At 68.4% G+C, this 110,976-nt stretch carries 107 protein-coding genes (2 of these 107 only partly in view); 35 read left to right on the top strand and 72 right to left on the bottom strand.

The genetic code is table 11. The annotated features are described in order from the left end of the window. The 5 genes from AC07PU_RS30465 to AC07PU_RS30445 form a co-directional block, all read left to right on the top strand. On the top strand, nt 1-718 hold the 3' end of the coding sequence (locus AC07PU_RS30465) for a sigma-54-dependent transcriptional regulator (RefSeq protein ID WP_495322023.1). 878 nt of this gene lie to the left of the window's left edge; 718 of the gene's 1,596 nt are visible here — the last part of the coding sequence; its start codon lies beyond the left edge, outside the window; it ends in the stop codon at nt 716-718. Continuing rightward, nucleotides 705-1,325: a 1,6-anhydro-N-acetylmuramyl-L-alanine amidase AmpD gene (gene ampD / locus AC07PU_RS30460; RefSeq protein ID WP_495322022.1), complete on the top strand. Its 621-nt coding sequence runs from the start codon at nt 705-707 to the stop codon at nt 1,323-1,325. Before AC07PU_RS30465 ends, ampD begins: the two co-directional genes overlap by 14 nt. 350 nt (nt 1,326-1,675) lie before the next feature. Further along, entirely contained in the window at nt 1,676-4,594 is a 2,919-nt protein-coding gene (locus AC07PU_RS30455) for a ribonucleoside-diphosphate reductase subunit alpha (RefSeq protein ID WP_093353452.1), read from the top strand. Nucleotides 4,595-4,808: 214 nt separating this feature from the next. After that, nucleotides 4,809-6,032, top strand: coding sequence for a ribonucleotide-diphosphate reductase subunit beta (locus AC07PU_RS30450; RefSeq protein ID WP_490877249.1), 1,224 nt, complete (start codon nt 4,809-4,811; stop codon nt 6,030-6,032). Between the two features lie 197 nt (nt 6,033-6,229). After that, nucleotides 6,230-6,730 carry a histone H1-like DNA-binding protein gene (locus tag AC07PU_RS30445; protein ID WP_082321630.1) on the top strand — a complete coding sequence of 167 codons (501 nt, stop codon included), beginning with the start codon at nt 6,230-6,232 and terminating at the stop codon, nt 6,728-6,730. A gap of 121 nt (nt 6,731-6,851) precedes the next feature. Here AC07PU_RS30445 and AC07PU_RS30440 read toward each other — a convergent pair whose 3' ends face one another. The 7 genes from AC07PU_RS30440 to AC07PU_RS30410 all read right to left on the bottom strand — a co-directional run bounded on the left by AC07PU_RS30440 (nt 6,852) and on the right by AC07PU_RS30410 (nt 13,431). Next, nucleotides 6,852-7,757, bottom strand: a complete 906-nt coding sequence (locus tag AC07PU_RS30440) for a carbohydrate kinase family protein (protein WP_093353447.1) — start codon at nt 7,755-7,757, stop codon at nt 6,852-6,854. Nucleotides 7,758-7,832: 75 nt separating this feature from the next. After that, nucleotides 7,833-9,395: a zinc-ribbon and DUF3426 domain-containing protein gene (locus tag AC07PU_RS30435; RefSeq protein WP_495322021.1), complete on the bottom strand. Its 1,563-nt coding sequence runs from the start codon at nt 9,393-9,395 to the stop codon at nt 7,833-7,835. An 88-nt stretch (nt 9,396-9,483) separates the two neighbouring features. Beyond that, nucleotides 9,484-10,368, bottom strand: a complete 885-nt coding sequence (gene prmA, locus AC07PU_RS30430) for a 50S ribosomal protein L11 methyltransferase (protein ID WP_296799760.1) — start codon at nt 10,366-10,368, stop codon at nt 9,484-9,486. Nucleotides 10,369-10,384: 16 nt separating this feature from the next. After that, a complete protein-coding gene (gene accC / locus AC07PU_RS30425) occupies nt 10,385-11,734 on the bottom strand; it encodes an acetyl-CoA carboxylase biotin carboxylase subunit (protein ID WP_093353440.1) in 1,350 nt (449 codons plus the stop codon). A 2-nt stretch (nt 11,735-11,736) separates the two neighbouring features. After that, a complete protein-coding gene (accB, locus tag AC07PU_RS30420) occupies nt 11,737-12,189 on the bottom strand; it encodes an acetyl-CoA carboxylase biotin carboxyl carrier protein (RefSeq protein WP_208513492.1) in 453 nt (150 codons plus the stop codon). Nucleotides 12,190-12,289: 100 nt separating this feature from the next. Continuing rightward, a complete protein-coding gene (locus AC07PU_RS30415) occupies nt 12,290-12,835 on the bottom strand; it encodes a TlpA family protein disulfide reductase (RefSeq protein WP_495322020.1) in 546 nt (181 codons plus the stop codon). Then, nucleotides 12,832-13,431 carry a hypothetical protein gene (locus AC07PU_RS30410; RefSeq protein ID WP_208513493.1) on the bottom strand — a complete coding sequence of 200 codons (600 nt, stop codon included), beginning with the start codon at nt 13,429-13,431 and terminating at the stop codon, nt 12,832-12,834. Before AC07PU_RS30410 ends, AC07PU_RS30415 begins: the two co-directional genes overlap by 4 nt. A gap of 105 nt (nt 13,432-13,536) precedes the next feature. Here AC07PU_RS30410 and mpl point away from each other — a divergent pair, with 105 nt between their 5' ends. Genes mpl through AC07PU_RS30395 form a run of 3 tightly spaced genes read left to right on the top strand, consistent with a single transcriptional unit; the run spans nt 13,537 to nt 16,781 of the window. After that, nucleotides 13,537-14,946 (top strand): UDP-N-acetylmuramate:L-alanyl-gamma-D-glutamyl-meso-diaminopimelate ligase, encoded by a 1,410-nt coding sequence (gene mpl / locus AC07PU_RS30405; RefSeq protein ID WP_495322019.1) that lies wholly within the window; start codon nt 13,537-13,539, stop codon nt 14,944-14,946. A 12-nt stretch (nt 14,947-14,958) separates the two neighbouring features. Continuing rightward, on the top strand, nt 14,959-16,260 hold the full coding sequence (locus AC07PU_RS30400; protein WP_495322018.1) for a hypothetical protein: 1,302 nt from the start codon (nt 14,959-14,961) through the stop codon (nt 16,258-16,260). 14 nt (nt 16,261-16,274) lie between these two features. Next, entirely contained in the window at nt 16,275-16,781 is a 507-nt protein-coding gene (locus AC07PU_RS30395) for a cupin domain-containing protein (protein WP_495322017.1), read from the top strand. A 4-nt stretch (nt 16,782-16,785) separates the two neighbouring features. On the opposite strand, the gene AC07PU_RS30390 is transcribed toward AC07PU_RS30395, so the two are convergent. From AC07PU_RS30390 to AC07PU_RS30365, 6 genes are all read right to left on the bottom strand, one after another. Continuing rightward, the gene (locus AC07PU_RS30390) at nt 16,786-17,904 is read right to left on the bottom strand and encodes a 3-deoxy-7-phosphoheptulonate synthase (RefSeq protein WP_495322016.1); all 1,119 of its coding nucleotides are present in this window, start codon (nt 17,902-17,904) and stop codon (nt 16,786-16,788) included. A 262-nt stretch (nt 17,905-18,166) separates the two neighbouring features. Further along, nucleotides 18,167-18,703 (bottom strand): hypothetical protein, encoded by a 537-nt coding sequence (locus tag AC07PU_RS30385; protein ID WP_495322015.1) that lies wholly within the window; start codon nt 18,701-18,703, stop codon nt 18,167-18,169. 80 nt (nt 18,704-18,783) lie between these two features. Then, the gene (gene tldD / locus AC07PU_RS30380; protein WP_296799753.1) at nt 18,784-20,244 is read right to left on the bottom strand and encodes a metalloprotease TldD; all 1,461 of its coding nucleotides are present in this window, start codon (nt 20,242-20,244) and stop codon (nt 18,784-18,786) included. 108 nt (nt 20,245-20,352) lie between these two features. After that, nucleotides 20,353-21,507, bottom strand: a complete 1,155-nt coding sequence (rodA, locus tag AC07PU_RS30375) for a rod shape-determining protein RodA (RefSeq protein WP_093353417.1) — start codon at nt 21,505-21,507, stop codon at nt 20,353-20,355. A gap of 32 nt (nt 21,508-21,539) precedes the next feature. Beyond that, the gene (locus AC07PU_RS30370; protein WP_495322013.1) at nt 21,540-23,402 is read right to left on the bottom strand and encodes a sensor histidine kinase; all 1,863 of its coding nucleotides are present in this window, start codon (nt 23,400-23,402) and stop codon (nt 21,540-21,542) included. A gap of 12 nt (nt 23,403-23,414) precedes the next feature. Further along, nucleotides 23,415-24,140 (bottom strand): response regulator, encoded by a 726-nt coding sequence (locus AC07PU_RS30365; RefSeq protein WP_093353415.1) that lies wholly within the window; start codon nt 24,138-24,140, stop codon nt 23,415-23,417. A 330-nt stretch (nt 24,141-24,470) separates the two neighbouring features. On the opposite strand from AC07PU_RS30365, the gene AC07PU_RS30360 reads away from it, so the two are divergent. The 5 genes from AC07PU_RS30360 (at nt 24,471) to AC07PU_RS30340 (ending at nt 29,705) form a co-directional block, all read left to right on the top strand. Further along, nucleotides 24,471-25,067, top strand: a complete 597-nt coding sequence (locus AC07PU_RS30360; protein ID WP_057591165.1) for a YqiA/YcfP family alpha/beta fold hydrolase — start codon at nt 24,471-24,473, stop codon at nt 25,065-25,067. A gap of 68 nt (nt 25,068-25,135) precedes the next feature. Continuing rightward, complete coding sequence (locus AC07PU_RS30355) at nt 25,136-27,208, top strand: ribonuclease catalytic domain-containing protein (protein ID WP_495322012.1); 2,073 nt, start codon at nt 25,136-25,138, stop codon at nt 27,206-27,208. Then, nucleotides 27,205-28,056 carry an energy transducer TonB gene (locus AC07PU_RS30350; protein ID WP_093353410.1) on the top strand — a complete coding sequence of 284 codons (852 nt, stop codon included), beginning with the start codon at nt 27,205-27,207 and terminating at the stop codon, nt 28,054-28,056. Before AC07PU_RS30355 ends, AC07PU_RS30350 begins: the two co-directional genes overlap by 4 nt. Before the next feature lie 42 nt (nt 28,057-28,098). Further along, a complete protein-coding gene (aroE, locus tag AC07PU_RS30345) occupies nt 28,099-28,953 on the top strand; it encodes a shikimate dehydrogenase (protein WP_495322011.1) in 855 nt (284 codons plus the stop codon). A gap of 8 nt (nt 28,954-28,961) precedes the next feature. After that, nucleotides 28,962-29,705 carry a transglycosylase domain-containing protein gene (locus AC07PU_RS30340; protein ID WP_495322010.1) on the top strand — a complete coding sequence of 248 codons (744 nt, stop codon included), beginning with the start codon at nt 28,962-28,964 and terminating at the stop codon, nt 29,703-29,705. On the opposite strand, the gene AC07PU_RS30335 is transcribed toward AC07PU_RS30340, so the two are convergent. Continuing rightward, nucleotides 29,650-30,078 carry a ribosomal maturation YjgA family protein gene (locus AC07PU_RS30335; protein ID WP_093353695.1) on the bottom strand — a complete coding sequence of 143 codons (429 nt, stop codon included), beginning with the start codon at nt 30,076-30,078 and terminating at the stop codon, nt 29,650-29,652. The genes AC07PU_RS30340 and AC07PU_RS30335 overlap by 56 nt on opposite strands. Before the next feature lie 7 nt (nt 30,079-30,085). On the opposite strand from AC07PU_RS30335, the gene AC07PU_RS30330 reads away from it, so the two are divergent. Genes AC07PU_RS30330 through ruvC form a run of 3 tightly spaced genes read left to right on the top strand, consistent with a single transcriptional unit; the run spans nt 30,086 to nt 32,492 of the window. After that, nucleotides 30,086-30,940 (top strand): lysophospholipid acyltransferase family protein, encoded by an 855-nt coding sequence (locus tag AC07PU_RS30330; protein ID WP_495322009.1) that lies wholly within the window; start codon nt 30,086-30,088, stop codon nt 30,938-30,940. A 6-nt stretch (nt 30,941-30,946) separates the two neighbouring features. After that, a complete protein-coding gene (locus AC07PU_RS30325; protein ID WP_093353400.1) occupies nt 30,947-31,936 on the top strand; it encodes a phosphatidate cytidylyltransferase in 990 nt (329 codons plus the stop codon). Nucleotides 31,937-31,943: 7 nt separating this feature from the next. Beyond that, complete coding sequence (gene ruvC / locus AC07PU_RS30320; RefSeq protein ID WP_093353397.1) at nt 31,944-32,492, top strand: crossover junction endodeoxyribonuclease RuvC; 549 nt, start codon at nt 31,944-31,946, stop codon at nt 32,490-32,492. A gap of 13 nt (nt 32,493-32,505) precedes the next feature. On the opposite strand, the gene AC07PU_RS30315 is transcribed toward ruvC, so the two are convergent. From AC07PU_RS30315 to dksA, 22 genes are all read right to left on the bottom strand, one after another. After that, nucleotides 32,506-33,669 (bottom strand): acyltransferase family protein, encoded by a 1,164-nt coding sequence (locus AC07PU_RS30315; protein ID WP_495322008.1) that lies wholly within the window; start codon nt 33,667-33,669, stop codon nt 32,506-32,508. 128 nt (nt 33,670-33,797) lie between these two features. Then, nucleotides 33,798-33,974: a hypothetical protein gene (locus tag AC07PU_RS30310; RefSeq protein WP_172705536.1), complete on the bottom strand. Its 177-nt coding sequence runs from the start codon at nt 33,972-33,974 to the stop codon at nt 33,798-33,800. 22 nt (nt 33,975-33,996) lie between these two features. After that, nucleotides 33,997-34,920, bottom strand: a complete 924-nt coding sequence (gene lpxC, locus AC07PU_RS30305) for a UDP-3-O-acyl-N-acetylglucosamine deacetylase (RefSeq protein WP_495322007.1) — start codon at nt 34,918-34,920, stop codon at nt 33,997-33,999. Between the two features lie 261 nt (nt 34,921-35,181). Then, a complete protein-coding gene (ftsZ, locus tag AC07PU_RS30300; protein ID WP_093353389.1) occupies nt 35,182-36,387 on the bottom strand; it encodes a cell division protein FtsZ in 1,206 nt (401 codons plus the stop codon). A gap of 169 nt (nt 36,388-36,556) precedes the next feature. Then, nucleotides 36,557-37,786 carry a cell division protein FtsA gene (ftsA, locus tag AC07PU_RS30295; protein WP_093353387.1) on the bottom strand — a complete coding sequence of 410 codons (1,230 nt, stop codon included), beginning with the start codon at nt 37,784-37,786 and terminating at the stop codon, nt 36,557-36,559. A gap of 21 nt (nt 37,787-37,807) precedes the next feature. Next, nucleotides 37,808-38,599 carry a cell division protein FtsQ/DivIB gene (locus AC07PU_RS30290; protein ID WP_093353385.1) on the bottom strand — a complete coding sequence of 264 codons (792 nt, stop codon included), beginning with the start codon at nt 38,597-38,599 and terminating at the stop codon, nt 37,808-37,810. A 2-nt stretch (nt 38,600-38,601) separates the two neighbouring features. Then, complete coding sequence (locus AC07PU_RS30285) at nt 38,602-39,573, bottom strand: D-alanine--D-alanine ligase (RefSeq protein WP_093353382.1); 972 nt, start codon at nt 39,571-39,573, stop codon at nt 38,602-38,604. Then, the gene (gene murC / locus AC07PU_RS30280; RefSeq protein ID WP_093353380.1) at nt 39,570-41,039 is read right to left on the bottom strand and encodes a UDP-N-acetylmuramate--L-alanine ligase; all 1,470 of its coding nucleotides are present in this window, start codon (nt 41,037-41,039) and stop codon (nt 39,570-39,572) included. The genes AC07PU_RS30285 and murC overlap by 4 nt, the downstream gene beginning before the upstream one ends. Beyond that, a complete protein-coding gene (murG, locus tag AC07PU_RS30275; RefSeq protein ID WP_296780842.1) occupies nt 41,036-42,100 on the bottom strand; it encodes an undecaprenyldiphospho-muramoylpentapeptide beta-N-acetylglucosaminyltransferase in 1,065 nt (354 codons plus the stop codon). The genes murC and murG overlap by 4 nt, the downstream gene beginning before the upstream one ends. Then, a complete protein-coding gene (gene ftsW / locus AC07PU_RS30270) occupies nt 42,097-43,395 on the bottom strand; it encodes a putative lipid II flippase FtsW (protein ID WP_093353377.1) in 1,299 nt (432 codons plus the stop codon). The genes murG and ftsW overlap by 4 nt, the downstream gene beginning before the upstream one ends. Further along, nucleotides 43,392-45,776: a Mur ligase family protein gene (locus AC07PU_RS30265; protein ID WP_495322006.1), complete on the bottom strand. Its 2,385-nt coding sequence runs from the start codon at nt 45,774-45,776 to the stop codon at nt 43,392-43,394. Before AC07PU_RS30265 ends, ftsW begins: the two co-directional genes overlap by 4 nt. A gap of 10 nt (nt 45,777-45,786) precedes the next feature. Then, complete coding sequence (mraY, locus tag AC07PU_RS30260) at nt 45,787-46,965, bottom strand: phospho-N-acetylmuramoyl-pentapeptide-transferase (protein ID WP_057597027.1); 1,179 nt, start codon at nt 46,963-46,965, stop codon at nt 45,787-45,789. A gap of 22 nt (nt 46,966-46,987) precedes the next feature. After that, on the bottom strand, nt 46,988-48,448 hold the full coding sequence (locus AC07PU_RS30255) for a UDP-N-acetylmuramoyl-tripeptide--D-alanyl-D-alanine ligase (protein ID WP_495322005.1): 1,461 nt from the start codon (nt 48,446-48,448) through the stop codon (nt 46,988-46,990). Further along, the gene (locus tag AC07PU_RS30250) at nt 48,445-50,001 is read right to left on the bottom strand and encodes a Mur ligase family protein (RefSeq protein ID WP_495322004.1); all 1,557 of its coding nucleotides are present in this window, start codon (nt 49,999-50,001) and stop codon (nt 48,445-48,447) included. Before AC07PU_RS30250 ends, AC07PU_RS30255 begins: the two co-directional genes overlap by 4 nt. Nucleotides 50,002-50,003: 2 nt before the next feature. After that, a complete protein-coding gene (locus tag AC07PU_RS30245; RefSeq protein WP_093353367.1) occupies nt 50,004-51,752 on the bottom strand; it encodes a peptidoglycan D,D-transpeptidase FtsI family protein in 1,749 nt (582 codons plus the stop codon). Next, nucleotides 51,749-52,114 carry a cell division protein FtsL gene (gene ftsL, locus AC07PU_RS30240; protein WP_057597023.1) on the bottom strand — a complete coding sequence of 122 codons (366 nt, stop codon included), beginning with the start codon at nt 52,112-52,114 and terminating at the stop codon, nt 51,749-51,751. Before ftsL ends, AC07PU_RS30245 begins: the two co-directional genes overlap by 4 nt. A gap of 108 nt (nt 52,115-52,222) precedes the next feature. Then, entirely contained in the window at nt 52,223-53,146 is a 924-nt protein-coding gene (rsmH, locus tag AC07PU_RS30235; protein WP_296780858.1) for a 16S rRNA (cytosine(1402)-N(4))-methyltransferase RsmH, read from the bottom strand. Between the two features lie 8 nt (nt 53,147-53,154). Further along, complete coding sequence (mraZ, locus tag AC07PU_RS30230) at nt 53,155-53,583, bottom strand: division/cell wall cluster transcriptional repressor MraZ (protein ID WP_057597021.1); 429 nt, start codon at nt 53,581-53,583, stop codon at nt 53,155-53,157. Nucleotides 53,584-53,855: 272 nt separating this feature from the next. Continuing rightward, entirely contained in the window at nt 53,856-55,178 is a 1,323-nt protein-coding gene (gene hslU, locus AC07PU_RS30225; RefSeq protein WP_093353359.1) for an ATP-dependent protease ATPase subunit HslU, read from the bottom strand. A gap of 11 nt (nt 55,179-55,189) precedes the next feature. After that, nucleotides 55,190-55,735 (bottom strand): ATP-dependent protease subunit HslV, encoded by a 546-nt coding sequence (hslV, locus tag AC07PU_RS30220; RefSeq protein ID WP_057597019.1) that lies wholly within the window; start codon nt 55,733-55,735, stop codon nt 55,190-55,192. 58 nt (nt 55,736-55,793) lie between these two features. Next, entirely contained in the window at nt 55,794-57,452 is a 1,659-nt protein-coding gene (locus AC07PU_RS30215; protein WP_296780862.1) for an STAS domain-containing protein, read from the bottom strand. A gap of 46 nt (nt 57,453-57,498) precedes the next feature. After that, the gene (dksA, locus tag AC07PU_RS30210; RefSeq protein ID WP_408908436.1) at nt 57,499-58,191 is read right to left on the bottom strand and encodes an RNA polymerase-binding protein DksA; all 693 of its coding nucleotides are present in this window, start codon (nt 58,189-58,191) and stop codon (nt 57,499-57,501) included. A 704-nt stretch (nt 58,192-58,895) separates the two neighbouring features. On the opposite strand from dksA, the gene AC07PU_RS30205 reads away from it, so the two are divergent. Next, nucleotides 58,896-60,353 (top strand): YdgA family protein, encoded by a 1,458-nt coding sequence (locus AC07PU_RS30205; protein ID WP_495322003.1) that lies wholly within the window; start codon nt 58,896-58,898, stop codon nt 60,351-60,353. 175 nt (nt 60,354-60,528) lie between these two features. Here AC07PU_RS30205 and AC07PU_RS30200 read toward each other — a convergent pair whose 3' ends face one another. The 6 genes from AC07PU_RS30200 to dapF form a co-directional block, all read right to left on the bottom strand. Then, on the bottom strand, nt 60,529-61,581 hold the full coding sequence (locus tag AC07PU_RS30200) for a CobW family GTP-binding protein (RefSeq protein ID WP_495322001.1): 1,053 nt from the start codon (nt 61,579-61,581) through the stop codon (nt 60,529-60,531). Between the two features lie 121 nt (nt 61,582-61,702). Then, nucleotides 61,703-62,926, bottom strand: coding sequence for a class I SAM-dependent rRNA methyltransferase (locus AC07PU_RS30195; RefSeq protein ID WP_495322000.1), 1,224 nt, complete (start codon nt 62,924-62,926; stop codon nt 61,703-61,705). After that, nucleotides 62,923-63,969, bottom strand: a complete 1,047-nt coding sequence (locus tag AC07PU_RS30190) for a tyrosine recombinase XerC (RefSeq protein ID WP_296795772.1) — start codon at nt 63,967-63,969, stop codon at nt 62,923-62,925. The genes AC07PU_RS30195 and AC07PU_RS30190 overlap by 4 nt, the downstream gene beginning before the upstream one ends. After that, entirely contained in the window at nt 63,953-64,612 is a 660-nt protein-coding gene (locus AC07PU_RS30185; protein ID WP_495321998.1) for a YdcF family protein, read from the bottom strand. The genes AC07PU_RS30190 and AC07PU_RS30185 overlap by 17 nt, the downstream gene beginning before the upstream one ends. Beyond that, entirely contained in the window at nt 64,609-65,310 is a 702-nt protein-coding gene (locus AC07PU_RS30180) for a DUF484 family protein (RefSeq protein ID WP_057597239.1), read from the bottom strand. Before AC07PU_RS30180 ends, AC07PU_RS30185 begins: the two co-directional genes overlap by 4 nt. Beyond that, nucleotides 65,307-66,182 (bottom strand): diaminopimelate epimerase, encoded by an 876-nt coding sequence (gene dapF, locus AC07PU_RS30175; RefSeq protein WP_495321997.1) that lies wholly within the window; start codon nt 66,180-66,182, stop codon nt 65,307-65,309. Before dapF ends, AC07PU_RS30180 begins: the two co-directional genes overlap by 4 nt. Before the next feature lie 63 nt (nt 66,183-66,245). Here dapF and AC07PU_RS30170 point away from each other — a divergent pair, with 63 nt between their 5' ends. Then, the gene (locus AC07PU_RS30170; RefSeq protein WP_495321996.1) at nt 66,246-67,625 is read left to right on the top strand and encodes a hypothetical protein; all 1,380 of its coding nucleotides are present in this window, start codon (nt 66,246-66,248) and stop codon (nt 67,623-67,625) included. A gap of 7 nt (nt 67,626-67,632) precedes the next feature. Here the strand turns inward: AC07PU_RS30170 and AC07PU_RS30165 are convergent, their stop codons facing one another. The 7 genes from AC07PU_RS30165 to AC07PU_RS30135 all read right to left on the bottom strand — a co-directional run bounded on the left by AC07PU_RS30165 (nt 67,633) and on the right by AC07PU_RS30135 (nt 74,241). Further along, on the bottom strand, nt 67,633-68,454 hold the full coding sequence (locus tag AC07PU_RS30165) for an alpha/beta fold hydrolase (RefSeq protein ID WP_093353337.1): 822 nt from the start codon (nt 68,452-68,454) through the stop codon (nt 67,633-67,635). Nucleotides 68,455-68,509: 55 nt separating this feature from the next. Next, nucleotides 68,510-70,096 carry an MFS transporter gene (locus AC07PU_RS30160; protein ID WP_495321995.1) on the bottom strand — a complete coding sequence of 529 codons (1,587 nt, stop codon included), beginning with the start codon at nt 70,094-70,096 and terminating at the stop codon, nt 68,510-68,512. Continuing rightward, the gene (locus tag AC07PU_RS30155) at nt 70,089-70,487 is read right to left on the bottom strand and encodes a DoxX family protein (protein ID WP_495321994.1); all 399 of its coding nucleotides are present in this window, start codon (nt 70,485-70,487) and stop codon (nt 70,089-70,091) included. Before AC07PU_RS30155 ends, AC07PU_RS30160 begins: the two co-directional genes overlap by 8 nt. A 5-nt stretch (nt 70,488-70,492) precedes the next feature. After that, nucleotides 70,493-72,400 (bottom strand): amidohydrolase, encoded by a 1,908-nt coding sequence (locus AC07PU_RS30150; protein WP_495322039.1) that lies wholly within the window; start codon nt 72,398-72,400, stop codon nt 70,493-70,495. A gap of 80 nt (nt 72,401-72,480) precedes the next feature. Beyond that, nucleotides 72,481-72,771 (bottom strand): DUF1427 family protein, encoded by a 291-nt coding sequence (locus AC07PU_RS30145; RefSeq protein ID WP_495321993.1) that lies wholly within the window; start codon nt 72,769-72,771, stop codon nt 72,481-72,483. A 41-nt stretch (nt 72,772-72,812) separates the two neighbouring features. Next, nucleotides 72,813-73,466, bottom strand: a complete 654-nt coding sequence (locus tag AC07PU_RS30140) for a hydrolase (RefSeq protein ID WP_495321992.1) — start codon at nt 73,464-73,466, stop codon at nt 72,813-72,815. 55 nt (nt 73,467-73,521) lie between these two features. Continuing rightward, nucleotides 73,522-74,241, bottom strand: a complete 720-nt coding sequence (locus AC07PU_RS30135) for a pirin family protein (RefSeq protein ID WP_093353324.1) — start codon at nt 74,239-74,241, stop codon at nt 73,522-73,524. A gap of 193 nt (nt 74,242-74,434) precedes the next feature. Here AC07PU_RS30135 and AC07PU_RS30130 point away from each other — a divergent pair, with 193 nt between their 5' ends. After that, nucleotides 74,435-75,352: a LysR family transcriptional regulator gene (locus AC07PU_RS30130; RefSeq protein WP_203204376.1), complete on the top strand. Its 918-nt coding sequence runs from the start codon at nt 74,435-74,437 to the stop codon at nt 75,350-75,352. 70 nt (nt 75,353-75,422) lie between these two features. Then, on the top strand, nt 75,423-75,740 hold the full coding sequence (locus AC07PU_RS30125; RefSeq protein ID WP_296795791.1) for a hypothetical protein: 318 nt from the start codon (nt 75,423-75,425) through the stop codon (nt 75,738-75,740). 23 nt (nt 75,741-75,763) lie between these two features. Here the strand turns inward: AC07PU_RS30125 and AC07PU_RS30120 are convergent, their stop codons facing one another. Further along, nucleotides 75,764-76,399: a 2-hydroxychromene-2-carboxylate isomerase gene (locus AC07PU_RS30120; RefSeq protein ID WP_495321991.1), complete on the bottom strand. Its 636-nt coding sequence runs from the start codon at nt 76,397-76,399 to the stop codon at nt 75,764-75,766. A gap of 215 nt (nt 76,400-76,614) precedes the next feature. On the opposite strand from AC07PU_RS30120, the gene AC07PU_RS30115 reads away from it, so the two are divergent. Next, the gene (locus AC07PU_RS30115) at nt 76,615-77,463 is read left to right on the top strand and encodes an alpha/beta hydrolase (RefSeq protein WP_495321990.1); all 849 of its coding nucleotides are present in this window, start codon (nt 76,615-76,617) and stop codon (nt 77,461-77,463) included. A gap of 59 nt (nt 77,464-77,522) precedes the next feature. Here AC07PU_RS30115 and AC07PU_RS30110 read toward each other — a convergent pair whose 3' ends face one another. The 5 genes from AC07PU_RS30110 to AC07PU_RS30090 all read right to left on the bottom strand — a co-directional run bounded on the left by AC07PU_RS30110 (nt 77,523) and on the right by AC07PU_RS30090 (nt 82,898). Further along, nucleotides 77,523-77,852, bottom strand: coding sequence for a hypothetical protein (locus tag AC07PU_RS30110; RefSeq protein WP_495321989.1), 330 nt, complete (start codon nt 77,850-77,852; stop codon nt 77,523-77,525). 257 nt (nt 77,853-78,109) lie between these two features. Further along, nucleotides 78,110-79,213: a hypothetical protein gene (locus AC07PU_RS30105; protein WP_495321988.1), complete on the bottom strand. Its 1,104-nt coding sequence runs from the start codon at nt 79,211-79,213 to the stop codon at nt 78,110-78,112. After that, nucleotides 79,203-80,144, bottom strand: coding sequence for a hypothetical protein (locus tag AC07PU_RS30100; RefSeq protein WP_495321987.1), 942 nt, complete (start codon nt 80,142-80,144; stop codon nt 79,203-79,205). Before AC07PU_RS30100 ends, AC07PU_RS30105 begins: the two co-directional genes overlap by 11 nt. After that, a complete protein-coding gene (locus tag AC07PU_RS30095) occupies nt 80,141-82,012 on the bottom strand; it encodes an ORC-CDC6 family AAA ATPase (protein ID WP_495321985.1) in 1,872 nt (623 codons plus the stop codon). The genes AC07PU_RS30100 and AC07PU_RS30095 overlap by 4 nt, the downstream gene beginning before the upstream one ends. Then, the gene (locus tag AC07PU_RS30090) at nt 81,999-82,898 is read right to left on the bottom strand and encodes a phosphoribosyltransferase-like protein (protein WP_495321984.1); all 900 of its coding nucleotides are present in this window, start codon (nt 82,896-82,898) and stop codon (nt 81,999-82,001) included. Before AC07PU_RS30090 ends, AC07PU_RS30095 begins: the two co-directional genes overlap by 14 nt. 333 nt (nt 82,899-83,231) lie before the next feature. On the opposite strand from AC07PU_RS30090, the gene AC07PU_RS30085 reads away from it, so the two are divergent. Continuing rightward, nucleotides 83,232-84,434 (top strand): MFS transporter, encoded by a 1,203-nt coding sequence (locus AC07PU_RS30085; protein ID WP_493208256.1) that lies wholly within the window; start codon nt 83,232-83,234, stop codon nt 84,432-84,434. A 126-nt stretch (nt 84,435-84,560) separates the two neighbouring features. Further along, nucleotides 84,561-85,385, top strand: coding sequence for a 2,5-didehydrogluconate reductase DkgB (gene dkgB / locus AC07PU_RS30080; protein WP_495321983.1), 825 nt, complete (start codon nt 84,561-84,563; stop codon nt 85,383-85,385). A 96-nt stretch (nt 85,386-85,481) separates the two neighbouring features. Here dkgB and AC07PU_RS30075 read toward each other — a convergent pair whose 3' ends face one another. Further along, nucleotides 85,482-85,862, bottom strand: a complete 381-nt coding sequence (locus AC07PU_RS30075; protein WP_057597225.1) for a hypothetical protein — start codon at nt 85,860-85,862, stop codon at nt 85,482-85,484. Nucleotides 85,863-86,113: 251 nt separating this feature from the next. Between AC07PU_RS30075 and AC07PU_RS30070 the strand changes: the two genes are divergently transcribed. From AC07PU_RS30070 to AC07PU_RS30060, 3 genes are all read left to right on the top strand, one after another. Continuing rightward, a complete protein-coding gene (locus AC07PU_RS30070; protein WP_495321982.1) occupies nt 86,114-87,076 on the top strand; it encodes a GlxA family transcriptional regulator in 963 nt (320 codons plus the stop codon). Between the two features lie 115 nt (nt 87,077-87,191). Then, complete coding sequence (locus tag AC07PU_RS30065; protein ID WP_495322038.1) at nt 87,192-88,187, top strand: SLAC1 anion channel family protein; 996 nt, start codon at nt 87,192-87,194, stop codon at nt 88,185-88,187. A gap of 199 nt (nt 88,188-88,386) precedes the next feature. Continuing rightward, nucleotides 88,387-88,791, top strand: a complete 405-nt coding sequence (locus AC07PU_RS30060) for a RidA family protein (RefSeq protein WP_495321981.1) — start codon at nt 88,387-88,389, stop codon at nt 88,789-88,791. Here AC07PU_RS30060 and AC07PU_RS30055 read toward each other — a convergent pair. The 3 genes from AC07PU_RS30055 to AC07PU_RS30045 form a co-directional block, all read right to left on the bottom strand. Further along, nucleotides 88,786-89,787 carry a phosphotransferase enzyme family protein gene (locus AC07PU_RS30055; protein ID WP_495321980.1) on the bottom strand — a complete coding sequence of 334 codons (1,002 nt, stop codon included), beginning with the start codon at nt 89,785-89,787 and terminating at the stop codon, nt 88,786-88,788. The two genes, AC07PU_RS30060 and AC07PU_RS30055, sit on opposite strands and share 6 nt — an antisense overlap. 63 nt (nt 89,788-89,850) lie before the next feature. Beyond that, entirely contained in the window at nt 89,851-90,204 is a 354-nt protein-coding gene (locus tag AC07PU_RS30050; protein WP_093353290.1) for a hypothetical protein, read from the bottom strand. A gap of 38 nt (nt 90,205-90,242) precedes the next feature. Then, nucleotides 90,243-91,469, bottom strand: coding sequence for a YbfB/YjiJ family MFS transporter (locus AC07PU_RS30045; RefSeq protein WP_495321979.1), 1,227 nt, complete (start codon nt 91,467-91,469; stop codon nt 90,243-90,245). 100 nt (nt 91,470-91,569) lie between these two features. On the opposite strand from AC07PU_RS30045, the gene AC07PU_RS30040 reads away from it, so the two are divergent. The 3 genes from AC07PU_RS30040 (at nt 91,570) to AC07PU_RS30030 (ending at nt 93,683) form a co-directional block, all read left to right on the top strand. Continuing rightward, on the top strand, nt 91,570-92,541 hold the full coding sequence (locus tag AC07PU_RS30040; RefSeq protein WP_093353285.1) for a LysR family transcriptional regulator: 972 nt from the start codon (nt 91,570-91,572) through the stop codon (nt 92,539-92,541). A gap of 126 nt (nt 92,542-92,667) precedes the next feature. Next, the gene (locus tag AC07PU_RS30035; RefSeq protein WP_093353282.1) at nt 92,668-93,429 is read left to right on the top strand and encodes an SDR family NAD(P)-dependent oxidoreductase; all 762 of its coding nucleotides are present in this window, start codon (nt 92,668-92,670) and stop codon (nt 93,427-93,429) included. Between the two features lie 11 nt (nt 93,430-93,440). Next, the gene (locus AC07PU_RS30030; protein ID WP_057593911.1) at nt 93,441-93,683 is read left to right on the top strand and encodes a tautomerase family protein; all 243 of its coding nucleotides are present in this window, start codon (nt 93,441-93,443) and stop codon (nt 93,681-93,683) included. A 31-nt stretch (nt 93,684-93,714) separates the two neighbouring features. On the opposite strand, the gene AC07PU_RS30025 is transcribed toward AC07PU_RS30030, so the two are convergent. Continuing rightward, nucleotides 93,715-93,972 carry a hypothetical protein gene (locus AC07PU_RS30025; RefSeq protein WP_395352988.1) on the bottom strand — a complete coding sequence of 86 codons (258 nt, stop codon included), beginning with the start codon at nt 93,970-93,972 and terminating at the stop codon, nt 93,715-93,717. Between the two features lie 340 nt (nt 93,973-94,312). Between AC07PU_RS30025 and AC07PU_RS30020 the strand changes: the two genes are divergently transcribed. Beyond that, nucleotides 94,313-95,782, top strand: coding sequence for a hypothetical protein (locus tag AC07PU_RS30020; RefSeq protein WP_495321978.1), 1,470 nt, complete (start codon nt 94,313-94,315; stop codon nt 95,780-95,782). Here AC07PU_RS30020 and AC07PU_RS30015 read toward each other — a convergent pair. From AC07PU_RS30015 to AC07PU_RS29995, 5 genes are read right to left on the bottom strand one after another with little or no spacing between them, the layout of a single operon-like run. After that, the gene (locus AC07PU_RS30015; RefSeq protein WP_093355497.1) at nt 95,779-96,273 is read right to left on the bottom strand and encodes a nucleoside deaminase; all 495 of its coding nucleotides are present in this window, start codon (nt 96,271-96,273) and stop codon (nt 95,779-95,781) included. The genes AC07PU_RS30020 and AC07PU_RS30015 overlap by 4 nt on opposite strands. Nucleotides 96,274-96,278: 5 nt before the next feature. Beyond that, nucleotides 96,279-97,550, bottom strand: a complete 1,272-nt coding sequence (locus AC07PU_RS30010) for a cyanate transporter (protein ID WP_495321977.1) — start codon at nt 97,548-97,550, stop codon at nt 96,279-96,281. Beyond that, nucleotides 97,547-98,749: an amidohydrolase family protein gene (locus tag AC07PU_RS30005; protein WP_495321976.1), complete on the bottom strand. Its 1,203-nt coding sequence runs from the start codon at nt 98,747-98,749 to the stop codon at nt 97,547-97,549. Before AC07PU_RS30005 ends, AC07PU_RS30010 begins: the two co-directional genes overlap by 4 nt. Before the next feature lie 26 nt (nt 98,750-98,775). Then, nucleotides 98,776-100,251, bottom strand: coding sequence for a sodium:solute symporter family protein (locus tag AC07PU_RS30000; RefSeq protein ID WP_495321975.1), 1,476 nt, complete (start codon nt 100,249-100,251; stop codon nt 98,776-98,778). Beyond that, nucleotides 100,248-100,460, bottom strand: a complete 213-nt coding sequence (locus AC07PU_RS29995) for a DUF3311 domain-containing protein (protein WP_495321974.1) — start codon at nt 100,458-100,460, stop codon at nt 100,248-100,250. Before AC07PU_RS29995 ends, AC07PU_RS30000 begins: the two co-directional genes overlap by 4 nt. Nucleotides 100,461-100,626: 166 nt before the next feature. On the opposite strand from AC07PU_RS29995, the gene AC07PU_RS29990 reads away from it, so the two are divergent. The 3 genes from AC07PU_RS29990 to AC07PU_RS29980 all read left to right on the top strand — a co-directional run bounded on the left by AC07PU_RS29990 (nt 100,627) and on the right by AC07PU_RS29980 (nt 102,709). Further along, on the top strand, nt 100,627-101,391 hold the full coding sequence (locus AC07PU_RS29990; RefSeq protein WP_495321973.1) for a GntR family transcriptional regulator: 765 nt from the start codon (nt 100,627-100,629) through the stop codon (nt 101,389-101,391). 63 nt (nt 101,392-101,454) lie between these two features. Further along, nucleotides 101,455-102,396, top strand: coding sequence for a DMT family transporter (locus AC07PU_RS29985; protein ID WP_495321972.1), 942 nt, complete (start codon nt 101,455-101,457; stop codon nt 102,394-102,396). A gap of 4 nt (nt 102,397-102,400) precedes the next feature. After that, nucleotides 102,401-102,709, top strand: coding sequence for a DUF1272 domain-containing protein (locus AC07PU_RS29980; protein WP_495321971.1), 309 nt, complete (start codon nt 102,401-102,403; stop codon nt 102,707-102,709). On the opposite strand, the gene AC07PU_RS29975 is transcribed toward AC07PU_RS29980, so the two are convergent. From AC07PU_RS29975 to AC07PU_RS29965, 3 genes are read right to left on the bottom strand one after another with little or no spacing between them, the layout of a single operon-like run. Then, the gene (locus AC07PU_RS29975) at nt 102,706-103,080 is read right to left on the bottom strand and encodes an AtuA-related protein (RefSeq protein WP_495321970.1); all 375 of its coding nucleotides are present in this window, start codon (nt 103,078-103,080) and stop codon (nt 102,706-102,708) included. The genes AC07PU_RS29980 and AC07PU_RS29975 overlap by 4 nt on opposite strands. A 4-nt stretch (nt 103,081-103,084) precedes the next feature. After that, nucleotides 103,085-104,446, bottom strand: coding sequence for an acyclic terpene utilization AtuA family protein (locus AC07PU_RS29970; RefSeq protein ID WP_495321969.1), 1,362 nt, complete (start codon nt 104,444-104,446; stop codon nt 103,085-103,087). A gap of 13 nt (nt 104,447-104,459) precedes the next feature. Next, nucleotides 104,460-105,425 carry a Bug family tripartite tricarboxylate transporter substrate binding protein gene (locus AC07PU_RS29965; protein WP_261211392.1) on the bottom strand — a complete coding sequence of 322 codons (966 nt, stop codon included), beginning with the start codon at nt 105,423-105,425 and terminating at the stop codon, nt 104,460-104,462. 152 nt (nt 105,426-105,577) lie between these two features. Here AC07PU_RS29965 and AC07PU_RS29960 point away from each other — a divergent pair, with 152 nt between their 5' ends. Next, nucleotides 105,578-106,564 (top strand): LysR family transcriptional regulator, encoded by a 987-nt coding sequence (locus AC07PU_RS29960; RefSeq protein ID WP_208512094.1) that lies wholly within the window; start codon nt 105,578-105,580, stop codon nt 106,562-106,564. Here the strand turns inward: AC07PU_RS29960 and AC07PU_RS29955 are convergent. From AC07PU_RS29955 to AC07PU_RS29945, 3 genes are all read right to left on the bottom strand, one after another. After that, on the bottom strand, nt 106,551-107,540 hold the full coding sequence (locus AC07PU_RS29955; protein ID WP_495321968.1) for a Bug family tripartite tricarboxylate transporter substrate binding protein: 990 nt from the start codon (nt 107,538-107,540) through the stop codon (nt 106,551-106,553). The two genes, AC07PU_RS29960 and AC07PU_RS29955, sit on opposite strands and share 14 nt — an antisense overlap. An 11-nt stretch (nt 107,541-107,551) precedes the next feature. After that, the gene (gene add, locus AC07PU_RS29950) at nt 107,552-108,631 is read right to left on the bottom strand and encodes an adenosine deaminase (protein WP_495321967.1); all 1,080 of its coding nucleotides are present in this window, start codon (nt 108,629-108,631) and stop codon (nt 107,552-107,554) included. Nucleotides 108,632-108,702: 71 nt separating this feature from the next. Further along, entirely contained in the window at nt 108,703-109,653 is a 951-nt protein-coding gene (locus AC07PU_RS29945) for a LysR family transcriptional regulator (protein WP_093355531.1), read from the bottom strand. 157 nt (nt 109,654-109,810) lie between these two features. On the opposite strand from AC07PU_RS29945, the gene AC07PU_RS29940 reads away from it, so the two are divergent. After that, nucleotides 109,811-110,689, top strand: a complete 879-nt coding sequence (locus AC07PU_RS29940) for a TorF family putative porin (protein ID WP_495321966.1) — start codon at nt 109,811-109,813, stop codon at nt 110,687-110,689. A gap of 24 nt (nt 110,690-110,713) precedes the next feature. Here the strand turns inward: AC07PU_RS29940 and AC07PU_RS29935 are convergent, their stop codons facing one another. Then, a protein-coding gene (locus tag AC07PU_RS29935) for a Bug family tripartite tricarboxylate transporter substrate binding protein (protein WP_093355536.1) crosses the window boundary here: on the bottom strand, nt 110,714-110,976 show its final stretch. It continues 745 nt past the right edge of the window; the window shows 263 of its 1,008 coding nt (coding positions 746-1,008); its start codon lies beyond the right edge, outside the window — the gene reads right to left on this strand; the stop codon is at nt 110,714-110,716.

The raw sequence follows: 110,976 nt of genomic DNA, 5'->3' as shown, positions 1-110,976 counted from the left end.
CGGCTCCACGCAGGAAGACGCGGTCGACGTGCGCATCGTGAGCGCGACCCACAAGGACCTGCACGCCGAGGTGCAGGCCGGCCGTTTCCGGCAGGACCTGTTCTATCGGCTCAACGTGATCGAGATCGCGGTGCCCGCGCTGCGCGAGCGCCGCGAGGACCTGCCCGCGCTGTGCGTCGCGCTGCTCGCGCGCATCGCGCAGGACGGCGGGCTGCCCGCGCCGCGCCTGTCGGACGCGCTGCTGCGGCAGCTCGCGCAGCATCCGCTGCACGGCAACGTGCGCGAGCTCGAGAACCTGCTGCACCGCGCGGTCGCGCTGTACGACGGCGACGAACTGCAGCTCGACCTGATGGATGGCGCAGGCGGCGGCTGGATGACGGCCGCGCCCGGGCCTGCCGCGCCGCAAGCCGCGAGCGCCGCGACGACTGCGGCGCCGCTCGCGCAGCCCGAGGCCTTCGACGCGAAGCCCGTCGTGGCCGCGCCGCCGCCCGCGCCGCGCCCCGTGGTGCCCACGCCGCTGCCCTCCGACCTGCAGGCCTACCTCGATCAGCAGGAGCGCGAGATCCTCGTGCGCGCGCTGCACGAGAGCGGCTTCAACCGCACGGCCGCCGCCGCGCGCCTCGGCATGAGCCTGCGCCAGATCCGCTATCGCATCGCGCGCCTGGGCATCAACACGCCCAACGGCGACGATGGCGCGAGCAGCCATGTCGACGACTGAAGACGGCCTGCGCGCTTCCACGGGCGATGCGCTCTGGCGCGACGGCTGGTACCGCTTCGCGAAGGCGCTGCCCTCGCCCAACTTCGGACCGCGACCCGCGCCGGCACGCGAGCGCATCGACCTCGTCGTGCTGCACTCGATCAGCCTGCCGCCCGGCGAGTACGGCGGCGACGCGGTGCAACGGCTCTTCACCAACCGGCTCGACTGGGACGCGCATCCTTACTTCGAAAGCATTCGTGGGCTCGAGGTGTCCTCGCATTTCTACGTGCGCCGCAACGGCGAGCTCTGGCAGTTCGTGAGCGGCGACGATCGCGCGTGGCATGCGGGCGTGTCGTCGTGGCGCGGCCGGGACAACTGCAACGACGACTCGATCGGCATCGAGCTCGAGGGCCTCGAGGGCGGACCGTTCGAGGACGCGCAGTACGAGACGCTCGCGAGCCTCGCGGCGGCGATCGCGCAGCACTATCCGATCGCACACATCGCGGGCCACGAGCACATCGCACCGGGCCGCAAGCAGGATCCCGGCGCCGGCTTCGACTGGCATCGGCTGCGCGATCATCTCGGCTGGGGTCCACACATGTTTCCCTCGCAGGTGGTGGAGCGCTAATTTTTTCAATCGCTGCACGCCGTGCGATGCCCTGGGCTCGCAGTGCAGCAATCGCTCCATTCGCAAGCGCGATGCGTAGCAACCATGCGCCTTGCAGGCCCAAATCGGCTCGCAAGCCGCATGGAACGTGGGTTGCGAGAGGATGATCCACTGTTCATGCGGCATGGATGGCCGCGAAGCGCGAAAACAGCTTTCTCCTCCCTCTTGAAGCCTGAAGGAAAACGCTACATCTAGTGGGTTGTACACCCCCCGCACCCTAGATATAGTGTGTCCCGGCCGGCCTCAGAGCCGACGAAGCGGCCCCAGCAGCGCCGCTCATCCAACAAGAATTGCCAACCGAGAGGAAGCGAATGCAAACAGCACTGAATACACCTACCGCCGCGCGTGCCATCCCCTCCACGCCGCCCCAGTCCCCCCGCGACACCGCCGGTTCGCCCACCGGACAGAACCTCGCGCACTACCAGATCATCCGCCGCAACGGCGCCGTGGTCCCGTTCGAGCCCAACAAGATCGCGATCGCGATGATGAAAGCCTTCCTGGCCGTGCATGGCACCCAGGGCGCGGCCTCGGCCAGCGTGCGCGAGACCGTCGACGCGCTGACCCAGGCCGTCGTGAAGGCGCTGGTGCGCTCGCGTCCGGGCGGCGGCACCTTCCACATCGAAGACGTGCAGGACCAGGTCGAACTGGGCCTGATGCGCGGCGGCCACCAGGAAGTGGCGCGTGCCTACGTGCTCTACCGCGAACGCCGCACGCAGGAACGCGCGAAGCAGGGCGAGCAGGATGTGCAGGTCGCGGCGCCCGCGCTGCACGTGCTCGACCGCGGCGAACGCGTCGCGCTCGATCTCGGCGAACTCAAGGGACTGATCGAGTCGGCCTGCCAGGGCCTGGGCGACAGCATCACGGCCGCGCCGATCGTAGCCGAGACGATGCGCAACCTGTACGACGGCGTGCCGCTCGACGAGGTCTACAAGGCCTCGATCCTCGCGGCCCGCACGCTGATCGAGAAGGATCCCGACTACACCTTCGCCACCGCGCGCCTGCTGCTGCACACGATCTTCAAGGAGATCGTCGGCCGCGAAGTCATGCCGGCCGACCGCGCCACCGCCTACGCCGACTACTTCCCCTCCTTCATCAAGAAGGGCGTCGAGAACGAGTTGCTCGACGAGAAGCTGCTGCAGTACGACCTGCCCCGCCTGGGCGCGGCGCTGAAGGCCGAACGCGACAACCAGTTCGACTACCTCGGCCTGCAGACCCTGTACGACCGCTACTTCCTGCACGTGCGCAAGAGCCGCATCGAGCTGCCGCAGGCCTTCTTCATGCGCGTCTCGATGGGCCTGGCGCTCAACGAGATCGACCGCGAAGCCCGCGCCATCGAGTTCTACGAAGTGCTGTCGTCCTTCGACTTCATGTCGAGCACGCCGACGCTGTTCAACAGCGGCACGCTGCGCTCGCAGCTGTCGAGCTGCTACCTGACCACCGTGCCCGACGACCTCGACGGCATCTACGAGTCGATCAAGGAAAACGCGCTGCTCTCGAAGTTCGCGGGCGGCCTGGGCAACGACTGGACCCGCGTGCGCGCGCTCGGCAGCCACATCAAGGGCACGAACGGCGAATCGCAGGGCGTGGTGCCCTTCCTCAAGGTGGTCAACGACACCGCCGTGGCCGTGAACCAGGGCGGCAAGCGCAAGGGCGCCGTCTGCACGTACCTCGAGACCTGGCACCTCGACATCGAGGAGTTCCTGGAGCTGCGCAAGAACACCGGCGACGACCGCCGCCGCACGCACGACATGAACACCGCCAACTGGATCCCCGACCTGTTCATGCGCCGCGTGATGGAAAAGGGTTCGTGGACGCTGTTCTCGCCCTCGAACGTGCCCGACCTGCACGACCTGTTCGGCGCCGACTTCGAGAAGGCCTACGTCGCCTACGAAGAGAAGGCCGCGCGCGGCGAGATCAAGCCCAGCCGCACCGTGCAGGCCACCGACCTGTGGCGCAAGATGCTCACGATGCTGTTCGAGACCGGCCATCCCTGGATCACGTTCAAGGACGCCTGCAACGTGCGCTCGCCGCAACAGCACGCCGGCGTGGTGCACTCGTCGAACCTCTGCACCGAGATCACGCTGAACACCAGCGACACCGAAACCGCGGTCTGCAACCTCGGTTCGGTCAACCTGCTGCAGCATCTGAAGGACGGCAAGGTCGACCAGGAGAAGCTCAAGAAGACGATCTCGACCGCGATGCGCATGCTCGACAACGTGATCGACATCAACTACTACGCCGTGAAGAAGGCGCGCGACTCGAACCTGCGCCACCGTCCGGTCGGCCTGGGCCTGATGGGCTTCCAGGACGCGCTGTACGACCTGCGTATTCCTTACGCCTCGCAGGAAGCCGTGCAGTTCGCCGACGAATCGATGGAAGCGATCTGCTACCACGCCTACTGGGCCTCGACCGAGCTGGCGCGCGAGCGCGGCAAGTACTCGAGCTACAAGGGCTCGCTGTGGGACAAGGGCATCCTGCCGATCGACTCGCTCGACCTGCTCGAGAAGGCACGCGGCGGCTACGTCGAGGTCGACCGCTCGTCGACCCTCGACTGGGACGCGCTGCGCGCCAAGATCAAGGCCGACGGCATGCGCAATTCGAACTGCGTGGCCATCGCCCCGACCGCGACCATCTCGAACATCATCGGCGTGGACGCCTCGATCGAGCCCTGCTTCGGCAACCTCTCGGTCAAGTCGAACCTGTCGGGCGAATTCACCGTGATCAACCACTACCTGGTGCGCGACCTCAAGCGCCTGGGCCTGTGGGACGACGTGATGGTGATGGACCTGAAGCACTTCGACGGTTCGCTGCGTCCCATCGACCGCGTGCCGCAGGACGTGAAGGCGCTCTACGCCACCGCGTTCGAAGTCGAGACGACGTGGCTGGTGGAAGCCGCCGCGCGTCGCCAGAAGTGGATCGACCAGGCGCAGTCGCTGAACATCTACATGGCCGGCGCCTCGGGCAAGAAGCTCGACGACACCTACAAGCTCGCATGGCTGCGTGGCCTGAAGACCACCTACTACCTGCGCACGCAGAGCGCGACGCACGCCGAGAAGTCGACGGTGCAGTCGGGCCGCCTCAACGCGGTGTCCTCGGGCAACGACGCACCGTCGGGCATGAGCGCACTCGAGGCCGCGGCTGCCGCAGCGAAGGCACAGATGAGCGCGATCCCCGCGACCGACATCGCCTTCTGCGGTGTCGACGATCCGACCTGCGAAGCCTGCCAGTGATGCACGCAGCGCACCGCGAACACAGCGCGGTGCGCTGCACGACGAAGAGTGAGGCGCATGCGACGTCGTGCGATGACGGAGGCCAGTTGAAGGCATTGACCGACATCGCGCGATGCATGCGAGCAACATAACAACCACATAAATGGAGTGCGATGTGAACGAGCACTTTGCAACTCACATCGTTGCTCGGATAATTTGAGCATTGGATTTTTCTATGTTGACCTGGGACGAAGAAGTCAAGCCCTCCTTGCCAAAGGACATGCAACAAGGTTTGCATCACCACCCCTCGACCGGCGCTGCCGCCGGCCGTGCGGTGGATGTGTCGGCTTCATCGATGGCACAACCTTCGCTGCAACCCGTGCAGCAGCCTGCCCGCCAGGCCGCGCCCGCATCCGTCGGCGCCAGCGCTCCGGCTGAAACGCGCCGCGTCAGGGCCGCCGACAAGCGCATCATCAACGGCGAGACCGACGTCAACCAGCTGGTGCCGTTCAAGTACAAGTGGGCGTGGGAAAAGTACCTCGCCACCTGCGCCAACCACTGGATGCCGCAGGAAGTGAACATGACGCGCGACATCGCGCTGTGGAAAGACCCGAACGGCCTGACCGAAGACGAGCGCCGCATCGTCAAGCGCAACCTCGGCTTCTTCGTCACCGCCGACTCGCTGGCCGCCAACAACATCGTGCTGGGCACCTATCGCCACATCACGGCGCCCGAATGCCGCCAGTTCCTGCTGCGCCAGGCCTTCGAGGAAGCGATCCACACGCACGCCTACCAGTACATCGTCGAGTCGCTCGGCCTGGACGAAAGCGAGATCTTCAACGCCTACAACGAGGTGCCGTCGATCCGCGAGAAGGACCAGTTCCTGATTCCGTTCATCGACGCGATCAGCGACCCGAACTTCAAGACCGGCACGCACGAGACCGACCAGACGCTGCTCAAGTCGCTGATCGTGTTCGCCTGCCTGATGGAAGGCCTCTTCTTCTACGTCGGCTTCACGCAGATCCTCGCGCTGGGCCGCCAGAACAAGATGACCGGCGCCGCCGAGCAGTACCAGTACATCCTGCGCGACGAGTCGATGCACTGCAACTTCGGCATCGACCTGATCAACCAGCTCAAGCTCGAGAACCCCGGCCTGTGGACGGCCGAGTTCAAGGCCGAGATCAAGGCGCTGTTCATGCGCGCCGTCGAGCTCGAATACAAGTACGCCGAAGACACCATGCCCCGTGGCGTGCTCGGCATGAACGCTTCCATGTTCAAGGGCTATCTGCGCTACATCGCCAATCGGCGCGCACAGCAGATCGGCCTCGAAACGCTCTTCCCGAACGAGGAAAATCCGTTCCCGTGGATGAGCGAGATGATTGACCTGAAGAAAGAGCGCAATTTCTTCGAGACCCGCGTGATCGAATACCAATCGGGTGGTGCGCTCTCCTGGGATTGAATATTTCGATAACAATAAATGAATTCAAGAATTGCCCTTGCCACCGACTGCGCCGAAGAGCGCGGCATGGATGAGGGCTCAGGTGTTCATGGTGCTGGAGCACGGAATCCAACGCCATGAATCACTCCAGCGCTACCAACATGCGCGGAGTGCTTCAATAGGTTGATTTTTTCAACTTGATCAAGGAGAAAACAGAAATGGCAACTGCAAAGAAAGCACCGGCTAAGAAAGCCGCAGCGAAGAAGGCTCCGGCCAAGAAGGTCGTAGCGAAGAAGGCTCCGGCCAAGAAGGTCGCCGCCAAGAAGGCTCCGGCCAAGAAGGTCGCTGCCAAGAAGGCTCCGGCCAAGAAGGTCGCTGCCAAGAAGGTAGCCGCGAAGAAGGTCGTCGCCAAGAAGGCACCGGCGAAGAAGGCAGCTCCGGCGAAGAAGGCCGCAGCGAAGAAGGCTCCGGCGAAGAAGGCCGCTGCCAAGAAGGCGCCTGCGAAGAAGGCTGCCGCCAAGAAGGCCCCTGCCAAGAAGGCTGCGGCCAAGAAAGCCGCGAAAAAGCCCGCTGCCAAGCCTGCCGCTGCTGCCAAGAAGCCTGCTGCGAAGAAGGCTGCCAAGGCACCCGCCAAGGCCGCTGCTGCGCCCGCTCCCGCTGCGCAGACGACGCTGAATCCCCAGGCAGCCTGGCCGTTTCCCACGGCCAGCAAGCCCTGAGTTTTCTCGGCAGCCCTGAAAAGGCATCAAGCCCGGCACCGCAAGGTGTCGGGCTTTTTCATTGGGCGAAGAAGATCGCGAAACGACGGGGCGGCGGCATCCACCGCCGCGCCATCGCCCGTCAAGCCAGGCCGAGTGCCTGGCGATCGACCTGGTAGTTCTGCGGACCGCGCTGCGCGATCTTGAGCGCGCCGACCTGGTTGCCGAGTGCCGCGCACTGAGCCAGCGGCCAGCCCTTTTCCAGGCCGAACAGCAGCGCACCGCGCCATGCGTCGCCGCAGCCCGTGGGCTCGATCACCGCGGTCGGCACCACGCCCGGCACATGCTCGCGTTCGCCGTTCGTCCACACCTCGCAGCCCTCGGCCGCGAGCGTGACCACGAGGCCGCGCACGCGCTGCGAGATCTCCGCCAGGCTCCAGCCCGTGCGCTGCGACAGCATCTTGCCTTCATAGTCGTTGACCACCACCCAGCTCGCGAGCTCGACGAAATGCTTGAGCGCCTCGCCGTCGAACATCGGCAGGCCCTGGCCCGGATCGAATACGAAGGGAATGCCGGCGGCCGCGAACTGCTCGGCATGCTGCAGCATCGCCTCGCGGCCATCGGGCGCGACGATGCCGAGCCGGATGTCCTCGCGCGCCGCGACCTTCGTGATGTGCGCCTGCTGCATCGCGCCCGGATGGAAGGCCGTGATCTGGTTGTTGTCGGCGTCGTTCATGATCATCGCCTGCGCGGTGAAGGTGTCGTCGAGCTGGCGCACGAACTCCGTGCTGATGCCCAGCGAGCGCATGCGCTCGATGTAGTCGGCGCCATCGCTGCCGAGCGTGGCCATCGGCAGCGCCGTGCCGCCGAGCGCATTGAGGCTGTAGGCGATGTTGCCGGCGCAGCCGCCGAAGTCGCGGCGCAGGCCCGGCACCAGGAAGGACACGTTGAGGATGTGCAACTGGTCCGGAAGGATCTGGTCGGCGAACCGGCCCTCGAAGGTCATGATGGTGTCGAAGGCGAGGGAACCGCAAATCACTGCTGCCATGGGCTGATCCGTTGAGGTGAGGAAAAGAAAAAAGGAAGTAAGGCGTGGAGGCGAAACCGGCGGCTCGCCCCAGGCCTAGGGATAGAAAGCTTCCACGCGATAGCCCGCGATCGGCGGCAAGGCGTCCGCCTCGGACGCCGTCAGCGTCATCGGCAGCGACGCAGCGCGTTCGCCGCGCGCCGCGAGCACCGCGGGCGCGCCATAGTCCGCCGGCGAGAGCACGCGCCGCACCACGGCACGCTCCTGCGTGTCGAGCAGCACCAGCTCGATCGACGGCATCGCGAGCGGCACCGCGGCGTTGTTGCGCAGGTTGAAGCTGAGCCGGTAGTCGTTGCCGCCGCTCTTCTCGCGCGCGAAGGCCGCGCCCTCGATGACGATGTCGCCGATGCGGCGCAGCGGCGCGAGCTCGCAGCCCGTCGCCTGGCACAACGCGGCCAGTGCGGGGCGCAGCGAAGGCTGGCGCGCGACGATGCCGTCGCGCTCGTGCCGCAGGACCTGCACGGCGAGCAGCAGGCCCGCGAGCACCGCGAGCGCGATCAGCCCGCGGCGCGTGCCGATGCGCTGCCAGAGGGACTTCGGTCGATCGTCGCTCTCGTCGTCGTCCGCATCGTCGGTGAAGCGATGCGCCGCGCGATCCTCGGTCTCGTCCGCCGCGTCGAGCACGGAGGCGAAGGGCAGCAGCGCGGGGTCTTCGCTGTTCGCGCGCGCCTCTCGTTCATCGCGTTCGTCGCGCGCCTTGGCGCTGGCGGCGATCTTGGCCGACCTGGCGCGCGCCCTGCGCAGCGCCTTCTGCATCTGCAGCTGGTCCTTGTCGTCGTCCGCCTCGGGCGCATCAGCCGCGTCGCGTTCGAGCTCGGTGTCGTCGTCGCCGTCTTCGTCGGCGCCGGAACGGCGCAGCGTTGCGAAGCCCGCGGGCTTGCCATTCGCCGGTGCCGCGGCCGCATCGGATCGACGCGTCCACACCGCGGGCAGCGGTGGCACCGGTGCGGGCGGCGGCGATGGCGGCGCGGCGAGGTTGAGGTCGATGTCGGGAAACGGCGGCAGCGAACTCGGCGGCGGCCGCCATGGCGGCTCGCGCGCCTCGAGGTCGGACCAGGGCTCGTCGGCGACGATGCCGTGCGCGGGCAGCGTGAAGTCCGCGCTGTCACGCACCTCCGGGGACTGCGGTGGCGCGGGCGGCGACGGCTCGGGCTGCACCGGCGGCGGATCTTCGTTGACCTCGTCGTCGAGGAAGTCGGACTCCTCGACCTGCGGCGGAGCCGGTGCGAAGGAAGGCGGCGCCGACAGGCCGTCGAATCCGCCGGCCGGCTCTTGCGGCGGCGCTGCACCCTCGTCGGCACGCGCATCGAATCCGAAGCCGGTGTCGATGGAAGGGGCCGCGGGCGCTGGCGGTGTCGAAGCCTCGGGCTCAATGGGCTCCATGCTCGGCGCGACTGCCGGCGCCGATGGCACCTGTTCCTGGGGCGGTGCGACGGCACCCGGTCGAGCCACCCCATCGGGCGTCTCGTGCAGATCGAGCGTCGCATCGAACACATGGCTGCAGCGACCGCAACGCACCCACCCGTCCGAGATCCGGAGCTGGTCGCGCACCACCTTGAAGGTGGTGGCGCAGGCGGGGCAACGCGTGACGAGGCTCATGAGGGGGCGATTGTAGGGTTGGGCCCTCGGCGCGACGTGGTGCCGGCAGCGCCGTTTGCGCCGGGCCGCAGCCCCGGCGCGAACGCGTTCAGCGGCGTGCCGTCATGAGGATCCAGCCGTCCTCGCTGTCGCTGACTTCGAGCGCCACATAGGGCGCGTACGCTTCCTTCAGCTCATCGGCCTGGCGCTCGAGGATGCCGGCGAGCACCAGCGAGCCACCGGCCGCCACGCGCTCGCACAGCAGCGGCGCGAGCACCTTGAGCGGGGTCGCGAGGATGTTCGCGAGCACCGTCCCGTACTGGCCCTGCGCTGCTTCGGGCAGGCCCGCGTTGAGCGTCACGCCGTTGGCCTCGGCATTGAGGCGCGTCGAACTCACGGCGGCCTCGTCGATGTCGACCGCGTCGATCTCGCTCGCACCGTACTTCGCGGCACCGATGGCCAGGATGCCGGAGCCGCAACCGTAGTCGAGCACGCGCTGGCCCGCGAGCGCGCCGCGGGTCGCGATCCAGCGCAGGCACATGCGCGTGGTGGGATGGGTGCCGGTGCCGAAGGCCAGGCCCGGATCGAGCCGGATCACCTGCGTGGCCTGCGCCGGCGCCTCGTGCCAGCTCGGCACGATCCAGAACTCGGGCGTGATCTCGACCGGCGCGAACTGCGATTGCGTGAGCCGCACCCAGTCCTGGTCCTGCAGCTCGGCGATGCCCAGCAGCGTGCAGCCTTCGAAGAAATCCTGCAGCGCGAGCACCGAGCCTGCGTCGCGCGCGAGCTCCTCGGTGGCGAACAGCGCGATCACGCGCGAGCGCTGCCAGCCCTCCTTGGGCGGCGGCATGCCGGGCTCGCCGAACAATGCCTGCTCGGCATCGGTCTGCGCGTCGGCGTCCTCGACCGAGATGCTCAGTGCGTCGAGCGCATCGAGCGCGTCGCCGAGGGACTCGATGCGCTCCTCGGGGGCCAGCAGGCGGAGTTCGAACATGGCGGGCAGGGACGGCTCAGCGCTTGTGCGCGGCCAGCCACTCTTCGAGGTAGTGGATGTTGGTGCCGCCGGCCATGAACTTGGCGTCGACCATCAGCTCGCGGTGCAGTGGGATGTTGGTCTGGATGCCTTCGATCACGGTCTCGTTGAGCGCAGTGCGCATGCGCGCCATGGCCTGCTCGCGGGTGTCGCCGAAGACGATGATCTTGCCGATCATCGAGTCGTAGTTCGGCGGCACGAAGTAGTTGGTGTACGCATGCGAATCCACGCGCACGCCCGGACCGCCCGGCGGATGCCACATCGTGATGCGACCCGGCGACGGCGTGAACTTCCACGCGTCCTCGGCGTTGATGCGGCACTCGATCGCGTGGCCGTGCATCTGGATCTGGCGCTGCGTGAACGGCAGCTTCTCGCCGGCCGCCACCATGATCTGCGTCTTGACGATGTCGATGCCGGTCGTGAGCTCGGTCACCGGATGCTCCACCTGCACGCGGGTGTTCATCTCGATGAAATAGAACTCGCCGTTCTCGTAGAGGAATTCGAAGGTGCCGGCACCGCGGTAGCCGATCTTCTTGCAGGCGGCCGCGCAGCGCTCGCCGATCTTCTCGATCAGCTTGCGCGGAATGCCGGGCGCGGGCGATTCCTCGATCACCTTCTGGTGGCGGCGCTGCATCGAGCAGTCGCGCTCGCCGAGGTAGACCGCGTTGCGGTGCTTGTCGGCCAGCACCTGGATCTCGACGTGGCGCGGGTTCTGGAGGAACTTCTCCATGTAGACCGAGGGATTGTTGAAGGCCGCCGCGGCCTCCGCCTTGGTCATCTGGATCGCGTTGATCAGCGCGGCCTCGGTATGGACCACGCGCATGCCGCGGCCACCGCCGCCGCCCGCGGCCTTGATGATCACCGGGTAGCCGATGGCGCGCGCGATGCGCTTGTTGGCCGTGGCGTCGTCGGAGAGCTCGCCGTCGGAACCGGGCACGCAGGGCACGCCGGCCTTGATCATGGACTGCTTGGCCGAGACCTTGTCGCCCATCGTGCGGATGTTGTCAGGCGTCGGCCCGATGAACTGGAAGCCGCTCTGCTCGACGCGCTCGGCGAAGTTGGCGTTCTCGCTCAGGAAGCCGTAGCCGGGGTGGATCGCCTCGGCATCGGTCACTTCGGCCGCCGAGATGATGGCCGGCATGTTGAGGTAGCTCAGCGACGAGGGAGCCGGGCCGATGCAGACGGCTTCCTCGGCCAGCTTGACGTACTTGGCCTCGCGGTCGGCCTCGGAATAGACCATCACGGCCTTGATGCCGAGCTCGCTGCACGCGCGCTGGATGCGCAAAGCGATCTCGCCGCGGTTGGCGACCAGGATCTTCTTGAACATGGTCACTCGATGATGAACAGCGGCTGGCCGTATTCGACCGCCTGACCGTTTTCTCCGAGGATCTGGGTAACGGTGCCGGCCTTGTCGGCCTCGATTTCGTTGAGGATCTTCATCGCCTCGATGATGCAGAGCGTGTCGCCCTCGTTGACCTTGCTGCCGACCTCGACGAAGGCCGGAGCGCCCGGGCTGGCCGAACGATAGAAGGTGCCCACCATCGGGGACTTCACCGGATGGCCGGCCGGAGCGGCCTCGGCCACGGGTGCGGCAGGTGCCGCTGCGCCGGCGGGAGCTGCTGCCACGGCGGGCGGTGCCGCCAGGGTCTGCACGTACTGAACGGGGGCGGCACCGCCGCCCTTGACGATGCGGACCTTGCCTTCGGTTTCAGTGATTTCCAGTTCGGAAATATTCGATTCGGACACCAGATCGATCAGTGTCTTGAGTTTGCGCAGATCCATGGGACTCCAGTGCCGGGTTTTCCGGTTATTAGGATACAACTAGGCCGAACATCGTTGATTGTCGGCTTTCGGCGGTTAACGCCGACCTGTGTATCTAATTCTAACTGTGAACGAGTTCACGTCGCCAACCCTCCAGGTCGGCCTCTTCGAGCTTGCCCATTTTACGGGCCGCCACCGAACCGTCGGCATTCAGCACCAGCGTGAAGGGCAGGCCGCCGCCGGTGTTGCCGAGATTCTTGACCAGTTCCGTGCCCTGCAGGCCGGCCAATCCAGTCGGATAGGTGACCGGCGTGCGCTGCAGGAACTTGCGCACGGCGCTCGGCTGATCGATCGCCAAGCCGACGACTTGCCAGCCGTTGGCACCATGATCGCGAAAGAAGCGATCGATCATGGGCATTTCTTCCACGCACGGCGGGCACCAGGTGGCCCAGAAGTTGAGCAGCACCGGCTTGCCGCGCAGGCTGGTCATGGCGAGCTCGCCGCCCTCGGGCCGCTCGAAGCGCTGGGCCCAGAAATCGGCGCCGAGCATTTCGCCGGCCGCGCCGCTGCCGCGATGGCGCCACCAGGCACCACCGAGTCCGGCCGCGGCGGCCACCACCGCCACGCCGCCGTACAGCAGGCCGCGTCGTGTGGTCGAAGAAGTCATCCGTTGTCCTTTTCTCTTTCAATCAGCCGCCGCAGCGCCGCCAGGTCGCCGCGCGGCGAACGGCCCTGGGCATCGGGCTTGAGCGCACCGCGCAGGTCGTCGAGGTCGTAGACCAGCAGGTGCACGCCGATTTCCTCGCCGAGGGCCCGGCTCGGCGCATGCACGCTCAAGGCCTCGACCTGCTCGCCATGGAAGCCGGTCACCATGCGCGGCTCGTAATCCACGTGATGGTCGATCAGCGCGATCTCGGCCGACTTCGAATCATCGCAGAACAACTGAATATAAATGTCTGACAGCCGGGTGGCCGTGCCGTGCCAGACGGCGCCGCCCACATGGGGCCGGAACACGGCCATCCGCTCCATCCATTCGAGCGCCAGCAGGCGCAGCGCCTGGAGTTCCTTGGGTTGGGTGTCGGCGCAGAACAGCGCGATGTAGTCGCGGACCTCGGCCTCGACATCGTCGTTGTTCGGCAACGCGGTGCGCGCCGACAGGCCCAGATCACGCAGCGCCCGGCGCTTGGCCGGGCCGTATTCGAGCCCCTCCTCGACCACGAGGCGGGCGGCGGTGGCGGCGATTTCGCGCTTGGACGTGTCCATCGGGGCATTTTGCCCGCAGAGCATGGTCCGTACGATGAACATCAGTACCGCGGCCAAGGCCGTGGCCTCGGGCCGGGAGGATCGGCCTCCCTAGAATCGCCCCCCATGCATATTCATGTTCTGGGCATCTGCGGCACGTTCATGGGCGGTCTGGCCGCCCTGGCGCGCGAGGCAGGCCACCGGGTCACCGGCTGCGACGCCGGCGTGTACCCGCCGATGAGCGACCAGCTGCGCGCGCTCGGCATCGACCTGATCGAGGGATTCGGCGCCGACCAGCTCGCGCTGGCACCCGACGTGTTCGTGGTCGGCAACGTGGTGTCGCGCGCCCGGCTGGCCGACGGCACGCCGAAGTTTCCGCTGATGGAAGCCATCCTCGACGCCGGCAAGCCCTACACCAGCGGCCCGCAGTGGCTGGCCGAGCACGTGCTGCTGGGCCGCCACGTGATGGCGGTGGCCGGCACGCACGGCAAGACCACTACCACCTCGATGCTGGCCTGGGTGCTCGAGCGCGCGGGCAAGGCGCCGGGCTTCCTGGTCGGCGGCGTGCCGCTGGACTTCGGCGTCTCGGCCCGGCTCGGCGACGGACCCGCCTTCGTGATCGAGGCCGACGAGTACGACACCGCCTTCTTCGACAAGCGCAGCAAGTTCGTGCACTACCGCCCGCGCACGGCGATCCTCAACAACCTCGAGTTCGACCACGCCGACATCTTCGACGACCTCGCGGCCATCGAGCGGCAGTTCCATCACCTGGTGCGCACCGTGCCGTCCACCGGCCGGCTGGTGGTGAATGCCACCGAGCCCAGTCTCGAGCGCGTGCTGGCCCAGGGCTGCTGGAGCGAACTCGCGCGCTTCGGCGGCGAAGGCCCGGGCGCGCAGTGGCAGGCGCGCGGCACGCACGACGCCTTCGACGTGCTGCACGAGGGCGAGCCGGTCGGCCGCGTCGAATGGGCGCTGTCGGGCCTGCACAACCAGATGAACGCGCTGGCCGCGATCGCGGCCGCCGAGCACGTGGGCGTGTCGCCGGCCGACGCGGCGCGTGCGCTCGGCAGCTTCCGCAACGTGCGCCGACGCATGGAACTGCGCGGCACGGTGGAGCGCGCGGGCGGCGCGATCACGGTCTACGACGACTTCGCCCACCATCCCACGGCGATCCGCACCACGCTCGACGGCCTGCGCCAGAAGCTCGACGCCGCGGGCCGCCAGGGCGAGCGCATCCTCGCGGCCTTCGAACCGCGCAGCAACACGATGAAGCTCGGCGTGATGGCCGCGCAATTGCCCTGGAGCCTCGAGTCGGCCGACCTGTCGTTCTGTCACACGGCCGGGCTCGACTGGGATGCGGCCGCGGCGCTGGCCCCGATGGGCGAGCGCGCCCGGGTGGCTGGCGACATCGGCACGCTGGTGGGCCAACTGGTCGCCGCGGCGCGGCCCGGCGACCACATCGTCTGCATGAGCAACGGCGGCTTCGGCGGCGTGCACGACAAGCTGCTGCAGGCCCTGCGCGACGGCATCGCCTGAGAGACAACGCGCATGGCGGCCGCGGCACCCGACGACACGTTGCTCGGCCTGCTGCGCCGCGTGTACGACAACGGCAACAGCTACTTCGACGCCGAGGGCAACCACTGCCACCGCATTCCCGACACCTTCAGCGAGGCCGAGCGGCAGGCGCTGGCCGACGCGGGCCTCGAGCCCAACCGCTTCGTCGCGATCCCGCACGACGAGGCGGTGAACCGACTGCGGCAGGCCGCGGCCGGCGTGGACCTGCGCCGCGCGGCCGATGCCTTCGTCGCGTCGATGACCTCGAGCGACCTGGCCTGGCTCACGGTGCTGCCCGCCACCGCCCTCGGCCTGGCGATGCCGGCGCATCCGATGGCGGCCATGGGCGGCGGAAGCTGCCGCGTCTGCTTCCACCGCGACGAGCGCGCGGACCCGACGCTGCGCGCCTACTTCCGCCACCTGCAGGGCGCGGGCTGGGGCACCGGCGGACCGGTCGAAGGCCTGCTCGCGCTGGAAGCCACCGGCCCGGCCGATGGCTGGCCGCGGCCTACACCGCGCGACATCTGGGTCTTCCATCGCCTGCTCGACCTGCTGCGCGCCCTGCCGGCCGACACGCGCTACGGCAAGGCACGCACGGCGCTCAAGGATGCGAAGCTGCTGCGCGTGAACAATCCCTACCGCTGCGAGACGGTGCTCGAGGCCCTGGCCACGCTCGGCGTCATGCAGACGCCCGAGCATCCGGGCCTCTTCACGCGCTGGACCACCGCCGTCGAACGCGACCAGCGCCCTTCCACCAAGGTCGACGCACCGGCCCCGCTGGGCTGGTGGCGCGCGGCCGATGGCCTCGACGAGCCACTGGTGGCGCGGCTGTTCGGCCATCTGAAGCGCCCCAGGCAGGAACCGCCCGCCGAGGCCGCCGAGCCGGTTCGGCGCAAGCCCGCCGCCGGTGCGCGCGCCAAGTCGATCCCCGGGCCACCGGCCGCGGGCGATGTGCATGCCGTGCGGCTGCGCGAAGACCTGTGGACCGCCGCCTACTGCCACGAAGTGAAGGCCGACCATCGCGGCATCGTGCGTGGCCGCGTGGAATACCTGGACCTGCTCTCGCCCACGCCGCCCACCGCCGAGCAGATCGCCGGCATCGGCTTTCGCGACCGCCGCAACGGTGAGCGTTGGCAGAGTTGGGTCGCCGGACTCGGCAAAACCACCGGCGTGACGCGGATCGCGGTCGGCGTGCCGGCACCATCGCATGCTCAGCCCCTGCCGGAGCGCATTCCCGGCGGCCAGGCCAGCGACCTGAAGCACCTGGCCGGCTGGCACTTTCCCGCCACACCCTGAACGAGGACCCGCCCATGACCCAGCGCGCCACCCAACTCATCGACACGCTGGGGCTGCAGCCGCATCCCGAGGGCGGCTGGTACCGCGAGGTGTTCCGCTCCGCGGTGCAGGTGACTCCCGCCGACGAGCGCGCGGCCCGCAGCGCGCTCACCAGCATCTACTTCCTGCTCGAAGCCGGCCAGCATTCGCGCTGGCACCGGGTGCTGTCCGACGAGGTCTGGGTGCATCTCGAAGGCGTGCCGCTGGCACTGTGGACCTGCGATGCCTCGCTGCGCACCGCGCCGGCCCATGTGCGGCTCGGGCCGGTCGACGTGCACGGCACGCGGCCCCAGCACGTGGTGCCCGCGGGCCAGTGGCAGGCCGCGCGGCCGATCGAAAGCCATTCGGCGGGCGACTTCACGCTGGTCGCCTGCATGGTCGGGCCGGGCTTCGACTTCGCCGACTTCTCGCTGATGGCGCCCGACGGCGACGAGGCCGCCGCGGTGCGCCATCACTGGCCCGAACTCGCCGCGCTGATCTGAGCGATCAGCCGCGGCGCTGCTTGACCGCCTGCGACAGCGTCTCGAGCACCTGGGTCGAATCGTCCCAGCCCAGGCAGGCGTCGGTGATGCTCTTGCCGTATTCGAGGCCCGCGATCTTGTCCTTGCCGGGCGTGAACTTCTGGGCGCCGGCCTGCAGGTGGCTCTCGACCATCACGCCGAACACGCGGCGCGAACCGCCGGCGATCTGGTCGGCGATGTCCTTCGCGACGTCGATCTGCTTCTGGTGCTGCTTGGAGCTGTTGGCATGGCTGCAGTCGACCATCAGCGTGGGCGGCAGCTTGGCCGCCTCGAGGTCCTTGCAGGCCGCCTCGACGCTGGCCGCGTCGTAGTTGGGCGCCTTGCCGCCGCGCAGGATCACGTGGCAGTCGCGGTTGCCGTTGGTCTGCACGATCGCGACCTGGCCGTTCTTGTGCACCGAGAGGAAATGATGGCCGCGGGCCGCGGCCTGGATGGCGTCGGTGGCGATGCGGATGTTGCCGTCGGTGCCGTTCTTGAAGCCGATCGGTGCCGACAGCCCCGAGGCCAGTTCGCGGTGCACCTGGCTCTCGGTGGTGCGCGCGCCGATCGCGCCCCAGGCGATCAGGTCGCCGATGTATTGCGGCGAGATCACGTCGAGGAACTCGCTGCCCGCCGGCAGGCCCAGGCGGTTGATGTCGATCAGCAGCTGGCGCGCGATGCGCAGGCCCTCGTCGATGCGGTAGCTCTCGTCGAGGTAGGGGTCGTTGATCAGGCCCTTCCAGCCGACCGTGGTGCGCGGCTTCTCGAAGTACACGCGCATCACGATCTCCAGCGTGTCGGCGTACTTCTCGCGCTCGACCTTGAGGCGGCGCGCGTAGTCGAGCGCAGCGGCCGGGTCGTGGATCGAACAGGGTCCCATCACCACCAGCAGCCGGTCGTCCTTGCCGCCCATGATGTTGTGGATGCTGCGGCGCGTGCCCGTGATCAGCGTTTCGACCGGCGTGCCGCGAATCGGGAAGAAGCGGATCAGATGTTCGGGAGGGGGGAGCACGTTGATGTCCTTGATGCGTTCGTCGTCGGTCTTGCTGGTTTTTTCGACGCTCGCATACCAGCTCTCGCTGGCCGGGGCAGTGTTCGTGCTCATGAGGGTTCCTTGTTGGATTGAATATCGTCAGGGCATAAAAAAACCGCCGGGGCTGCTTGCGCCGGCGGTTCTGGGAGGGGTGCCTGTCTGCTTTACGCGCTCGCCTCTCGTCCGCCGGAAACCGGGAACCAAAAGTAGGCAAAGAAATAAGCGCGGAGAGCGGCGGACATGGGCGCGAATGTAGCACGGAAAAACAAAACCCGGCTTGGAAGCCGGGCGTTCGTTGTTTTGGCGCCGGGCGGGCCGGCGCCTCGGTGCGGGCTCAGCGGTAGCCCGACTCGTTGGCGTTGTGGATGATCCAGATCAGGTTGCCGCTCGAGTAGTCGCCCATGCCGCCGCCCGCGAAGATCAGGCGGCCTTGACCCTTGTAGGTCATCTCGAAGCGATGGCGGTCGCTGCCGAAATAGAACGGGATGAAGGCCTTGCCGGTCACGTAGGCGCCCTGGTCGGTGGGCTGGCCCGCGAGGTCGGTGACCTGCTTGGCGCTCATGCCGATCTGCAGCCGGGCGAACTTGCTGTTGCGTGCCGGGTTGCCGGTGATCTCGCCCTCGTAGCCATTGAGGCCCTTGACGGTGCGGCCGCTGCCGGCCTCGACCTTCGACGAATCGACGACGTTGCCCTGGGCATCCATGCCGGCCTTGGAGCCGCTGCGCGCGGGGGCGGCCGGGGCAGCGGACGCCGCGGGCGCGGCCTCGCTCGGGCTGCCCGAACCGCCGCGCGATGCGCAGCCGGCGCTGGCCAGCGCGACCAGGGCGGTCATGACCCAGAGGGCGGCGGGCGAGTGGATCCTGTTCCCCATTGAAATGCTCCTTGAATGCGTCGTTCGCAAAAGGGCGCAGCTTAGCAACGGGAGGAAACTCTCCGCAAGTGACGAAAGTCTTAAGCCGTTCCGCCTACAGTCAGCCCGTCGATGCGCAAGGTGGGCTGGCCGACGCCCACCGGCACGCTCTGGCCTTCCTTGCCGCAGGTGCCCACGCCCGAGTCGAGCGCCATGTCGTTGCCGATCATCTTCACGCGGGTCAGCGCGTCGGGGCCATTGCCCACGATGGTCGCGCCCTTGACCGGGTACTGGATCTTGCCGTTCTCGACCCAGTAGGCCTCGCTGGCCGAGAACACGAACTTGCCGCTCGTGATGTCGACCTGCCCGCCGCCGAAGTTGACGGCGTACAGGCCCTTCTTGATGCTCGCCACGATCTCCTCGGGCACCTTGTCGCCGCCCAGCATGTAGGTGTTGGTCATGCGCGGCATCGGCACGTGGGCATAGCTCTCGCGGCGGCCGTTGCCGGTGGGCTTGACCTTCATCAGGCGCGCATTGAGCGCGTCCTGGATGTAGCCCTTGAGGATGCCGTCCTCGATCAGCACGTTGCGCTGGCTGGCGTTGCCCTCGTCGTCGACGTTGAGCGAGCCGCGGCGGTCGGCGATGGTGCCGTCGTCGAGCACGGTCACGCCCTTGGCGGCCACGCGCTGGCCGATGCGGCCCGAGAAGGCGCTCGAGCCCTTGCGGTTGAAGTCGCCCTCGAGGCCGTGGCCGATGGCCTCGTGCAGCAGGATGCCGGGCCAGCCCGGGCCGAGCACCACGGTCATCTCGCCCGCGGGCGCGGGGCGCGACTCGAGGTTGGTCAGCGCCGACTTGACGGCATGATCGACGTACTCGGCGATCTGCTCGTCGTCGAAATAGGCCAGGCCGAAGCGCCCACCGCCGCCGCCCGAACCCACCTCGCGGCGGCCGTTCTGCTCGGCGATGACGGTGACCGACAGCCGCACCAGCGGCCGCACGTCGGCCGCCAGCGTGCCGTCGGCGCGTGCCACCAGCACCACGTCGTACTCGCTCGCTAGGCCGGCCATGACCTGCGACACGCGCGGGTCGCGCGAGCGGGCCAGCTGCTCGACCTTCTCGAGCAGCTTCACCTTGGCGGTGCTGTCGAGCGTGGCGATGGGATCGAGGCCGGCGTAGAGCGAGCGGCTCGAGGCGATCTTGCGCGGCACGGTCTTCACGCGGCCGGTGCGGCCCGCGGAGGAGATCGAGCGCACGGTGCGCGCCGCGTCGAGCAGCGAGGCCTCGGAGATGTCGTCGGAATAGGCGAAAGCCGTCTTCTCGCCGCTGACCGCGCGCACGCCGACGCCCTGGTCGATGCTGAAGCTGCCGGTCTTGACGATGCCTTCCTCGAGGCTCCAGCCCTCGCTGCGGGTGTACTGGAAGTACAGGTCGGCGTCGTCCACGCGGTGCGCGGTGATCTCGGCCAGGGCCTTGCTCAGGTGCGATTCGTCGAGGCCGAACGGCGTGAGCAGCAGTTGTTGCGCCGTGGCGAGGCGCTCGATGGTGGGTTCGCGAGAGATCATGAAGGATTATTGCTCGCCCCCAGGCTCCGCGCACTGCGTGCGCTCCTCCAACCCCCTACCGGGGGCAACACCAGCGGCCCGGCAAAGCCGGTTCCGCGGTGTTTCCCGCTACGACTGCGCCAGTTTTCGAGCTCGCGCGATCGACATCAGGATCCCCAGCCCCAACCCCAGCGTGACCATGGCCGTGCCGCCATAGCTGATGAAGGGCAGCGGCACCCCCACCACCGGCAGGATGCCGCTGACCATGCCCATGTTCACGAAGGCGTAGGTGAAGAAGATCATGGTCACCGCGCCCGCCAGCAGGCGCGAGAACAGCGTGGGGGCATTGAGCGCGATCGCCAGCCCGCGGAAGATCAGCAGGATGAAGGCCGAGATCAGCGCCAGGTTGCCCACCAGGCCGAATTCCTCGGAATAGGCGGCGAAGATGAAGTCGGTGGTGCGCTCGGGAATGAACTCGAGGTGCGTCTGCGTGCCCTGCATGAAGCCCTTGCCGCCGACGCCGCCCGAGCCGATGGCGATCATCCCCTGGATGATGTGGAAGCCCTTGCCCAGCGGGTCCTTGCTCGGGTCGAGCAGCGTGCACACGCGCTGCTTCTGGTAGTCGTGCAGCACGCGCCAGTCGACGCCGTCGGTGCACAGCTGCGATTCGAAGCTCACGATCAGCGTGATCGCCACGGCGCCCAGCAGCACCGGCGGCACGATCAGCTTCCAGGGCAGGCCGGCGAAGAAGATCACCGCCAGGCCGGCCGCCAGCACCAGCAGCGAGGTACCGAGGTCGGGCTGCTTCATGATCAACCCCACCGGCACCGCGAGCAGCACGGTCGCCACCACGAAGTCGAGCGGTCGCAGCTGCCCCTCGCGGCGCTGGAACCACCAGGCCAGCATCAGCGGCATGGCGATCTTCAGGATCTCGCTGGGCTGGATCACCATGCCCACGTTGATCCAGCGCGTGGCGCCCTTCTTGGTGATGCCGAACAGCGCCACCGCGATCAGCAGCGCCACCCCCGCCGCGTAGAGCGGCACGGCGGCCAGCATCAGCCGCTGCGGCGGCACCTGCGCCACCACGAACATGATGAAGCCGGCCAGCAGCATGTTGCGGCCATGGTCGAAGAAGCGGGTGCCGTGGTCGTAGCCCGAGGAGTACATCGTCAGCAGGCCCGCGAAGGCCAGCAGCAGCACGGCGAAGGCCAGAAAGCCGTCGAAGCCCTGGAAGATGGGCGCGACCCGGCGCGCCAGGGAGGGCTGATTGAACACGGCGGACATGGGCGCGGATTATCCGCGCCCGCTGCGTCCGCTCAATCGAAGACCAGTTGAACGACCGTGCGGCCCGGTCGGCTTTCGAGTGCCAGCCGCGCCCCGATGGCCCCCGCGCGCTCGGCCAGCGAGCGCGGCGGCTGGCTGGCGTCAAAGCCGCGCCCGTCGTCGATCACGCGCAGCGCCAACGCCGTGCCCTCCATGCATGCCTCCAGCCGCAGCACCCGCGCCCGGGCATGCTGCAGCACGTTCGAGATCGCCTCGAACAGCAGGAACTGCAGCTGCCGCATGCCGTGCGCATCGAGGTGCGCCACCGGCGTCACCTCGTCCACGGCCCAGTCGAGCACGATCTCCGCCGTGGCCAGCCGCGGCTCGAGCCGGTAGCGGAAGGCCGCCAACAGCGCGCCGACGTCGCCCGGCGGCAGGTGGATCGAGTCGATCGACAGCTTGAGCTGGTCCATCGAGTCGCGCAGCGTGCGCAGCAGCTCCTCGGAACTGGTCTGGCCCGACTGCAGCTGGCGGATGGCCGAGCTGATGTGCGAGCCCACGCCGTCGTGCATGTCGCGCAGGATGCGCTCGCGCTCGTGGGTGCGCGCCTGGTCGCGCGCCGCCCGCTCGAGCTCGGCATAGGTCGAGGCCAGCTCGCGCTCGCGCTGCGCCACCCGCTCGGCCAGGGTGCGGACCGCGCCGCGCGCCGCCACGCTGGCCGCGCGGAAGCGCCGCAGCACGATCAACAGCAGCGCGATGCCGAAGAACACCGACGAATAGCGCACCCAGGTGGTTTCGCCGTAGGCGTCGCTCAGGCGGATCACCAGCCAGTCGCGCACGCCGAAGGCCAGCGTGAGCAGGGCCGCGGCCGCCACCAGCAGCCGCTCGGCGCTGGGCCGCCGCGCCGTGGACCCGACGAAGGCGCCGACGAAGACCGCGATCACCACGATCTCGATCGCGAGCCAGCCGGTGAGCCAGATCGGCTCCTCGCGCTGCAGCGCGAGCGTGGTCGAGACCACGGTGCCCAGCACCACGGCCAGCAGCGGCCAGCGCAGCCAGCGCGTGTGCGCCGTGCGGCTCCAGTCGGCCAGGTGGTAGCAGAACATCATGGCCGAGGCCGCCCAGCCGGCGTAGCAGGCCGCCATCAGCACGCCCCAGGGGACCCACGGCAGCGGCGGCTCGGCGATCACGCCGTCGGCCACCCGGATCGCCCAGCAGAACTCGGCCAGCGCCGCCCACAGGTAGATGCCGTCGCGGCGCGGCTGCCCGGCCGTGGTCGCGTCGACCTGCGTGACCCACAGCGCCAGCGCGATGGCGCCGACGATCAGGCTGAAGGCCGTCAGCAGCACCGAGGCGGTGAAGCGCCAGGCGTAGGCCGGCTCGAACAGCCCGTTGCGCACCGGGTCGGCCGGGCCGATGAACACGGGCGACAGCCCGGCGCGGCGCGCGCTGTCGGCGCGGATGCGGATCTGCAACTGGTTGCGGCCCGCCTTCAGCAGCTCGCTGGGCACCGGCACGTAGATCGGCGCCTTGGCGTAGTCGGCGCCGTTGCCCTGCGAGAGGTCACCGTAGACCTGCAGCAGCGCGTCGTTGAGCTCCACCTCGAACACGTTGCCGGTGCGCGGAATGAAGATGCCCCAGGGCATGCTCGGCGCGGCCGCCAGCTCGAAGGGCAGGTCGAAGCTCGCGAAGCCGGAGCGGCCGCGGTGCTGCCGGTCCCAGTGGTAGGACAACTCGACCGGCTCGCTGCGCCGCACGCCGTCGACCTCGGTGGTGACCGTGCCGCGGCGCAGCTCGATCGGCGCGTCGGCGGCATGCGCCCATCCGGCCCACCCGCTCCAGAGGGCCAGGACGAGCAGCAGCAGCCACGGCGCGATCGGCATCGCGGGCAGCCGCCCGCGCAGGGTCCGGAGCACGGATGTCCCGTCTCAGCCAGAGCGCGACAGCAGCCCCAGTCGCGTGGCTTCGAACACGGCTTCGCTCTTGGAATGCACCGCGAGCTTGCCGTAGAGGTTCTTGATGTGGGTCTGCACCGTGTGCACGCTCAGGCCCTTGAGGCGCGCGATCTCGGCGTACGAGAAGCCGCGCGCGATCAAGGTCAGCACCTCGTGCTCGCGCGCCGACAGCAGCGCGCGCTCGCCCGCGTCGGGCGCGGCCTCCGGCTCGGCCGTGCCCGGCACGCTGGCCGACTGCAGGCTGCGGTACTTGGCGAGCACGCGGCGCGCGATCATGGGCGAGATCGGCGAGGCGCCGGCCTTCATCTCGACGATGGTCTGGGCGATGTCCTCGGGCGCGGCGTCCTTGTGGATGTAGCCGACGGCGCCGGCCTCGATGCTCGCGAGCACGTTCTCCTCGTCGCCGAACACCGACACCACCAGCGGCTCGCAGCCCGGAAAGCGCGCGACCGCGTCGCGGATCACGTCGAGGCCGGTGCCGTCGGGCATGCCGAGGTCGACCAGCAGCACGTCGGGAATGGTGGCGGTGCGCGCGAGCCAGCCCAGCGCCTCGTTCACCGTGCCGGCGCTGCCGAGCCAGAACAGCTGCGGGCTGCGCTGCACGCTGGTCTCGAAGAAGGCGCGCGCGCGGCTGTCGTCCTCGACCACGAGCACGCCCCAGCGGCGGGACGTAGCGTCATGGGGGTCCTCGTTAGTCATGGGGCCGAAGCATAAGCCTGCGCACGCTGTCGCAGGTCCGCGAAGCCTCACCCTTTCATGGGATGTGCATCGCGCGCTTCGCCCACACACTCGAACCGTCTTCGAATTTGGTCGACCCCCGAAGCGCACGGCATGCGAACACGCGATGAATACTTTCGCGTTGTGCCCCGGCCGCGCCACGCAGGCATCGAGGACCTCCTCCCGTTCCGGGAAGCCCGCGCCGCGGGGTTTTTCTCGCCTCGACGCCATCTGATGGGCACGGACCTCATGCAAAATTACCTGGACTTCGTAAGCAGCGCGCCATCGACGCGCTTTCCGTCGCCCCCCCGCATGGAACCACAAACCACCCATCTGCTGTACCTGCACGGCTTCCGTTCCTCGCCCCGTTCCACCAAGGCGCGCGCAGTGGCGGACCGGGTGGCGCAGAGGCATCCGAACCTGCACTGGTGGTGCCCGCAATTGCCGCCCTCGCCCAAGGATGCGATCGACATGGTGATGAAGGGCATCGCCGACTGGCCGCGCAAGTCGATGGCGGTGGTGGGTTCCTCGCTCGGCGGCTTCTACGCCACCTACGTCGCGGGCATGACGCGCTGCCGCGCCGTGCTGCTGAATCCGGCCGTCCATCCGGCGCGCGACCTCACGCTCTACATCGGCGACCAGAGCGCCTGGCACGATCCGGCCGAGCATTTCTATTTCCGCCCCGAGTACATCCACGAGCTCCGCGCCATGGAGGTCGGCTCCCTGACCCGCCCCGAGCGCGTGTTCGCGGTCATCGCCAAGGGCGACGAGGTGCTCGACTGGCACGAGATGTCGGCGCGCTACGCCGACAGCCGCGTCAAGCTGATCGAGGGCGGCGACCATGCCTTGTCCGATTTCAAGAAGAGCCACCTGGACGACGTGATGGCCTTCATCAACCCCGTTCCATAACGCGCCAATCGGGGGCCTGCGGCTCCCGCGCCACAGGCCCGCCCCGCCTGCATGGGAGAATCCGGCCCATGTTTGTATTGTTTGAAGAAGCCGGCAAATACCTCGGCGGGCGCGTGCTGTCGGAGGCGGAAGCCTCGGCGCAGGTCGAGCTCGAGACCGGCAAGCGCGTCAAGGTCAAGGGCGCCAACATCGTGCTGCGGTTCGAGAAGCCCTCGCCCGCCGAATTGATCGCCGAGGCGCGTTCGCTCGCGGCCGCCATGGACCTCGACCTGGCCTGGGAGTTCGCGGCCGAGGGCGAATTCGGCTTCGCCGACCTGGCGGCCGACTATTTCAGCGACAAGCCCTCGCTGGCGCAGCAGGCCGCGGCGCTGTTCGCGCTGTTCGAGGCGCCGCACTACTTCCGCCGCGCGGGCAAGGGGCGCTTCAAGAAGGCGCCGGCCGAGATCGTGCAGCAGGCGCTGGCCGCGATCGAGAAGAAGAAGGCGATCCAGGCGCAGATCGTGGAATGGGCCGGCCAGCTCGCCGAGGGCGTGTGCCCCGCGCCGGTGCGCGAGCAGCTCTACCGCATCCTGTTCAAGCCCGACAAGAACGCGCCCGAATACAAGGCGGTGGTGGAAGCCTCGCGCGCCTCGCAGCGCGCGCCGCTCGAACTGCTCGAGCGCGCGGGCGCGATCGACTCACCCTACCAGTTCCACTGGCGCCGCTTCCTGTTCGAGAACTTCCCCAAGGGCACGGGCTTCCCCGCGCTCACGGCGCCCGCCATCGCCGACGAACTGCCGCTGGCCGAAGGTGTCGAGGCCTTCTCCATCGACGACTCGCAGACCACCGAGATCGACGACGCGCTCTCGGTGCAGGGCCTGGGCAGCGGCACGGTCACGGTCGGCATCCACATCGCCGCGCCGGGCCTCGCGCTCGCGCCCGGCAGCGCGATCGACCAGGTGGCGCGCGCGCGCATGTCCACGGTCTACATGCCGGGCTACAAGATCACGATGCTGCCCGACGCGGTGGTCGACACCTACACGCTGCTCGAGGGCGCCGACCGCCCGGCCGTGTCGCTCTATGCGCGCTTCGACGAAGCCACGCTCGAACTGCAGTCCACCGAGACCAGGCTCGAGCGCGTGCCGATCGCCGCCAACCTGCGCCATGACCAGCTCGACCACGTGGTGACGCAGTCCTGGCTCGAGGACAGCTCGGTGATGCACGAGGACACGCCGGCCGCCGCCGCGCGCTTCCGGCCGCAGCTCTCGTTCCTGCACCGCCTCGCGCGCCAGCTGAAGGCGCAGCGCGAGGTCGTCCGCGGCAAGCCCGAGAACTTCAACCGGCCCGACTACAACTTCCGCCTGGTCGGCAACGACGGCGCCGAACCCACGGGTGCCGAGCAGGTGCAGATCACGACGCGCCAGCGCGGCGCGCCGCTCGACCTGATCGTGTCCGAGGCCATGATCCTGGCCAACAGCAGCTGGGGCGGCTGGCTCGGCGAACTCGGCGTGCCCGGGCTCTATCGCAGCCAGGCCAGCCTCGCGCCCGGCATCAAGGTGCGCATGGGCACGCGCGCGTTGCCGCATGCGGGCCTGGGCGTGAAGAGCTATGCCTGGAGCACCTCGCCGCTGCGCCGCTACACCGACCTGGTGAACCAGTGGCAGATCATCGCGGCCGCGCGCCACGGCAAGACCGCCGCGCTGGCCGCGCCGTTCAAGCCCAAGGACGCCGACCTGTTCTCGATCCTCTCGGGCTTCGACGCGGCCTATGCGGCCTACAACGGCTACCAGGGCGGCATGGAACGCTTCTGGACCCTCAAGTACCTCGAGCAGCAGGGCATCACCGAGCTCGAGGCCACCGTCATCAAGGACCTGCCCAACGGCGCGCTGGTGCGGGCCGACGCGCTGCCGCTGGTGTTCCCGGTGGCCGGCCAGCAGGAGCGCGGCGCGCGCCTGCGCGTGAAGCTCGGCGAGATCGACGAGATCGCGCTCGACGTCAGCGGCACCGTGCTCGAGCGCCTCGATGCGCCCGCGGCCGGCGCGGTGGACGACGCCGAGGACGAGGAAGAGGTGGTCGCCGGCCCGATCGCGATCGCGGTCGACCTGGCCGATGGCGATGCCGCCCCCGACGCGGGAGCGGCCGTGGAGAACGCGCCCGCATGAACCTCAAGGATCTGAGCACCCTGCAGATTGCGCTGGGTGTGTCCGTCATCGCGCATGCCGCGCTGCTGGCGGTGCGTTTCGTCGACCCCGAGGCCTTCAACCGCGCGTTCACCGAGACGCCGCTCGAAGTGATCCTCGTCAACTCGAAGACCAACGAAGCGCCGGATCCCCAGGCCCGTGTGATGGCCCAGACCTCGCTCGCCGGCGGCGGCGACCTCGAGCGCGGCCGCGCCACCAGCCCGCTGCCGCCCTCCTCCTTCAGCGCGGTCGGCGATTCCGCCGAGGAGGCGCAGCGCCAGGTCGACCTGATGCAGCAGCAGCAGATGCAGCTGCTGACCCAGCTCAAGCGCGACCTCGCGGCCATGCCGCCGCCCGATCCGCGCGTGAGCGGCGACCCCAAGGAAGCCACCGCGCGCGAGGAGAAACGCCGCCAGATGGTCGAGCTGCTGGCCGAGATCGAGCGCCGCGTGAACGAGGAGAACGCGCGCCCCAAGAAGCGCTACCTGAGCCCGTCGACGCGCGAGGCCGCCTATGCGCTGTACGTCGATTCGCTGCGCCGGCGCATCGAGGTGCGCGGCACCGAGAACTTCCCGACCGCGGCCGGCAAGAAGCTCTACGGCGAACTCAAGATGACGATCACCATCAACCACGACGGCAGCCTGCTCGACACCGTGATCGACGAGAGCTCGGGCAACACCACGCTCGACCGCCGCGCCCAGGCCATCGTGCGCAGCATCGGCAGCTTCGGCAAGTTCACCGACGCGATGCGCCGCCAGACCGACCAGATCGTGATCCAGTCGCGCTTCCGCTTCACGCGCGACGAGACCATCGAGCTGTCGTCGCAGTAACCGCGACGGCCCGCCGAAGAAAAAAGCCAGGAGACCCGCGCCATGGATCTGTACTGCGTGATGGGCAACCCGGTCGAGCACAGCCGCTCGCCGTGGATCCATGCCCGCTTCGCCGAGCTCTGCAACCAGCCGATCGCCTACGAGCGCCGGCTGGTCGCGCTCGGCGCCTTCGCCGAGGGCATCGCCGCCTTCCGCCGCGAGGCCGCCGAACGTGGCGACCACGCGGGCGGCTGCAACGTCACCGTGCCCTTCAAGTTCGACGCCGCCAGCATCGCGCAGCACACCAGCGAGCGCGCCACGCTGGCGGGCGCGGTCAACACGCTGCGCTTCGCGGCCGATGGCGACATCCATGCCGACAACACGGACGGTATCGGCCTGGTCAACGACATCGAGCGCAATGCGCGCGTGCCGCTGGCCGGCAAGTCGCTGCTGCTGATCGGCGCCGGCGGCGCGGCGGCCGGCGTGCTCGGGCCGTTGCTCGACGCGGGTGCGGCGCGCGTGGTGGTGGCCAACCGCACGGTCGACAAGGCGGTGTCGCTGGTGCGCCGGCATGCGGCGCTCGCGCTGGCCCACGGCGCCTCGCTCGAGGCCTGGGCGCTCGATGCGGTGCCGGGCGACTTCGACGTCGTGGTCAATGCCACCGCCTCCAGCCTCGCGGGCGACGCGGTGCCGGTCGGCGCGCAGGTGCTGCGCCCGGACGCACTGGCGGTCGACATGATGTACGGCCCCGCGGCCGCGGGCTTCCTGCAATGGGCGCAGGCCCACGACGCCGTGGCGCGCGACGGCCTCGGCATGCTGGTCGAGCAGGCCGCCGAATCCTTCGAGATCTGGCGCGGCGTGCGACCGCCCTCGGCCCAGGTGCTCGACGAACTGCGTGCGCGGCTCGCCGCCGTCTGAAGCACCGCATGAAGGCCGCGCTGCGCTGGATCGCCTGCCTGCTGCTGGCCGGCCTCGCGCTCGAGCTGTTCTTCGTCGTGCGCATCGCGGCCATGGCGGTCATCGATCCGCAGAGCACCGCCTTCCAGCGTTCCGAGGCCTGGCAGATCGCCATCCACAAGGGCAGCGAGGGCGCCTGGCGCCAGGAGTGGGTGCCCTATGCGCAGATCAACGACAGCCTCAAGCGCGCGGTGATCGCGAGCGAGGACGCCAGCTTCATCGACCACGACGGCGTGGAATGGGAAGCCATCGAACGCGCGCGCCAGCGCAATGCGCGCGCCGAGGAACTGGCCGCCAAGCGCATGGCACGCGCCGCGGCGCGCGGCAAGACGGCGCAGGCGGCACCGTTGCGCGGCGGCTCCACCATCACGCAGCAGCTCGCGAAGAACCTGCTGCTGTCGGGCGAACGCACCATGCTGCGCAAGGGCCAGGAACTGGTGCTCGCCGTGCTGCTCGAAACGCTGCTCGACAAGCGGCGCATCCTCGAGATCTACCTCAACAGCGTCGAATGGGGCGAAGGCGTGTTCGGTGCCGAGGCGGCCGCGCAGTACTACTTCAAGAAGCCGGCCGCGCGCCTGAGTTCGTACGAAGCGGCGCGCCTCGCGGTGATGCTGCCGAGCCCGAAGTTCTACGAGCGCCGGCCCAATTCGCCCTACCTCAACGGACGGGCATCGACGATCGTGGCGCGGATGCCTTCGGCCGACCTGCCCTGAACAGGGCCTCGCCCGCCAGCACCGCCGCGAAGCCGATCGCATAGGCCAGCACGTCCCACCAGTCGGCCGTGCTGCCGAGCACGATGCGCAGCGCGCGGTTGGGAATGTGCAGCTGCCACGCGGCCGCCAGGTACTGGCCCAGTTCCACCAGCAGCCCCACGCCGAAGGCCGCGAGCGCCAGCGGCAGCACGCGCGCCTCGATGAAGGCCTTGAACACCAGGTAGACCCAGACCACGGCCAGCACGTCGCCGAGGAAGCTGCGCACCCAGCCCCAGCGCGCGCCCACGGTCGCGAGCAGTGCCAGCAGCACGAACAGGGCCGCGGCCCCGGCCAGGGAAAGAGGAGCAAGACGCCATCGCATGCCCCGTATCATCGCCTCCATGTTGGCGAAGCTCGTGGGATGGTTGCTGTTGGGCGTGGTGCGATTGCTCACCGGAGCCCAGGCACGCTGGTACGGCTGCCCGCCGAAGGCCGAGCAGCGCATCTATTTCGCCAACCACCAGAGCCATGCGGACCTGGTGATGATCTGGGCCGCGCTGCCCGAGGAGCTGCGCAGCATCACGCGGCCGATCGCGGCGCGCGACTACTGGGCCAACACGCCGGTCAAGCGCTGGATCACGACCGAGGTGTTCAACGCGGTGTACGTGGAGCGGCAGGCGGCCGCCGGTTCGCCGCCCGCACCCGTCGTGCCGGTCGCGGCCGAGATGCCTGTGCCGCCTGTCGCGGCGCCCGCCGCCGCCGAACGCATCGAGCCGTCGATGGAGCCGCTGCTGCCACGCTCCGCGACCGTTGACACGGCACCGGTCCGCACGGAGATCCAGGGCGAACTCGACCTGCCCGCGCAACCGGCCTCCGTACCCGAAGCGCCCGCCGCGCCACCTGCACCGCCCGTGCCCCCGGCAGCCCGCGACGCCGACCCGCTCGCCCCGCTGATCGACGCGCTGCGCAGCGGCGACTCGATCATCATCTTCCCCGAGGGCACGCGCGGCCACACGGGCGAGCCGCAGAAGTTCAAGTCGGGCCTCTATGCGCTCGCCACCCAGTTCCCCGAGGTGGTGCTGGTGCCGGCCTGGATCGACAACGTGCAGCGCGTCATGCCCAAGGGCGAGATCGTGCCGGTGCCGATCCTCTGCTCCGTCACCTTCGGCGCGCCGATCCGCGTCGAGGCCGGCGAGGAGCGGCGCCCTTTCCTCGACCGCGCGCGTGCCGCCGTCATCGCCTTGCGCGACGTTTGAAGAAGAATGAACCAGTTCCTGCGCAGCCTTAGCCCCACGCAGCAGGTCGCGGCGCTGTTCCTGATCGTCTTCGGCGTGCTCGTGATCGTGAGCACCGCCGCCTTCTTCCTGAGCTTCAGGGAGCGGCGCAACCCGGTGCACGACGCCGCCTGGCAGGCCGAGCTCGCGCACTTCCGCAAGCTGCTGGGCACCACCTGGTTCATGGCCGTGATCTTCTGGATCGGCTGGGCGCTCGGCGAAACCGTGGCCACGGTGCTGTTCGCGCTGATCGCCTTCTTCGCGCTGCGCGAGTTCATCACCCTCTCGCCCACGCGGCGCGGCGACCACCGCAGCCTGATCCTCGCCTTCTTCGTCGTGCTGCCGGTGCAGTTCTGGCTCGTGGCCACCGCGCGCTTCGACCTGTTCACCGTGTTCATCCCGGTCTACGTGTTCCTCGCGATCCCAGTGGCCAGCGCGCTGGCCGACGACCCGAGCCACTTCCTCGAGCGCAATGCCAAGCTGCAGTGGGGGATCATGGTCTGCGTCTACGGCATGAGCCACGTGCCGGCGCTGCTGCTGCTGAGCTTTCCGGGCTACGAGGGCAAGAGCGCCTTCCTGGTGTTCTTCCTGGTCTTCGTGGTCCAGACCTCGGTGCTGGTGCAGCACCTGATCTCGCGCCGCAGCCAGCGCGCGCCCTTCGCGCCCAACGTGAGCCGCAGCTTCAACTGGACCAGCTGGGGCATCGGCATCGCGGTGGCCAGCCTGGTGGGCGCCCTGTTCTCCTTCATCACGCCCTTCAAGTTCGGCCAGGCGCTCGCGGTCTCGGTCATCGCCTGCATCGCGGGCTCGATGGGCCACCTCGTGATGAAGGCGCTCAAGCGCGATCGCGGCATTCCGAACTGGGGCCAGAAGGGCGTGGGCGTCACGGGTGCCAACGGCCTGCTCGACCGCGTCGATGCGCTGTGCTTCGCGGCGCCGATCTTCTTCCATTCCGTGCGCTGGTACTTCGGAGCCTAGAGAACATATGCGCATCCTGGGCATCGACCCCGGCCTCAACACCACCGGCTTCGGCATCGTCGACGTCGACGGCCATGCGCTGCGCTACGTGGCCAGCGGCACCATCAGCACGCGCAGCGTCACCAGCGGCAGCCTGCCGCAGCGCCTCAAGGTGCTGTTCGACGGCATCGCCGAGATCACCGAGCGCTACCGGCCCGACGCCTCGGCGGTCGAGATCGTGTTCGTCAACGTCAATCCGCAGTCCACGCTGCTGCTGGGCCAGGCGCGCGGCGCCTGCGTGACTGCGCTGGTCACCAGCGACCTGCCGGTGGCCGAGTACACCGCGCTGCAGATGAAGAAGGCGGTGGCGGGCCATGGCCAGGCGGCCAAGGCGCAGGTGCAGGAGATGGTCAAGCGCCTGCTCGACCTGCCGGGCCTGCCCGGCAGCGACGCGGCCGACGCGCTGGGCATCGCGATCACGCATGCGCAGGTCGGGCGTTCGCTGGCGCGGCTGGCGGAGGCCGCCACGCTGACGACCTCGACGACCGGACGCTACCGCCAGGGCCGCTCGCGCTGAAGCGCCGGCGCGCTCAGGAAGCGATGACGCGCATGCCGCGGCGGTTGCGATGGCCGCGTTCGCCGCGCGCATGCTGCCGCGGACGCCGGGCCAGCAGCGGCACCTCCACCAGCCGGTACGACAGCTCGGCCAGCACGGCGGTGGCCAGGCAGGCCAGCAGCACGCCCTCGCGCGGCTGCAGCACGCCGTCGAGCATGAGCCGGCGCGCGAACTCCATCACCGACAGGTGGACGACGTACATGCCGTACGAACGCTGGCTGGCCCAGCGCACCAGCGCCTCCATGCCCCGGCCCGGCTGCCGCATCCGCACGACGGCCGGAAAGCACAGCGCGAAGCCCGTCGAGGTCAGGCTGAAGAAGCCCGCGCGCCACGACGCACTCTGGTAGGAGGCCGGCTCCAGGCTGCTCAGCAACGAGGCCCCGACCAGCGCGAGGCCCAGCGCCAGCATCGGCTGCGCCAGCGCATCGCAGGCCCGGCGCCGGCTGCGCATCAGCCAGGCCATGGCCACGCCGTAGGCGATCGCGTCGAGGCGCAGCAGCACGACCTTGCGAATCCGCGCGTCCCAGTCGGCGGCGACCGCGTCGTCGGCGATCCAGCGCGCCAGCAAGGGCAGCGCGATGAAGAGCGCGCAGCTGATCCCGAGGGCCCGCGAGGCGCGCATGACGCCGGCCAGCGCGATCAGCAGGCTGGCGAACAGCAGGTAGAACCACTCCTCGACCATCAGCGACCACGAGACGTCGAACCAGGCGCTGGTCATGGGCCAGGCCAGGTTCTGCGTGAAGCTCAGGAAGAACCAGGGCCATCGCGTGGCACCGGCCCAGGTCCCGCACAGCAGCAGCACGCCGAGCCACAGGTAGTACAGCGGGACCGTGCGCATCCAGCGCCGCACCAGAAAGGTCCACAGCGCCCGCGGGCCGGCGCCCTGCTCGAGGATGTCCAGCAGCAGGCCGCCGATGAGGAAGCCGCTGAGGACGAAGAAGAGTTCGACGCCCAGAGTGCCCAGGACACCGGCCAGCGCAGAGCGGCCGCCCCAAAACACCAGTTGCAGATGGCTGACGAGCACACCGCCAATGGCCAGTGCCCGCAGAAGATCCAGCCCGAAAACCCGCTCCCCGCCCCGTTTTTCTGCCTCCGCCCCGGCCACGCCGCCAACGCCACCCTGTTGCGATGGAGTCATCCGTCCCTCCCCGATCAAATTTTTTCGGGGCGGATATTACAAAAGGAATTCTTAACGAAATCTCCTCCGGACGGAGGAGCGTAGATCGCCATCCACGCGGCGAAGGGGGCCGGCGGTGCCGGTCCGGATCAGGCCACGCGCTCGGCGATCAGCACCGCGAAGAAGCCGCAGGCCGCGAGCAAGGTCCACTTGAGCACGATCCAGCCGAAGCGCCGGTACTTGGGCTGGCCGGTGCCCGCGTAGAACGCGAACGAGACGCCGGCCATCAGCAGGAGGAACAGCAGGGCCCAGCGAAAGAGGAGCATGCGTGGATCGGCGCGGCGTCGCCTACCAGGCGCGAGCGACTTCGTTGAAGCCGCGCGGCGCGCGCTTCTCGTCCGCGAAGGTCACGATCTCGTAGGCGTCGTCGTGCGCGAGCAATTCGCGCAGCAACTTGTTGTTGAGCGCATGGCCCGAACGGAACGCGGTGTAGGCCGCGAGCAGCGGCTTGCCGATGATGTAGAGGTCGCCCATCGCGTCGAGGATCTTGTGCTTCACGAACTCGTCGTCGTAGCGCAGGCCACCGGCATTGAGCACCTTGGTGTCGTCCATGACGATGGCGTTGTCGAGTCCGCCGCCGAGCGCGAGGCCCTTGCTGCGCATGTACTCGACTTCCTTCGTGAAGCCGAAGGTGCGCGCGCGCGCGATGTCGCGGCTGTACGAGCCGCTGCCGAGATCGAACTCGACGCGCTGGCCCGTGGAGTTCACGACGCGGTGGTCGAAGTCGATCTCGAAGCTGAGCTTGTAGCCGTGGTACGGCTCGAGGCTCGCCCATTTCTCGTTGGCGCCGTCGCCCTCGCGCACCTCGACCTTGCGCAGCACGCGGATGAAGCGACGCGGCGCCTTCTGGAACTCGATGCCCGCGCTCTGCAGCAGGAACACGAAGGACGAGGCCGAGCCGTCGAGGATCGGTACCTCGTCGGCCGTGATGTCGATGTAGAGGTTGTCGATGCCCAGGCCGGCGCAGGCCGACATCAGGTGTTCGACGGTCTGGACCTTGGCGCCGCCGGTGGAGACGGTCGAGGCCAGCCGGGTGTCGGTGACCGCCTCGGCGGTCATGCGGATCTCGGCGGGTTCGGGCAGATCGACGCGGCGAAACACGATGCCCGTGTCGGCCGGGGCGGGACGCAGCGTGAGTTCCACGCGCTGCCCGCTGTGAAGTCCCACGCCCACGGCGCGGCTGATCGACTTGAGGGTTCGTTGTTGCAGCACGCCTGCGATTTTAGGCGCGCGACGTGCGTGGCGCGCCAATCCCCTGGCTATTACACCCATAGGCATCGTTCGATCGGCATAGCCAGGCTCACTCCGCAAATGGACGCAAAGGGATGAAGAAAGCGCGCCTGATACAGGCGGGAAGGCTTTATCTGGGCCTCCTCCTGCGCCTCTTGCGAGTTCTTCAAACCCTCTGCGTCCGGTCGGGCCCGCCGCGCGGCATCTCTTTCGAAATACCCGCGACGGGCCCTGGTCCGGTTCTCAATCGGCCTGGCGACGCAGGAAGGCCGGGATCTCGAAGTCGTCCATGCCGCCCGAGGACAGCGCGTCGACCTTCGCGGCCGCCATCGTGCGGTTGGTGCGCCACACGCTGGGCACGGCCATGCCTTCGTAGTTGGGCTGGTGGCCGCCACCGCCGTGGCCGGTGCCCATCGAGGGCACGTTGAACGGGATGTTGTCGGTGCCGGTGCGGATCACCTCGAGCGTCGGTGCCTGGCGGCGCGCGTCGGCGCGCGACAGGCCGGTGGCGACCACGGTCACGCGCATCTCGTCGCCGAGGGCGTCGTCGTAGGCCGCGCCGTAGATCACGTGCGCATCGGGCGAGGCGTAGGCGCGGATGGTGTTCATCGCGAGCTTCGACTCGTTGAGCTTCAGCGAATTCTTCGATGCGGTCACCAGCACCAGCACGCCCTTGGCACCCGAGAGGTCGATGCCTTCGAGCAGCGGGCAGGCCACGGCCTGCTCGGCCGCGATGCGCGCGCGGTCCGGACCCGAGGACACGGCCGTGCCCATCATCGCCTTGCCCGGCTCGCCCATCACGGTGCGCACGTCCTCGAAGTCGACGTTCACGCCGCCGTACTCGTTGATGATTTCCGAGATACCGCCCACGGCGTTCTTCAGCACGTCGTTGGCCTGCGCGAAGGCTTCCTCCTGGGTGATGTCCTCGCCCAGCACGTCGAGCAGCTTCTCGTTGAGCACCACGATCAGCGAGTCGACGTTGGCCTCGAGCTCGGCCAGGCCGGCTTCGGCGTTGGTCATGCGGCGGCCGCCTTCCCAGTCGAAGGGCTTGGTCACCACGCCCACGGTGAGGATGCCCATTTCCTTGGCCACGCGCGCGATCACCGGCGCGGCGCCGGTGCCGGTGCCGCCGCCCATGCCGGCCGTGATGAACAGCATGTGGGCGCCGTCGATGGCCGCGCGGATCTCGTCCACGGCGGCTTCGGCCGCTTCACGGCCCTTCTCGGGCTTACTGCCGGCGCCCAGGCCGCTCAGGCCGAGCTGGATGTTGCGCTGCGCGCTGCTGCGCTGCAGGGCCTGCGCGTCGGTGTTCGCGCAGACGAACTGCACGCCCTGCACGCCGCGTTCCATCATGTGCGCGACCGCGTTGCCGCCGCCACCGCCGACACCGATCACCTTGATCTGCGTGCCCTGGTTGAACTCTTCGACTTCGATCATTTCGATGGTCATCTTCTACTCCTTGAATCTTGCAGTTGCCGTTGTCTATGAATGAATCTTTTTTGGGGTACCCGACGAGAACGAATTCATCGTCGTGATGGTGGACCTGTTCGTCGCCATCGCTCGTTGAAATGCAAGGGTGGGCTGCCGCGCGCAAGCCAGAGTGGGGAGTGGCTCATGGTCAGAAGTTCCCCACGATGAAGTCCTTGAAACGTCCGAACGCGGTTTTTACCGAACCGTTCTTCTGCGCCACCTTGAAGCCGCGCATGCGTGCGAAGCGGGCCTCCTCGAGCAGGCCCATCACGGTGGCCGCGCGCGGCTGCGCGACCATGTCCGAGAGCGCACTCGAATACTTCGGGATGCCGCGGCGCACGGGCTTGAGGAAGATGTCCTCGCCGAGCTCGACCATGCCGGGCATCACCGCGCTGCCGCCGGTGAGCACCACGCCCGAGGAGAGCACCTCCTCGTAGCCCGACTCGCGCACCACCTGCTGCACCAGCGAGAAGATCTCCTCGATGCGCGGCTCGATCACGCCGGCCAGCGCCTGCTTGCTCAGCATGCGCGGACCGCGATCGCCGAGGCCGGGCACCTCGACCTGCGTGTCGGGATCGGCCAGCAGCTGCTTGGCGAAGCCGTTCTCGACCTTGATGTCTTCCGCGTCCTTGGTCGGCGTGCGCAGCGCCATCGCGATGTCGCTGGTGATCAGGTCGCCCGCGATCGGGATCACGGCCGTGTGGCGGATCGCGCCGTTGGTGAAGATCGCGACGTCGGTGGTGCCGGCGCCGATGTCCACCAGCACCACGCCGAGCTCGCGCTCGTCCTCGGTCAGCACCGCCTGGCTCGAGGCCAGCGGGTTCAGCATCAGCTGGTCGACCTCGAGGCCGCAGCGGCGCACGCACTTGATGATGTTCTCGGCCGCGCTCTGTGCCCCGGTCACGATGTGCACCTTGGCCTCGAGCCGCATGCCGCTCATGCCGATCGGCTCCTTCACGTCCTGGCCGTCGATCACGAACTCCTGCGGCTCCACCAGCAGCAGCCGCTGGTCGCTCGAGATGTTGATGGCACGCGCGGTCTCGACCACGCGCGCCACGTCGGCCGGCGTCACTTCCTTGTCCTTCACCGCCACCATGCCGCTGGAGTTGATGCCGCGGATGTGGCTGCCGGTGATGCCGGTGTAGACGCGGCCGATCTTGCAGTCGGCCATCAGCTCGGCTTCCTTGAGCGCCTGCTGGATGCTCTGCACGGTCGCGTCGATGTTCACCACCACGCCGCGCTTGAGGCCATTGCTCGGCGCGATGCCGAGCCCCGCGAGCTTGAGCTCGCCGCCGGGCAGCACCTCGGCCACGACCACCATCACCTTCGCGGTGCCGATGTCGAGGCCGACAACCAGGTCTTTGTATTCTTTGGGCATCGATATGTCCTCGGTATTCGTCTATTTCTTCTTGGGCGTCTTGGGGTCGGTCACCACGGTGGTGACGCCGCGCAACCGCAACGCATAGGCGTCGTTGTGGCGCAGGTCGGCGCCCTCGACGTCCTCCATGGTCCGGCGGTACTGCCCCGCGACCTGCGTCACGGTCTTCAGGAAGCGCTGCAGCCGCGCCGCCACCTCCTCGCCCTGACCCCGGCCCAGTTCGATCGTGGCGCCGCTGTCGAGCTGCGCGCGCCAGCTGCCCCGGCTCGACAGCGTGAGCGCGTCGAGTTCGAGGTCGTAGGGCGCGAACATCGGCTGCAGCACGCGGTACATGCCCAGCACCTGCCCGGCCTGCTCGATCGGGCCGTCCAGCCGCGGCAGCTTGTCGTCGACCTCCGCCACGTTGGCCTCGAACACATCGCCGAAGCCGTTGATCAGCTTGGAGCTGGCTTCGTCGCCCCAGTTGGCCACCGGCACCTGCTCGGTCAGCGTCACGCGCAGCTTGTTCGGGAACTCGCGCCGCACCACCGCGCTGCGCACCCACGGCACCGACTCGAAGGCGGTGCGCGCACGCGCGAGGTCGACGGTGAAGAAGTTGCCGTTGAGCTGCGGCGCCACGTTGGCGCGCAGGGTGACGGCGTTGTTGTGCGTCACCTCGCCGTCGACCTTGATGCCCGCGATCGGAAAGAAGGGCTGGCGCAGCACCCACCAGGCGCCCGCGGCGAGCAGCATCAGGCCCACCGCCACGAATGCGAGGTTCGCGACGATGTTCATGAGCTTGACGTCGAAGGGCGTGGGGATGCTGTCGGCCATCTTCAGTGCGCGCCTCCCGTGGCGTCGAGCGTGGCCGTGGCCAGCACGCGCAGGCAGAGTTCCTCGTAGGCAATGCCCGCCGCGCGTGCCGACATCGGCACCAGCGAATGGCTGGTCATGCCCGGCGAGGTGTTCATCTCGAGCAGGAAGGGCTTGCGGTCGCTGGCGCGGATCATCACGTCGGCGCGGCCCCAGCCGCGGCAGCCGAGCGTGCGGTAGGCCGCCAGCGTGATGCGCTGGATCTCGCGCTCCTCCGCCTCGGGCAGGCCGCTCGGGCAGTGGTATTTCACGTCGTCGGTGAAGTACTTGTTCTGGTAGTCGTAGGCGCCCTCGGGCGCGGCGATGCGCACCACCGGCAGCGCATGCGCGTCGAGGCCGCTGCCGAGCACGGCGCAGGTGACTTCCTCGCCCTCGATGAACTCCTCGCAGAGCACGTCGGCGTCGTACTTGACCGACAGCGTCACCGCGTCCTGCATCTGCGAATAGCCCTCGACCTTGGTCACGCCGATCGAGGACCCCTCGCGCGGCGGCTTCACGATCAGCGGCAGGCCCAGCACGTCGGGCACGGCCATCACCTGTTCGCGGCTCTGCTGGTCGAAGGCCAGGCGCACGTACTTGGGCGTGGGCAGGCCGTCGGCCTGCCAGATGCGCTTGGTCATGACCTTGTCCATCGCCACGCTCGAGGCCATCACGCCCGAGCCGGTGTAGGGAATGCCGAGCATCTCGAGCGCGCCCTGCACCGTGCCGTCCTCGCCGTGGCGGCCATGCAGCGCCACGAAGCAGCGCGCGAAGCCCTCGCGCCGGAGCTCGGACAGGTCGCGCTGCGACGGGTCGAAGGCATGGGCATCGACGCCGCGCGAACGCAGCGCCTCGAGCACGCCGGTACCCGACATCAGCGAGACCTCGCGCTCGGCCGAACTGCCGCCGAACAGCACGGCGACCTTGCCGAAGAGTTTGGGATCCTGAAGGCTCACGACGCCTCCCCCTTGTGCGCAGCGTGCTGCGATGTCGTGGATGAAGAAGATGCGGCCACCGCCGGCGCCGCGCCGAGCTCGACCACCTTGCCCGGCACCGCGCCGATGGAGCCCGCGCCCATGCACAGCACCACGTCGCCGGCACGCGCGTTGTCGAGAATGGCCTGCGGCATCGCGGCGATGTCGTCGACGAACACCGGCTCGACCTTGCCGGCCACGCGCAGCGCGCGCGCCAGCGTGCGGCCGTCGGCCGCCACGATGGGCTGCTCGCCGGCCGCGTAGACCTCGCCGAGCAGCACCGCGTCGGCGGTGCCGATGACCTTGACGAAGTCCTCGAAGCAGTCGCGCGTGCGGGTGTAGCGGTGCGGCTGGAAGGCCAGCACCAGGCGCCGGCCGGGGAAGGCACCGCGCGCGGCCGCGAGCGTGGCGGCCATCTCCACCGGATGGTGGCCGTAGTCGTCGATCACGGTGAAGCTGCCGTCGCCGGCCCGGGCCGCGACCTCGCCATAGCTCTGGAAGCGCCGGCCCACGCCCTTGAAGTCGGCCAGCCCGCGCTGCACCGCCTCGTCGGCGATGCCGAGCTCGACCGCCACCGCGATCACCGACAGCGCATTGCGCACGTTGTGCTCGCCCGGCAGGTTCAGCACCACCGGCAGGTCGGGCAGGGTCACGCCGTTGCGGCGCTGCGCGGTGAAGTGCATCTGGCCGCCGACGGCGCGCACGTCGACCGCGCGCACCTGGGCGTCCTCGCCGAAGCCGTAGCTGGTGACCGGGCAGGTCACGTCGGCCACGATCTCGCGCACCGCCGGATCGTCGGTGCACAGGATCGCCGTGCCGTAGAAGGGCATGCGGTGCAGGAAGTCGACGAAGGCCTTCTTCAGCTTGCCGAAGTCGTGCCCGTAGGTCTCCATGTGGTCGGCGTCGATGTTCGTGACCACCGCCATCACCGGCAGCAGGTTCAGGAACGAGGCGTCGGATTCGTCGGCCTCGACCACGATGTAGTCGCCGCTGCCGAGCTGCGCGTTGGCGCCCGCGCTGTTGAGCCGGCCGCCGATCACGAAGGTGGGATCGAGCCCCGCGGCCGCGAGCACGCTCGCCACCAGGCTGGTGGTGGTGGTCTTGCCGTGCGTGCCGGCGATCGCGATGCCCTGCTTCAGGCGCATCAGCTCGGCCAGCATGACGGCGCGCGGCACGACCGGAATGCGCTTCTCGCGCGCGGTCAGCACCTCGGGGTTGTCGGCCTGCACCGCGGTCGAGGTCACGACCGCGTCGGCGCCCTCGACGTTCGAGGCCGCATGGCCCACGAAGGTGCCGATACCCAGGCCCGCGAGCCGGCGCAGCGTGGCGCTGTCGGACAGGTCGGAGCCGGTGATGCGGTAGCCGAGGTTCAGCAGCACTTCGGCGATGCCGCTCATGCCGGAGCCGCCGATGCCGACGAAGTGGATGTGGCGAATCGCGTGTTTCATCGTGCCAGCTCCTCGCAAGCGCGCACCATCGCCTCGACGGCCTCGGTTTTCTGCATCGTCCTGGCGCGTTCGGCGCGTTCGATCAGTTCGGTTCGTTGTGTCTTCTGTAGCAAATCGGCCAGCAATTCAGGGGTGAGATCGGTCTGTTGCACCAGCCAGCCGCCGCCGGCATCGACGAGGAAGCGCGCGTTGGTGGTCTGGTGGTCGTCGACCGCGGAAGGAAAAGGCACGAACAGCGCCGCGGCGCCGACGGCCGCGATTTCGGTCACGGTGCTGGCACCGGCGCGCGCGACGATGAGGTCGGCCTCGGCATAGGCCAGGGCCGTGTCCTCGATGAAGGGCGTGAGCTCGCCCTCGACGCCGGCGGCCGCGTAGTTGGCGCGCAGCTCGTCGATCTGCTTGGCGCCGCTCTGATGCAGCACCTGCGGGCGCGTGCCCGGCTCGATGCGCGCGAGCGCCTGCGGCACCACCGCGTTGAGCGCCTTGGCGCCGAGGCTGCCGCCGACCACCAGCAGCTTGAGCGGACCGCTGCGGCCCGCGAAGCGTTCGGCCGGCGCAGGCTGCGAGGTGAAGGCCGCGCGCAGCGGGTTGCCGATCCACTGCGCCTTCTTGAGCACGTTGGGAAAGGCCGTGAAGACGCGGTCGGCCACGCCCGCCAGCACCTTGTTGGCGAGGCCCGCGACCGAGTTCTGCTCGTGCAGCACCAGCGGCTTGTTGAGCAGCACGCCCATCATGCCGCCCGGAAAAGTGATGTAGCCGCCCAGGCCCACGAGCACGTCGGGCTTCACGCGGCGCACCACGCGCAGGCTCTGCCAGAAGGCGCGCAGCAGGCGCAGCGGCAGCAGGAACAGCGTGAGCGGGCCCTTGCCGCGCACGCCGCCGAACTGCACCGGCTCGAAGGCGAAGCCGCGCGGCGGCACCAGCTTCTCTTCCATGCCGCCGGGCGCGCCCAGCCAGTGCACGCGCCAGCCGCGCTCGCGCAGCGCCTCGGCCACGGCGAGGCCCGGGAAGATGTGGCCGCCGGTGCCGCCGGCCATCACGAGTGCGGTGCGGCCGGTCATACGCGGCCTCCCCGCATCAACACACGATTCTCATAGTCGATGCGCAGCACGATCGCCAGCGCCACCATGTTCATCAGGATCGCCGAGCCGCCGAAGCTCATCAGCGGCAGCGTGAGGCCCTTGGTCGGCAGCGCGCCGAGGTTCACGCCCATGTTGATGAAGGCCTGGAAGCCGATCCACACGCCCACGCCCTGGGCCACGAGGCCCGAGAACACGCGGTCGAGCGCGATGGCCTGGCGGCCGATGTGCATCACGCGGCGCGTGAGCCAGAGAAACAGGCCGATGATCAGCAGCACGCCGACCAGGCCGAACTCCTCGCCGATCACGGCCAGCAGGAAGTCGGTGTGGGCCTCGGGCAGCCAGTGCAGCTTCTCGACGCTGCCGCCGAGGCCGACGCCGAAGATCTCGCCGCGGCCGATGGCGATCAGCGAGTGCGAGAGCTGGTAGCCCTTGCCGAGCGCGTGCTCCTCGCTCCACGGATCGAGGTAGGCGAAGATCCGCTCGCGCCGCCACGGGCTGGTGGCCACGATGGTGCCGAAGGCCACCACCACCAGCGCGGCGATCACGAAGAACATGCGCGCGTTCACGCCGCCCAGGAACAGGATGCCCATCGCGATCACCGCGATCACCATGAAGGCGCCCATGTCGGGCTCGGCCATCACCAGCATGCCGACCACCACCACCGCGATGCCCATCGGCAGCACGGCGCGGAAGAAGCGCTCCTTGATCTCCATCTTGCGCACCATGTAGCTGGCCGCATAGAGCACCATCGCGACCTTCGCGAGCTCGGAGGGCTGGAAGCGCATGAAGCCCATCGGCAGCCAGCGTCGCGCGCCGTTCACGCTGATGCCGATGTGCGGGATCAGCACCGCCACCAGCAGCAGCAGCGAGGCCACGAACAGCCAGGGCGCGGCGCGCTCCCAGGTCTTCATCGGGATCTGGAAGGCCAGCAGCGCGGCGATGAAGGCGAACACCACCGAGGCCGCGTGCCGCGTGAGGAAGTACGAGGCGCTGTAGCCGGCGCGCGCGAAGCGCGGGTTGTCGGGCAGCGCGATCGAGGCCGAATAGACCATGATCAGGCCCCAGGTCAGCAGCGCGACCGTGACCCACACCAGCGCCTGGTCGAAGCCCAGCACGCGGATCGGCGTGGCCTTGGTCTGTGTGAAGCCGGCACCGCCGAGGCGCACCGGCAGGTGCACCGGCAGCGCATCGATGCCGCTGCGCGCGCGCCGGAACCAGCCGCTGAAGCGGCCGGGCCGGGTGTTGGGCGTGGCGCCCGCGGCGGCGGAGTTCACGATGCCGGTCCTTCCGTCGAATCGGGGGCGGCCTGCGTGCGCGGCTCGCCCGGTTCCCCGAAGTCGCGCGGTTCGTCCTCGAGCGCCTGCACGGCCTCGCGGAACACCGCCGCGCGGTGCGGGTAGTTCTTGAACATGTCGAAGCTCGCACAGGCCGGTGACAGCAGCACGGCATCGCCGGGGTGGGCGCGGCGCGCGGCCATCTGCACGGCCTCGTGCATCGAGCCCGCATGCATCAGCGTGACGCCGGTGGCAGCCAGCGCGGCCTCGATCAGCGGCGCGTCGCGGCCGATCAGCACCACGGCGCGCGCGTACTGGCGCACCGGCAGCGCGAGCGGCTCGAAGTCCTGGCCCTTGCCCTCGCCGCCGAGGATCACGACCACGCGGCGGTCCTCGCCGAGGCCGCCGAGCGCCGCCACGGTGGCGCCCACGTTGGTGCCCTTGCTGTCGTCGAAGTACTCGACGTCGTCGATCAGCGCCACCGGCTCGACGCGGTGCGGCTCGCCGCGGTACTCGCGCAGGCCGTAGAGCATCGGGCCGAGCGGGCAGTCGGCCGCGTTCGCGAGCGCCAGCGCGGCGAGCGCGTTCATCGCGTTGTGGCGGCCGCGGATGCGCAGCGCATCGGCCGGCATCAGGCGCTGCACGAAGATCTCTTCCTCGACCACCTGGCCGCGCTTGCGCTTCTGCGTCTCGTCGGCCTCGTGCGCGCGCACCAGCCAGCTCATGCCGTTGACGCGCTCGATGCCGTAGTCGCCGGGGCGCTGCGGCATGCTCGCGCCGAAGGTGACGTGCGGGCGCACCTGCACGCGCTGCGCCTTGGGCTTGGCCGGCGCGCGGCGCGCGCCGCGGGCGTTCACCACTTCCTCGACGGGCTTGACGGGCTCCTGGCCCGCGGTGGCGAGCATCGCCATCACGGCCGGATCGTCGCGGTTGAGCACCATCAGCGCGGTCTTGCCGAAGATGCGCGACTTGGCCTGCGCATAGGCCGGCATGTCGCCATGCCAGTCCAGGTGGTCCTGCGTGAGGTTGAGCACCGTCGCGGCCGCGGGCTCGAAGCCCTGCACGCCGTCGAGCTGGAAGCTCGAGAGCTCGATCACCCAGGCCTCGGGCAGCGTGCCGGCGTCGAGATGCGCGCTCAGCGTGTCGAGCAGGGTCGGGCCGATGTTGCCGGCCACCGCCACGCTCTTGCCGCCGCGCTCGATGAGCTGGCCGGTCAGCGCCGTGACCGTGGTCTTGCCGTTGGTGCCGGTGATCGCGAGCACGACCGGCGTGTAGCCCTTGGCGGGCTCGGGCGCGGGGGCCGGCTCGGGCTGGGCTTCGGGCTGCGGCGCGGGCTCTTCCTCGGCCACGGCCGAGGCGGGATTGGTGGCGGCGAACTCGGCGATCTTCGCGACGAAGTCGGCCGCTTCCTTCGCGGCTGTGGCGACGTAGGGCTTGCCGACCGTGAAGGCCGGCAGGTTCGACGCGGGCTTGGAAGCCGGTGCGGCGACGGGCGCGGCGGGAGCCTCGGGCTCGGCGGACTCGGCGGGCTCGGCCGGTTCGGGCTGCGTGCCTTCGGCGGCCGCCGGCGTTTCGATCGCGGCGGGTTCGACGCCCTGCGCCGGCGCTGCCTCGATGCCTTCCTGCACCACGGGCGCATCGGCGACCGGCGCCTCGGGCTCCGGCGGCTGCAGCACGGGAACGCTCAGCGACGGATCGCGCGGCATCGATTCGGGCACGGCGGCGGGAGCGCGCAGTGCCTCGGGAGTTGCTTCGACAGGTTCGGACTCTGCGGGCGATGCCTCGCTCGCGGGCGCCACGGCGTCGACGGCTTCTTCCGCGGCGGATGCTTCGGGCGCGGTCGGTTGTTCGACCGCGGCCACGACCTCCTCCACCGCGGCGACTTCTTCCGGCACCGGCGCCTGGGCTTCTGGCAGCACGACAGGCGCCTCCGCCTCGGGCACCGGCTCGCTCCCGGCCGGCACCGTTGCCTCCAGCGCCAGTTCGCCTTGCGCCGCGCTTTCTTCTTCCACCTCGACCACCGCCGGCGTCTCGACGATGGCGAGATCCGCCAGCGCACGCGCGAACAGGTCGAGCTCGCCGCCCACCGGCAGCCCGACCGCACGCGCCGCATCGGCCACCGGCGCGATGGTCTCGGGGCTCAGGCCCGGCGAGCGGTAGACGGCGCGGATCGGCGTGCCCTCGATCAGCGCGGCCGTGAACGGCCCGCCGACGAACACCGCCTCGGGCCACTCGGCACGCAGCGTGTCGAGCAGGGCCGGCGCCTCGCGCGTGTCGGCCACCGTCACCTGCGCGCCATGGCGCGCGCACCAGCGCGCCATCGCCAGCCCGGACGCGCCGAGGCCGAGGATGAGGACGGGGAGGTCTTTCAGGTGCCGCATGCGTTTTCTCTCAGCGCAGCTTCAGCGTCGACAGGCCCACGAGGCACAGCAGCATCGTGATGATCCAGAAGCGCACCACGACCTGCGTCTCGCGCCAGCCGCTCTTCTCGAAGTGGTGGTGCAGCGGCGCCATCTTGAGCACGCGGCGGCCCTCGCCGAAGCGCTTCTTCGTGTACTTGAAGTAGGTGACCTGGGCCATCACCGAGATCGCCTCGACCACGAAGATGCCGCCCATGATGAAGAACACGATCTCCTGGCGCACGATGACCGCGATGGTGCCCAGCGCGCCGCCGAGCGCGAGCGCGCCCACGTCGCCCATGAAGACCTGCGCCGGATGGGTGTTGAACCAGAGGAAGGCCAGCCCCGCGCCGGCCATCGCCGAGCAGAACACCAGCAGCTCGCCCGAGCCCGGGATGTTCGGGAACAGCAGGTACTTCGAGTAGACCGCGCTGCCCGTCACGTAGGCGAACACGCCCAGCGCCGAGCCCACCATCACCACCGGCATGATCGCCAGGCCGTCGAGGCCGTCGGTGAGGTTCACCGCGTTGCTCGCGCCCACGATCACCAGGTAGGTGAGGATCACGAAGCCGATGCCGCCCAGCGGATAGCTGACTTCCTTGAAGAAGGGCACCAGCAGGTTGATCTTGGGCGGGAAATCGAGGTCGAAGCCCGACTGCACCCAGGCGAAGAACAGCTGCAGCACGCGCCAGTTCGAACTCTCGGAGATGCTGAACAGCAGGTAGAAGGCCGCGAGCAGCCCCACCACCGATTGCCAGAAGTACTTCTCGCGCGAGCGCATGCCCTCGGGGTCCTTGTGCACCACCTTGCGCCAGTCGTCGACCCAGCCGATCGCGCCGAAGCCCAGCGTGACCCACAGCACGATCCAGACGAAGCGGTTCGAGAGGTCGAACCACAGGATGGTGGCGAAGGCGATCGCGAACAGCACCAGCACGCCGCCCATGGTGGGCGTGCCGCTCTTGCTCAGGTGGGTCTCCATCGCGTAGCCGCGCACCGGCTGGCCGATCTTCAGCGCGGTCAGGCGCCGGATCACGTACGGACCCGCCACGAGGCCGACCACGAGCGCGGTCAGCGCCGCCATCAGCGCGCGGAAGGTCAGGTACTGGAACACCCGCAGGAACCCGAGTTCCGGCGAGAGGGTCTGCAGCCATTGGGCCAGGCTCATGAACATGAAATTGCGCACCGCCCCCGCATCAGGGACGGCCTCCTTCTTGTTGTGGTTGTGTCTGCGGGGTCGCACCCTGCGCGGCGATGGCCTGGACCACGCGTTCCATCTTCATGGAGCGCGAGCCCTTGACCAGCACGCTGCCGACCAGCGGCAGCCGCGCGAGCACCGCGGCGTTCAGGGTGTCGATGTCCTCGAAATGGCGTCCGCCGCCGACCGTGGCCGCGTCGCCGCGCTGGAAGGCGGCGATGCTGTGCTCGGAAGCGCTGCCGAGCGTGTAGACGGTCTCGATGCCGCGCTGGCGCGCCCAGTCGCCGACCTCGGCATGAAATTCGTCCGAGCGCTCGCCGACCTCGGCCATGTCGCCCAGCACCAGCAGGCGCGGGCCCGGCAGCGCGGCGAGCACGTCGATCGCGGCGCGTACCGAGTCGGGGTTGGCGTTGTAGCTGTCGTCGACCAGCGTGATGGCGCGGCCGCCGGCCAGCGCGAGCGCACTGGCCTTGGAGCGGCCCTTGACCGGCTCGAAGGCATCGAGGCCGGCGGCGATGGTGTCGATCGACACGCCCGCGGCCAGCGCGCAGGCGGTGGCCGCGAGCGCATTGATCACGTTGTGGCGGCCCGCGATGTGCAGCCGCGTGCCGAAGCCGCCGAGCGGCGTGCGCACGCGCACCTGCCAGGCGCCCTGGGTCCATTCGGCATGCTCGAGGCCGATGTCGGCATCGTCGTGCTCGCCGAAGGTCAGGCAGCGGCGCGCGGCGCCGTCGCGCGCCATGTCGCTCCACAGCGTGGTGAACTCGTCGCCGTGCGGGAACACGGCCGTGCCGTCGTCGGGCAGCGCCGCGAACACGGCGGCGTTCTCGACCGCCACGGCCTCGACGCTGACCATGAACTCCTGGTGCTCGCGCTGGGCGTTGTTCACCAGCGCGATGGTCGGGCGCGAGATGGCGGCCAGCCGCGCGATCTCGCCCGGGTGGTTCATGCCGAGCTCGACCACCGCGCGCTGGTGCTGCGCGCGCAGGCGCAGCAGGGTCAGCGGCACGCCGATCTCGTTGTTGAAGTTGCCGGCGGTCGCGAGCGCGCGCTCGGGCTTCGAGGCCATCAGGATGGCCGCGATCATCTGGGTGACGGTGGTCTTGCCGTTGCTGCCCGTCACGGCGATCAGCGGCAGCGAGAACTGCGCGCGCCAGTGCGCGCCGATGGCGCCCAGCGCCACCAGGGTGTCGGGCACCTCGAGGCCGGCCAGGCCCGCGGCCTCGAGGCCGCCGTGCGCGACCGCGGCCACCGCGCCGCTGGCGCGGGCCTGCGGCAGGAAGTCGTTGGCATCGAAGTTCTCGCCCTTGAGCGCGACGAACAGGTCGCCCGTGGCCAGGGTGCGGGTGTCGGTGTGCACGCGCGCGATCACGGTCGCGGGATCGCCCACGAGGCGCGCACCCGGAATCCACTGCTGCAGTTGCGCCAGCGTCAGCGCGAGGGAGGTGGTGTCGCTCATGCGCCCCTCCGCTTCGCGAGCGCGTCGTGCGCATGGCTGCGATCGGAGAACGGCAGGCGCTGGCCCGCGATCTCCTGCCAGGCCTCGTGGCCCTTGCCGGCGATCAGCACCACGTCCTCGGGCGCGGCCTGCGCGATCGTGTCGGCGATGGCGGCCGCGCGGTCGGCCTGCACGCGCGCATGCTCGGGCCGCGCGAAGCCGCGCAGCACCTGCGCGATGATCGCGTCGGGCTTCTCGCTGCGCGGGTTGTCGCTGGTCACCACGACGTGGTCGGCCTGGCGCTCGGCCACGGCGGCCATCATCGGACGCTTGATCGGATCGCGGTCGCCGCCGCAGCCGAACACGCACCACAGCTTGCCGCCGCGCTGCTGCGCGAGCGGGCGCAGGCCGGCCAGCGCCTTGTCGATGGCATCGGGCGTGTGGGCGTAGTCGACCACCGCGAGCGGAGCACCGGCTTCGGCGTCCACGCGCTCCATGCGGCCCGGCACGCTGCTCAGGTTCGTGCACGCCGCCACGGCCTGCGCGAGCGTCAGGCCCAGCGCGCGCAGCGTGCCGAGCACGCCGAGCAGGTTGGCCACGTTGTACTGGCCGATCAGGCCGGTGGTCACGCGCTCGACGGCCGCGGTGCCGTGCTCGGCGACCGAGAACTGCAGGCCCTGGGCGTCGTAACCGATGTCGCGCGCCACCAGGCGCGCCGGCTTGCCCTCGGCCGACACGGTCCAGACGTCGAGCGCGCCGACGCCGGCATCGATCAGGTTGGCGCACAGGCTCGCGCCGTGGGTGTCGTCGATGTTGATCACCGCGGCGCGCAGGCCGGGCCAGCGGAACAGCTCGGCCTTGGCCTGCCAGTAGGCGTCCATGCTGCCGTGGTAGTCGAGGTGGTCCTGCGTGAAGTTGGTGAACACCGCCACCGCGATCCGGGCACCGTCGAGCCGGCGCTCGGCGATGCCGATCGACGAGGCCTCGATGGCGCAGGCGCCGAAGCCGCGCTCGACCAGCGCGCGCAGCTCGCGCTGCATCATCACGGGGTCGGGCGTGGTGAGGCCGGTGTAGCTGAGTTCGGGCGGCACGCCGATGCCCAGCGTGCCCATCACGGCGCACGGCGAGGGCGCGTCGCGCTGCACCGTGCCGTCGGGCCGCATCGGGCGCACGCCGCCGGCCGGCCGCAGGGTCGACAGCGCCTCGGCCAGCCACCACGCGGTGGAGGTCTTGCCGTTGGTGCCGGTCACGGCCAGCAGGTCGAGCCGGGCCGAGGGATGGTCGTAGAAGGCCGCGGCGATCGGGCCGGTGGCGGCCTTGAGGCCGGGGTAGCTGACGATGCGCTCGTCGCCATCGAAGCCGAAGGCCTCGACGCCCTCGTGCTCGACCAGACAGGCCGCCGCGCCCTGCGCCAGCGCCGCCGCCACGTGCTTGCGGCCATCGGTCGCGGCGCCGGGCCAGGCGACGAACACGTCGCCCGCGGCCACCGCACGGCTGTCGGCATGCAGCGCGCCCTGCGGCACCCGCTCCTTGAGCCAGGCCGCGGCCAGTGGGGGGGAGGTGAAGGTCAGCATGCTCAGAAGCTCTCGTCCACGCCCTGGGTCATCACCAGGGGTTTGACCGCCAGGTCGGGCGGCACGTTCATCATGCGCAGCGTCTGCTGCACGACCTCGCTGAACACGGGCGCCGCGGCCAGGCCGCCGAAGTACTGGCCGTCGCTGGGCTCGTCGATCATCACCGCGACGATGATGCGCGGCTTCTCGATCGGCGCCATGCCGGTGAACCAGGCGCGGTACTTGTTGCTCGCATAGCCCTTGCCGACCTGCTTGTGGGCCGTGCCCGACTTGCCGCCGACCGAGTAGCCGATGGTCTGCGCGCGCGTGCCGGTGCCGCCCGGGCCCGCGGCCATCTGCAGCATCTTGCGCACCGCGAGCGCGTTCGACGGCGAGAACACGCGCACGCCGGCCGGCGGCTCGGTGTTCTTGAGGATCGTCGCCGGAATGATCGCGCCATCGTGCGCGAACGCGGTGTACGAATGTGCCATTTGAAACAGCGAGGCCGACAGGCCGTAGCCGTAGGCCATGGTGGCCTGCTCGACCGGCTTCCAGGTCTTCCAGGGCCGCAGCCGGCCGGTGACCGCGCCGGGGAACTGGATCTGCGGCTTCTGGCCGTAGCCGAGCGCGGTGTAGGTGTCCCACATCTCGTGCGGGGTCATCTTCTGCGCGATCTTGAGCGCGCCGACGTTGCTCGACTTCTGGATCACGCCCTCGACCGTCAGCGTGCCGTAGTTGTGGGTGTCGCTGATGGTGAAGCCGCCGAGCTGGTAGCGCCCGGGCGAGGTCTCGATCAGCGACGAGGGCTTGACCCGGCCGGCCTCCAGCGCCATCGCCACGGTGATCGGCTTCATGGTCGAGCCGGGCTCGAAGGTGTCGGTCATCGCGCGGTTGCGCAGCTGCTCGCCCGTGAGGTTCTGCCGCTTGTCGGGCACGTAGCTCGGGTAGTTGGCCAGCGCCAGCACCTCGCCGGTGACGGCGTCGAGCACCACCACGCTGCCGGCCTTGGCCTTGCGCGCGGTCACGGCGTCGCGCAGCTTCTGGTAGGCGAAGAACTGCACCTTGCTGTCGACGCTGAGCTGGATGTCCTTGCCGTCGAGCGGTGGCACCTGCTCGCCCACGCCCTCGACCACGCGGCCCAGGCGGTCCTTGATCACGCGGCGCGAGCCGGCCTTGCCGGCCAGGTCCTTGTCGAACGCGAGCTCGATGCCTTCCTGGCCGCTGTCCTCGACGTTGGTGAAGCCCACCACGTGCGCGGCGGCCTCGCCCTCGGGGTACTGGCGCTTGTATTCCTTGCGCTGGTAGATGCCCTTGAGGTTCATCGCGGCGATCTGCTTGGCGATCGGCTCGTCGACCTGGCGCTTGATCCAGACGAAGGTCTTGTCCTCGTCCTCGAGCTTCTTGTCGAAGTCCTTCTGCGGCATCTCGAGCAGCTTGGCCACCTGCTTGAGCTTGGCGCGCACCTCGGGGTCGTCGCGCTCCACGTCCTCGGGAATGGCCCAGATGCTGGGCGCCACCACGCTCGACGCGAGGATCAGGCCGTTGCGGTCGAGGATGCGGCCGCGGTTGGCCGGCAGCTCGAGCGTGCGCGCGAAGCGCACCTCGCCCTGGCGCTGGAAGAAGCTGTTGCCGAACACCTGCACGTAGGCCGCGCGGCCCGCGAGCACGACGAAGCCCAGCGCGATGCCGCCGACGATGAACTTGCTGCGCCAGACCGGCGTCTTGCTCGCCAGCAGGGGGCTGGTGGTGTAGCGCACGCTGCGGCGGGTCATCGCTGCCCCCTTGCGGCTGCGGCGGCGGCCGGCTTGTTGGCGGCTGGCTTGTTGACGGGTGGTGCGGGCGGCGGCGCGACCACGGCCGGGATCACGCTGCCGTCGGGACGCACGTACTGCGTGATGGCCGGCGAGGTGGTGCGCATCTGCAGCTGCTCTTTCGCGAGCTTCTCCACGCGCAGCGGCGTGGCCTGCGCGCGCTTCTCGACCTGCAGCCGGTCGTGGTCGAGCTCGAGCCGGCGCGTCTCCTGCATCGTCCGGTCGAGCTCGGTGTAGAGCTGGCGCGAGAGGTATTGCGTGTGCACGAGGTAGAGCGCCGTGGCGATCACGGACAGCAGCAGCAGCAGGTTCAGGCGTGCCATCTCAGCGGCCTCCCCGTTCGCCGCGCAGGGCGGCCGCAGAAGGCACGAAGCCGCCCGTGGTGCGGCGGCTGGAAATCATGCGGGCGGGACCGTGGACGCGAGGTCGTGTCATGGCGTCTCCGTTCGTTCGGCCACGCGCAGGATCGCGCTGCGCGAGCGCGGGTTGCCGTTGACCTCGGCCTCGGAGGGCTTGATGCGCTCGAGCGCGCGCAGCCGCATCGCCTTCGGCGCCGCGAACGGCGCGCGGCGGTCGTAGACCTCCTTCGAGTGCTTCGCGATGAACTGCTTCACGATCCGGTCTTCGAGCGAATGGAAACTGATCACCGCGAGCCGGCCGCCGGGTTGCAGCACCGACAGGCTCGCCTCTAGCGCCTGTTGCAGCTCTTCAAGCTCGGCGTTGATGAAAATCCGAAGAGCCTGAAATGTGCGCGTTGCAGGGTTCTGGCCCGGCTCGCGGGTTTTGACCGTGCCAGCCACGAGCTCGGCCAGTTCGGTGGTGGTTGAAATTGCGCCCCGTTCTTGTCTGCGAGCAACAATCGCCTTTGCAATCTGAACAGCAAACCGTTCTTCGCCATAGTCACGGATCACCTCTGCAATTTGTTGGAGTTCTGCCGTTGCCAGCCACTCGGCCACGCTCTCGCCGCGCGTGGTGTCCATGCGCATGTCGAGCGGGCCGTCGAAACGAAAACTGAAACCGCGCGCCGGGTTGTCGATCTGCGGCGAGCTCACGCCCAGGTCCAGCAGCACACCCGCCACGCTCGCGCCGGGCAACTCGCCCAGCGAACGGAATCCCTGGTGCCGGATGGAAAAACGCGCATCCGAGATGCGCGCTGCTTCGGTCACCGCTTCCGCATCCTTGTCGAAGGCAATCAACCTGCCTTCCGGCGCCAGCCGCGCGAGGATCGCGCGCGAATGCCCGCCCCGGCCGAAGGTCGCGTCCACGAAGGTGCCGGGCGCGACCGTCTGGCCTGCAAGAAGGGCTTCGACCGCTTCGTCCAGAAGAACGGTCGTGTGGGTCCATGCGGTATTCACGATGCCCCTCAGAACGCGAAGTCCTGAAACACATCCGGCATTTCGCCCTGGGTGGCCTCGGCCTCCTTGGCCTCGTAGGTGGCCTTGTCCCAGAGTTCGAAATGGTTGCCCATGCCCAAGAGCAGGGTGTCGCGCGTGATGCCCGTGGCCGCGCGCAGTTCGGGCGACACGAGGATGCGGCCGGTGCCGTCCATCTCGACGTCCATCGCGTTGCCGAGGAACACCCGCTTCCACCACTGCGCCGACATCGGCAGCGCGGCGATCCGCTCGCGGAACTTCTCCCATTCCGGGCGCGGGAACACCATCAGGCAGCCATGGGGGTGCTTCGTGATCGTGAGCTGGCCGCCTGCCGTGGCGCTCAGGACGTCGCGATGCCGGGTCGGCACGGAAAGCCGCCCCTTGGCATCCAGACTGAGCGATGAAGCGCCTTGAAACACGACCGAGAAACCCCTGTGGTGGGAAGGCCGCAGCGCCCGAAGGGCACACTACTCGCACTTTTTCCCACTTAACTGCACTTTTTTGCACTGTAGCAGGAAACACTTCCGGCGCAACCAGGCGTGCGGGGTATTTTTTGTAATGGAATCAACGACTTAGCGCCGATTCCAAGATTCTGGAATCGGCGAATTTCGTTGAGAATGAACCACTTAGCTCACGCAGTGAATGTGATGCGTGAAGCGTTGCCCCTGTAACAGGGGCAAGGGAGGCGACTTCAGAGGATGAAGCGCGACAGGTCTTCGTCGTGACTTAGTGCCGCCAGGCGCTGGTCCACGTAGGCGGCATCGATGCGGATCGTCTGACCCTCGAGGCGGGTCGCGTCGAAGCTTACTTCATCGAGAAGACGCTCCATCACCGTCGACAGGCGGCGCGCGCCGATGTTCTCGGTGCGCTCGTTGACCTCGAAGGCGATGCTCGCGAGACGGGTCACGCCCTCGGGCGTGAAGTCGAGCGTGACGCCCTCGGTGGCCAGCAGCGCCTGGTACTGCTTCACGAGCGAGGCACGGGTCTGCGTGAGGATGCTCTCGAAGTCCGCCACCGACAGCGACTGCAGCTCGACGCGGATCGGGAAGCGCCCCTGCAGCTCGGGGATCAGGTCGCTGGGCTTGCTCAGGTGGAAGGCGCCGCTCGCGATGAACAGCATGTGGTCGGTGCGCACCACGCCGTACTTGGTGCTCACGGCCGTGCCCTCGACCAGCGGCAGCAGGTCGCGCTGCACGCCCTGGCGCGAGACGTCGGTGCCCTGCGCCTCGCTGCGCGTGGCGACCTTGTCGATCTCGTCGATGAACACGATGCCGTTCTGCTCGGCATTGGCGATCGCCTGGGTGCGGATCTCGTCCTCGTTCACCAGCTTGGCCGCTTCCTCGTCGATCAGGAAGCGCATCGCCTCGGCGATCTTGAGCTTGCGCGTCTTGCGCTTGCCCTGGCCCATCTGGCCGAACATGCCCTTCAGCTGCTCGGCCATCTCCTCCATGCCGGCGGGGCCCATGATCTCGAGCGGCGCGCGCGTCTCGACCAGGTCGATCTCGATCTCCTTGTCGTCGAGCTGGTGCTCGCGCAGCTTCTTGCGGAAGGCCTGGCGCGTGGCGTTGCCGCTGTCGGGCGCGGTGCCGTCGGCCAGCCGCGCGGGCGGCAGCAGCACGTCGAGGATGCGCTCCTCGGCCGCGTCCTCGGCACGCGCGCGCACCTTGGTGCTCTCGGCCTCGCGCGTCTGCTTGACGGCGATCTCGGCCAGGTCGCGGATGATCGAGTCGACGTCCTTGCCCACGTAACCCACCTCGGTGAACTTGGTGGCCTCGACCTTGATGAAGGGCGCATCGGCCAGCCGCGCGAGGCGGCGCGCGATCTCGGTCTTGCCCACGCCCGTGGGGCCGATCATGAGGATGTTCTTGGGCGTGATCTCGGCGCGCAGCTTGTCGTCGACCTGCTGGCGGCGCCAGCGGTTGCGCAGGGCGATGGCCACGGCGCGCTTGGCCTGCGGCTGGCCGACGATGTGGTTGTCGAGCTCGGAGACGATTTCCTGGGGGGTCATGGACATGGTGGCGGGCCTCAGAGCGTCTCGACGGTGTGGTTCATGTTCGTGTAAATGCAGAGTTCGCCCGCGATCTCCAGCGATTTCTTCACGATCTGCTCGGCCGTGAGCTCGGTGTTGTCGAGCAGCGCCTTGGCCGCCGACTGCGCGTAGGCGCCGCCCGAACCGATGGCGATCACGCCGTTCTCGGGCTCCAGCACGTCGCCGTTGCCGGTGATGATCAGCGAGGTGGTGGCATCGGCCACGGCCAGCATGGCCTCGAGGCGGCGCAGCACGCGGTCGGTGCGCCAGTCCTTGGTCAGTTCGACCGCGGCGCGCGACAGGTGGCCCTGGTGCTTCTCGAGCTTGGCCTCGAAGCGTTCGAACAGGGTGAAGGCGTCGGCCGTGGCGCCGGCAAAGCCGGCCAGCACCTTGCCGTGGTAGAGCCGCCGCACCTTGCGCGCCGTGCCCTTGATGACGATGTTTCCGAGTGTGACCTGCCCGTCCCCACCGATGGCGACCTGGTCGCCCTGGGGGGTCTTGCGGCGCACGCTCACGATGGTGGTGCCGTGAAATTGTTCCATCGCAGCCATCTGGGGACTGGGCGGGGCAATGCAAGTCCGCCCGGGGCGGCACGAAAGCCTAGTTCTTGCGCAGCGCGACCGTCGCGTGGTCGGCGATGCCGACCAGCCCGAACAGGGTCGCGATCAGCCGGTGCGCATCGACGAACTGCACCCGCTCGCCCTTGGCATCGCGCTCGCGCACCCAGCCCAGCAGCGCGGCGGCCGCGGCCAGGTCCATGCGCAGCAGCGCGGCGCAGGAGATCACGGGCGCGGTGCCGCCGCGCAGGTCGGCATCGAGCCGCTGCAGGTTCGACGGCGACTCGCCGCGCAGGTCGCCCGCGAGCGCCGCGAAGCCGCTGCCGGCCGAGGGGAAGCTCTCGGATTCGCCGCCCACCGACAGCAGCGACCAGACCGAGCCCATGCGCGACGGCGTCGACACCGGCGCGGCGATCGCGCTGTATTCGCCGCGCGGATCCTGCCAGGACGGCGGCGACACCTCGTAGGTGATGCAGTAGTTGAGCGCCACCAGTTCGAAGTCGTCGGGCAGGTGCATCAGGCGCAGCGCGGCCATGTGCAGCTGCCACCAGACGTCGTCGATGCCTCGCTCGTTGTTGGGCGCGGACTCGGCCAGCACCGCCAGCAGCTGCGCCGCGCCGATGAAGCGCAGCTTGACCGGCGAATCGGCCCAGTGCGCGAACAGCACGCGCAGCGGCGCCGCGGCATCGGAGCCGATCGCGCCCAGCGCGCGCCAGTCGAGCGTCCAGACCGAGCCGGCCTGCGACAGCGCCCGCGTGAGCGCCACCAGGCCGTCGCGCGCCAGCTTCGGCGGCGCGGCCCAGTCGGCGGCGCCTTCGGCGGGGGCGCTGTCGCCCTCCTCGCTGGCCGCCACCGCCTTCACGCTGCGCGCCAGCTCGTCGAGCGCCACCCAGTCGGGGCCCATGCGCCGCATGCGCTGGGCATAGCGCATGCGCGCGGCCGCGAACTTGGCGGCGTCGCCGGTGGCGCGGTAGAGGTCGAACAGCGCGCGCCAGCGCGCGTCGTCGCGCTCGGCCGTCGCGGCATGGGTCTCGTCGGTGCCGCTCGCGCCCTCGGAGGCCAGCGCCTGCAGCAGGATCGCCTCGGCACCGACGTCATCGCCGTGCGCGAAGCGGATCACCGCCTCCTCGAGCGCGCCGTCCTGCGCCAGCCGGGTCGCCATGTGGGTGCCGCTGGGCGAGGCCGTGGCCACGGCCGCGGGCGCCACCGGGGCGGGCACCGGCCGGGAGGGCGGCTCGAGCAGCGCGTCGGTATCGGCCGGCGACAGCGTCTCGGCGCCCGCGTCGGGCGGCGACTTGACCAGCGTCTCGCCGTTCGGCCCGCGCCCCTTCCACCACTGCTGCGACATCTGCTCCTCGATCTCGTCGATCTTCTTGAGCGTGAGCGCGCGGCCCTCGGATTTCTCCGAGGTGCTGTTGATGTTGAACGACGACGGCGTGACCGTCGCATCGAAGGCGTGGGCGGCGGCCTCGCGCTGGCGCAGCTTGCGCAGCATGTCGAACTCGCGCCGGCGCACGAAATCGTTGCGCTGGCGCCGCTCGATCATCTCCTTGAGCATTTCCCGGCTGTAGGCCGGGTCGGGCAGCGAGGAATCGGAGGCGTTCGTCGTCGAGGGGGTGTCCAGCTCCGACCAATCCTTGAGCGGATTGCGGACGAACTTCGCCACCTTGGAAAGCAGGCGGCCCGTTTCTTCCTTTGGCATTCGCGGGCGATGGACGACGGTCGGAGCCGGGCCGGAGAACCGGCGCTCAGTCCCCGAACATCTTCTGCTTGAGCTCGCGGCGCTGCTGCGCTTCGAGCGACAGCGTGGCGGTCGGGCGGGCCAGCAGGCGGCCGACGCCGATCGGCTCGCCGGTTTCGTCGCAGTAGCCGTAGTCGCCGGCGTCGATGCGCTGGATCGACTGCTCGATCTTCTTCAGCAGCTTGCGTTCGCGGTCGCGGGTGCGCAGCTCGAGGGCATGTTCTTCCTCGATGGTGGCGCGGTCGGCCGGATCGGGCACGACCACCGTGTCTTCACGCAGGTGCTCGGTGGTTTCGCCGGCATTCTCGAGAATGCCGCGCTTGAGTTCGACGAGCTTCAGGCGGAAGAAGGCCATCTGCTTCTCGTTCATGTACTCGGCATCGGGCATCGCGATGACTTCGGCATCGCTGAGTTCTTCGACGGACTTGGTCTTCCAGTTGTTGGCCAACTTCGGATCTTTCTTCACATTCACGGGGGGAGGCGGAACCAGCGCCTGCGAGGCGGTCTGGATAAAGCTGGACTTGGCGGCGGTCGATGCCACCGATTGCGGCATCGAGGGCACCGTCAGTTGCGACAGGCGGGACACCCGGCCGCCGCGGGCGGGGGCGGGCGCGGCCGTTGCCGTGGCGACTTCGGGCTCGGGGGTCGAAGGTGTCGCCGGGGCGGAGGAAGAGGCGGCAGCCGTTTTTTTCATGGGAATCGGGGGAACAGGTGAAACGGCACGCGGGCCGACGGGTTTGGTGGACGATGGACCCGCTTTGGCTGTCTTGCTCGCGCTCTTGGCCGGGACGGTTGCCGCCGGCTCGCTGGCAGGCTTGGTGGCGGGATGAACTGCTTTCTTCGCCGATGCGCTCGCGGCCTTGGCCGTGGGCGTTGCGGTCTTCTCTGTCTTGACGCTCTTTGCTGCGGCGCCTTCCTTCTTCGCTACGGTCGCCGTCGCGGAAGATGCTTTCTTGGCCGCCGGTACAGCCGGCTTCGCGGCCGTCGCCTTGGTGGCGTCGGTCCTGGATGCTGGCGTGGCCTTGGCGGCGGGCTTCTTCACGGTGACTGGCTCCTTGGACGAACTGGAACGCGCTTTCACTGGTGTCTCCTCCCATGGGAGCCACTGCGGACCTGGTCGGCCGCGCGGGCTCCACGTTGTCGAGGGCATCCGCCGGTCGGCGAACCCCGGGGTTATACCCCCGAAAGCCCGCCGCAAACATGCGGCGCCCTCCTGTCTTCGACCCCTGCCGCCCCCTTGCGGGGGGACCTGGCGTTTTCAACAGGCGCGCGATTGTATAGAGAACTCGAATGCGCGGGCGATGCGTTTGGCCCCCGCGGCGCTCCGGTAGCATCGCGCCGCGCCGGCGGAGGGCCGGCGCCAGGGGCCTCATGGCCCTGGATACCCCTACAAGAAAGCCGAACTTGAGCAAGAAGACAGTCCTGGGAGTCCTGGCCGCCGCGATCGCGCTGGCCTATGCCGGCAGCACCTGGTGGGCCGGCAACAAGGTGAAATCCGTCTACGACAGCGCCTTCGCGGAACTGCCGCAGCAAAGCGCGCTGGTGCGCGTGACCGAACGCAGCTACGAGCGCGGCTTCCTCGGCGCGGTCAGCACCGTGACGCTGGAGCTCGGCTGCCCGGCCGACGCCGCCGTGGCCGGCGCGCCGCCCGCGGACCCGGACGAAGAGGACGGCGAGGAGGCCGTGCCGACCCCCTCCAAGCCGCTGCGCCTGAGTTTCCGCGACACCATCCGCCACGGCCCGCTGGCCGGCGGCAGCCTGGCAGCGGCCACCATCGACAGCGAACTGGTGCTCGACATCAAGGGCCAGGCCGAGGCCAGGAAGGTGTTCGGCGACGCCCGGCCCTTCGGCGCCCACACCCGGGTCGACTTCGACGGCGGCTACGCCAGCGACATCACGCTCGCGCCCGGTCAGTTCGCCGACGAGGGCAAGACCCGCGTCTCCTGGCAGGGCGCGCAGCTGCGCGTGCGCGTCGACGGCGCGCGCACCGAGGCGCACTACGAACTCGCCCTGCCCGGCTTCGAGGCCGCGGACCTGCGCAACGGCGTCAACCTCAAGATGGGCAAGCTCGGCGCCCGGGCCGACCTGGACATCCGCCACGGCTGGATGCTGGCCACCGGCAAGAGCACGGGCCGGCTCGAGGCACTGGAATTCACGGTGGCCGGCAAGAAGGCCGATCCCGACGCCGCCCCCGCCAAGCCCTTCCCCGCCATCGTGCTGCAGGGCCTCGACGCCGCCAGCGACGCCACCATCGAGAACGGCCTCTACACCGGCACCGCCACCTTCAAGGGCACGGGCTCGGTCGGCGCGACGCGCATCGACAACTTCGAGATGGCCAGCAGCACGCGCCGCATCGACGTCGGCGGCTACCGCAAGCTGGCCGAGGCCTGGACCCGCTCGGCCGCCGCCAATGGCTGCATCCGCGGCAAGGCCTCGCAGGCCGCGCTGCGCGCGCTGGCCGACCAGCTCGCGCCCGACCTCAAGGCCATGGCCAAGCATGGCCCCGAGGTCGGCCTCGACCGGCTGCTGGTCGAGATCGACGGCCAGCGCGCCGAGTTCGGCTACTCGGTCGCCATGGCCGGCGTGACCGACGAGGACCTGCAACTGCCCGGCAACGCACTGCTGCTCAAACGCGGCGTGCTCAAGGCCAACGGGCGGCTGCCGGTGAAATGGATCGAGAAGATCGCCGAGACCGCCGGCGGCAGCCAGGCGCCGTCGCCCGAAGTGGCCGCGCTGATGATCGAACAGTTCGAGCAGCAGGGCTACCTGAAGCGCGCGGGCGACGACGTGACCAGCCAGGTCGAGTTCAGCGACGGCCAGCTCAAGCTGATCGGCAAGCCCGTCGAGCTGCCCGCCAAGTAAAAAGGCGCCGGGCCTCGCGGCCGGCGCCTTTTCTTCATCCGGGACCTTCAGCTCACAAGGTGTGAAGAAACCGTAGCGAGCGCCCCGAGGTCGCGCCGAGGACCGGAGCCGTACCTTGTACGGTGAGGACCGCAGGTGCGAGATCGGGGCGCGCAGTAGGTTTATTCATGCCTTGTCACACCAGGCACTGCTCGAGCCCCTGCTCGAGGATCTCGCGCGGCAGCTCGATGCCGATGAACACCATGCGGCTCTGGCGCTGCTCGTCCTTGCCCCATTCGGGACCGAGGTCGCTGCCCATCAGCTGGTGCACGCCCTGGAAGATCACCTTGCGCTCGGTGCCCTTCATGTTCAGCACGCCCTTGTAGCGCAGCATGCGCGGGCCGTAGATGTTGACGATCGCGCCCAGGAAGTCTTCCAGCTTGGCCGGGTCGAAGGCGCGGTCGGCCTTGTAGACGAAGCTCTTGACGTCGTCGTCCGTGTGGTGATGGTGGCCGTGGCCCTCGTGCTTGTGCGAGGGATGGTCGCAGTGCTCGCCATGCGCGTGGTCATGGTCGTGATGGTCGTGGTCGTCTTCCTTCAGGAAGTCGGGGTCGATGTCGAGCTTGGCGTTCAGGTTGAAGCCGCGCAGGTCGAAGATGTCCTTGAGCGGCACGTCGCCGAAATGCGCCTTCTGCTGCGGCGCGCGCGGGTTCATGTGCTTGAGGCGATGGATCAGCGCGTCGGTCTCCTCGGCCGACACCAGCTCGCTCTTGCTGATGAAGATCTGGTCGGCGAAGCCCACCTGGCGGCGCGCCTCCTGGCGGTCGTTGAGCTGCTGCGGCGCGTGCTTGGCATCGACCAGCGTGAGGATCGAGTCGAGCAGGTAGCTCTCGGCGATCTCGTCGTCCATGAAGAAGGTCTGCGCCACCGGGCCGGGATCGGCCAGGCCCGTGGTCTCGATCACCACGCGGTCGAACTCCAGCAGGCCCTGGCGCTTCTTGGCGGCCAGCAGTTGCAACGCCTCGCGCAGGTCTTCGCGGATGGTGCAGCAGACGCAGCCGTTGCTCATCTGCACGATCTGCTCCTTCGATTCGGTCACGAGGATGTCGCTGTCGATGTTCTCCTCGCCGAACTCGTTCTCGATGACCGCGATCTTCTGGCCGTGGGCCTCGGTCAGGATGCGCTTGAGCAAGGTCGTCTTGCCCGAGCCGAGGAAGCCGGTGAGGATGGTGGCGGGAATCAGGGCCATGGGGTGCTCCGGAAGCGGAAAACGGATGGAATGGATCGGAAAGCGGGAAACTGGCGGGCAGTGTAGCCAGTGCCACTGAGTTGCGTTGCCGCGGGGGCCAAGCCCCCTTCGATCGGCACGGTCAAGCGGGTTTTCGCACCACCGCCAGCCCCTTGAGGTACTCGCCCTCGGGGAATTCGATGGTCATCGGATGGTCGGGCGCCGCGCCCAGGCGCTCGGCGATGTAGCCGTCCACGCCGGCATCGAGCCCGGCCGAGGCCACGATCTTGTGGAACAGGTCGGCGCCCACGCCGCCCGAGCACGAGAAGGTCAAGAGCACCCCGCCCGGCTCGAGCAGCTTGAGCGCGAGCCGGTTGATGTCCTTGTAGGCGCGCGCGGCGCGCTCGGCATGCGCCACCGTGGGCGCGAACTTCGGTGGATCGAGCACGATGGCGTCGAAGCTGCGCCCCTGGTCGAGGAACTCGCGCAGCACGGTGTTGACGTTGGCGTCGAGGAACTCGGCCTCGAAGCCGTCGGCCGCCGCGTCGAAGCCGTTGAGCGCCAGGTGGCCGCGCGCGCGCTCGAGCGCCGGCAGCGAGGAATCGACCGACACCAGCGAGGCGCCCTTCACCGCGTCCGCCGCCTTCAGGCCCGCGAGCGCCGCCACCGTGAAGCCGCCCGTGTAGCAGAAGCAATTGAGCACGCGCCGGAAGCGCCGGTGCCGCGCCATCTCGGCGAAGCGCCGGCGGCTGTCGCGCTGGTCGAGGTAGAAGCCGGTCTTGTGGCCGGTGGCGATGTCGAGCGACAGCTTCCAGTCGTGCTCGCGGATCACGATCTCGGTCGCCTCGTCCTGTCCGCGCAGCCAGCCCGTCACGGGCTTGAGCCCCTCGCGCTCGCGCCCGCTGGCATCCGAGCGCTCGTAGAGCTTCGAAAGGCCGGTCGCGTGCAAGAGCGCATCGGCCAGCACCGCCTTCCAGCGCTCCACGCCGGCCGACAGGAACTGCGCCACCAGCGTGTCGCCGTAGCGGTCCACGATCAGGCCCGGCAGGCCGTCGGCCTCGCCATGCACCAGCCGCACGCCGTCGCTCTGGAGCTCGAACAGACCGCGCGCCGCGACCGCGCGCGCCACCACCGACGCGAGGAAGGCCGCGTCGATGCGCTGCGTCTCGACGAAGCTCCAGGCGCGCGCGCGGATCTTGGAATCGGGGCTGAAGGCCGCCCAGGCGAGGAAGGCACCGTCGTGCGATTCGATGCGCACGGTCTCGCCGGCATCGGCACCGCCGCGCGCGATGGCGGATTCGAACACCCAGGGATGGCGGCGCTGCAGCGAGCGCTCCTTGCCGGGCTTGAGTCGGAGGGTTTTCATGTTTTCTTGTCGGGAGTTTTCTTGGCGCCACGGCTGCTGCCACTGCCGCCATCGTCGTCGCGGGCCCGCGCGCGCGGATGCGCCGCATCGTAGGCGCGCGCCAAGTGCTGGAAATCGAGCCGCGTGTAGACCTGCGTGGTCGCGATGTTCGCGTGCCCCAGCAGGTCCTGCACCGCGCGCAGGTCGCTGCTCGACTGCAGCACGTGGCTCGCGAAGGAATGGCGCAGCATGTGCGGATGCACCGGCGTCGCGAGGCCAGCCTTGAGGCTGCGCCCGCGCAGCAGCTTCCACACCGCCTGCGACGACATCCGCACGCCCTTGGCGCTGATGAAGAGCGCCGCCGCCTCGGCCGGTTCGCGCAGGGTGGCGGCCGTGAGCGCCGCGCAGTCGCCGCGCACCGCGAGCCAGGCCGTCAGGGCCTCGATGGCCTTCGAGCCCACCGGCACCATGCGCCGCTTGCTGCCCTTGCCGAGCACGCTGGCCTCGTGGGCGTCCATGTCGATCCAGCCGCGCGCGGTCTGGCTCGCGCGCGCGTCGAGCCCCGTGAGCTCGCTCACGCGCAGGCCGCAGCCGTAGAGCACCTCGACGATCGCGCGGTCGCGGGTCTCGGTCCAGGGGTCGGCCTCGGTGTCGTGCAGCTCGGCCAGCCGCACCGCGTCGTCCACGCCCAGCGCCTTGGGCAGCGGGCGGTCGGCCTTGGGGGCGTGCACGTCCTGCACCGGGTTGAAGCCGATCAGCTTCTCGTGCCCGAGCCAGCGGTAGAAGCTGCGCCAGCACGACAGCACCAGCGCGATGCCGCGCGGCTCGCGGCCCGAGCCATGCAGCTGCGCCATCCAGCGGCGCACGTGCGCGGTCTGCACGCGGTCCAGCGGCAGCTTCGCCTCGGCCGCGTTCGCCGCCAGTTCCTTCAGGTGGTAGCTGTAGAGCTCGAGCGTGCGCGCCGACAGCCGGCGCTCCACGCGCACGTACTCCAGGTATTTCTCGATCCAGCCCGAGTCGGCGGGCGGGGCCTCGGCCCCGGCCGCGCTAGAAGAGGTAGCCATGCGCGGCATTGTTCACGACCGCGAGCGGCTCGCGCAATGCGCCCTTGAAGACCATGCCCCAGCGTCGCCAGCAGCTCGAGGGCGCGGCCGCGTACTGCACGTCGAAGGCGCGGTCGAAGCCGCTGTTGCGTGCCAGCCGCTTCACGCGCCAGAGGTGGTAGGGCTCCGACACCACGATCACGCTGCGCACGCCGGCTGCCTGGAGCATCGGCGTCGAGAGCGCGAGGTTCAGCCGCGTCGAGCTCGACACGCGCTCCTGCCGCATCGGCCCGGTATGGCCCACGGCGCGCGCATGCTGCTCCATCACCTCGGCCTCGATGCGGCCGTCCTCGGTGTCGACGCCGCCCGAGAACAGCAGCTCGCGCGCCAGCCCGGCGCGCGCCAGGGCCACGCCCTCGTCGACGCGCCCGGTCAGGCAGGGATTGGGCTTGCCATGCAGGTAGGCGCGGTTGCCGAGCACCAGCGCGGCGTCGGCCGCGCGCTGCGGCGGGTTGGCGAGCGCCTCGCGCGCGCCTTGCCACACCACGGTCCAGGCGGTCGCATAGACGACCACGCCGACACCGAACACCGTCCAGGCCGCGACCCGCAGCACGCGCGGCACCCGGCGCCACAGGCGCCCCAGCGCCGCGACGGGACGGATCAAGGCCGCAGCCGCGACAGCGCGCCCGAGGCCAGTTCGGCGATGCGCTCGAGGAAGTCGGTGCCCATCTCGGCGTTGAAGCGCTGCGCGTCGGGCGAGGCCAGCACCAGCAGGCCGAAGGCCGGGGCGTTGGGCTCGGCACGCAGCGGAATCAGCGAGATCGAGGCCGCCGCATTGGGCTCGGGCAGCCAGTTGGCCGCCTCGAAGCCCGCGTTGAGGCCGCAGTACGGCGAGGTCAGCGAGGTCGCGAGCGCCTTCACGTCGTCGCTGACCCACTGCGCATAGGCCTCGTTGAGGTACTCGGTGCCGCAGTCCCAGACCTTGATGGCCGTCTGCGGCACCAGGAACAACGACTGCAGGTCGACCGCGATGCGGTAGGGCAGGCTGCGCGGGTCGCGCGTGGTCAAGAGGCCGGCGGTCCAGCGCTGCAGCCGGTCGGCGATCACCACGTTCTCGGTGCCGTGGCGCACCATGTCCATCACGCGGTGCTCGAGCGCCTTGATCTTCTCGCGCAGCATCTCGGCCTGGCGCTCCTGCAGGCTCACGGCGCGATTGCCGTGCGGGCTGGTGAGCTGCACCTGCGCCAGCAGCTGGGCATGGCGCTCGAAGAAGTCGGGCGTGTTCGCCAGGTAGTTCGCGATGTCGTCTTCGGTGATCGGGTTCATGGCGTTCGCGTCTTGGTTGTTCGTGAAGGAGGTCATGGCAGGTCCGGCACCTCGATGTCGCCCTCGAACACCGTGGTGGCCGGACCCGTCATCAGCACCGGCCGGCCCTCGCCCTGCCATTCGATGGTGAGCATGCCGCCGTGCGTCTGCACGTCGACCCGGCGGTCCAGCAGCCCGAGCCGGATGCCCGCCACCACCGCCGCGCAGGCGCCGGTGCCGCAGGCCAGGGTTTCGCCCGCGCCGCGCTCGAACACGCGCAGCTTCACGTGCGTGCGGTCGACCACCTGCAGGAAACCGGCGTTCACGCGCTGCGGAAAGCGCGGATGGTGTTCGATCTGCGGCCCCTGCTCGGCCACGGGCGCGGTCTCGACGTCGTCGACGAGCTGCACCGCGTGCGGGTTGCCCATCGACAGCACCGCTACCGAAACGATAGCGCTGCCGGCCCGCGTGCCCAGTGCCAGGTGCCAGGTGTGCCAGCCGCCTTCGGGCTGCGGATCGAGCCCGGCGGTGTCGAAGGGCACGCGCTCGGGTTCGAAGATCGGCGCGCCCATGTCGACCGTCACGCGGCCGTCGCCGCCCATGCGCGGCTCGATCACGCCGGCCAGGGTTTCGACGCGCACCGTGTCCTTGTCGGTCAGTCCGTGCTCGCGCACGAAGCGCATGAAGCAGCGCGCGCCGTTGCCGCACTGCTCGACCTCGCCGCCGTCGGCGTTGTGGATCACGTACTGGAAGTCGGTGCCCGCGGCGCGCGCGGGCCGCACCGTGAGGATCTGGTCGGCGCCGACGCCGAAGTGGCGGTCGGCCAGGAAGCGGTACTGCGCGGCCGTGAGGCCCAGCGTGCCGCGGGTTTCGTCGAGCACGACGAAATCGTTGCCGGCCCCCTGCATCTTGGTAAAGCGGATTCGCATCGACGGATTATCGCCAGCGGCACCGGCCCTTAGGATCGCGGGCCCAAAGGAAATCGCCCGCCCATGTCCTCCGAAACCCCGCCGCCCACCGATTGGAAGGCGCTGGAACCGCTGCTCGTGGACGACGCCGTGCGCGCGCTGCGGGCCCTGCTGGACCAGAACCCCGGCGAAAGCTTCTACGCCGCCGCCCTGTACGGCCTGTACCGCGAACTCGACGGCCCGGTGTTCCTGCCCGGCCTGGCGGCCCACAGCCTCGGCGCCCTCGGCGGCCCGCCGGCCGGCCGTTTCTGGGAAGCCGCCTGGAACCCGCCCGACTGGCGCTGGGACCTGAGCGGCTTCGAGAGCGAGGCCCTGGGCACCGGCGCCGAGGCGGCCGCGGCCGCGATGCAGTCCACGCGCCGCGCCTGGCTCGCGGGCGAGCGCCGCTGCGTCGACATGCTGGTGAGCGCCACCAAGAAAATCCGCAAGGCGCTGGCACGGAGCCATCCGGGGCAGCTCGCGCCCGGCTTCGTCGTCTTCCTGCACGACGAGGAAGGCGGCCCGGCCTGGGTGCGCCGCTGCATCGGCGAGAAGGCCTTCCTCGCGCTGATGCCCGAGGAGGACGCGCACGAGAGCGAGCGCCGCCGCGTCGCCGCGCTGCCGGCGCAAGCCCAGGCGACCTACCTGGTCGAGCGGCTCGGCCGCTTCGAGGGCGCCATCGACGGCGAAGACGCGGCCGAATGGCTCTGCCGCCTCGGCGCGCCCGCCGTGCCGCCGCTGCTCGAACGGCTGGCGCCCAAGGGCCGGGCCTGGGAAGCGGCCTCGCTGCTGGGCCGCATCGGCATCGCCACGCCCGAGGTGCTGGCAGCGCTGCGCCGCCAGGCCAGCGGCCGCGGCGAGCCGCCCGACCGTTCGTGGGCCGCGCGCGCCCTGGCCTTCCTCGGCGACAGCGACTGGCTGTTCGCGCAATTGGCGACCGACGCGGACACCGAGGTCGCCATCGAAGGCCTGTGCGCGCCCTACTCCGCCTTCCGCGACCGCACGCCGCTGGCGCTCGACTACCGACCGCTCGAGGCCCTGCTGTCGTTCTCGCCCGCCGCCGAGGCCCGCACGCTCGCCATCCTCAAGCCCGGCAGCAGCTACTGCAGCCTGCGCACCGGAGAGGTCGACGAGGCCCTGCGCGGCCTCGCCGCCCCGCATGCACGGGTGCGCCTGCATGCCGCCAGCCTGATGGACGACCGCGGCCTCGGCGCCGCCGCCGGCCGCCGGCTGCTGCCCGCGCTGGCCGAGCGCATCGCGCACGACACCGATGCCGGCGTGCGCTGGACCGCCCTCTACAGCCTCGCGGCCTGGAAGCGCGCCGGCCGTCCGTGGCACGAGACCGTCGCCCATGCGGCGCAACACGATGCCGACGAGCGCGTGCGCGCCGAAGCCCTCGCGTGGCTCGGCGCGCACGGCGGCTGAAGCGCGCTCAGCCCTGCACGAAGCCCAGCAGGTCCGCGTTCACGCGGTCGCGGTGCGTAGTGCAGGTCGCATGCGGCGCGCCCGCGTACACCTCGAGCCGGCTGCCCGCGATCAGCTCGTGCGCCAGCTTGCCCGTGGCCTCGAAGGGCACGACCTGGTCGTCGTCGCCGTGGATCACCAGCGTGGGCACGTCGATCTTCGCCATGTCGGGGCGGAAGTCGGTCTCGGAGAATGCGGTCACGCAGTCGATCGTCGCCTTCAGCGAGGCCTGCAGCGCGATCTGCAGCGTCTGCTTGAACACGCCCTGCGACACCGCCGCGCCCGGCCGGTTGGTGCCGTAGAAGATGGTGCTGAAGTCGTCGAGGAACTGCGCCCGGTCGGCCGCGAGGCCGGCGCGGATGCCGTCGAACAGCGACTTCTCGGGGCCCACCGGATGGTCGGCCGTCTTCATGAACAGCGGCGTGACCGCGCTGATCAGCGCCAGCTTCGCCACCCGTGCCGAGCCATGGCGCGCGATGTAGCGCGTGACGTCGCCGCCGCCCATCGAGAAGCCCGCGAGCACCACGTTCTTCAGGTCGAGCTTCTCGATCAGCTCGGCGATGTCGTCGGCGAAGGTGTCGTAGTCGAAGCCGGTCCAGGGCTGGCTCGAGCGGCCGAAGCCACGGCGGTCGAAGGCGATGGCGCGATAGCCGCGTTCGGCGAAGAACTGCATCTGGCTGTCCCACATGTCGGCGCTCAGGGGCCAGCCATGGCTGAACAGGATCGGCTGGCCGCTGCCCCAGTCCTTGTAGTAGAGCTCGGTGCCGTCGCGAAGGGTCAGTGTGGTCATGGTTTTTCCTTGGTGAGGGGTTGAAAGAAACGGAAGGGGAAAGAAGAAGGAAGGCTCAGAGCGACAGGAAGTGATGCACCTCCGGCTTGCCCGGCCCCGCATGGAAGCGCAGCGCCTCGCCCTGCAGGTCCGCATCGGCCTGCGACACGCGGTGGTGCTGGCGCAGGTGCTCGGCCCAGGACTCGACGAGGAACCATTCCATGATCCGTTCCGGGTCGGCCGTGTGCTCGTGCAGGCCCCAGGCATAGGCGCCGTCGCGGCGGCGTTCGAGCGACAGGCGCTTCATCGCGGCCATGAAGGCGGGCCGGTCGTCCTTGCGGATGCGGTACTCGACCTGGATCATCACGGGCCCGCGGTCGTGCGCCACGGGCTCGGCCACCAGCGGCTCGGGCCAGTGGTTCGAGGCCTGCAGGTCGGCTTCGCCCGCGGGCAGCTTCACGCGGTGGAAGATCAACCCCGCCACCACCAGCCCCACGGCGCCCGCCACCAGCGTGAACGGCACGCCGATCTGCTGCGCCACCAGGCCCCAGCCCAGGCTGCCCGCAGCCATCGCGCCGTTGAACACCGTGAGGTAGACCGCCAGGCCGCGTCCGCGCACCCAGTTCGGCAGGATCGACTGCGCCACGCTGTTGAGCGTGGTCAGCGCCACGATCCAGCCCAGGCCCAGCACCAGCAGCAGCGCCACGGCCAGCCACTTGGGCGGCGCCAGCACCAGCGCGCCCATCACCGCCGCCGTCAGCACCGAGGCCAAGAGCAGCATGCCGTCGGCATCGAGCCGCTCGCGCATCCGCGGCATCAGCAGCGCGCCGCCGATGGCGCCCGCGCCCACCGCGCCCAGCAGCACGCCGTAGAAGCCGGCGCTGCCGCCGAGCATCTGGCGCGCCACCAGCGGCAGCAGCGCCCACACCGAACTCGCGAACAGGAAGAACACCGCCGCGCGCAGCAGCACCACGTGCAGTTCCTTGCTGGAGCGCGTGTAGCGCAGGCCGGCGCGGAAGGCACCGAGGAAGTTCTCCGACAGCCCGCTGTCAACGGCCGCCGGCCGCTTCCACCACAAGAGCGCCGCGATCACGAACACGTAGCTCAGCACGTCCACGCCGTAGGTCACGGCCGCGCCGAAGCTCGCGAGGATCAGCCCGCCCGCGGCCGGGCCGATCGAGCGCGCGATGTTGATGCCCAGCGAGTTCAGCGCCACCGCGCCCTTGAGGTCGGAACGCGGCACCAGCTCGGGCACGATCGACTGCCAGGTCGGCCCCATCAGCGCCGCGCCGATGCCGCCCACGAAGGTCAGCGCGATCAGGTACTCGACCGTCAGCGCGCCGGTGTGCGAGAGCACCAGCAGGCTGCCGCTGACCGCCGCCAGCACCAGCTGCACGAAGATCAGGAAGCGGCGCCGGTCGAGGATGTCCGACAGCACGCCGGCCGGGATCGCCAGCAGGAACACCGGCAAGGTGGCCGCGGTCTGGATCAGCGCCACCGCGGTCGGGCTGGCCGAGAGGTCGGTCACCAGCCACGAGCTCGCCACGTCGCGCATGAAGCTGCCGATGTTGCCGAGCACCGTGGCGGCCCACAGCACCGCGAACACCGGCTGGCGCAGCGGGGCGAAGGCGCCGGGCTTGGCGGTCTTGGGGGCTTCAGTCATCGCGGCGTTCCTTGAGGTCGAGCCAGGCCACGAGCACGAAGCCGCCGACCAGTCCCAGGTGTTCGAAGAAGGAGTTGGCGGCCATGAAGCGCTCGTGCCCCAGCGGCATCTCCCAGAAACGCAGCGCGACGAAGGTCGCCATCAGCGTGAAGCCCGCCAGCGCGAGCGCGCCGAGCCAGCGCCAGAAGCCCGCGAGGATCAGCGCCGCGGCGCCGAGCTCGAGCACGATCACCGCCGCGGCCAGCGGGCCGGCCGGCGACAGGCCGAAGTGGTTCATCTCGGCGATCGCCGCGTCGAAGTCCATCGCCTTGTTGAGCCCGCCCTGCAGGTAGGCTGCGCACAGCAGCAGCAAGACGATCCAGCGCACGGCCGAAGAGGTGGTCCAGCGCATCGCCATCACACCGCCCAGCAGGCGCAGCCCAGCGCGCCCCAGAAGCTCTTGAGGTCGGCGATCGGCAGCTTGCTGCTCCAGGCCGTCGCGTGGCTGTGGCCATGCACGTTGCAGTCGTTGGCGCAGCCGCACGATGCGGCCGCGTTGCGCATGACCTTCTGCATCGGCGCGCCTTCGGCGCCGTGCACGCCCTGCGTGTCGGCCCAACCGGCATAGCCCCCGAAGGTGCGCGCCGGCGACCAGTCGGGCATCGCGGGCGGCGGCGCGCCCTCGTCGAGCGACGCGAAGCGGCCCGCGCCATAGACCACCTTGCCGCCCACCATCGTCAGCAGCGCGGTGATGTCGGCGATCTCCGATTCGGCGCAGCCGAAGTAGTCGCGGTCGGGCACCACCAGGTCGGCGAGCTGGCCGGCCTGGATGCGGCCCTTCTTGCCCTCCTCGTTCGAGAACCAGGTGACGTTCTCGGTCCACATGCGCAGCGCACCCTCGCGGTCGAGGCAGTTGCGCTGCGGATAGAGCTGCATGCCGCCCACCGTCTTGCCCGTGACCAGCCACGACAGCGACACCCACGGGTTGTAGGAAGCCACGCGCGTCGCATCGGTGCCGGCCGAGACCTTGAGGCCGCGCTCGAGCATCTTCTTGACCGGCGGCGTGGCCTCGGCCGCGCCCGCGCCGTAGCGCTCGACGAAATACTCGCCCTGGTAGGCCATGCGGTGCTGCACCGCCACCCCGCCGCCGAGCGCCGCGATGCGGTCCATCGACTCCTCGGAGATCGTCTCGGCATGGTCGAAGAACCAGTTCAGGCCGGCCAGCGGCGTGTCCTTGTTGACCTTCTCGAACACGTCGAGCGAGCGGCTGATGGTCTCGTCGTAGGTCGCGTGCATGCGCCAGGGCCAGCGGTTCTGCGCCAGGATGCGCACCACCTCCTCGAGCTCGCCTTCCATCTCGGGGCCCATCTCGGGCCGCGGCTCGCGGAAGTCCTCGAAGTCGGCGGCCGAGAACACCAGCATCTCGCCCGCGCCGTTGTGGCGAAAGTAGTCGTCGCCCTGCTTGTACCTGGAGCTCTTGGTCCAGTTCAGGAAGTCGGCCTTCTCCTCCTTGGCCTTCTGCGTGAACAGGTTGTAGGCCAGGCGGATCGTGAGCTGCCCGTCGTCGGCCAGCTTCTGGATCACGGCGTAGTCGTCGGGATAGTTCTGGAAGCCGCCGCCCGCGTCGAGCGCGCCGGTCACGCCCAGGCGGTTGAGCTCGCGCATGAAGTGGCGCGTGGAATTGAGCTGGTAGTCGAAGGGCAGCTTCGGCCCCTTGGCCAGGGTGGCATAGAGGATCGCGGCATTGGGCTTGGCCAGCAGCAGGCCGGTCGGATTGCCGGCGGCATCGCGCACGATCTCGCCGCCGTGCGGCGCCGGCGTGTCCCTGGTGTAGCCCACGGCGCGCAGCGCGGCGCCGTTAAGCAGCGCGCGGTCGTACAGGTGCAGGATGAACACCGGCGTGTCGGGCGCCACCGCGTTGAGTTCGGCGATGGTCGGCAGCCGCTTCTCCACGAACTGGTGCTCGGTGAAGCCGCCCACCACGCGCACCCATTGCGGCGCCGGCGTGATCGCCACCTGGCGCTTGAGCATGCCCATCGCGTCGGCCAGACTCCTCACGCCGTCCCAGCGCAGCTCCATGTTGTAGTTGAGGCCGCCGCGAATGATGTGCAGGTGGTTGTCGATCAGCCCCGGCAGCACGCGCTGGCCTTGCAGGTCGATCACGCGGGTGGTCGGGCCGGCCAGCGGCAGCACGTCTTCGGCGCGGCCCACGCGGGTGTAGCGGCCGTCCTTGATGGCCACGGCATCGGCCGTGGGGTTGGCGCGGTCCAGCGTGGTGAAGCGGCCGTTGCGCAGGATGAGGTCGGGGGTCTGGGTGTTGGCCATGGTCGGGGTGGATGCAAGGGAGGTGGCGGCGAAGGCGCCGAGGGCGCCCAGGAGCTGGCGGCGTTGCGGGTCGGGGGTGCTCATGCATCGCTCCTGTCGGTGGGTCGGGTGGCGGCGGTCTTCACTGCCTCGGGCTGCACGCACTTCGGCAGTTCGCCGAACACATGCGGCTTGACCTGGTGATGCAGCCACGAGGTGGCCGCGGGGCGCTCGAACACCTGCCGCACGAGCGGCGGGAGCTGCTCGCCGAGCAGGATGCCGAGCAGGCCGACCAGCGCGATCACCGGCGGCGCCGGCGAGCGCACCTGGAACAGCGCGTAGATCACGCCGACCAGCAGGCCCAGCGCAAGGGAGACGACATAGGGCTTCATGGCCGGCGCTCTCTGTTCGTTGTTGCGTTCGTTGCCGGGGCTCAGCCTTCGTGGGCGCCGAACATGCTCTTGGCGTAGTGGATGCCGATGCCGTAGGCGCCGCCCACCTTCTTGGCGATGCCGGTCGTGAGCTCGTAGGTGTCGCCGCGCGCCCAGTCACGCTGCAGCTCGAGCAGGTACTGCAGCGAGGTCATCGGCCGCGCGCCGGCCTGCACCATGCGCTGCATCGCGCGCTCGTGCGCCTCGGTCGACACGTCGCCGCAGGCGTCGGCGATCACGTAGACCTCGAAGCCCTGGTCCAGCGCCGACAGCGCCGGGCCCACGATGCACACGCTGGTCCACAGGCCCGCGAGCACGATGCGCGGCTTGCCGATCTGGTTCACGCGCTCGATCACGGCCGCGTCCTCCCAGGTGTTCATCGAGGTGCGGTCCAGCATCTTCTGCCCGGGGAAGGCCGCCGTGATCTCGTCGAACATCGGGCCCGAGAAGCTCTTCTCGGCCACGGTCGTGAGGATGGTCGACACGCCGAAGCCTGCCGCCGCCTGCGCCACCAGCGCGGCGTTGTTGCGCAGGTTCACCGCGTCGATCGAATGCGTGGCGAAGGCCATCTGCGACTGGAAGTCGATCATCACCAGCGTGTGGTCGGTGGGGGTCAGCAGGGTGGCGCCGGCGGTGGGGGTGGCTTTGATGGACATGGGAAGACTCCTGAAAAAACGAGGTTGAAAAAAAGACAGAGGGGGAGGAACGAAATCAGAGCGCCGGCAGCTCGTTCGGCCGCAGGTCGAACACCAGCACCTCGGCGTCGTCGCCGTTGGCAAAGCTCAGTTGCTGCGCGAGGCGGATGCGGGCGCCGTCGCCCTCGGCCATGCGCTGGCCGTTGACTTCCACGCTGCCGCGGGCCACGTGCACATAGGCATAGCGGTCGGCGGCCAGCTGCAGCGAGGCGGTCTCGGCGCCGTCGAACAGGCCGGCGTAGACGCGGGCGTCCTGGTGCACCGCGAGCGAGCCCTGGTCGCCGTCGGGCGAAATGATCAGCCGCAGCCGGCCGCGCTTTTGCTCGGCGTCGAAGTGCACCTGCTGGTAGCGCGGCGCCACGCCGCGCGCACCGGGCACGATCCAGATCTGCAGGAAATGCACCGGGTCCACGGCCGAGGCGTTGAACTCGCTGTGCCGCACGCCGGTGCCGGCGCTCATCATCTGCACGTCGCCCGGATGGATCACCGAGCCCGTGCCCATCGAGTCCTTGTGTTCGAGCGCGCCTTCGAGCACGTACGAAAAGATCTCCATGTCGCGGTGCGGATGGGTGCCGAAGCCGCGGCCCGGCGTCACGCGGTCGTCGTTGATCACCAGCAGGTCGGAGAAGCCCTGCTGCTGCGCGTCGTGGTAGTGGCCGAAGGAGAAGGTGTGGCGCGACTGGAGCCAGCCGAAATTGGCGGTTCCACGGTCGGTGGCGGCGCGAAGTTCCAACATGGTTGATGACCTTTCGATGACAGTTTTGATCGATGTGATTCACAATCGCTTTCGGGGCTCATCCCCTAGGCATGTATCAATCATCGCGGGCCCAAACCCGGTCATCGGCGAAACTTTTCAGCCTCTATGATCGAAGTTTTCGATCATCTATTTCGATCGTTCAACCTTCGTACTCATCCACAGGAACACGCCCGTGCTCAAGCTCAGCCTGGAAGCCATCGAGGTCGTCGACGCCATCGCGCGCCACGGCTCCTTCGCGGCCGCCGCCACGCGCCTGAACAAGGTGCCCTCGACCATCTCGTACGCCGTGGGCAAGCTCGAGGAGCAGCTCGGCATGCTGCTGTTCGAGCGCAACGGCCCGCGCGTCACCCTCACCGCCGCGGGCGAGGAGATGCTCAAGGAAGGCCGCTGGCTGCTGAGCGCCGCGAGCGACCTCGAATCGCGCATGCGCCAGATCGCCACCGGCTTCGAGTCCGAGCTGCGGCTGGTGCACGACTCGCTGATTCCCACCCAGGCGCTGATCGGCGACGTGCGCGCCTTCGAGGACCTGCGCTGCGGCACCCGGCTGCGCATCGGCTGCGAGGCCCTCACCGGCACCTGGGAAGCGCTGCGCGAGGGCCGCGCCGACATCGTCATCGCCGCGGGCGAGGGCCCGGCCGGCGGCGGCTACCAGGCCACGCAGGTCGGCAGCCTCGAGTTCGCCTTCTGCGTCGCGCCCACCCATCCGCTCACGCGCATCGGCCGCCCGCTGCAGCGCGGCGACCTGCTCGAGCACAACGCCATCGTGGTGGGCGACAGCGCGCGCACCCTGTCGGACCGCACCGTCGGCCTGCTGGCCGGGCAGCCGCGCATCACCGTGCCCTCGATGGTCGCCAAGATCGCCTGCCAGCTCGAGGGCCTGGGCCACGGCTACCTGCCGCGCGCCTGCATCGCGCTCGAGCTCGCGCGCGGCACCCTGGTCGAGCTGCCCACCGAGGAGCCGCGCCCGCCCGAGGCCTTCTGGCTTGCGTGGAAGACCGGCGCGAAGGGACAGGCGCTGCGCTGGTGGCGCGAGCGGCTCAACCGGGCGCTGGTGCCGGCGCTGCTGCCGCGGTCGATGTGGGTGCAATGAGCCGATGGCCGACATGCATGCGGCATGAGCGGCCTTCGAGCGCGAACGGTTTCAAGCGAGGATCGGCGCCATGAGGACACGGATCGTGCTGCGCCGCGACAGCGGCTTCATGGATTTCACGCGCAGGTACAAGGTGCTGATCGACGGCGAGGAGGCCGGCACCATCGGCAACGGCGGCCGCTTCGAGACCGAGGTCGAGGCCGGCCCGCACACCCTGCAGCTGCGCATCGACTGGTGCAGCTCGAACCTGCTGGAGTTCTTCGCGCCCGAGGGCGGCCAGCTCGGCCTCGAGTGCGGCTCCAACCTGCGCGGGCGCCACATCTGGAAGGCCAGCCGCCTGCTCGACGAGGCGCCCGAGGCGTGGATCTGGCTGCGGCTCGCGGCCTGAGCGCCGCCGGCCCTGCCGGGGCCTCAGCCCGCCGCGCGCAACTTGTCGAGCGCCCGATCGAGAAAGCCCAGGCGGTCCTGTCCCCAGAAGCGCTCGTCGCCGAGGATGAAGGTCGGCGCCCCGAACACCCCGAGCTCCACCGCCTCCGCGCTGTTGGCGCGGTACACGGCCAGCACCTCGGCCGACTGCTCCATCGCCTGCAGGGTCGCGCCGTCGTAGCCGTTCTCGTCGGCCACCGCGATGCGCACCGCGGCTTCCGACGTGTCGCGCTCCTCGGCCCACAGCGCGCGCAACAGCGCATGCGAGAGCGGCAGCGCATCGAGCCCCTGCAGCTGCGCCGCGATCACCATCCAGCCCGCGTACTTGTTCCAGTTGGGGTCGCTCGGCGCGCCCTTCGGGTAGTGCGCCGGCTCCAGGTTCAGCGGCATGCCGAGGTAGTCGCGCCAGCGCGCCAGCTCGAGCGCGTGGTACGTGCGGCGCGGCTCGGGCCGCGTCTTCAGCGGAATGCCGCCGGTCTGCGGCACCACCGCCTGGAAGTCGTAGGGCTTGAGCGCCAGCCGCACGTGGTGGCGGCGCACGATGTCCTGCAACTGCGGGCCACCGAGGTAGGCCCAGGGCGAGGAAAGGCTGTAGAAGCAGTCGAGGGCAAGGGTCGTCATGGGGCCGGATTATCTGCAGCGCCTTGGCGCCCGGCGTCAGCGCAAGCCGACAAAAACCGGCGTCGCGCGGCGCTGCATTCCACATCGCGCAGCCAACCTCGCCGTACATCGGCGAACACCGCCATACACCACGCTACGCGCTGTCTTCCCAACACGGCGAAACTATCGCCTTCCCGCCCGCATCACACATGCCGGCCTTTTTCTCGGGAGCCCCTTTGCCCTCATACAACACCAACGCAAGAATCGCCCGCTTCGCCCTGTCGACCTCGGCCGCCGTCATCGGCAGCCTTGCCGCCTACTGGACCCTGCTGGCCACGCGCCAGGGTCACATCCTCTTCAATGCCCGCAAGCGGCCCGTGGTGCATCTGTCGGAAGACTTCTCCACCTACTCGCACCCCGTGCCCGGCGGCATGGTGCGCGGCTACGTCTACCACCCGCAGGGCGAGGCCGCCGTGCAGGACCTCATCATCTACCTGGCCGGCCGCGGCGAGGACGTGCGCGTGACCGCCCAGGCCCTGCACTGGCTGCCCGAGGGCTTCGGCATGGCCGCCATCAACTACCGCGGCGTGGCCGATTCGCAGGGCAGCCCGTCGGAGGTCGCCTCCGTGGCCGACGCCGAGCAGTTCGCGCGCCACCTGCGCCGTGCCTTCCCGCAGACGCGCCTGCACGTCGTCGGCCGCAGCCTCGGCACCGGCGTCGCCATCCAGCTGTCGGCGCGCCAACCCTTCGAGAGCCTGCAGCTCGTGACGCCCTACGACTCCATGCTCGAAGTCGCGAAGAAGCGCTTTCCGCTCGTGCCGCTGTCGCTGCTGCTGCGCCATCGCTTCAATTCGATCGAGCACAGCAAGGAGGTCGCCGCCAAGACCCAGGTGCTGCTGGCCGAGCGCGACGACGTGGTGCTGCACGAGCGCTCGCAGAAGCTCATCGACGCCTGGCCCACACCCGTGAGCGTGAAGACCGTGGCGAACTCCGACCACCACAACATCATGGGGTTGGAGGAAACCTGGCTGCGGCTGATCGACTTCGCGTTGACGTCGGTGTTGCCGGAGCCGATGGCGGCTTGAGTCGGCGCCCGGCGATTGATTGATGCGTGAAAGCCGCCGGTTTTTGCCGGCGGCTTTTTTCATGGTGCGCCGATAGCGGGGGTCGGGGGCTGGACAGCTTCCTCGATCGCCTCATGCAGCGTGATGGCCGCGGCGTGGATCGTGTCGATGCGCGACCTCAGGGCCCGGTTGAGCAAGCACAGCAAGGCGCTGAGCTCGGTACGACTGGGGGTGAGGGTTTCGCAGTCCTGGAGGCCGGCGGGCTCGACCAGCTTTTCTAGCGCGGTGTAGGCGCGGAGGACTTCGTTGAGGTGGTCGGCGTCGTCGCAGGTTTGGAGTGCGAGATCGCTCAGGTGAGATACGGGGAAACGGGCGCGCGACGGCACCGACTCGGATGCGGTTTCAGCCATGTGTGGCCTCCCAGATCAGAACTTCGATTTGCAACAACCGACGCACCCGCTTCCAAACGAGGGCGGCAGCTCGAACGGGTTGGAAGACCGGGAAGCTCTGACGAGAACCGGCAGGGCTCGCGCCCTCCCGTTCGAGCCGCCTAAAACGGACGAACGAAAAAGCCGCAGACCATGTGCGGTGACTGCGGCTTTCGTCGCAGAACTTCAGCGGGCTTCCAAACCCGGTCGCCATTTTAACGGCGAAACAGAGTGTACATCTACCAGCAATTAATTATCGTGGATTTTTCTCGCCCCGTTAAGTTCAGCCCGATATTTTCAATTGACCAAGACTCTAATCTCGCAGTAGTCGTGTACTTTGCACCGGTCCCTCGATATAAAGCAGAAAAATCCACCCACCTCTCCTTAATTCGACCTACAGCAATCATTGCTTGCTTTTTGTTTTTAAATGAAACCGCCAAAACACAATCAGAAAGCTGGACTGAAGTTGTGAGGAATATTGGCTCAAGCAATTGAATATCGGGCTTTCCAACTCGAGGAATCAATAACACCCAGCCTGAAACCTTGCCTTTAGCGGGACTATTGGTCTTTGGCAAATCCTCCACCCCTCCTCCAGCAATCAACCAGAGAATACTGGTGGAGTGCACATAAGGAAATCCCACTTTTTCAAATTGACTCAGATGAACAGGCAAACTGCCCCGAATCAAAGAAGCTTCGATATCAGCATCGAACGTCTTTAAAGATTTGGTTTTGGCAGGATCACCCTCCGGCGCAATTCTTATCACCGAAGAATTCACTCTCGCACCGCTAAAAGTACAGTTTTTTAACTCCCAAATCAATTTCAAAGAAAATGATTCGCCTATTAATTTTCGAGCAACAACATCAGTCTCGGAGTAGAGCAAAGACTCGGGCACAACAGCTACCGCCCCCACCTTTGGCTTCAAATCCTCAAGGCTCCTCAACAAATGAGCCATTGCCACAGAAGCCCTAAGCGGGGATTTTTTATACACCACCTCAACAGATTTTCTTCCCCCTTGACTAAAAGGAGGATTGATGAATAAAAGATCTACCGAGCGGGGAATCTTGGTAGAAAAATTATTCAAATATGGCTCACCCCCAAGCAGATCTGCAACTGCCAAGTGCCAATTGGGTCTTTTTCGACGCAGCCTAGCGATCGCGCTTCGATCCTGATCAATCCCAATACATTCAACAGAGCCAAAAACTTTATTTACGGCATCTAGAAGCCGTCCACTGCCGCACGTAGAGTCGGCGCAAGTTCTTGGACTATAGGGAAGCTCCGCTCTTTCAAGTGCGCTGATAGCAACATCGGCAGGCGTGTAATACTTATCAAGATCAACAAGCATCAAACCCCTCCAGGTTATAGATATGGATTAACCCCAACCCCTTGGTTCGGTCGTCCTTTTTAACAGGATAATCAAACATTACCTCTGTTGTATCCGGATATTTTAGCGCAAACAGCACAGCGCCGATCGCGTGCGGCTTAGTTCCAACCAATGCCAAATACATGTAATAGTCAGGATAATCCTCTTTTATCAAGCTAATTGATTGAAAGGCTTCAAATGGACAACTCGCACGCGCGTAACGCAGCTCGGAGTGAGCACGATATTCCTCTAAGAAAATTCGATTACATCCAACGGTAAACGCCGGATACTCCAACTGAAATCCGGGAGCACCTACAACCGGAATTACCTTGGGCGTCGGATCCAATTGAGAAACCAAATATTCCGGACGACTCCCCTCAAATCCCAGCGTCGCAATAAAAACACATTTCGTCTCATCTTCTGGCCCGGCCAGCCGTGCAAAGCCAGGTAGCGGAGCAAGCCCCTCAAATGTAACGCTCAAATCAAATATAGCGGAGGATGAAGGCGTTGGGTGAGTCTTATAGGATTCCGGCTCTGCATAAAGGATTCTAAGTTCAATTTTTTGTCTTAGCGCGCACTTTATTAAAGGAGCCCATACATCATGACTAAGACCAGTCACATCTATAAGAATTCGCTTTGCATTCAACATTCCATCAAGAGCGGCGTCATCGCGCAGGGAAAAAGACTTCACCTCGCCAACTCCATGTTGAATCAAAATCTCCTCTTTGTCAGCTTTTTGAATCCACGTAATTCTTGATGGGTCCGCTTTTGATATTTCCGACCAAAGGGGAATGTTTCCTCGATTTTCTTTCGGGATCGCGGCAGCAATGACTCTTTCCGCCGGAAAAAGATCTTCCGCTTTGAGTATGCGAAACCTTTGGGTTGTTGTTGGCGGAATAGGAAAACCGCTCATTTCTCCGACTCCTTTTCATAAAAGGCGGAAAATAGCGCGAGCTGATCTGGAAGCTCATCTGCTGCCGTCTGCGGCTTATCGTCCAAAAGAGTTGAAATTATTCTAGAAGGGCGATCCTTGAGAATTTCCAAAAGATGCCTTGCTTGAATCGTCATTCGGCGCTTCTTGCGATGGGATATCTCGAAGAAAGCACTAAATATTCTGTGCAATCTATACTCGTCATCCCGAACTTCGGAGTTCGTCGTCGGTTTTGTTCTTGGTTCCGACTCAAATGCAAGATGTCCAACCCCCTCTTGCAGAAGTCGTTGAATTTCTTCGATTTCTGCTGTCTCGCCGGCCAAAACAAAAGAAGTTACTTCTGGCGCCTTTCCATTTGGTTCACGCGCCAACTCAAAAAACACCTTTCCGATGGCCAGAACCAAACGCTTCAGCTGCACGCCGTGCTCAGCAAGCCCTTCAAGCTGACTAAGCCGCCTTTTTCCGACATCTCGTGCCGCAATTGTCTGGGCCTTGGCCGAAAGGACTAACTCCTTGGAAAAATCAGAAGAACGATCTAGCTCGTACCCAATGGCCGAGTCGATTAGCTCAAGAAAGTACCTAATATTCCCCGCTGCAAGCGAAAGCAGCGTTCTCTCTCCGCAATAGTATTTGCGAATTCGAACCCCTTTGCGCCCCCTAGAAAGCCAAAAAAGGCTGGCGTACCCATAGTTCCCCAACCGGGTTTCCCATTCAATTTCGTTATCTCTCCAAGAGATTGCTAGGCTCTCCAACGAGCCTCCTTCACTTTCTTGCCAAAAGCGCAAAAAATAGACCTCGCTCTTCGGCTTCTCAAGAAGGAATTTCGCTACTTCCGTGCCTTGCAATTCATTTAAAACTTGATCCGCGATTCTTTCCGCCCCTAGAGCCATAGCCTCTTTGGAAAATGGCAGTTCTTCCAAAAAATTTTTCAGGCTGTCCGCGACTGGAGCACCTTCTGTTCGAGCGAACTTAAGCCGTAACTCGGCAACCGCTCTAGCAAAGTATTCAAAGCCCTCGTCGGCAATTTCAATTTCCAAACAATCATCTGGAACACGAAGTAAATCTTGTCCATCCAACGTCTGGCGATTCCGCAGCCCATTCTTGCGAACCCCGACCTTATATGAAAGAGGCGGCTCCGCATGCTTTATGTAGGTATTAATTATTGCCTGCTGGTAGTCAAGCAAATTTTCATACTCATCAATACAGCAAAAAACAACGCGTTCACCTAGAAGACCGCTATCGCGCAGGCTCTCGCAAAAAGTTCTAAGCGGAGCTTCTGCCATTGAAGCGTTAATTTGAAAATCTCGACTCGGATTGTTTACTTGAAGCTGGAGCTTAGACGTCGCACCTTTCAGCGCGACCTTAAGCTCTTCCAAATTTTCCAGCGGATCCAACCCGAGTTCTTGGGCAAGAATTTTTACGCTACTAATAGGTAAAGCCGTCCCCACCCGCAACTGAAGCCAAATCGCTAAATTTGTTAGCTCAGAGCAAACGATTAGATTGAAATAATGTGCAAACCATTTTTTCCACTGATCTTCCGGCGTTCCGCCCCCGGTGAATGCTCGAACTCGATTCTTATTCATTCGAACAAGAATCCCTAGATAGCCAATATCTCCAAATGATTGCCCCTCTCCTTCGATTCGCTCCAACATGGAATCAAATCTGAGAGATTGAAGTGCCGTCGTTTTCCCCGTCCCACGACCGCCCACTAGAAAGCATGGGCGCATTGACTCCAGTTTTCTTAAATACGTCGGGGATACAAACAAGTTCCCAAAATGAGCCGATGGCCATTCAGCTCTGTTGTCGCCAAAGAGTTGCCTAAGAACCCCAATGTTTTTAGTTTCGCTCAATTAAAGGCTCCCAGTTATTGATTCCAGGCGACCAAAAAATCGGCAAGGTCGCATCTGGTATTGAATGCTCAAACCCAAACAACAATCCTCGACTCTTGTACCCATATTCGCGATACGAGGGGTTTTTGGCAATATAAGCTTCGCGTGGCAATAATTTTTGAGCGTATTTTTTCAAAAAGCCCGCGACTTCAGCAGCAATGGAAGGATTGCTCTCCATTAACCCCTGCACAGTCGACTTTTTTTCTAGGACATGCGCCGTACAAATGTGTACATCCGGAGCTTTAGTGCTGATTTTATCTATCCCAAAATCCGTTGCCACCAGCGTTATGTATATCGCGACAAAATTATTATTATTTTTTGAAATACTTTCAAAGGATACACCTTGCTGATTTTTGCTACCCCAAGTCGAAAGAAACTGATCACCAGATCCCACAAAATCATCGACGAATAGCACCGTGCCGCCTTTAAGCGCATGTTCGCGAGCGCTCTCCGTAGTCAAAATTTGAGTGGCATCTTCCAATTTGAAAGATTGCCTCGCCATTCGACAAAGAAGATTTCCTGAGTCGGCGGGATTAGGATTTTCGCCATTGACTGGCGTCAGAACAGCAACTTTGAGAGCTTCATTTATATCTATTTTCTTTGAGCTGCGGCTTTTGGGCATGCCATCGCCGAGAGAGTTATACGAGGCGAACAACAATCGCTGCGTCAATGCTTTGTTGTAAAAAGTAAATTTATCTAAAAGAAAAGCCGCAATCTTTTGATCATCTTTATCAAAATTCTTTATCCAAGCACGCGGACGCATAAAGGGCTCTGGCAACCACAGGCCGGCTGACTTGAATACACTGCACTTCTCAAGCACTTCGTGAACACTTGTCTCGGCTGACAATTTAAGCTCCTGTATTCGTATTTACTACGCCGACCTGAAGTTAGTTGACTCGGTAGCGCTTTCGTAAGTGTGCAACAACCATGTAAAAAACGGTAGCCCAAAACGTACTGCTGCGCTACCACTCGTCGCCAATGGGGGCGTTTTTTCCTAAGAGAGTGGTTTTTCAATGGAGACGCATTGGTTCTTCACGAGCATGAGAGCGTCCCTAATGTCATCAACAGGAAGCATTAGACAGAAGACATTTGCTTGCGGAGCAACTATCTTCTGCTTAGTACCCCATTAATCCGCAAGGATAAAGGCGGGACACTCCTCCCATCCAAGAAGGAGTGCCCCATGCCCATCGCCCTACTAGCGCTAACCCTCAGCGCCTTCGCCATCGGAACGACAGAGTTCGTCATCGTTGGCCTCATCCCCACGGTCGCCGCCGATCTAGGCATCGGCCTTCCCTCGGCCGGCCTGCTGGTCAGCCTCTATGCACTGGGCGTGGCCATCGGCGCGCCGGTGCTCACCGCGCTCACGGGCAAGCTGCCGCGCAAGGCGCTGCTGCTGGGCCTGATGGCGCTGTTCACGGTCGGCAACCTGCTGGCCTGGAAGGCGCCCAGCTACGAAACGTTGGTGGCCGCGCGCATCCTCACGGGGCTGGCGCACGGGGTGTTCTTCTCGATCGGCTCGACCATCGCCACCGGCCTGGTGCCCAAGGAAAAGGCGGCCAGCGCGATCGCGATCATGTTCACGGGCCTCACGGTGGCGCTGGTCACGGGCGTGCCGCTGGGCACCTTCATCGGGCAGCACTTCGGCTGGCGTGAAACCTTCCTCGCGGTGTCGGCGCTCGGCGTGATCGCCTTCGTGGGCAGCTGGATCTTCGTGCCCAACGACATCCGCCACACGGCGCCGGCCTCGCTGGCGCAGCAGGCCAAGGTGCTGGCCGAGCCGCGCCTGCTGCTCGTGTATGCCAAGACGGCCATCGGCTACGGCGGCTCGTTCATTCCCTTCACCTTTCTCGCGCCGATCCTGACCGACGTGGCCGGCTTCAGCGCAGGCGCGGTGGGCTGGGTGATGCTGGTCTACGGCGTGTCGGTGGCGGTAGGCAACATCTGGGGCGGCAAGCTGGCCGACCGACTGGGCCCGATCCCGGCGCTGAAGATCATCTTCGCGCTGCTGGCCGCGGTGCTGCTGCTGTTCAACTTCGCGGCGCCGCACAAGTGGTTTGCCGTGGTGGCGGTGCTGCTGTGGGGCGCGGTGGCCTTCGGCAACGTGCCGGGCCTGCAGGTCTACGTGGTGAAGCAGGCCGAACGCTTCACGCCGCAGGCGGTCGACGTGGCCTCGGGCCTGAACATCGCGGCCTTCAACCTCGGCATTGCCGGCGCGGCCTGGGCCGGCGGCCTGATCGTCACGCACCTCGGCCTGATGCACACGCCCTGGATCGGCGCGCTGGTGGTGCTGGTGTCGCTGGCGCTCACGCAGTGGAGCGGCGTGCTCGACCGCCGCAGCGGCATCCCGGTGCGCGCCTCGGGGCCGGTGCCGGTCGGACACTGAGGCGCGGTGCGCGCCTGCGCCGCGCGACGAGGGCGCGGCGTCTTCTCCCTTCTTTCGCCTTCATTCATCCATCCATTCACCGGTCGATCGATTCGACCCACGTACTTCTCAACCAAGGACCCAACCATGAGCAACGACAACACCCCCTCCCCCATCCCCGCCTTCGGCCTCGGCACCTTCCGCCTCAAGGGCCAGGTGGTCATCGACTCGGTGAAGACCGGCCTCGAGCTCGGCTACCGCACCATCGACACGGCCCAGATCTACGGCAACGAAGCCGAGGTGGGCCAGGCCATCGCCGAGAGCGGCGTGGCGCGCAGCGAACTGTTCATCACCACCAAGATCTGGACCGACAACTACGCCAAGGACAAGCTGGTGCCCAGCCTCAAGGAGAGCCTCGCGAAGCTGCGCACCGATCACGTCGACCTGACGCTGATCCACTGGCCCTCGCCCGGCAACGCGGTGCCGGTGGCCGAGTTCATGGGCGCGCTGGCCGAGGCCAAGGCGCAGGGGCTCACCCAGCGCATCGGCGTGTCGAACTTCAACATCGCGCTGATGAAGGAAGCCATCGCGGCCGTGGGCGCGGCGCAGATCGCCACCAACCAGGTCGAGCTGCACCCCTACCTGCAGAACCGCAAGCTGGCCGAGTTCGCGAAGAGCCAGGGCATCCACATCACCTCGTACATGACGCTGGCCTACGGCAAGGTCATCAACGACCCCGCGATCGAGGCGATTGCCAAGGCGCATGGCGCGACCACCGCGCAGGTGGTGCTGGCCTGGGCGATGCAGCTGGGCTATGCGGTGATTCCGTCGTCGACCAAGCGTGCGAACCTCGAGAGCAATCTGAAGGCCCAGCAGCTTCGGCTCAGCGACGCGGAGATGGCACAGATCGCGGCGCTCGACCGTGGCGAGCGGTTGACGGATCCGGCCGGGCTGTCGCCGGCGTGGGACTGAGGGAACAAGAAGAAAGAGAAAGCGCGGCGGGCCGCACCATGAAGGCAGGCCCGCACGCTGGAGCTGCTGCGCCCGAGGCGCGGCATGCTGCCCGCATCAAGAACCTTCGCTGACGCCACGCGCCGCCGTGGCGCGCGCCTCGGCACGCACGGCCTGGCGGTCGACGTTGCCGGCCACGACGCGGGCCACGCCATCGCCGCTCACGTCGCCATAGAGGTTGCCGGCACGCGCGGCGGCCACGGCCTGCGAGCGGGCGTCCGAACGGGCGACCTGGCTCTGGAACACCGGCGGCACGCCGGCCTGGGCGGCTTCGCTGTACGGGTCTTCGCTGTGGGCGGCGACCACGGCCTGGGCACGCACATCGGCGCGGCTCGCGGTCGACTGGAACTGCAGCACGCCCTGGTATTGCTCGGCGCTGGCGCCGAGCGAGAACACGGAAGCGAGGACGGCGACGGAGAGGAGGACGGAAGACTTCATGATGGACTTTCTCAAGGGTTGAAGAAGAAGGAGACGGACAGTCGTCAGTGGCGGAAGGAGAGGGTTGTTGCTGCTGACGGAAGTGATTGTTTTCGGGGCATGGCCCTCGCGAACCCGATTCCGTATGCCTGTGTATCTGCGGGGGCGAACGCTCACAGTAAATTTCACGACGGGGCATCGAACCCATGCCGGCATCCATGTAGACAGAGCGTCCTACAATCGCCCGCCCATCGGCCCCGAAAGCGCGCCCCATGAAGCTGGTCATCGTCGTCCTCGAAGGGGTCCAGGCCCTCGACGTCGCGGCGCCCATGGACGTCTTCACCGAGGCCAACCGCTTCCTGCCCCCGCACCAGCAGTACGAGATCACGCTCGTGGGCCTGCAGGCCGGCGGCGTGCGCTGCGCCAACGGCATGCAGCTGCACGTGGGCACGGGCTACCTCGACCACCACGAACAGCCCGACCTGCTGCTGGTGGCCGGCGGTCCGAACCTGCCCGAGCTGCACGCCTATCCCGCGCCCTTTCTCGCCTGGCTCAACGCCATGGCCGCGGGCTCGCGGCGCTACGGCTCGGTGTGCAACGGCGCCTTTCCGCTCGGCCATGCGGGCCTGCTCAACGGCAAGGAGGTCACGGCGCACTGGCACGACGTGGATCGGCTCATCGCGCGCTTTCCGCGGGCGCGCGTGCGGCCCGACAAGATCTTCGTGCGCGACGGCAAGCTGTTCACCTCGGCCGGCGTGACGGCCGGCGTGGACCTCTGCCTCGCGCTGGTGACCGAGGACTGGGGCCACGAACTCGCGCTGCGCATTGCCAAGCGGCTGATCGTCTACATCCGCCGCGACGGCGGGCAGTCGCAGTACAGCCCCTACCTGGCGGTGGGCCCGAAGGAAGAGACCATCGTGGCGAAGGTGCTGCGCCACGTCACCGAGCATCTGAGCGAGCCGCTGAGCATCGAGCAGCTTGCCGATGCGGTGGGCGTGAGCCGCCGCACCTTCTCGCGCAGCTTCGCGAAGGACGCCGCGATGACGCCCTCGGCCTTCGTCGAGCAGGTGCGCATCGACTTCTCGCGCAAGCTGCTCGAGGAGACCGACCTGCCGCTCAAGACGGTGGCCTTCCGCTGCGGCTTTCGCAGCGCGAACCACATGCGCGTGGTGTTCGCGAAGCGGCTCGACACGACGCCGCGCGACTATCGCGAGCGCTTCCGCAGCGTGGCCTGAAACGGGCCATCAATGGCGCAAACCGCGCCATCGAGGCCCACCGTCGGGCGCCCCCGACTCCTAGACTTTTGCTTCGCCCTCGCCGCTCTCGCGCGGGGGTTTTCAGGAGCAAAAAATCATCACCACGCACACGCTGAGTCCGGCAGCCCCTCCGCGACAGACCTCCCTTCGCCACCTGCCGGTCAACCTCTTCGCCTCGGTCATGGGCATCTCGGGACTGGCCGGCGCCTGGCACCAGGCCAGCGAGCAGTTCGGCGCGAGCCCGCGCATCCACGCGTCGGTCGGCGCCATCGCGGTCGCGGTGTTCGCGCTGCTGTGCCTGGCCTACGCGGCCAAGGCCGTGCTGCATCCACAGGCGGTGCGTGCCGAGTTCATGCACCCGATCGCGGGCAACTTCTTCGGCACGATCACCATCGCCACGCTGCTGATCTCCTCGGTCGTGGCGCCGGTCAGCGCGCGGGCCTCGCAACTGCTCTGGAGCATCGGCGCCGCGCTGACCGTCGCGCTGTCCTTCACCATCGTGAGCCGCATGCTGCGCGGCAAGGTCGACGCCGGCCATTCGGTGCCGGCCTGGCTGATCCCGGGCGTGGCCACGCTCGACATCACGGTGGCCGGCGGCACCATGCCCATGGCCTGGGCGCGCGAACTCAACCTGTTCGCGATGGCCGTGGGAACGATGGTGGCGCTGGTGTTCTTCACCATGATCGTGTCGCGCCTGATCCATCACCACGAGAAGCTGGCCAACGAGATGGTGCCCTCGCTGATGATCCTGGTCGCGCCCTTCGAGGTGGGCTTCCTGGCCTACACCAGCTTCTTCCAGCGCGTCGATACCTTCGCGGCGCTGCTCTTCTACTTCGGGCTCTTCGTCTTCTTCACGCTGGTGTTCAAGGTGTTCCGGCGAAGCATTCCCTTTGCCGCCGGCTGGTGGGCACTGAGCTTTCCGATCGCCGCGCTCGCCAATGCCGCGCTGCGCTACGCGCATCACGCCGACTTCCTGCCGCTGACCGTGCTGGCGCTCGCGCTGCTCGCTTTCCTGAGCGTGCTGATCGCGGTGCTCGCGGTTCGCACCCTGCAATGGCTCGCGAGCGGCAGGCTGCTCGCGCCCAAGTGAACAACAACCTCTCGCGCCACAAGACCATGAACGACGCTCCATACTCGCCACCCATCGCACCCACCACCCCTGCCGACGCGACGAGGCCGCTGCCTCTGTCGGGCTGGGACGAGGTCGGAAACTGCAGCTGCCTGGACCGTGTCGAGGCCGCGCCCGATCCGGCCGGTGGCCGCTCTCCGGAACCCCACATCCCTTTGCCATGACGGAACGACAACTCATCATCCCCGCCTCGATGCAGCGCCTGGCCGAACGCGCCGGCTACGCGCCCGCCGTCAAGGTCGGCGCCACGGTCTACTGCGCGGGCCAGGTCGGCCGCACGCCCGAACTCGAAGTCATCGCCGACCCCGAGGCGCAGTTCGTCGCGGCCTGGGACAACCTGCGCACGGTGCTGGCCGAAGCCGGCTGCGGCTTCGAGGACGTGGTCGAGATGACCACCTACCACGTCGACATGGCCACCCACATGCCGGTGTTCCGCGCGGTGAAGGACCGCCTCTTTCCGCGCGGCCAGTGCGCCTGGACCTGCATCGGCGTGCACTCGCTCGCGCACGCGGGGCTGCTGGTGGAGATCAAGTGCGTCGCGGTGGCGCGCAACGGCCGGTCATAGCGGCAGCTCGAGCGTTTGCCATGCGCGCAGCATGGCGGTCTGCTTGTGCAGGTAGTCGGTCGGTATCGACTGCGATCCCCAGTCGGGAATGCGCGCCGCGTATTCGCCCAGCAGCCAGAGCTGCCGCACGGCCATGAAACGCGGAATCGCGGCGAGGTCGACATCGGCGATCGGCCGCACTTCGCGATAGGCGCCGATGAAGGCCAGCCATTGGGACCTGGCCTTCTCGCTCATCACGCCATCGGGCATGCGCGGATACAGGCTCCACGGATACACCGCGAGTTCGTAGGCCAGGTAGCCGGGGCCCGCTTCGTCGAAGTCGAAGAACAGCGCCCGGCGCTGCCCCTTCGCATCGGCCGCGATGAAGTTGTTGTAGCCGTGCGTGTCGCCATGGCACAGCACGCGCGAGAGTTCGCCGAAGGCCAGGATGTCGTCGGCGAGGCGACGGCCTATCTCCTCGTACTGCGGGCGCAGCTCGGCCGTCATGGTCGATCCGCGCAGCAGGGCTTCGAGCGGACGGTGCAACAGGTGATCGAGATCGAGGGTGTAGGCGCTGGGCGGACCGCCGTAGCTTTCGCCCGCGGCATGCAAGGCAGCCAGCCCATGCGCGAGCAGCGCGATGTGCTCGACGCTGTCGCCGGTGGCTTCGCCTTCGAGGTGCTCGAAGAGCATCAGCGCGCGCGGTCCTTCGGGCAGTTGCACCCGGATCGCCGCCTCGCCATTGGCCGTGGGCAGGCAGCGCGCGACGGCACAACCGGCATCGGCCCAGTGCGCGAGCGCGGCTGCCTCGAAGGCGATATTGGGCCCGCCACGAAAGCGCTCGGGACTCAGCCGCGCCACCACGCGCCGGCCATCGGCGAAGTCCAGGCGGTAGCTCTGGTTGAAGCGTCCAATCAGGAATTCGCTCGCGACGACTTGGCCCAGGTCGTAGAAGGCCTGCACGAGCCTCGCGATGCTGGCGGCGGTCGGCGTCGATTGCGCGATATCGATCTGCATGGAGCCCCCGAAAGAAAGGGGCGCGATTATGCGGCGACGAACCTGCGGGGAAGCTGAAGGCTGTCAGCCCTGGCCGCCGGCATCGCCCACGGGCTTCACCGCCGCATCGGCCTCGAGGCAGGCCGCCTTCAACGCCTCGGCCACCGCATCGGGCGCATCGCGCAACTCGACGATGTCGCGCTCGCCCACGCAATGCCCTTCGAGCCGGATGTAGATGCGCTTGAAGTCGCCGCCCAGCGCCTTGGCCACGTCGCGCAGGCAGTCGGGCAGCGTGGCGAAACCGCTGTCGCGGTAGGAGCTCGGCGGGATCACGCCCTTGGAGCGCGGCGCGCGCACCGAGTAGCCGTAGGCCGCGCCCTGCTCCTTCAGCTCGACCACGGGCTGAAGGGTGCGCTCGACTTCCAGGGCTCGCTTCATCGCCCCAGTGTAAGAGCGATGCGCCGCGGGAATCCAGCTCAGGCGGCGGGGTGCAGCCTCCGCGCGACGATGTCGGTGACGAGCGCCAGCACGATCGCCACGCCGCCCACGGCAAACAGCAGCGCATACCCGCCGCCCGCGTGCGCGAGCAGCCACGACATTCCGTAGGCGCCACTGGCCTGCAGCACCGCGAAGCCGGTGGTGGCGCGGCTCCATGCGGGCTTCTGCATCGCGGGGTGATGCGCGAGCAGCTCCTGCACGCGGCCCAGCACCAGCGGCACGATGCCCGGCGTGAAGGCGCCGACCACGGCGCTCGACACGATCAGCCCGCCATGGCCGATGAGGCCGAACGCGGGCAAGGCGAGCGCCGCGGCCTGCAGCACAAAGGCGATGCGCAACGCGGTGGCGAAACCGACGCGGTCGGCGAGCCAGCCGCTGAGCACCGGCCCCACGAGCGCGCCGAGGCCGAACACCACCCAGTACTGCGCGCCGACCGCGAGGCCTTGTCCGAGGCCACGTGCGACGAAGTCGACGAGAAAGATCATGTGCGGCACGAGGCCCACGGCATTGAGCGAATAGGAGACGGTGAGCGCGCGCAGCGCGCCGGTGGCCGGCTTGCGTGCGGCGGCGGCGCGCGGGGTGGCCACGGGTGCCGGTGCGGCGGCGGGCCAGCCGTTCCATGCGAGCGCGGTGAGCAGCAGGGCCAGCAGCGCGAGGCCGAGCCAGGTCGCGCCCAGCCCCTGGCGCAGCAGCAGCGGCACCAGCGTGCCCGAGGCCGCGATGCCCAGGCCGATGCCCGCGAACACCAGGCCGCTCGCGAGGCCGCGCTGGTGCGGCGGGATGTGCGCGAGCACGGTGGGCGCGGCCAGCACCATGAGCGCGCCGCCCGAGATGCCCGAGACGATGCGCCAGCCGAAGAACCATGCGAAGTCCAGCGGCCAGGCGCAGGCCGCGAGCGAGGCGACGGTGGCGAGCATCATCGCGCGCAGCACGCCGCGCACCGGCCAGCGCGCCGACATCGGGCCACCCAGCAGTGCGCCCGCGAGATAGCCCACGAGGTTGGCGGCGCCGAGGTAGGTGGCGGCCGAGGCGTCGAACCAGTGCGCGTCGATGATGGCGGGCAGCAGCGGCGTGTAGGCGAAGCGCGCGAGGCCCAGGCCCACGAGCGTGGCGCAGAAGCCTGCGAGGATGGCGGGCCAGGTGGCGGCGGCGCGCGGGTGCGATGCGGTGACAGTGCGCGCGTCCGCACTGCGAGGGGTGGCCATGATGTGCTCCGGCGAATCGATGGATTCGATGCTACGGATTGCCGGTGCGCGAATGAATCCCTATCCTCGGGCATTCAGTATTTCGCGAGAAGGAAGAATCATGGACCGCATCGACGCCATGAAGGTGTTCGTGGCGGCGCTGGCCGAAGGCAGCCTCGCCGGTGCCGGCCGCAAGCTCGGCAAGTCGCCGGCCGCCGTGAGCCGCGCGATCGCCTTCCTCGAAGCCCACGTGGGCGCCGAGCTGCTGCACCGCACGACGCGCTCGATCCGGCTCAGCGATGCGGGCGAGCGCTATGCGGTGGCCTGCCGACGCATCCTCACCGACCTCGAGGAAGCCGACATCGCGGCGGCCGGCGAACGCTCGGCGCCGCGCGGGCGGCTCACGGTGACGGCCGCGGTCGCGGTGGGCGAGGCCCTGCTGCGGCCGATCCTCGACGCCTTCATGAACGCGCACCCGACGGTGTCGGTGCGGCTGCACCTGCTGGACCGCCCGGCCAACCTGATCGACGAGGGCATCGACGTGGCGCTGCGCATCGCGCACCTGGCCGACTCGACGCTGGTCGCGCTGCCGGTGGGCGAGGTGCGCCGCGTCACGACGGCCTCGCCGCGCTACCTCGCGAAGCATCCGCGCATCGCGGTGCCGGCCGACCTCGCCGAGCACCAGGTGGTGGCGATGACGCACTTCGGCATCGACTCGTGGAGCTTCCCGCCCGCGGCCGGCGTCGGCGGCGCCGGCACCATGCCGCGCACGGTGCAGTTCGCGCCGCGCTTCGTGGTCAACAGCCTGCGCGCGGCGGTGGCCTCGGCGGCCGAGGGGCGCGGCGTGCTGCGCTCCTTCTCGTACCACGTGGCCGACGAGGTGGCCGACGGGCGGCTGCGCATCATCCTCGCGCAGGACGAGCCGCCGCCGCTGCCGGTGCACCTGGTGGTGCCGCACGGCCGGCTGTCGGTGCCGAAGGTGCGGGCCTTCGTCGACTTCGCGCTGCCCAAGCTGCGCGCGGGCTTCGCGGACTGGTGCAAGGCCTGCGAGCCCAAGGCCGAGGCCCCGCGCGCCAAGCGTCGCAGCGGCTGATTCGCTCGAACAGCGGAAGAGTGATTGCCGAATCGCGGCCATTCACTCTTAGCTCGAGCGACTCCACACTTCCTTCCACGACGCCACCGCATCTTGCGGGGCGCAAATACCGGAAGGACATTCACCATGAGCACCCCTGATTCCCAAGGCGGCAAGGCCCGCACCGCCATCGTCACCGGCGCCAGCAGCGGCATCGGCTTCGCGATCGCGCGCCGCCTGCTGGCCGAAGGCTGGAACGTGGTCGGCAATGCGCGCAGCGACGCGCGGCTGGTCGAGGCCGCGCGCCAGTTCGGCGCCGGCGACCGCTTCACCGGCGTGGCCGGCGACATCGCCGATCCGCGCATCGCCACCGCGGTGGTCGAGCATGCGGTCACGCGCTTCGGCGGCGTCGACGCGCTGGTCAACAACGCGGGCATCTTCCTGGCCAAGCCCTTCGTCGACTTCACGCCCGAGGAGGTCGAGCAGCAGATCGCCACCAACGTGAAGGGCACGATCTACGCCTCGCAGGCCGCGGCGCGCCACATGATCGGCCGCGGCGCGGGCGCAATCGTCAACATCACGGCCTCGGTGGCGCTGCAGCCGCGCAGCAACGTGCCGGCCTTCATGGCGGTGCTGCTCAAGGGCGGGTTGAACGCGGCCACGCGCGCGCTGGCGCTCGAACTCGCGCCGCATGGCGTGCGCGTGAACGCGGTGGCGCCCGGCATCATCGACAGCCCGATGCATGCGCCCGAGACGCACGGCTTCCTCAAGACCCTGCAGCCGGCCGGCCGCCTGGGCACGGTCGACGAGATCGCCGACGCGGTGCTCTACCTGGTGAACGCGGGCTTCACGAGCGGCGCGGTGCTGCCGGTGGATGGCGCGGGCAGCGCGGGCAACTACATCGGGTGAAGGAGAACGCCATGCCCTACGTCAACGTACGCATCACGCGCGACGGCGTCACGCGCGCACAGAAGGCCACCGTGATCGCCGAGATCACCGACACGCTGCAGCGCGTGCTCGGCAAGGACCCGCACCTGACCCACATCGTGATCGACGAGATCGACACCGACGACTGGGGCTATGCGGGTGAGACGACGACGGTGGTGCGCGCGCGGGAGGCGGCGCAAGCGAAGGAAGCGGCGGGCCAGGCCCGTCAAGCCTGAGCCGCCGCCGCGCGGGATCGAGGGACGCGGATCAGCCCGCGTTCTTCAGCGACTGCTTGGCCTTGTCGGCCGAGGCCTTCGAGCGGTTCTTGTGATAGCCCGACTTCACGTTGTTCACGGCCTTGCCGACCGGGCCGCTCTTCTTGGCCTTGCTGTCGGCCTGCTTCTCGTCGATCTTGTGCTGGGCCGCATCGGTCGCCTCGGAGGCGGCCTTGCCGATCTGCGCGTTGGCGGTGCCGGCGGCCAGCAGGGTCAGCGAAGTGGCGAGTGCGAGCAGGGTCTTGTTGATCATGGGAAGGATCCTCCAAAGGTTGTCGATGAACCGATGGTGATGCCTTCGGCGTGCGCGGCCTGTCGGCGACAGCCGCGTATCGCTGGGCGGGCTGCCCTACAGCCTCGCCCCTTTCCGGACCGAGCGCGAGCACGACGGCGGCATGGATGAAGTGTTGCCCGAAACCGGCGCGCGAAGCCCGCCGACTCGATCGACATCTGTGCATTGCATCGATCCCAAAGTGATATTCATCAAGGAATTAATCGCCACATTGTTGCGTTGGTGATTCTCGCTTCGGGTCTGATCGCATCGTCAGGAAAGCACCGCCTGGTTTGAATTCCCATGGGAATGCGGCGCAATGGTGCGTCGTTCGCGGGCACGGATTTTGCGCAACCCGATTGCAGTTTCTGCACACATCAACATCAGGGAGCTTTTTCACATGACCCACGAAAGCGAAGCCGATCCGGATCAAGCGCATGCACAGGGAACGCGCCGCCGTTCCCTCCTGAAGGCCGGCCTGGCCCTTCCCCTCGGCACCAGCGCGCTGCTGGCCGCATGCGGCGGCGGAGGCAGCAGCAGCTTTTCGCCGGCGCCGGCACCGGTGGCCGTGGCACCACCACCCTCGCCCGCGGTGGTGCCGACGCCGCCCGTCGATCCGCCACCGCCGAGGCCGGTCGAAAAGGCGGTGAAGAACGTGCGCGTTCTCAACCTCCAGACGCCCTCCACAGCGCCACTCCCCGACCAGCGACTGAAGGACGAAGCCATCGAGACCTACACGCGGCGCGCGCTGCAGGCCAAGTTCAACCTGCTGAGCGATGCGCTGGCACAGGGCCTCCCAAAGAAGAGCGCGCCCACCGACCTCTGCTTCTTTGTGGTGCCCGAGTTCTTCTGGAACGTGAACTGGGATGCGGTGAGGAACGAGGAGGAGATCAAGGCCTTCTCGACCACCTGCGTGATCGAGGTGCAGAAGCACGTGCGCGCGCTGATCGCCTTGTTCCCGCAGGAGCAGTACGGCAAGCTGGCGCTGCTGCCCGGCACTTCGCAGGTTCTGATGAAGCAACTGGTCGAGCCTCCCGCGGCGCCGGCCCCGCAAGGCGGCCCGGTGAAAGACGAAAACCTTCCGCCCTACGAAGCGCTCAACTACGTGCTGGTGATCGACAACTTCAGCAAGGCCAACCCCGACGGCAGCCGGCCGATCGCGATGTGGCCCAAGCGCAATGTGTCATGGATCGACTTCGACACGGACGGGGGCACGCAAGTCCTGAAAGACGGCCGGGCCTACTGGAAGGTTCTGCTGGGCCACCTCGATATCCTCGTGCTGATGGAGTCGACCACCACCGCTGCCTACTACGCGGACGGCAAGCAGTACACGGGGTTCGACAACGACCCGCTGGGCGGCGTGCCCTTCGGCGTGGACGTGTGCCTCGACTACATGGCGTCGTACACCGAGAAGCAATACCTGCGGATGTCGCAGATCGAGGACACCAACTACATCATCGACTTCCTGCTCGCCGCCGGCATGACGGCCGATCCCGAGACTCACAAGTACCTGCCTTCGGTGCAGTACATCGTGCGAAACGACGGCTACTACGTAGGTGCCTGCGAGATCTTCCAACTCTCGGCGCCAACCACCAGCGAAGGCATCGCCAAGCGACCCGGCAACGCGCGCGTCGCGCAGACCGCGGTGGCGAATCTGGCGCCGAACACCATCCTCTTCGACGCCTACTTCGATGTCCATCCGCTGGGGCAATATCCCGAGATTCCCGACCTCCCGGACCTTCCCACCGAACCGCTGCCCTCGCCGTTCGTGCCGACGGCTTCGGCCTAAGCCGCGCGCCGCGTGGCCGCCCACTCGGCCAGGATCCGCACCGCCTCCCCATCCATCCTCTGCTCGGCTGGCAGCCTGCGCTGCGCGAGCGTCGCGCCCGACTCGATGCGCAGCGCCTCCACGTCGATCGGATGGCGCGCGGCCACGGTCACGCCGTCGAAGGCCTCGCCCGACTGCGCGAGCGAGGCCGCGTAGTAGAGCTGCGCGATGCCCGCGATGTGCATCGCCGCCACGCACATGGCGCAGGGCTCGCACGAGGTGTAGAGCTCGCAGCCCGAGAGGTCGACGCTGCCGAGCTTGCGGCAGGCGTCGCGGATGGCCTCGACCTCGCCGTGCGAGGTGGGGTCGTGGTGCGCGACCGAATGGTTGAAGCCCTCGCCGACGATGGCGCCGTCCTTCACGACCACGGCGCCGAAGGGCTCGGTGCCGGGTTCGTGCAGCGCCTGCGCGGACAGCGCGAGCGCGCGTTGCATGAAGCGTTCCTGGTACATGGTGTTCAGACCTTTCGGGTGGCTGCGCCTTCGGGCGCGATGGAAGAGGATGGCACGGCGCGCGGCGCGAACAGCTCCGCAGTGGCGGCGCCGTAGCGGCGCGGATCGAAGCGCAGCAGCAGCGGCAGCAGCACGAGCACGACGGCGCCGAGGTAGGCCCAGGCGAGCGCGAAGCCGCCGGTGTGCTCGCGCACCCAGCCGGTGACGAAGGGCGCGAGCGCCGCGATCATGAAGCCCAGGCCCTGCATGAAGCCCGCGAGCGCGCCGGCCTGCGCGGGGTCGGGCAGGTGGTCGAGCGCGAGCACCATGCACAGCGAGAACGCGCCGCCGAGGCCGAAGCCCAGCGCGAGCGCGATGGCCGGGGCCGGCACGGGGGCATGCAGCGCGAGCGCGCAGAAGCCCGCGAGCTGCGCGGCCAGCGTGAGCGCGAGCCAGGGCCGCAGGTCGCGCCCGCGGCTGCGCGCGATGGCGGGCATGGCGAGCGCGCCCACCACCTGCGCCAGCGTCATCAGCGCGAGCACCGAGCCGCCCTGCTGCGCGCTCCAGCCCTGCTGGGCATAGAAGTGCGGCAGCCAGGCCACGAGGCTGGTGTAGCCGCCGTTGACGAGGCCGAAGCAGATCGCCAGCAGCCAGGCGCGCGGGCTCGCGAAGCAGCGCAGCCACGAGAGGCCGCGGCGCGGTGCATCGGCCGTGAATTCCATGCGCCGCATGTTGAGCCAGTACAGCAGCGCGAAGACCGCGGGCAGGGCCCAGATCGCGAGGCCCGCATGCCAGTCGGGATGCGCGCCGCCGAGCGCCTGCGCGACCCAGGGGCTGGCGATCGCGCCGAAGCCGCCGCCGCCCATGATCGCGGCCGAATAGAGCCCGGTCATCACGCCGATGCGCGCCGGATAGGCCTGCTTGACCACGCCCGGCATCAGCGCCTGCACGAGGCCGACACCAGCGCCCGCGAGCGCCGCGCTGGCGAGCAGCGGCGCCGCGCCGTTCGCTCCGTAGCGGCTCGCGCAGGCGAGCGCGATGGCCGCGAGGCCCAGCGCGACACCGGCGCGCGCGCCGATGCGCTGCCCCACGGCCGCGCCGCACAGCGAGGTGGCGCCCATCGCGAACATCGGCAGCACCGTGAGCAGCGCCACGGCATGGAAGCCGATGCCGGTGTCGATGCGAATGGCGCCGAGCAGCGGGCTGCTCGAGGTGAGGAAGGCGCGCAGGTTCAGCGCCACCAGCACGATCACGGCCGCGAAGGCGGTGCCGGCATCGCGGCGGACCTCCGCCTTCACAAGGCGGCCACGTCGTCCTGCAGCACGCCGTCGCGCGCCACGATGCGGCCGCCGGCCACCACGAGCCGGCGCACGGGGCGCTCCACCACGGCATGCGCCACGGTCTGCGCATCGACCAGCACCAGGTCGGCACGATCGCCGACGCCCAGGCCGTAAGCCTCGAAGCCGCAGCCGCGCGCGCCCGCGTGCGTCACGGTGTCGAGCGCGACCTCGATCTCGTCGTCGCGGCGCAGGTTGTAGCGCAGGCCGATGATCATCGCGCGCTCGAGCATGTCGGGCCGGCCATAGGGCGACCAGGTGTCGCGGATGCCGTCGTTGCCGCCGAGCACGGTCACGCCGGCCTGGCGGCAGGCCAGCAGCGGCGGCACGTTGCGCGAGGGCGGCGCGCTGGTGATCAGCACCACGCCGAGCTTCGCCATGCGCGCGAGCAGGGCCTCGCGCTCGCGCTCGCTCACGTCGCCGAGGCAGAAGCCATGGCTGATCGCCACCCGGCCCTGCATGCCCAGCGCCTCGGTGCGCTGCAGGATCAGGTCGAGCGAGAAGGCGCCCATGGCGCCGGGCTCGTGCAGGTGGATGTCGATAGCGCGCTGGTGCCGGTGGGCAATGTCGAACAGCACATCGAGCGACTTCACGGGATCGCCGTCGATGGCGCAGGGGTCGAGCCCGCCGAGCACGTCGGCGCCCGCAGCCATCGACCGGTCGAGCAGCTCGGCCGTGCCGGGTCGCGCGAGCAGGCCCGACTGCGGGAAGGCGACGACCTGGATCTGCTGCAGATCGCGCAGGGTCTCGCGCGTGCGCAGCGTGCCCTCGAGGTGGCGCAGGCCGGCCTGCGTGTCGACGTCGACGTGCGTGCGCAGCCGCGTGGTGCCGAGCGCGAGGAAGGCCTTGGCCAGCACCAGCGACTGCGCGGCCGCGTCGTGGCCGCTGGCATGGCGGAAGGCGCGCTCGTTCTCGATCTTGTCGATCAGGTTCGTGCCGACCTCGTTGCGATACCAGTCCAGGCCCCACATCGTCTTGTCGAGGTGGGTGTGGCCCTCGACGAGGCCGGGCAGCAGCAGCGCGCCGCGGCCGTCCTCGACGACGGCATCGGCCGGCGCGGCGAGCGCGGCGCCGAGCTCGGCGATGCGGCCGTCCTGCACCCGCACGTCGACCGGCGCGGCACCCAGCGGGCGAACATTGCGGATCAGGAGCGATGGCATGGGGATTCCTTTTGTTATCTGAAGCATCAGGCGGGTTGCGCCGCGGCCGCGCGCGGCGCCGGGCCCGGCGTGACCAGCGCCACGATCACGAACACCAGCGCATTGGTCGCGAGCGCCACCAGCCCGGTGTTGAGCGACTTGAAGGCCAGCGGCGCCGCGGGAAACAGCGTAGCGAGGTTCGCGCCGGTGGTCATCAGGAAGCCGAGCACCGCGCCGCCCGCGACGATGCCCGCGAAGGCCGCGTGCTTGTTGCCGAAGGGCTTCTTCATGAGGCTGAACAGCAGCGAGGGCAGCAGCTGCGTGAGCAGGCTCGAGGCGAAGATCGCCACCGCCACGATGGTGGTGCCGCCGCGCAGCACGAAGTACACCGCCACCAGCGCGAACAGCGGCAGCACGCCGCGCGCCACGCGCGACACCTGGCGGTCGGTGGCATGCGGCGCAAAGCCTTCCTTGTAGACGTTCTTGCCGATCACGGTGGAGGCCGTGAGCAGGATCATCGAGCCCGGCACCAGCGCCGTGAGCACGCCGGTGCCGCCGATCACGCCGACGAACCAGGGGTCGAAGGTGTGCTTGACGAGGCCGAACAGGGCCAGGTCGACGTCGGAGCCCTTGAGCCCCGGCACCTGCAGGATGGCCGCGAAGCCGACCAGGAACAGGAAGGCGATCACCACCTGGTACAGCGGCATCAGGATGGTGTTGCGGCGCACCGCGCTCGCGCTGCGCGCGGCATACACCGAAGTGAGGTTGAACGGGTAGAGGTAGTAGCCCAGCGCCGTCAGCAGGATGGTCGAGTTGTACCAGCTGAGGTTGAGGCCCTCCTTCGGGAATTCGAAGAAGCCCGGGTTGGCCGCGTGGATGGCGGTGAACATCGGCGCCACGCCGCCGTAGTAGTGCCAGGGCAGGTAGAGGCCGAGGAACACGGCGAGCGCGAGGATGAGCACGTCCTTCACGATGGCGATGCTGGCCGAGCCGTGGATGCCCGAGAACAGGATGTAGCTGACCATCACCAGCGTGCCGATCCAGATCGCCACCGGCGGCGCGATGGAGCCGTACGAGGCCTCCGAGACGATGATGCCGAGCCCGCGCAGCTGGATGGTCAGCAGCGCGACCATGCCGCCGAGCGCGACCACCGACACCAGCACGCCGAGCGGGCGGCTGTCGTACTTGTGGGCGAAGAAGTCGGAGAACGACACCAGCTTGTGCGCGGTGGCGTAGCGCCACACGGCCGGCAGCATCCAGAAGGCCATGAGGTAGGCCAGCCCGCCATAGGCCAGGATGTAGAAGGCCGGCGAGCCCTTGCTGTACGACCAGCCGCTGGCGCCCAGGAAGGTGAAGGTGGAGAACGATTCGCCCGCCATCAGCAGGAACACCATGATCGCGCCGAGCCCGCGCCCGCCGAGCGCCCATTGCTCCAGGCTCATGGTGCGGCCGCGCCGCGCCAGCACCGCGAGGGCCAGCGCGCCGACCACGAACAGCGCGATCACGCCGAGCGCGGCGTTCATCGCGCGTCTCCCCGCGTTGCCGGTGCGTCGAGGTCGCCCTCGGCGCGGTCGATGACCACCATGATCAGCGAGGTCAGCACCAGCCAGAGCACGTTCCACACCATCAGAAAGGGCATGCCGAGCACGAAGGTGGGCGCGACGGAGGACAGCCAGCCCCCACTGAAGAAGGCGGCGACCGGCAGCGCGGCCAGCCATTTGGCGGATTTCATGTGTGTCTCCGTTGTCGTGTGTGGTTGTGGATACCTGGATTTTTGGTCAACCATATTATTTTATTTTGGTTAACCAAATTTCCGCGAATGGTACGAAGCGGGCCGCACCGCGTCAATCCGGGGGCTTTCCCCGGGGTGGCGCGACGCAGGCAAAATCCGCCTGCCTATGCCCGCCACCCGCAAGCCTTCCGCGCCCGCACCCTCCCCCGAGCCCACCGACGCCGACGGCGCCAACGTGGACGAACGCGTCTATGCCGCCGTCTCCAAGGCGCTGCTCAGCGGCAAGCTGCGGCCCGGCACGCCGCTGCGCGAACGCGCGCTGGCCGAAGCGCTGGGCTGCACGCGCGGCGCGGTGCGCAAGGTGCTGGCGCGGCTGGGTTCCGAGAAGCGGCTGGTGCTCGAGCACAACCGCGGCGCCTTCGTGCCCAACCCCTCGATCGAGGACATGCGCGGCACCTACCGCGCGCGCCGCATCGTCGAGGCCGGGCTCGTGACCACGCTGTTCGGCCAGCTCGCGCGCGAGCAGGTGGCCATCCTGCGCAAGCACGTGCAGGCCGAGCAGAAGGCGTTCAAGGAAGGGCGGCGCGAAGACGCGGTGCGCCTGGCCGGCGACTTCCACCTGCTGCTGGCGCAGATGGCGGGCAGCGAGGAACTGCTCTCGTACATCGGTCGGCTGATCGCGAACACCGAGCTCTACAAGGCGCTCTACGACTCGGCCGAGGCCGCGAGCTGCGCGCCGCGCGAACACGAGCAGATCATCGATGCGCTGACCGCCGGCAAGTCGCTCGACAAGGCGCTGGCCGTGGCGCTCGAGCACCTCGACGAGCTCGAGCGGCGCGTGATCGCGGGCGCGGCGGCCGAGCAGGAGACCGACCTCGCGACGCTGCTCAACGGCGGCGCGGACGACCCGCACCACGGGCACGGCCACTGAGGCAGGCACGTTTCGGCCGCGGCCGAAGTGTCCGCGCGCGGCCTTCGCGATGATCGGCGCGCCATGCCGACCACCACCACCCTCGCCGCTTCAGCCAAACCCCGGGGCCCCGCCCTCGAATGGGCGCTGCTCGTGCTGCTCGCCACCTGCTGGGGCGCTTCCTACACCTTCATCAAGATCGGCGTCGCGACCCTTCCGCCGGTCACGCTGATCGCGGCGCGCACGCTGGTCGCGGGCCTGCTGCTGCTGGCCGTGCTGCGGCTGCGCGGCCTGCGGCTGCCGCGCGACGCGGCCAGCTGGCGCCGCTTCGCGCTGCAGGCCGGCCTCAACAGCGTGCTGCCCTTCACCTTGATCGCCTGGGCCGAGCGCAGCGTCGGCGCCGGCCTCGCGACCATCCTCAACTCGACCTCGCCGATCTTCATCTTCCTGCTGAGTCTGGGCCTGGCCGGTGCCGAGCGGCCCACGCTGCGGCGGCTGTTCGGCGTGGCGGCCGGATTGATCGGCATCTGTCTGATCGTCGGCGTGGAGGCGCTCGGCGGCCTCGGCCAGTCGCTGTGGGCTCAGCTCGCGCTGGTCGCGGCCGCGGTCTGCTACGGCTGCGCCGCGATGTTCGGCCGCGTGTTCAAGGGCCTGGACCCGATGCTGCCGGCCGCGGGCTCGCTCGTGAGCGGCGCCGCGCTGCTGCTGCCCGCGAGCCTGCTGATCGATCGCCCCTGGACCCTCGCGCCCTCGGCCGCGTCGCTGGCCGCCGTGCTCGCGCTCGCCGTGGTCTCGACCGCGCTGGCCTTCACGATCTACTTCCGGCTGATCCGCACCCTGGGCCCGATGTCGACCTCCGCCCAGGCCTACCTGCGCGTGCCGATCGGCGTGGCCATCGGCGTGCTGTTCCTCGGCGAGCGGCTCTCGCCCACCGCCTGGGCCGGGCTTGCGTGCATCATGGCCGGCGTGATCGCGATGACGCTGCCCGCGCGCGGCGCCATCCCCCTGCCCTTTCTCCGGAGATGAACCCATGCTCGAACTCAGGCCCAACTGCGAATACTGCGACAAGGACCTGCCGCCGAACGCCACCGACGCGCGCATCTGCAGCTACGAATGCACCTACTGCGCCGACTGCGCGCAAAACGTGCTGCACGACGTCTGCCCCAACTGCGGCGGCGGCTTCGCGCCGCGGCCGATCCGGCCGGCGACCGAAAGGCGGCCCGGGGTGTTCCTGGGCAAGCAGCCGGCGTCGGCGCAGCGCAAGCATCTGAAGTGGGAGCGCGACACGCTCGCGGACTTCATCGCCTCGGTGCAGGCGATTCCGCCGGCGCAGCGCTAGGGCGACGGGCCCGTCGCGGCAGGCAAGGCCGGAAAGCGTCGCCGCACCAGCGCTTCGATCTCCGGCGGCACCTCGATGTCGATGCGCAGGATCACGCTCGACATGGCCTTGCCGTAGTTGTCCAGCGCGAGCGTGCGCGAGACGCCGCCGGCCAGGGCGCCGTGCAGCACGAAGTTCATGCCGTGGATGTTGTCGGCCACGTGGCGGTCGACGCGCTCGGCCACCTTGTAGAAGACCTTGACCTTCTCGGCCGTCAGCTGCTCGACCAGGTACGGATGGAACGCGGGCTCGTAGGCGAACACGCCCACGTTGAAGATGTTGCCCTTGTCGCCGGAACGGCTGTGCGCGAGGTAGCGAAGCGGGATCTGCATGGTCTCAGCTTTCGATGGTTTCGAGCCTGAAGTCGATCGCGTCGCGATCCACCAGGGTGGACCACACGCCGATGACCTCGCGCGTGCGGTCGTTGAACGGCAGGCGCTTGCCGGTCGCGGCGATGCCCGACACGGCCATGCCGTCGACTTCGCCGCCGATCTTCTCGGCCATCTCGCGCGTGCGGGTGCGCGCGCAGACACGCACGGCCACCTCGTAGGGCTCGTGGTCCATGGGCGGCGATGCCTCGCGATGCACGGCGTTGACGCCCAGGTAGTCGATGCGCAACTCCTGCGCCTCCAGCCCGACCATGCGGAAGCGCTCCTTGAGCATGCGTTTGGCCAGCTCGGCGCGCGCCATCGCGCCCGGCCCCGCGTAGAAGAACCAGTCCTCGCCGATGAAGCCCTCCTTGCAGCCCATCGACACCTTGAGCGTGCGCGGCCGCGCGCGGCCGGTGGCGCCGCTGAAGCGCACGCGGTCCTCGCCGATCTCCTCGACGCGCGCGGTCAGGAAATTCACCACCACGTCGGGCGTCAGGTACAGCGACGGGTCGTGCACCTCGTAGAACATCTGCTCCTTCACCGTGCGCGCATCGACGCGCCCGCCGGTGCCCTGCACCTTGGTGATCACGGCATCGCCGTTGGCCGACACCTCGGCGATCGGCAGGCCGAGGTTCCAGGGATCGGGCACGTCCTTGAAGCCGGGGTCGCTGAAGTAGCCGCCGGTCACCTGCGCACCGCATTCCAGCAGGTGCCCGATGGCCGAGCCCTGGGCGATCAGGTCGACGTCGTGCGGCGACCAGCCGAAGGCATGGATCATCGGCGCGAGGAACAGCGAGGGATCGGCGACCCGCCCGGTGATCACGATCTGCGCGCCCTCGTCGAGCGCCTGGACGATGCCGTCGGCGCCCGCATAGGCCTCGGCCGAGATCAGGCTGGGGCGCAACGTCTCGAGTGCGGCGCCGCTCTCCATCACCGTGTCGGCGAGTTCGAAGATGCGCTGCGTCAGGTCGTCGCCCACCACGGCGGTGATCCGCACGTTGCGGTGGCCGAGCTCGGCGCAGATGCGCGCGGTGGCCTCGGCCGCCGCCACGGGATGGATCCAGCCGCCGTTGGTGATGATCCGCGTGCCCTGCGCCAGGCAATGCGGAAGCACGCGCCGCATGCGCTCCTCGAGCAGGGTCTCGTAGCCCGCGAAGCCCGGGTCGGCGCGCTTGCGGGCCTGGGCGAAGGACACGGTCGCCTCGGCCATGGTCTCGAAGCACAGGAAGTCGAGCTGCCCGAGCTTGGCGCTGACGACCGCCGGCTCGATCCGGTCGCGCCACCATCCCGAGCCGCAGCCGATGCGCACGCTGGTCTTGTTCCTCATCGCGTCCTCTCCCTCAATCGATCCGGATGCCCGCGTCCCTGATGACGCGCGCCCACTTCTGGTCCTCGGCCTTCAGGTAGGCGGCGAACTGCGCGGGCGTGTTGCCCACCGGGATCGCGCCCCAGCCGCTCAGCTTCTGCCGCACGTCCTGCATGTCGAGCGCGGCCCTCACGCCCTGGTTCCAGGCCTCGATGGCCGCGGGCGGCGTGCCCTTGCGCGCGAGCAGTCCGAACCATGCATTGACCTCGTAGCCCGGGAATCCCGCCTCCGCGAAGGTCGGCACCTCGGGCAGCGCCGGCACGCGCTGGCTGGTGGTGACGGCCAGGGCGCGCACCTTGCCCGCGTGGATCTGGGGCAGCGAAGCCGGCAGGTTGTCGAACATGGTGTCGACGTGGCCGCCGAGCAGGTCGGTGATCGCCGGGGCCGAGCCCGGGTAGGGCACGTGCATCAGCTGCACCTTCGCGAGGCTGTTGAACAGGGCGCCCGACAGATGGGGCGAGCCGCCATTGCTGGTCGAGGCGAAGCTCACGCCGCCGGGCCTGGCTTTCTCGGCGGCCACGAGGTCCTTGAGCGACCTGAACGGCGACGCCGCGCCCACCACCAGCACGTTCGGCGTGTTCACCACCAGCGTGACCGGATCGAAGTCGGTGTAGGCCACGCGGATCGACTTGTTGAGGTAGGGGTTGGTGATGGTCGAGAAGGTGCCCATCAGCACCGTGTAGCCATCGGCCGGCTGGTTCAGCACGGCCTGCGCGCCGATGGTGGTGGCACCGCCCGGGCGGTTCTCGACCACCACGGGCTGGCCGAACGAGGCGCCGAGCTTCTCGGCCAGCAGGCGCGCCACCAGGTCGGTGGTGCCACCGGGCGGCGTCGGCACCACGATGGTCAACGGCTTGGCGGGAAAAGGCGCCGCGAGCGCGGCGCCGGCCGACATCGCGGCCCAGGCGGCCGCGGCCAGCCACCGGTGCAGGATCTTCATCTGTCGTCTCCGTTTCGTTGTTCGGGCCGCTGCGTTCCCGCGGTCGTCGGTCTCGATACTGACCGGGCCGCCCTCGGCGCGCCAAGCGAAAGTCGGGCACTTCAGCTGTGAAGAATATTCACCGTGCCCGGCGCCGGGCCTACGATGGCGCGATGGAGAAACGACCGAACCAGATCGACCGGCTCAGCGACGTGGCGCTGTTCGTGCGGGTGGCGGAGCGCGGCAACTTCTCGATGGCGGCCAAGGACTGGCACCTGTCGCCCTCGACCGTCAGCAAGCTGGTGGACCGCCTCGAGGGGCGCCTGAAGGTGCGGCTGTTCGACCGCACGCCGCGCGCCGTGACCCTGACGCCCGCGGGCCGCATCTTCTACGGCAAGGCGCTGGCATTGCTCGAAGCGGCCGAGAGCGCGCAGAGCGCCGTCATGCAGGAACACGACGACGTGCGGGGAATGCTGCGCGTGCATGCGCCACCCGTGTTCGCGCGGCACGACCTCGCGCGGCTGCTGCCGGACTTCCTGGCTCGCCATCCGCAGGTGCGGGTCGAGCTCTTCGTCGGCCTCGACACGCCCAGCCTGATGCAGCAGGGCCTCGACGTGCTGATCCACTCGGGCCATCTGCCCGACTCCTCGATGGTGGCGCGGCAGCTGTCGACCGTGCGCTGGATCGTCTGTGCCTCGCCCGCCTACCTCGCGCGCCACGGCACGCCGCGGCGGCCCGAGGACCTGCTGCGCCACAACTGCCTCAACTTCGTGGGCCGCGAGGCCTGGAACCACTGGCAGGTCGGCGGGCCCGAGATGCCGCAGGAACAGCTCGCGATCGGCAATGTCTCGGCCAGCGACGGCGGCGTGCTGCTGGAGATGGCGCGTGGCGGCGCCGGCATCGCGCGCCTCGGCGACTTCCACGTGCGCGCCGACATCGACAGCGGCCGCCTCGTTCCGCTCTTCCTGAGCGAGGCCTTCGAGGAGGTTCCCGTGCTCGCGGCCTACCACCACCGCAAGCACCTGAGCGCGCGCATCCAGGCCTTCGTCGACTTCATGGCCGAGGCGCTGGAGGCGCGCAACCGGGACATGGATGCGTGGCTGGCGGCGCTCGGCGGATCGGCGGGGCGCTCCGCTCCCGACGCCGCTACTCGGCCTTGATGTTCCCCTTCGCGACGATCGCGCCGAACTTCGCGTCTTCGCCCTGCAGGAAGGCGGCGAACTCCTTCGGCCCCGCGCCCAACGGCGTGACGCCGCCCTCCTCGAAATTCCTGCGCACGCCCGGGTTCGCGAGCACCTGCGCCAGCGCGGCATGCAGTTGCGCGACGATCTGCGGCGGCGTTCCCTTGGGCGCGAAGATGCCCTGCCAGACCGACACGTCGGCGCCGCGCCATGCGGGCACGCTGGCCAGCGGCGGCGCTTCGGGCATGGCGGCCGAGGCGCTCTCCGCCATCACGCCGTACACGCGCAGCTTGCCCGCGCGCGCCTGCTGGATGACCATCGACAGCGGCAGCACGGCGAGGTCGAGCTGGTTGCCGCTGAGGTCGCTCACGATCTGCACGCCGGTGCGGTACGGTACATGGACCATGTCGACGCCGCCGCGCTGCTTGAGCAGCTCGCCGCCCAGGTGCAGCGAGGTGCCGACGCCCGAGCTCGCGTAGCTGTACTTGCCGGGCGCGGCCTTGAGGTCGGCATACAGCGCCTCGCTGGTCTTGGGCTGCAGCGCGGGCTTGCCGACCAGCGCCAGCGGCTGGGCACCGAGCAGCGTGACGGGCACGAGGTCGGCGAGGCCGTCGTAGCGCACGGTGGAGGGCGTCACCATCTTGGCGATGACGACGGTGCTCTCGACCGACAGCAGCAGGGTGTAGCCATCGGGCCTGGCGCGCACGGCCTTCTCGGTGCCGATGACGCCGCCGGCGCCCGACACGTTCTCGATCACCACCGGCTGCCCGACGCGCGTGGCGAGCTCGGGCGCGATCCAGCGCGCCATGACGTCGACGTTGCCGCCGGCACCGTAGGGCACGATCAGGGTGATCGGGCGCGCGGGCCATGCGGGTTCGGCGAGGGCCGTGGTGGCGCAGGCAGCGAAGGCCAGGGCGGCGAGCAGTGCGCGGCGGCGTGCGGTGTCGATGTGCATCGTGGGGTCCTTCAGTCGCGGTTCGTTTCCAGGGGAGCAGCCTGCTCGCGCTCGAGCACGGCGATCTCGCGTTCGAAGTCGGCGCGCAAACTGCGCTTCGCATCGTCGTCGAGCCAGCAGGCGTCGACGCCCGCAAGGCTGAAGGCGCGCGCCTGCTCCCAGCCCCAGCCGCCGCCCTCGAGCACGGTGGCGTAGGTGTGGCTGAGGTCGGTGTGGAACATCGCGGGGTCGTCGGTGTTGAGGCTGACCGGCAGGCCCGCGTCGACCATGCGCTTCACGCTGTCGAGCCGCCGCCGCTGGTTGCGCACCACGCTCGTGATGCCGCAGACGCAGAAATGCACGCCGCGGTCGCGCGCGCGCCGCAGGCCGTCGTCGCTGGCCAGCAGGTTGTAGCCATGGTCGAGCCGGTCGCAGCCCAGCAGGTGGATGCAGTCGTCGACGTTGGAAGGCGGCGCCTCCTCGAGCGTCTGGTTGTCCTCGCAGACATGGGCGGTGCGCTGGAGGCCTGCGCGGCCCGCGCGCTCGAACAGGGCCGCGAAGCTGGCGGGCGGGCCCGCGCGCTCGGGGCCGTCGAGGCCCACGCCGACGACGAGGTCGGAGCGCAGGCCGAGGATGTCGTCCATCGCGCGCTCGGCGCTGTCGAGCGGCAGGCCGCGGTCGAAGGAAGCGATCAGCAGGCCCGAGCAGCCGAAGTCCTGCCGCGCGGCGCGCAGGCCGGCCACCAGCCCCTCGACCTGCACGCGGTACGGCACGCCCGTGGGCATGAAGTACTGCGGGTTGAAGGACAGCTCGACATGGCGCGCGTTGCTGCTGCGCGCGGCGTCCTCCACGGCCTCGTAGGCCACGCGCTCGAAATCGGCGCTGCTGCGCACCGCCTGCGCCGCGATGCGCAGCACGTCGATGAAGTCGTAGAAGTCGCGGTAGCTGTAGAGCGTGTCGACCGGGCGCGGCAGCGGCAGTTCGTATTGGCGCGCGAGCGCGACCAGCGTGGCCGGGCGCAGGGTGCCGGCCAGGTGGAAATGCAGGTCGGTCTTGGGCAGCCGGGCGAGCAGGTCCGGGCGGACCGGCGCGGAGGAGGAAGGGGTGGACATGGACGGCGACGATAGCCACGCCCACCGCCCGCGCCCAGCACAGCGCTGTGCAGCAGGTTATGACAGCGCCGTCATGACCTGGGCCGGTGCGCCAGCTCGCGCGCGGCCGCCGTCAGCTCGCCGCGCAGCCAGCGCATGGCCTGGTTCTTGTGCGTGCGCTCGTGCCACACGAGGCGGTAGCGGTGCGGCTTGATCTTCGCGGGAAAGGGCACGATCGCGAGCGGGTACTGGCGCGCGAAGTCCTCGGCCAGCAGGCGGCCGGTGGTGAACACGAGGTCGGTGCGCGCGAGGATGGCCGGCGCCATGCCGAGGAACTGGGTGTGCATCGCGGTGTGGACCGACACGCCGAGCTCGGCCAGCTGTGCATCGATGATGGTGCCCTGCCCCGGCACGTGCTCGAGCGAGGACAGGTGGCGCGCGCGCCGGTAGTCGTCGAGCGTCATCGGCGCCCTGGCCAGCGGATGGCCCTCGCGCACCAGGCAGACCATGGGTTCGGTCAGCAGGCTGGCGGCGCGCAGGTGACCAGGCAACTCGGGCCAGATGGTGATGACCATGTCGACCTCGCCATCGGCGAGCTGGCGGTAGTGCTCGAAGCGCGAGCCCAGGCCGCGGATCACCACGTCGCACTCGGGCGCCTGGCGCGCCACGCGCTCGGCGATGTCGGCGAAGAACTGGCGCGGCAGGAAATCGTAGGTCGCAATGCGGAAGCTCTGGCGCAGCTCGCGCGGCTCGACCGGCCCGGCCTCGGCGGTCAGCAGCGACATGTCGGCCAGGATGCGCCGCGTGGGCACGGCCAGCGCCTGCGCGCGCTCGGTCAGCACCATGCGGTTGCCCACGCGCACCAGCAGCTCGTCGCCGGTGAGCTGGCGCAGCACCTTGAGGTGGCGGCTCAGCGCGGACTGCGCCACGCCGAGCTTGGCCGCGGCCTGCGACACGCTGGCCTCGCTCAGCAGCACGTGGAGCGAGCGCAGCAGCGATTCGTCCAGTCGGCGGTCATGCTCGCCGGTGTCGGGCAGGGACATGGTGTTCGGGTCGAAGAGGGAGGCGGTAGGTCCGCGGGCAAGGGATTCTGCCCGTGCGCCGCATGCGCAATTTTTGCGCCGCGGCCCGAAGTCTTTACACGGCTTTGATACGCCCCCTCCTACGCTGTCGCTCTTCCTTCATCCCCGAGCTCTCTCGATGCAAAGATCGATCCGCGCCGCCTCCTCGGCACTCGCCCTCCCCACCCTGATCGCCGCCGCCTTCGCGCTGCCCGGCGCGGCCTTCGCGCAAGCGGCCGGCGATGCGCCAGCACCGGCCGCCTCGCCGGTCACGGCCAACATCTCGCTGACCACGAACTACAAGTTCCGCGGCCAGGACCAGGACATGCTCGGCAGGAACGACTACGCCAAGACCCGCGGCGCCAAGCCCGCCGTCCAGGGCGGCTTCGATTACGCCTTCGGCGACAGCGGCTTCTACGTCGGCAACTGGAACTCCAGCGTCAACTGGCTCAAGGGCAACAGCGTCGAGGTCGACCTGTACGGCGGCTACAAGTTCAAGGCCGGCCCGCTGGACATGGACGTCGGTGCACTGACCTACATCTACCCGGGCAACTCGGTCGGCAACACCACCGAGCTCTATGGCGCGGCCACCTATGCCAACGAGAGCCTCGGTTCCTTCACGCTGAAGTACTCGCACACGGTGTCGAAGGACTACTTCGGCTTCGCCGGCAACAAGCTGGGCTCGGGCCTCAAGGGCACCAACACGGGCTACCTGAACCTGTCGTACAGCAAGGAGATCCTGCCCAAGGTCACGCTCAAGGCCGCGGTGGGCTACACGGCCCTGTCGAGCGACATCCGCAGGAACACGGCCTACAAGAGCTATGTCGACTACAACGTGGGCGCCAGCTACGACTTCGGCGGCGGACTCACGCTCGCCGGCTCGGTGCAGGGTGCGAACCAGAAGAACGCGTACAACGCCGCGGCCGGCCCGCTGTACGACTTCGGCTTCTACACCGTGCAGCAGGTCTACTCGCCGAACAAGCCGCGCTTCATCCTCACGCTGGCCAAGACGCTCTGACGAAAGCGCCGGCGGCCGTCGGCATCAATCGATGCTGATGTTCGCCGCCTTCGCGACCTCCGCCCACTTCACGCGGTTGTCGTGCACCGTCTTGCGGAACTGCGCGGGCGTCTCGATGCGGATGGTGTTGCCCTGGCTCTCGAACTTCTCGCGGATCTCGGGCTGCTCGAGCACCGTCTTCACGGCGGCGTTGAGCTTCTCGACGATGCGCGCGTCGGTGCCCTTGGGCGCGAAGATGCCGAACCAGATCGAGCTGTCGAAGCCCTGGGTGCCCGGCAGGCCGCTCG

Source organism: Variovorax sp. GW821-FHT10D07, assembly GCF_059415325.1.
The sequence above is the reverse complement of the archived record's forward strand: the minus strand, read 5'-3'. Positions and strand labels throughout refer to the sequence as shown.

What these genes read in the sequence shown, in the direction of transcription:
- AC07PU_RS30145 (WP_495321993.1), bottom strand. Translation starts at nt 72,771, where the DNA reads ATGAAGCCCTATGTCGTCTCCCTTGCGCTGGGCCTGCTGGTCGGCGTG.
- AC07PU_RS30020 (WP_495321978.1), top strand. Translation starts at nt 94,313, where the DNA reads ATGGTGCGTCGTTCGCGGGCACGGATTTTGCGCAACCCGATTGCAGTT.
- AC07PU_RS30135 (WP_093353324.1), bottom strand. Translation starts at nt 74,241, where the DNA reads ATGTTGGAACTTCGCGCCGCCACCGACCGTGGAACCGCCAATTTCGGC.
- tldD (WP_296799753.1), bottom strand. Translation starts at nt 20,244, where the DNA reads ATGATCTCTCGCGAACCCACCATCGAGCGCCTCGCCACGGCGCAACAA.
- AC07PU_RS30440 (WP_093353447.1), bottom strand. Translation starts at nt 7,757, where the DNA reads ATGGCAGCAGTGATTTGCGGTTCCCTCGCCTTCGACACCATCATGACC.
- AC07PU_RS30385 (WP_495322015.1), bottom strand. Translation starts at nt 18,703, where the DNA reads ATGGGGAACAGGATCCACTCGCCCGCCGCCCTCTGGGTCATGACCGCC.
- AC07PU_RS29945 (WP_093355531.1), bottom strand. Translation starts at nt 109,653, where the DNA reads ATGTCCCTGCCCGACACCGGCGAGCATGACCGCCGACTGGACGAATCG.
- ftsZ (WP_093353389.1), bottom strand. Translation starts at nt 36,387, where the DNA reads ATGACCATCGAAATGATCGAAGTCGAAGAGTTCAACCAGGGCACGCAG.
- add (WP_495321967.1), bottom strand. Translation starts at nt 108,631, where the DNA reads ATGTCCACCCCTTCCTCCTCCGCGCCGGTCCGCCCGGACCTGCTCGCC.
- AC07PU_RS30030 (WP_057593911.1), top strand. Translation starts at nt 93,441, where the DNA reads ATGCCCTACGTCAACGTACGCATCACGCGCGACGGCGTCACGCGCGCA.
- AC07PU_RS29965 (WP_261211392.1), bottom strand. Translation starts at nt 105,425, where the DNA reads ATGAAGATCCTGCACCGGTGGCTGGCCGCGGCCGCCTGGGCCGCGATG.
- AC07PU_RS30360 (WP_057591165.1), top strand. Translation starts at nt 24,471, where the DNA reads ATGGAACCACAAACCACCCATCTGCTGTACCTGCACGGCTTCCGTTCC.
- AC07PU_RS30410 (WP_208513493.1), bottom strand. Translation starts at nt 13,431, where the DNA reads ATGGACACGTCCAAGCGCGAAATCGCCGCCACCGCCGCCCGCCTCGTG.
- AC07PU_RS30435 (WP_495322021.1), bottom strand. Translation starts at nt 9,395, where the DNA reads ATGAGCCTCGTCACGCGTTGCCCCGCCTGCGCCACCACCTTCAAGGTG.
- hslU (WP_093353359.1), bottom strand. Translation starts at nt 55,178, where the DNA reads ATGTCCATGACCCCCCAGGAAATCGTCTCCGAGCTCGACAACCACATC.
- ruvC (WP_093353397.1), top strand. Translation starts at nt 31,944, where the DNA reads ATGCGCATCCTGGGCATCGACCCCGGCCTCAACACCACCGGCTTCGGC.
- AC07PU_RS30060 (WP_495321981.1), top strand. Translation starts at nt 88,387, where the DNA reads ATGACGGAACGACAACTCATCATCCCCGCCTCGATGCAGCGCCTGGCC.
- AC07PU_RS30070 (WP_495321982.1), top strand. Translation starts at nt 86,114, where the DNA reads ATGAAGCTGGTCATCGTCGTCCTCGAAGGGGTCCAGGCCCTCGACGTC.
- AC07PU_RS30395 (WP_495322017.1), top strand. Translation starts at nt 16,275, where the DNA reads ATGACCCAGCGCGCCACCCAACTCATCGACACGCTGGGGCTGCAGCCG.
- prmA (WP_296799760.1), bottom strand. Translation starts at nt 10,368, where the DNA reads ATGTTCGAACTCCGCCTGCTGGCCCCCGAGGAGCGCATCGAGTCCCTC.
- aroE (WP_495322011.1), top strand. Translation starts at nt 28,099, where the DNA reads ATGGATCTGTACTGCGTGATGGGCAACCCGGTCGAGCACAGCCGCTCG.
- AC07PU_RS30125 (WP_296795791.1), top strand. Translation starts at nt 75,423, where the DNA reads ATGAGGACACGGATCGTGCTGCGCCGCGACAGCGGCTTCATGGATTTC.
- AC07PU_RS30105 (WP_495321988.1), bottom strand. Translation starts at nt 79,213, where the DNA reads ATGCTTGTTGATCTTGATAAGTATTACACGCCTGCCGATGTTGCTATC.
- murG (WP_296780842.1), bottom strand. Translation starts at nt 42,100, where the DNA reads ATGACCGGCCGCACCGCACTCGTGATGGCCGGCGGCACCGGCGGCCAC.
- dkgB (WP_495321983.1), top strand. Translation starts at nt 84,561, where the DNA reads ATGAGCAACGACAACACCCCCTCCCCCATCCCCGCCTTCGGCCTCGGC.
- AC07PU_RS30195 (WP_495322000.1), bottom strand. Translation starts at nt 62,926, where the DNA reads ATGAAAACCCTCCGACTCAAGCCCGGCAAGGAGCGCTCGCTGCAGCGC.
- AC07PU_RS30315 (WP_495322008.1), bottom strand. Translation starts at nt 33,669, where the DNA reads ATGACTCCATCGCAACAGGGTGGCGTTGGCGGCGTGGCCGGGGCGGAG.
- AC07PU_RS30155 (WP_495321994.1), bottom strand. Translation starts at nt 70,487, where the DNA reads ATGCGCTGGACCACCTCTTCGGCCGTGCGCTGGATCGTCTTGCTGCTG.
- accC (WP_093353440.1), bottom strand. Translation starts at nt 11,734, where the DNA reads ATGTTCAAGAAGATCCTGGTCGCCAACCGCGGCGAGATCGCTTTGCGC.
- AC07PU_RS30450 (WP_490877249.1), top strand. Translation starts at nt 4,809, where the DNA reads ATGTTGACCTGGGACGAAGAAGTCAAGCCCTCCTTGCCAAAGGACATG.
- AC07PU_RS29995 (WP_495321974.1), bottom strand. Translation starts at nt 100,460, where the DNA reads ATGAAATCCGCCAAATGGCTGGCCGCGCTGCCGGTCGCCGCCTTCTTC.
- AC07PU_RS30340 (WP_495322010.1), top strand. Translation starts at nt 28,962, where the DNA reads ATGAAGGCCGCGCTGCGCTGGATCGCCTGCCTGCTGCTGGCCGGCCTC.
- AC07PU_RS30075 (WP_057597225.1), bottom strand. Translation starts at nt 85,862, where the DNA reads ATGAAGTCTTCCGTCCTCCTCTCCGTCGCCGTCCTCGCTTCCGTGTTC.
- AC07PU_RS30180 (WP_057597239.1), bottom strand. Translation starts at nt 65,310, where the DNA reads ATGACCTCCTTCACGAACAACCAAGACGCGAACGCCATGAACCCGATC.
- AC07PU_RS29980 (WP_495321971.1), top strand. Translation starts at nt 102,401, where the DNA reads ATGCTCGAACTCAGGCCCAACTGCGAATACTGCGACAAGGACCTGCCG.
- AC07PU_RS29960 (WP_208512094.1), top strand. Translation starts at nt 105,578, where the DNA reads ATGGAGAAACGACCGAACCAGATCGACCGGCTCAGCGACGTGGCGCTG.
- AC07PU_RS30120 (WP_495321991.1), bottom strand. Translation starts at nt 76,399, where the DNA reads ATGACGACCCTTGCCCTCGACTGCTTCTACAGCCTTTCCTCGCCCTGG.
- AC07PU_RS29975 (WP_495321970.1), bottom strand. Translation starts at nt 103,080, where the DNA reads ATGCAGATCCCGCTTCGCTACCTCGCGCACAGCCGTTCCGGCGACAAG.
- AC07PU_RS30160 (WP_495321995.1), bottom strand. Translation starts at nt 70,096, where the DNA reads ATGACTGAAGCCCCCAAGACCGCCAAGCCCGGCGCCTTCGCCCCGCTG.
- AC07PU_RS30455 (WP_093353452.1), top strand. Translation starts at nt 1,676, where the DNA reads ATGCAAACAGCACTGAATACACCTACCGCCGCGCGTGCCATCCCCTCC.
- AC07PU_RS30400 (WP_495322018.1), top strand. Translation starts at nt 14,959, where the DNA reads ATGGCGGCCGCGGCACCCGACGACACGTTGCTCGGCCTGCTGCGCCGC.
- AC07PU_RS29955 (WP_495321968.1), bottom strand. Translation starts at nt 107,540, where the DNA reads ATGCACATCGACACCGCACGCCGCCGCGCACTGCTCGCCGCCCTGGCC.
- AC07PU_RS29990 (WP_495321973.1), top strand. Translation starts at nt 100,627, where the DNA reads ATGCCCGCCACCCGCAAGCCTTCCGCGCCCGCACCCTCCCCCGAGCCC.
- AC07PU_RS30330 (WP_495322009.1), top strand. Translation starts at nt 30,086, where the DNA reads ATGTTGGCGAAGCTCGTGGGATGGTTGCTGTTGGGCGTGGTGCGATTG.
- rodA (WP_093353417.1), bottom strand. Translation starts at nt 21,507, where the DNA reads ATGTCCGCCGTGTTCAATCAGCCCTCCCTGGCGCGCCGGGTCGCGCCC.
- AC07PU_RS30265 (WP_495322006.1), bottom strand. Translation starts at nt 45,776, where the DNA reads ATGCGGCACCTGAAAGACCTCCCCGTCCTCATCCTCGGCCTCGGCGCG.
- AC07PU_RS30200 (WP_495322001.1), bottom strand. Translation starts at nt 61,581, where the DNA reads ATGGCCCTGATTCCCGCCACCATCCTCACCGGCTTCCTCGGCTCGGGC.
- AC07PU_RS30170 (WP_495321996.1), top strand. Translation starts at nt 66,246, where the DNA reads ATGTCCTCCGAAACCCCGCCGCCCACCGATTGGAAGGCGCTGGAACCG.
- AC07PU_RS30035 (WP_093353282.1), top strand. Translation starts at nt 92,668, where the DNA reads ATGAGCACCCCTGATTCCCAAGGCGGCAAGGCCCGCACCGCCATCGTC.
- mpl (WP_495322019.1), top strand. Translation starts at nt 13,537, where the DNA reads ATGCATATTCATGTTCTGGGCATCTGCGGCACGTTCATGGGCGGTCTG.
- AC07PU_RS30250 (WP_495322004.1), bottom strand. Translation starts at nt 50,001, where the DNA reads ATGCTGACCTTCACCTCCCCCCCACTGGCCGCGGCCTGGCTCAAGGAG.
- AC07PU_RS30045 (WP_495321979.1), bottom strand. Translation starts at nt 91,469, where the DNA reads ATGGCCACCCCTCGCAGTGCGGACGCGCGCACTGTCACCGCATCGCAC.
- AC07PU_RS30245 (WP_093353367.1), bottom strand. Translation starts at nt 51,752, where the DNA reads ATGACCCGCCGCAGCGTGCGCTACACCACCAGCCCCCTGCTGGCGAGC.
- AC07PU_RS30415 (WP_495322020.1), bottom strand. Translation starts at nt 12,835, where the DNA reads ATGACTTCTTCGACCACACGACGCGGCCTGCTGTACGGCGGCGTGGCG.
- AC07PU_RS29970 (WP_495321969.1), bottom strand. Translation starts at nt 104,446, where the DNA reads ATGAGGAACAAGACCAGCGTGCGCATCGGCTGCGGCTCGGGATGGTGG.
- AC07PU_RS29985 (WP_495321972.1), top strand. Translation starts at nt 101,455, where the DNA reads ATGCCGACCACCACCACCCTCGCCGCTTCAGCCAAACCCCGGGGCCCC.
- AC07PU_RS30335 (WP_093353695.1), bottom strand. Translation starts at nt 30,078, where the DNA reads ATGATACGGGGCATGCGATGGCGTCTTGCTCCTCTTTCCCTGGCCGGG.
- mraY (WP_057597027.1), bottom strand. Translation starts at nt 46,965, where the DNA reads ATGTTCATGAGCCTGGCCCAATGGCTGCAGACCCTCTCGCCGGAACTC.
- AC07PU_RS30100 (WP_495321987.1), bottom strand. Translation starts at nt 80,144, where the DNA reads ATGAGCGGTTTTCCTATTCCGCCAACAACAACCCAAAGGTTTCGCATA.
- AC07PU_RS30015 (WP_093355497.1), bottom strand. Translation starts at nt 96,273, where the DNA reads ATGTACCAGGAACGCTTCATGCAACGCGCGCTCGCGCTGTCCGCGCAG.
- AC07PU_RS30140 (WP_495321992.1), bottom strand. Translation starts at nt 73,466, where the DNA reads ATGTCCATCAAAGCCACCCCCACCGCCGGCGCCACCCTGCTGACCCCC.
- AC07PU_RS30165 (WP_093353337.1), bottom strand. Translation starts at nt 68,454, where the DNA reads ATGACCACACTGACCCTTCGCGACGGCACCGAGCTCTACTACAAGGAC.
- dapF (WP_495321997.1), bottom strand. Translation starts at nt 66,182, where the DNA reads ATGCGAATCCGCTTTACCAAGATGCAGGGGGCCGGCAACGATTTCGTC.
- AC07PU_RS30150 (WP_495322039.1), bottom strand. Translation starts at nt 72,400, where the DNA reads ATGGCCAACACCCAGACCCCCGACCTCATCCTGCGCAACGGCCGCTTC.
- AC07PU_RS30215 (WP_296780862.1), bottom strand. Translation starts at nt 57,452, where the DNA reads ATGCCAAAGGAAGAAACGGGCCGCCTGCTTTCCAAGGTGGCGAAGTTC.
- AC07PU_RS30350 (WP_093353410.1), top strand. Translation starts at nt 27,205, where the DNA reads ATGAACCTCAAGGATCTGAGCACCCTGCAGATTGCGCTGGGTGTGTCC.
- hslV (WP_057597019.1), bottom strand. Translation starts at nt 55,735, where the DNA reads ATGGAACAATTTCACGGCACCACCATCGTGAGCGTGCGCCGCAAGACC.
- ftsL (WP_057597023.1), bottom strand. Translation starts at nt 52,114, where the DNA reads ATGGCACGCCTGAACCTGCTGCTGCTGCTGTCCGTGATCGCCACGGCG.
- AC07PU_RS30355 (WP_495322012.1), top strand. Translation starts at nt 25,136, where the DNA reads ATGTTTGTATTGTTTGAAGAAGCCGGCAAATACCTCGGCGGGCGCGTG.
- AC07PU_RS30365 (WP_093353415.1), bottom strand. Translation starts at nt 24,140, where the DNA reads ATGACTAACGAGGACCCCCATGACGCTACGTCCCGCCGCTGGGGCGTG.
- AC07PU_RS29940 (WP_495321966.1), top strand. Translation starts at nt 109,811, where the DNA reads ATGCAAAGATCGATCCGCGCCGCCTCCTCGGCACTCGCCCTCCCCACC.
- ampD (WP_495322022.1), top strand. Translation starts at nt 705, where the DNA reads ATGTCGACGACTGAAGACGGCCTGCGCGCTTCCACGGGCGATGCGCTC.
- AC07PU_RS30050 (WP_093353290.1), bottom strand. Translation starts at nt 90,204, where the DNA reads ATGAAGCGAGCCCTGGAAGTCGAGCGCACCCTTCAGCCCGTGGTCGAG.
- AC07PU_RS30290 (WP_093353385.1), bottom strand. Translation starts at nt 38,599, where the DNA reads ATGGCCGACAGCATCCCCACGCCCTTCGACGTCAAGCTCATGAACATC.
- AC07PU_RS30085 (WP_493208256.1), top strand. Translation starts at nt 83,232, where the DNA reads ATGCCCATCGCCCTACTAGCGCTAACCCTCAGCGCCTTCGCCATCGGA.
- AC07PU_RS30110 (WP_495321989.1), bottom strand. Translation starts at nt 77,852, where the DNA reads ATGGCTGAAACCGCATCCGAGTCGGTGCCGTCGCGCGCCCGTTTCCCC.
- AC07PU_RS30000 (WP_495321975.1), bottom strand. Translation starts at nt 100,251, where the DNA reads ATGAACGCCGCGCTCGGCGTGATCGCGCTGTTCGTGGTCGGCGCGCTG.
- AC07PU_RS30005 (WP_495321976.1), bottom strand. Translation starts at nt 98,749, where the DNA reads ATGCCATCGCTCCTGATCCGCAATGTTCGCCCGCTGGGTGCCGCGCCG.
- AC07PU_RS30390 (WP_495322016.1), bottom strand. Translation starts at nt 17,904, where the DNA reads ATGAGCACGAACACTGCCCCGGCCAGCGAGAGCTGGTATGCGAGCGTC.
- accB (WP_208513492.1), bottom strand. Translation starts at nt 12,189, where the DNA reads ATGGATCTGCGCAAACTCAAGACACTGATCGATCTGGTGTCCGAATCG.
- AC07PU_RS30445 (WP_082321630.1), top strand. Translation starts at nt 6,230, where the DNA reads ATGGCAACTGCAAAGAAAGCACCGGCTAAGAAAGCCGCAGCGAAGAAG.
- AC07PU_RS30325 (WP_093353400.1), top strand. Translation starts at nt 30,947, where the DNA reads ATGAACCAGTTCCTGCGCAGCCTTAGCCCCACGCAGCAGGTCGCGGCG.
- AC07PU_RS30310 (WP_172705536.1), bottom strand. Translation starts at nt 33,974, where the DNA reads ATGCTCCTCTTTCGCTGGGCCCTGCTGTTCCTCCTGCTGATGGCCGGC.
- AC07PU_RS30040 (WP_093353285.1), top strand. Translation starts at nt 91,570, where the DNA reads ATGGACCGCATCGACGCCATGAAGGTGTTCGTGGCGGCGCTGGCCGAA.
- AC07PU_RS30190 (WP_296795772.1), bottom strand. Translation starts at nt 63,969, where the DNA reads ATGGCTACCTCTTCTAGCGCGGCCGGGGCCGAGGCCCCGCCCGCCGAC.
- ftsA (WP_093353387.1), bottom strand. Translation starts at nt 37,786, where the DNA reads ATGCCCAAAGAATACAAAGACCTGGTTGTCGGCCTCGACATCGGCACC.
- AC07PU_RS30055 (WP_495321980.1), bottom strand. Translation starts at nt 89,787, where the DNA reads ATGCAGATCGATATCGCGCAATCGACGCCGACCGCCGCCAGCATCGCG.
- AC07PU_RS30255 (WP_495322005.1), bottom strand. Translation starts at nt 48,448, where the DNA reads ATGAGCGACACCACCTCCCTCGCGCTGACGCTGGCGCAACTGCAGCAG.
- murC (WP_093353380.1), bottom strand. Translation starts at nt 41,039, where the DNA reads ATGAAACACGCGATTCGCCACATCCACTTCGTCGGCATCGGCGGCTCC.